This window comes from Nocardioides luteus, assembly GCF_015752315.1.
Classification (GTDB): domain Bacteria; phylum Actinomycetota; class Actinomycetes; order Propionibacteriales; family Nocardioidaceae; genus Nocardioides.
Window position 1 is genome coordinate 1,361,978 of sequence record NZ_JADOVJ010000001.1, and the last position, 110,002, is coordinate 1,471,979.

General features: G+C 70.6%; 121 protein-coding genes, 1 tRNA gene and 1 pseudogene (2 of these 123 cut by a window edge). 70 read left to right on the plus strand and 53 right to left on the minus strand.

Going from position 1 to position 110,002, the window contains the following annotated elements:
- Positions 1–494 carry the 3' portion of a DNA polymerase III subunit delta gene (holA, locus tag HD557_RS06485; RefSeq protein WP_196873303.1) on the plus strand. Its footprint begins 490 nt before the window's first position, so only the last 494 of its 984 coding nucleotides appear in the window; its start codon lies beyond the left edge, outside the window; the stop codon is at positions 492–494.
- Positions 495–678: 184 nt separating this feature from the next.
- Here holA and rpsT read toward each other — a convergent pair whose 3' ends face one another.
- On the minus strand, positions 679–939 hold the full coding sequence (gene rpsT / locus HD557_RS06490) for a 30S ribosomal protein S20 (RefSeq protein WP_008363690.1): 261 nt from the start codon (positions 937–939) through the stop codon (positions 679–681).
- Positions 940–1,248: 309 nt separating this feature from the next.
- Between rpsT and HD557_RS06495 the strand changes: the two genes are divergently transcribed.
- Positions 1,249–3,108, plus strand: a complete 1,860-nt coding sequence (locus HD557_RS06495) for an AMP-dependent synthetase/ligase (protein WP_008363692.1) — start codon at positions 1,249–1,251, stop codon at positions 3,106–3,108.
- Here the strand turns inward: HD557_RS06495 and HD557_RS06500 are convergent.
- The 8 genes from HD557_RS06500 to HD557_RS06535 form a co-directional block, all read right to left on the minus strand.
- Positions 3,093–4,037 (minus strand): hypothetical protein, encoded by a 945-nt coding sequence (locus HD557_RS06500; RefSeq protein ID WP_196873304.1) that lies wholly within the window; start codon positions 4,035–4,037, stop codon positions 3,093–3,095. The two genes, HD557_RS06495 and HD557_RS06500, sit on opposite strands and share 16 nt — an antisense overlap.
- A gap of 68 nt (positions 4,038–4,105) precedes the next feature.
- Positions 4,106–5,161, minus strand: coding sequence for a WD40 repeat domain-containing protein (locus HD557_RS06505; RefSeq protein ID WP_196873305.1), 1,056 nt, complete (start codon positions 5,159–5,161; stop codon positions 4,106–4,108).
- 33 nt (positions 5,162–5,194) lie between these two features.
- On the minus strand, positions 5,195–5,692 hold the full coding sequence (locus HD557_RS06510) for a DUF4919 domain-containing protein (RefSeq protein WP_196873306.1): 498 nt from the start codon (positions 5,690–5,692) through the stop codon (positions 5,195–5,197).
- A complete protein-coding gene (locus HD557_RS06515) occupies positions 5,689–6,759 on the minus strand; it encodes a hypothetical protein (protein ID WP_196873307.1) in 1,071 nt (356 codons plus the stop codon). Before HD557_RS06515 ends, HD557_RS06510 begins: the two co-directional genes overlap by 4 nt.
- Positions 6,759–7,256, minus strand: a complete 498-nt coding sequence (locus HD557_RS06520; RefSeq protein WP_008363704.1) for a DUF4919 domain-containing protein — start codon at positions 7,254–7,256, stop codon at positions 6,759–6,761. Before HD557_RS06520 ends, HD557_RS06515 begins: the two co-directional genes overlap by 1 nt.
- Positions 7,253–8,305 carry a hypothetical protein gene (locus HD557_RS06525; RefSeq protein WP_008363706.1) on the minus strand — a complete coding sequence of 351 codons (1,053 nt, stop codon included), beginning with the start codon at positions 8,303–8,305 and terminating at the stop codon, positions 7,253–7,255. The genes HD557_RS06520 and HD557_RS06525 overlap by 4 nt, the downstream gene beginning before the upstream one ends.
- A complete protein-coding gene (locus HD557_RS06530) occupies positions 8,305–8,607 on the minus strand; it encodes a hypothetical protein (protein ID WP_196873308.1) in 303 nt (100 codons plus the stop codon). The genes HD557_RS06525 and HD557_RS06530 overlap by 1 nt, the downstream gene beginning before the upstream one ends.
- Before the next feature lie 80 nt (positions 8,608–8,687).
- Positions 8,688–10,268 carry an alkaline phosphatase D family protein gene (locus HD557_RS06535; RefSeq protein ID WP_196873309.1) on the minus strand — a complete coding sequence of 527 codons (1,581 nt, stop codon included), beginning with the start codon at positions 10,266–10,268 and terminating at the stop codon, positions 8,688–8,690.
- A gap of 109 nt (positions 10,269–10,377) precedes the next feature.
- Between HD557_RS06535 and HD557_RS06540 the strand changes: the two genes are divergently transcribed.
- From HD557_RS06540 to HD557_RS06570, 7 genes are all read left to right on the plus strand, one after another.
- The gene (locus tag HD557_RS06540; RefSeq protein WP_196873310.1) at positions 10,378–11,301 is read left to right on the plus strand and encodes a hypothetical protein; all 924 of its coding nucleotides are present in this window, start codon (positions 10,378–10,380) and stop codon (positions 11,299–11,301) included.
- 22 nt (positions 11,302–11,323) lie between these two features.
- The gene (gene lepA / locus HD557_RS06545; protein WP_196873311.1) at positions 11,324–13,177 is read left to right on the plus strand and encodes a translation elongation factor 4; all 1,854 of its coding nucleotides are present in this window, start codon (positions 11,324–11,326) and stop codon (positions 13,175–13,177) included.
- A gap of 126 nt (positions 13,178–13,303) precedes the next feature.
- Positions 13,304–13,834 (plus strand): SigE family RNA polymerase sigma factor, encoded by a 531-nt coding sequence (locus HD557_RS06550; protein ID WP_196873312.1) that lies wholly within the window; start codon positions 13,304–13,306, stop codon positions 13,832–13,834.
- Positions 13,831–14,769, plus strand: a complete 939-nt coding sequence (locus HD557_RS06555; protein ID WP_196873313.1) for a hypothetical protein — start codon at positions 13,831–13,833, stop codon at positions 14,767–14,769. The genes HD557_RS06550 and HD557_RS06555 overlap by 4 nt, the downstream gene beginning before the upstream one ends.
- Positions 14,769–15,134 (plus strand): hypothetical protein, encoded by a 366-nt coding sequence (locus HD557_RS06560; RefSeq protein WP_231380200.1) that lies wholly within the window; start codon positions 14,769–14,771, stop codon positions 15,132–15,134. The genes HD557_RS06555 and HD557_RS06560 overlap by 1 nt, the downstream gene beginning before the upstream one ends.
- 9 nt (positions 15,135–15,143) lie before the next feature.
- The gene (locus HD557_RS06565; protein WP_196873315.1) at positions 15,144–15,620 is read left to right on the plus strand and encodes a pyridoxamine 5'-phosphate oxidase family protein; all 477 of its coding nucleotides are present in this window, start codon (positions 15,144–15,146) and stop codon (positions 15,618–15,620) included.
- A 31-nt stretch (positions 15,621–15,651) separates the two neighbouring features.
- Complete coding sequence (locus HD557_RS06570) at positions 15,652–16,098, plus strand: NUDIX domain-containing protein (protein ID WP_008363724.1); 447 nt, start codon at positions 15,652–15,654, stop codon at positions 16,096–16,098.
- On the opposite strand, the gene HD557_RS06575 is transcribed toward HD557_RS06570, so the two are convergent.
- Positions 16,083–16,607 carry a cupin domain-containing protein gene (locus tag HD557_RS06575; RefSeq protein WP_231380201.1) on the minus strand — a complete coding sequence of 175 codons (525 nt, stop codon included), beginning with the start codon at positions 16,605–16,607 and terminating at the stop codon, positions 16,083–16,085. The two genes, HD557_RS06570 and HD557_RS06575, sit on opposite strands and share 16 nt — an antisense overlap.
- 68 nt (positions 16,608–16,675) lie before the next feature.
- Here HD557_RS06575 and HD557_RS06580 point away from each other — a divergent pair, with 68 nt between their 5' ends.
- The gene (locus HD557_RS06580) at positions 16,676–17,572 is read left to right on the plus strand and encodes an aminoglycoside phosphotransferase family protein (RefSeq protein ID WP_196873316.1); all 897 of its coding nucleotides are present in this window, start codon (positions 16,676–16,678) and stop codon (positions 17,570–17,572) included.
- Positions 17,573–17,616: 44 nt separating this feature from the next.
- The gene (locus tag HD557_RS06585; RefSeq protein ID WP_196873317.1) at positions 17,617–18,267 is read left to right on the plus strand and encodes an MOSC domain-containing protein; all 651 of its coding nucleotides are present in this window, start codon (positions 17,617–17,619) and stop codon (positions 18,265–18,267) included.
- On the opposite strand, the gene HD557_RS06590 is transcribed toward HD557_RS06585, so the two are convergent.
- Both HD557_RS06590 and HD557_RS06595 read right to left on the minus strand, forming a co-directional pair.
- Positions 18,264–19,310: a hypothetical protein gene (locus HD557_RS06590; protein WP_008363733.1), complete on the minus strand. Its 1,047-nt coding sequence runs from the start codon at positions 19,308–19,310 to the stop codon at positions 18,264–18,266. The two genes, HD557_RS06585 and HD557_RS06590, sit on opposite strands and share 4 nt — an antisense overlap.
- Positions 19,307–19,786: a sigma-70 family RNA polymerase sigma factor gene (locus HD557_RS06595; protein WP_008363735.1), complete on the minus strand. Its 480-nt coding sequence runs from the start codon at positions 19,784–19,786 to the stop codon at positions 19,307–19,309. Before HD557_RS06595 ends, HD557_RS06590 begins: the two co-directional genes overlap by 4 nt.
- Before the next feature lie 87 nt (positions 19,787–19,873).
- Between HD557_RS06595 and HD557_RS06600 the strand changes: the two genes are divergently transcribed.
- The gene (locus tag HD557_RS06600; RefSeq protein ID WP_008363737.1) at positions 19,874–21,133 is read left to right on the plus strand and encodes an MFS transporter; all 1,260 of its coding nucleotides are present in this window, start codon (positions 19,874–19,876) and stop codon (positions 21,131–21,133) included.
- Here the strand turns inward: HD557_RS06600 and HD557_RS06605 are convergent.
- Entirely contained in the window at positions 21,118–22,281 is a 1,164-nt protein-coding gene (locus HD557_RS06605; RefSeq protein ID WP_008363738.1) for a hypothetical protein, read from the minus strand. The genes HD557_RS06600 and HD557_RS06605 overlap by 16 nt on opposite strands.
- On the minus strand, positions 22,278–22,781 hold the full coding sequence (locus HD557_RS06610; protein ID WP_008363740.1) for a SigE family RNA polymerase sigma factor: 504 nt from the start codon (positions 22,779–22,781) through the stop codon (positions 22,278–22,280). The genes HD557_RS06605 and HD557_RS06610 overlap by 4 nt, the downstream gene beginning before the upstream one ends.
- A 140-nt stretch (positions 22,782–22,921) precedes the next feature.
- Between HD557_RS06610 and HD557_RS06615 the strand changes: the two genes are divergently transcribed.
- The 4 genes from HD557_RS06615 to HD557_RS06630 all read left to right on the plus strand — a co-directional run bounded on the left by HD557_RS06615 (position 22,922) and on the right by HD557_RS06630 (position 30,507).
- On the plus strand, positions 22,922–24,685 hold the full coding sequence (locus HD557_RS06615; RefSeq protein ID WP_196873319.1) for a serine hydrolase domain-containing protein: 1,764 nt from the start codon (positions 22,922–22,924) through the stop codon (positions 24,683–24,685).
- A gap of 172 nt (positions 24,686–24,857) precedes the next feature.
- Complete coding sequence (locus HD557_RS06620; RefSeq protein WP_307785546.1) at positions 24,858–25,547, plus strand: hypothetical protein; 690 nt, start codon at positions 24,858–24,860, stop codon at positions 25,545–25,547.
- Positions 25,544–27,070, plus strand: coding sequence for a DNA polymerase Y family protein (locus tag HD557_RS06625; RefSeq protein ID WP_196873320.1), 1,527 nt, complete (start codon positions 25,544–25,546; stop codon positions 27,068–27,070). Before HD557_RS06620 ends, HD557_RS06625 begins: the two co-directional genes overlap by 4 nt.
- A gap of 11 nt (positions 27,071–27,081) precedes the next feature.
- Entirely contained in the window at positions 27,082–30,507 is a 3,426-nt protein-coding gene (locus tag HD557_RS06630; protein ID WP_196873321.1) for an error-prone DNA polymerase, read from the plus strand.
- A gap of 117 nt (positions 30,508–30,624) precedes the next feature.
- Here the strand turns inward: HD557_RS06630 and HD557_RS28915 are convergent, their stop codons facing one another.
- Positions 30,625–31,332: a GNAT family N-acetyltransferase gene (locus HD557_RS28915; protein ID WP_196873322.1), complete on the minus strand. Its 708-nt coding sequence runs from the start codon at positions 31,330–31,332 to the stop codon at positions 30,625–30,627.
- Positions 31,333–31,402: 70 nt separating this feature from the next.
- Here HD557_RS28915 and hemW point away from each other — a divergent pair, with 70 nt between their 5' ends.
- The 3 genes from hemW (at position 31,403) to HD557_RS06650 (ending at position 33,458) form a co-directional block, all read left to right on the plus strand.
- Positions 31,403–32,614 (plus strand): radical SAM family heme chaperone HemW, encoded by a 1,212-nt coding sequence (hemW, locus tag HD557_RS06640; RefSeq protein WP_196873323.1) that lies wholly within the window; start codon positions 31,403–31,405, stop codon positions 32,612–32,614.
- A gap of 99 nt (positions 32,615–32,713) precedes the next feature.
- Complete coding sequence (locus tag HD557_RS06645) at positions 32,714–32,908, plus strand: PspC domain-containing protein (RefSeq protein WP_040757357.1); 195 nt, start codon at positions 32,714–32,716, stop codon at positions 32,906–32,908.
- A 67-nt stretch (positions 32,909–32,975) separates the two neighbouring features.
- Positions 32,976–33,458 (plus strand): hypothetical protein, encoded by a 483-nt coding sequence (locus HD557_RS06650; protein ID WP_008363748.1) that lies wholly within the window; start codon positions 32,976–32,978, stop codon positions 33,456–33,458.
- A 17-nt stretch (positions 33,459–33,475) separates the two neighbouring features.
- On the opposite strand, the gene HD557_RS06655 is transcribed toward HD557_RS06650, so the two are convergent.
- A complete protein-coding gene (locus HD557_RS06655) occupies positions 33,476–34,324 on the minus strand; it encodes a DUF3097 domain-containing protein (RefSeq protein ID WP_196873324.1) in 849 nt (282 codons plus the stop codon).
- A 19-nt stretch (positions 34,325–34,343) separates the two neighbouring features.
- Positions 34,344–34,616 carry a hypothetical protein gene (locus HD557_RS06660; RefSeq protein WP_196873325.1) on the minus strand — a complete coding sequence of 91 codons (273 nt, stop codon included), beginning with the start codon at positions 34,614–34,616 and terminating at the stop codon, positions 34,344–34,346.
- A gap of 197 nt (positions 34,617–34,813) precedes the next feature.
- Here HD557_RS06660 and hrcA point away from each other — a divergent pair, with 197 nt between their 5' ends.
- From hrcA to HD557_RS06705, 9 genes are all read left to right on the plus strand, one after another.
- The gene (gene hrcA, locus HD557_RS06665) at positions 34,814–35,848 is read left to right on the plus strand and encodes a heat-inducible transcriptional repressor HrcA (protein WP_196873326.1); all 1,035 of its coding nucleotides are present in this window, start codon (positions 34,814–34,816) and stop codon (positions 35,846–35,848) included.
- A 46-nt stretch (positions 35,849–35,894) separates the two neighbouring features.
- Entirely contained in the window at positions 35,895–37,076 is a 1,182-nt protein-coding gene (dnaJ, locus tag HD557_RS06670) for a molecular chaperone DnaJ (RefSeq protein ID WP_307785738.1), read from the plus strand.
- A 17-nt stretch (positions 37,077–37,093) separates the two neighbouring features.
- A complete protein-coding gene (locus tag HD557_RS06675; protein WP_008363755.1) occupies positions 37,094–37,837 on the plus strand; it encodes a 16S rRNA (uracil(1498)-N(3))-methyltransferase in 744 nt (247 codons plus the stop codon).
- A 59-nt stretch (positions 37,838–37,896) separates the two neighbouring features.
- A complete protein-coding gene (locus HD557_RS06680; protein ID WP_196873327.1) occupies positions 37,897–38,355 on the plus strand; it encodes a Gmad2 immunoglobulin-like domain-containing protein in 459 nt (152 codons plus the stop codon).
- A 15-nt stretch (positions 38,356–38,370) separates the two neighbouring features.
- Positions 38,371–39,423: a winged helix DNA-binding domain-containing protein gene (locus tag HD557_RS06685; protein ID WP_196873328.1), complete on the plus strand. Its 1,053-nt coding sequence runs from the start codon at positions 38,371–38,373 to the stop codon at positions 39,421–39,423.
- 202 nt (positions 39,424–39,625) lie between these two features.
- Positions 39,626–40,567: a PhoH family protein gene (locus HD557_RS06690; protein WP_231380797.1), complete on the plus strand. Its 942-nt coding sequence runs from the start codon at positions 39,626–39,628 to the stop codon at positions 40,565–40,567.
- On the plus strand, positions 40,564–41,028 hold the full coding sequence (gene ybeY, locus HD557_RS06695; RefSeq protein WP_008363762.1) for an rRNA maturation RNase YbeY: 465 nt from the start codon (positions 40,564–40,566) through the stop codon (positions 41,026–41,028). Before HD557_RS06690 ends, ybeY begins: the two co-directional genes overlap by 4 nt.
- An 18-nt stretch (positions 41,029–41,046) precedes the next feature.
- Positions 41,047–42,441, plus strand: coding sequence for a hemolysin family protein (locus tag HD557_RS06700; protein ID WP_196873329.1), 1,395 nt, complete (start codon positions 41,047–41,049; stop codon positions 42,439–42,441).
- Positions 42,434–42,784 carry a cytidine deaminase gene (locus HD557_RS06705; protein ID WP_196873330.1) on the plus strand — a complete coding sequence of 117 codons (351 nt, stop codon included), beginning with the start codon at positions 42,434–42,436 and terminating at the stop codon, positions 42,782–42,784. Before HD557_RS06700 ends, HD557_RS06705 begins: the two co-directional genes overlap by 8 nt.
- On the opposite strand, the gene HD557_RS28920 is transcribed toward HD557_RS06705, so the two are convergent.
- A complete protein-coding gene (locus tag HD557_RS28920; RefSeq protein WP_196873331.1) occupies positions 42,779–44,020 on the minus strand; it encodes a PucR family transcriptional regulator in 1,242 nt (413 codons plus the stop codon). The two genes, HD557_RS06705 and HD557_RS28920, sit on opposite strands and share 6 nt — an antisense overlap.
- A 161-nt stretch (positions 44,021–44,181) precedes the next feature.
- Here HD557_RS28920 and HD557_RS06715 point away from each other — a divergent pair, with 161 nt between their 5' ends.
- Positions 44,182–45,039 (plus strand): SGNH/GDSL hydrolase family protein, encoded by an 858-nt coding sequence (locus HD557_RS06715; RefSeq protein ID WP_196873332.1) that lies wholly within the window; start codon positions 44,182–44,184, stop codon positions 45,037–45,039.
- A 3-nt stretch (positions 45,040–45,042) separates the two neighbouring features.
- Here the strand turns inward: HD557_RS06715 and HD557_RS06720 are convergent, their stop codons facing one another.
- Entirely contained in the window at positions 45,043–45,342 is a 300-nt protein-coding gene (locus tag HD557_RS06720) for a hypothetical protein (protein WP_196873333.1), read from the minus strand.
- 120 nt (positions 45,343–45,462) lie between these two features.
- Between HD557_RS06720 and HD557_RS06725 the strand changes: the two genes are divergently transcribed.
- Entirely contained in the window at positions 45,463–46,839 is a 1,377-nt protein-coding gene (locus HD557_RS06725) for an FAD-binding oxidoreductase (RefSeq protein WP_196873334.1), read from the plus strand.
- Complete coding sequence (locus HD557_RS06730) at positions 46,836–48,140, plus strand: class I SAM-dependent methyltransferase (RefSeq protein ID WP_008363769.1); 1,305 nt, start codon at positions 46,836–46,838, stop codon at positions 48,138–48,140. The genes HD557_RS06725 and HD557_RS06730 overlap by 4 nt, the downstream gene beginning before the upstream one ends.
- Before the next feature lie 55 nt (positions 48,141–48,195).
- On the opposite strand, the gene HD557_RS06735 is transcribed toward HD557_RS06730, so the two are convergent.
- A complete protein-coding gene (locus HD557_RS06735; protein ID WP_196873335.1) occupies positions 48,196–48,537 on the minus strand; it encodes a VOC family protein in 342 nt (113 codons plus the stop codon).
- 1 nt (position 48,538) lies between these two features.
- Positions 48,539–49,075 (minus strand): pyridoxamine 5'-phosphate oxidase family protein, encoded by a 537-nt coding sequence (locus tag HD557_RS06740; protein WP_196873336.1) that lies wholly within the window; start codon positions 49,073–49,075, stop codon positions 48,539–48,541.
- A gap of 114 nt (positions 49,076–49,189) precedes the next feature.
- Here HD557_RS06740 and HD557_RS06745 point away from each other — a divergent pair, with 114 nt between their 5' ends.
- Positions 49,190–49,969: a siderophore-interacting protein gene (locus HD557_RS06745; RefSeq protein ID WP_231380202.1), complete on the plus strand. Its 780-nt coding sequence runs from the start codon at positions 49,190–49,192 to the stop codon at positions 49,967–49,969.
- A complete protein-coding gene (gene era / locus HD557_RS06750; protein ID WP_196873338.1) occupies positions 49,966–50,904 on the plus strand; it encodes a GTPase Era in 939 nt (312 codons plus the stop codon). Before HD557_RS06745 ends, era begins: the two co-directional genes overlap by 4 nt.
- Positions 50,905–50,907: 3 nt before the next feature.
- On the opposite strand, the gene HD557_RS06755 is transcribed toward era, so the two are convergent.
- Genes HD557_RS06755 through HD557_RS06770 form a run of 4 tightly spaced genes read right to left on the minus strand, consistent with a single transcriptional unit; the run spans position 50,908 to position 53,516 of the window.
- Entirely contained in the window at positions 50,908–51,750 is an 843-nt protein-coding gene (locus tag HD557_RS06755) for a septum formation family protein (protein WP_196873339.1), read from the minus strand.
- 2 nt (positions 51,751–51,752) lie between these two features.
- Positions 51,753–52,586 (minus strand): septum formation family protein, encoded by an 834-nt coding sequence (locus tag HD557_RS06760; protein WP_008363776.1) that lies wholly within the window; start codon positions 52,584–52,586, stop codon positions 51,753–51,755.
- Between the two features lie 46 nt (positions 52,587–52,632).
- Complete coding sequence (locus tag HD557_RS06765) at positions 52,633–53,121, minus strand: flavodoxin family protein (protein WP_008363777.1); 489 nt, start codon at positions 53,119–53,121, stop codon at positions 52,633–52,635.
- Positions 53,121–53,516, minus strand: a complete 396-nt coding sequence (locus HD557_RS06770) for a pyridoxamine 5'-phosphate oxidase family protein (protein WP_307785547.1) — start codon at positions 53,514–53,516, stop codon at positions 53,121–53,123. Before HD557_RS06770 ends, HD557_RS06765 begins: the two co-directional genes overlap by 1 nt.
- Positions 53,517–53,711: 195 nt before the next feature.
- Here HD557_RS06770 and leuA point away from each other — a divergent pair, with 195 nt between their 5' ends.
- Entirely contained in the window at positions 53,712–55,472 is a 1,761-nt protein-coding gene (leuA, locus tag HD557_RS06775; RefSeq protein WP_196873341.1) for a 2-isopropylmalate synthase, read from the plus strand.
- Here the strand turns inward: leuA and HD557_RS06780 are convergent.
- On the minus strand, positions 55,453–56,427 hold the full coding sequence (locus HD557_RS06780) for a DMT family transporter (protein WP_196873342.1): 975 nt from the start codon (positions 56,425–56,427) through the stop codon (positions 55,453–55,455). The two genes, leuA and HD557_RS06780, sit on opposite strands and share 20 nt — an antisense overlap.
- Before the next feature lie 67 nt (positions 56,428–56,494).
- On the opposite strand from HD557_RS06780, the gene pdxR reads away from it, so the two are divergent.
- Positions 56,495–57,883, plus strand: a complete 1,389-nt coding sequence (pdxR, locus tag HD557_RS06785) for a MocR-like pyridoxine biosynthesis transcription factor PdxR (RefSeq protein ID WP_307785548.1) — start codon at positions 56,495–56,497, stop codon at positions 57,881–57,883.
- 10 nt (positions 57,884–57,893) lie between these two features.
- Here pdxR and HD557_RS06790 read toward each other — a convergent pair whose 3' ends face one another.
- Together HD557_RS06790 and HD557_RS06795 are read right to left on the minus strand one after the other, a co-directional pair.
- A complete protein-coding gene (locus tag HD557_RS06790; RefSeq protein WP_231380204.1) occupies positions 57,894–58,718 on the minus strand; it encodes an ion transporter in 825 nt (274 codons plus the stop codon).
- A 91-nt stretch (positions 58,719–58,809) separates the two neighbouring features.
- The gene (locus HD557_RS06795) at positions 58,810–60,273 is read right to left on the minus strand and encodes an HTTM domain-containing protein (RefSeq protein ID WP_196873345.1); all 1,464 of its coding nucleotides are present in this window, start codon (positions 60,271–60,273) and stop codon (positions 58,810–58,812) included.
- Positions 60,274–60,359: 86 nt separating this feature from the next.
- On the opposite strand from HD557_RS06795, the gene recO reads away from it, so the two are divergent.
- The 3 genes and pseudogenes from recO to HD557_RS06810 all read left to right on the plus strand — a co-directional run bounded on the left by recO (position 60,360) and on the right by HD557_RS06810 (position 63,193).
- Entirely contained in the window at positions 60,360–61,088 is a 729-nt protein-coding gene (gene recO, locus HD557_RS06800) for a DNA repair protein RecO (RefSeq protein WP_008363785.1), read from the plus strand.
- Positions 61,089–61,431: 343 nt separating this feature from the next.
- Positions 61,432–62,241, plus strand: a pseudogene (locus HD557_RS06805) (YibE/F family protein); the annotation flags it as partial.
- Between the two features lie 169 nt (positions 62,242–62,410).
- On the plus strand, positions 62,411–63,193 hold the full coding sequence (locus HD557_RS06810; protein WP_040757362.1) for an isoprenyl transferase: 783 nt from the start codon (positions 62,411–62,413) through the stop codon (positions 63,191–63,193).
- Positions 63,194–63,202: 9 nt separating this feature from the next.
- Here the strand turns inward: HD557_RS06810 and HD557_RS06815 are convergent, their stop codons facing one another.
- The 8 genes from HD557_RS06815 to bioB are packed head-to-tail and all read right to left on the minus strand — an operon-like array spanning position 63,203 to position 70,675.
- The gene (locus HD557_RS06815; protein ID WP_008363789.1) at positions 63,203–63,610 is read right to left on the minus strand and encodes a Fur family transcriptional regulator; all 408 of its coding nucleotides are present in this window, start codon (positions 63,608–63,610) and stop codon (positions 63,203–63,205) included.
- Entirely contained in the window at positions 63,597–64,616 is a 1,020-nt protein-coding gene (locus HD557_RS06820; protein WP_008363792.1) for a metal ABC transporter permease, read from the minus strand. Before HD557_RS06820 ends, HD557_RS06815 begins: the two co-directional genes overlap by 14 nt.
- A 3-nt stretch (positions 64,617–64,619) precedes the next feature.
- Positions 64,620–65,444 (minus strand): metal ABC transporter ATP-binding protein, encoded by an 825-nt coding sequence (locus HD557_RS06825; protein WP_196873346.1) that lies wholly within the window; start codon positions 65,442–65,444, stop codon positions 64,620–64,622.
- A complete protein-coding gene (locus HD557_RS06830) occupies positions 65,441–66,436 on the minus strand; it encodes a metal ABC transporter substrate-binding protein (protein ID WP_196873347.1) in 996 nt (331 codons plus the stop codon). The genes HD557_RS06825 and HD557_RS06830 overlap by 4 nt, the downstream gene beginning before the upstream one ends.
- Before the next feature lie 11 nt (positions 66,437–66,447).
- Entirely contained in the window at positions 66,448–67,104 is a 657-nt protein-coding gene (bioD, locus tag HD557_RS06835; RefSeq protein ID WP_196873348.1) for a dethiobiotin synthase, read from the minus strand.
- Positions 67,101–68,234, minus strand: a complete 1,134-nt coding sequence (locus HD557_RS06840; RefSeq protein WP_196873349.1) for an 8-amino-7-oxononanoate synthase — start codon at positions 68,232–68,234, stop codon at positions 67,101–67,103. Before HD557_RS06840 ends, bioD begins: the two co-directional genes overlap by 4 nt.
- A 1-nt stretch (position 68,235) precedes the next feature.
- A complete protein-coding gene (gene bioA / locus HD557_RS06845; RefSeq protein ID WP_196873350.1) occupies positions 68,236–69,534 on the minus strand; it encodes an adenosylmethionine--8-amino-7-oxononanoate transaminase in 1,299 nt (432 codons plus the stop codon).
- Positions 69,515–70,675, minus strand: a complete 1,161-nt coding sequence (gene bioB / locus HD557_RS06850; RefSeq protein WP_196873351.1) for a biotin synthase BioB — start codon at positions 70,673–70,675, stop codon at positions 69,515–69,517. Before bioB ends, bioA begins: the two co-directional genes overlap by 20 nt.
- A 119-nt stretch (positions 70,676–70,794) precedes the next feature.
- Here bioB and HD557_RS06855 point away from each other — a divergent pair, with 119 nt between their 5' ends.
- The 3 genes from HD557_RS06855 to HD557_RS06865 are packed head-to-tail and all read left to right on the plus strand — an operon-like array spanning position 70,795 to position 73,079.
- Complete coding sequence (locus HD557_RS06855) at positions 70,795–72,033, plus strand: alpha/beta fold hydrolase (RefSeq protein WP_196873352.1); 1,239 nt, start codon at positions 70,795–70,797, stop codon at positions 72,031–72,033.
- A gap of 5 nt (positions 72,034–72,038) precedes the next feature.
- Positions 72,039–72,509: a hypothetical protein gene (locus tag HD557_RS06860; RefSeq protein WP_196873353.1), complete on the plus strand. Its 471-nt coding sequence runs from the start codon at positions 72,039–72,041 to the stop codon at positions 72,507–72,509.
- Between the two features lie 24 nt (positions 72,510–72,533).
- Positions 72,534–73,079 (plus strand): GrpB family protein, encoded by a 546-nt coding sequence (locus tag HD557_RS06865; RefSeq protein WP_196873354.1) that lies wholly within the window; start codon positions 72,534–72,536, stop codon positions 73,077–73,079.
- 13 nt (positions 73,080–73,092) lie between these two features.
- Here the strand turns inward: HD557_RS06865 and HD557_RS06870 are convergent, their stop codons facing one another.
- Both HD557_RS06870 and HD557_RS06875 read right to left on the minus strand, forming a co-directional pair.
- Positions 73,093–73,422: a hypothetical protein gene (locus tag HD557_RS06870; RefSeq protein ID WP_196873355.1), complete on the minus strand. Its 330-nt coding sequence runs from the start codon at positions 73,420–73,422 to the stop codon at positions 73,093–73,095.
- Positions 73,419–74,288: an SCO6745 family protein gene (locus HD557_RS06875; protein ID WP_196873356.1), complete on the minus strand. Its 870-nt coding sequence runs from the start codon at positions 74,286–74,288 to the stop codon at positions 73,419–73,421. Before HD557_RS06875 ends, HD557_RS06870 begins: the two co-directional genes overlap by 4 nt.
- 184 nt (positions 74,289–74,472) lie before the next feature.
- Here HD557_RS06875 and HD557_RS06880 point away from each other — a divergent pair, with 184 nt between their 5' ends.
- From HD557_RS06880 to HD557_RS06900, 5 genes are all read left to right on the plus strand, one after another.
- Positions 74,473–75,873, plus strand: coding sequence for a glycine--tRNA ligase (locus tag HD557_RS06880; protein ID WP_008363819.1), 1,401 nt, complete (start codon positions 74,473–74,475; stop codon positions 75,871–75,873).
- Positions 75,874–75,954: 81 nt separating this feature from the next.
- A complete protein-coding gene (locus HD557_RS06885; RefSeq protein ID WP_196873358.1) occupies positions 75,955–76,644 on the plus strand; it encodes a hypothetical protein in 690 nt (229 codons plus the stop codon).
- Positions 76,645–76,681: 37 nt separating this feature from the next.
- Positions 76,682–77,818, plus strand: a complete 1,137-nt coding sequence (gene dusB / locus HD557_RS06890) for a tRNA dihydrouridine synthase DusB (protein WP_008363823.1) — start codon at positions 76,682–76,684, stop codon at positions 77,816–77,818.
- Positions 77,819–78,118: 300 nt separating this feature from the next.
- The gene (locus HD557_RS06895) at positions 78,119–78,943 is read left to right on the plus strand and encodes a mucin-2 protein (protein ID WP_307785549.1); all 825 of its coding nucleotides are present in this window, start codon (positions 78,119–78,121) and stop codon (positions 78,941–78,943) included.
- A gap of 269 nt (positions 78,944–79,212) precedes the next feature.
- Positions 79,213–80,184, plus strand: a complete 972-nt coding sequence (locus HD557_RS06900; RefSeq protein WP_307785550.1) for a mucin-2 protein — start codon at positions 79,213–79,215, stop codon at positions 80,182–80,184.
- 133 nt (positions 80,185–80,317) lie between these two features.
- Here HD557_RS06900 and HD557_RS06905 read toward each other — a convergent pair whose 3' ends face one another.
- Positions 80,318–81,160, minus strand: coding sequence for an SDR family oxidoreductase (locus HD557_RS06905; protein ID WP_196873361.1), 843 nt, complete (start codon positions 81,158–81,160; stop codon positions 80,318–80,320).
- An 80-nt stretch (positions 81,161–81,240) separates the two neighbouring features.
- On the opposite strand from HD557_RS06905, the gene HD557_RS06910 reads away from it, so the two are divergent.
- The 11 genes from HD557_RS06910 (at position 81,241) to HD557_RS06960 (ending at position 89,481) form a co-directional block, all read left to right on the plus strand.
- The gene (locus HD557_RS06910; RefSeq protein WP_196873362.1) at positions 81,241–81,702 is read left to right on the plus strand and encodes an Rrf2 family transcriptional regulator; all 462 of its coding nucleotides are present in this window, start codon (positions 81,241–81,243) and stop codon (positions 81,700–81,702) included.
- Positions 81,703–81,724: 22 nt separating this feature from the next.
- Positions 81,725–82,969 (plus strand): deoxyguanosinetriphosphate triphosphohydrolase, encoded by a 1,245-nt coding sequence (locus tag HD557_RS06915; RefSeq protein ID WP_196873363.1) that lies wholly within the window; start codon positions 81,725–81,727, stop codon positions 82,967–82,969.
- 42 nt (positions 82,970–83,011) lie between these two features.
- A complete protein-coding gene (locus HD557_RS06920; RefSeq protein WP_196873364.1) occupies positions 83,012–83,329 on the plus strand; it encodes an ArsR/SmtB family transcription factor in 318 nt (105 codons plus the stop codon).
- On the plus strand, positions 83,326–83,805 hold the full coding sequence (locus HD557_RS06925; RefSeq protein WP_008363838.1) for an SRPBCC family protein: 480 nt from the start codon (positions 83,326–83,328) through the stop codon (positions 83,803–83,805). Before HD557_RS06920 ends, HD557_RS06925 begins: the two co-directional genes overlap by 4 nt.
- Positions 83,805–84,440, plus strand: coding sequence for a maleylpyruvate isomerase family mycothiol-dependent enzyme (locus tag HD557_RS06930; RefSeq protein ID WP_196873365.1), 636 nt, complete (start codon positions 83,805–83,807; stop codon positions 84,438–84,440). The genes HD557_RS06925 and HD557_RS06930 overlap by 1 nt, the downstream gene beginning before the upstream one ends.
- A 33-nt stretch (positions 84,441–84,473) precedes the next feature.
- Positions 84,474–85,412 carry a 2-hydroxyacid dehydrogenase gene (locus tag HD557_RS06935; RefSeq protein ID WP_196873366.1) on the plus strand — a complete coding sequence of 313 codons (939 nt, stop codon included), beginning with the start codon at positions 84,474–84,476 and terminating at the stop codon, positions 85,410–85,412.
- Positions 85,412–86,215: a carbon-nitrogen hydrolase family protein gene (locus HD557_RS06940; RefSeq protein ID WP_196873367.1), complete on the plus strand. Its 804-nt coding sequence runs from the start codon at positions 85,412–85,414 to the stop codon at positions 86,213–86,215. The genes HD557_RS06935 and HD557_RS06940 overlap by 1 nt, the downstream gene beginning before the upstream one ends.
- A 10-nt stretch (positions 86,216–86,225) precedes the next feature.
- Entirely contained in the window at positions 86,226–88,112 is a 1,887-nt protein-coding gene (gene dnaG, locus HD557_RS06945; protein WP_196873368.1) for a DNA primase, read from the plus strand.
- A 66-nt stretch (positions 88,113–88,178) separates the two neighbouring features.
- Positions 88,179–88,251 (plus strand) — tRNA-Asn (locus HD557_RS06950).
- A gap of 168 nt (positions 88,252–88,419) precedes the next feature.
- Positions 88,420–89,112 carry an arsenate reductase/protein-tyrosine-phosphatase family protein gene (locus HD557_RS06955; RefSeq protein WP_196873369.1) on the plus strand — a complete coding sequence of 231 codons (693 nt, stop codon included), beginning with the start codon at positions 88,420–88,422 and terminating at the stop codon, positions 89,110–89,112.
- Between the two features lie 9 nt (positions 89,113–89,121).
- Complete coding sequence (locus tag HD557_RS06960; RefSeq protein ID WP_008363851.1) at positions 89,122–89,481, plus strand: hypothetical protein; 360 nt, start codon at positions 89,122–89,124, stop codon at positions 89,479–89,481.
- A 15-nt stretch (positions 89,482–89,496) separates the two neighbouring features.
- Here HD557_RS06960 and HD557_RS06965 read toward each other — a convergent pair whose 3' ends face one another.
- From HD557_RS06965 to HD557_RS06980, 4 genes are all read right to left on the minus strand, one after another.
- Complete coding sequence (locus HD557_RS06965; protein ID WP_050801044.1) at positions 89,497–90,303, minus strand: S1C family serine protease; 807 nt, start codon at positions 90,301–90,303, stop codon at positions 89,497–89,499.
- Positions 90,304–90,575: 272 nt separating this feature from the next.
- Positions 90,576–91,577 (minus strand): VWA domain-containing protein, encoded by a 1,002-nt coding sequence (locus HD557_RS06970; RefSeq protein ID WP_196873370.1) that lies wholly within the window; start codon positions 91,575–91,577, stop codon positions 90,576–90,578.
- Between the two features lie 16 nt (positions 91,578–91,593).
- Positions 91,594–92,535 carry a DUF58 domain-containing protein gene (locus HD557_RS06975; protein WP_196873371.1) on the minus strand — a complete coding sequence of 314 codons (942 nt, stop codon included), beginning with the start codon at positions 92,533–92,535 and terminating at the stop codon, positions 91,594–91,596.
- Complete coding sequence (locus HD557_RS06980) at positions 92,532–93,611, minus strand: AAA family ATPase (RefSeq protein WP_196873372.1); 1,080 nt, start codon at positions 93,609–93,611, stop codon at positions 92,532–92,534. Before HD557_RS06980 ends, HD557_RS06975 begins: the two co-directional genes overlap by 4 nt.
- 173 nt (positions 93,612–93,784) lie before the next feature.
- Between HD557_RS06980 and HD557_RS06985 the strand changes: the two genes are divergently transcribed.
- From HD557_RS06985 to HD557_RS06995, 3 genes are read left to right on the plus strand one after another with little or no spacing between them, the layout of a single operon-like run.
- Complete coding sequence (locus tag HD557_RS06985; RefSeq protein WP_196873373.1) at positions 93,785–94,501, plus strand: response regulator transcription factor; 717 nt, start codon at positions 93,785–93,787, stop codon at positions 94,499–94,501.
- Positions 94,498–95,757: a sensor histidine kinase gene (locus HD557_RS06990; RefSeq protein ID WP_231380208.1), complete on the plus strand. Its 1,260-nt coding sequence runs from the start codon at positions 94,498–94,500 to the stop codon at positions 95,755–95,757. Before HD557_RS06985 ends, HD557_RS06990 begins: the two co-directional genes overlap by 4 nt.
- A gap of 29 nt (positions 95,758–95,786) precedes the next feature.
- Positions 95,787–95,996 (plus strand): hypothetical protein, encoded by a 210-nt coding sequence (locus HD557_RS06995; RefSeq protein WP_008363863.1) that lies wholly within the window; start codon positions 95,787–95,789, stop codon positions 95,994–95,996.
- On the opposite strand, the gene HD557_RS07000 is transcribed toward HD557_RS06995, so the two are convergent.
- Entirely contained in the window at positions 95,993–96,799 is an 807-nt protein-coding gene (locus HD557_RS07000) for a DeoR/GlpR family DNA-binding transcription regulator (protein WP_231380209.1), read from the minus strand. The genes HD557_RS06995 and HD557_RS07000 overlap by 4 nt on opposite strands.
- An 82-nt stretch (positions 96,800–96,881) precedes the next feature.
- Here HD557_RS07000 and galT point away from each other — a divergent pair, with 82 nt between their 5' ends.
- The 4 genes from galT to HD557_RS07020 all read left to right on the plus strand — a co-directional run bounded on the left by galT (position 96,882) and on the right by HD557_RS07020 (position 99,378).
- Complete coding sequence (gene galT / locus HD557_RS07005; RefSeq protein ID WP_196873374.1) at positions 96,882–97,988, plus strand: galactose-1-phosphate uridylyltransferase; 1,107 nt, start codon at positions 96,882–96,884, stop codon at positions 97,986–97,988.
- Between the two features lie 105 nt (positions 97,989–98,093).
- Complete coding sequence (locus tag HD557_RS07010; protein ID WP_196873375.1) at positions 98,094–98,279, plus strand: hypothetical protein; 186 nt, start codon at positions 98,094–98,096, stop codon at positions 98,277–98,279.
- A 78-nt stretch (positions 98,280–98,357) separates the two neighbouring features.
- Positions 98,358–98,756 carry a DUF5709 domain-containing protein gene (locus HD557_RS07015; protein ID WP_008363872.1) on the plus strand — a complete coding sequence of 133 codons (399 nt, stop codon included), beginning with the start codon at positions 98,358–98,360 and terminating at the stop codon, positions 98,754–98,756.
- A 67-nt stretch (positions 98,757–98,823) separates the two neighbouring features.
- Complete coding sequence (locus HD557_RS07020; RefSeq protein WP_008363874.1) at positions 98,824–99,378, plus strand: hemerythrin domain-containing protein; 555 nt, start codon at positions 98,824–98,826, stop codon at positions 99,376–99,378.
- A 39-nt stretch (positions 99,379–99,417) separates the two neighbouring features.
- Here HD557_RS07020 and HD557_RS07025 read toward each other — a convergent pair whose 3' ends face one another.
- Complete coding sequence (locus HD557_RS07025; RefSeq protein ID WP_196873376.1) at positions 99,418–100,212, minus strand: thioesterase family protein; 795 nt, start codon at positions 100,210–100,212, stop codon at positions 99,418–99,420.
- 20 nt (positions 100,213–100,232) lie between these two features.
- Positions 100,233–100,928, minus strand: a complete 696-nt coding sequence (locus HD557_RS07030; protein ID WP_196873377.1) for an SDR family oxidoreductase — start codon at positions 100,926–100,928, stop codon at positions 100,233–100,235.
- Positions 100,929–101,033: 105 nt separating this feature from the next.
- On the opposite strand from HD557_RS07030, the gene HD557_RS07035 reads away from it, so the two are divergent.
- Positions 101,034–101,465, plus strand: coding sequence for a winged helix-turn-helix transcriptional regulator (locus HD557_RS07035; protein WP_231380210.1), 432 nt, complete (start codon positions 101,034–101,036; stop codon positions 101,463–101,465).
- A 25-nt stretch (positions 101,466–101,490) separates the two neighbouring features.
- Here the strand turns inward: HD557_RS07035 and HD557_RS07040 are convergent, their stop codons facing one another.
- A complete protein-coding gene (locus tag HD557_RS07040; RefSeq protein WP_307785551.1) occupies positions 101,491–101,952 on the minus strand; it encodes a DUF3817 domain-containing protein in 462 nt (153 codons plus the stop codon).
- Positions 101,953–102,017: 65 nt separating this feature from the next.
- Here HD557_RS07040 and HD557_RS07045 point away from each other — a divergent pair, with 65 nt between their 5' ends.
- The 3 genes from HD557_RS07045 to HD557_RS07055 all read left to right on the plus strand — a co-directional run bounded on the left by HD557_RS07045 (position 102,018) and on the right by HD557_RS07055 (position 103,747).
- The gene (locus HD557_RS07045) at positions 102,018–102,572 is read left to right on the plus strand and encodes a Dps family protein (protein ID WP_008363880.1); all 555 of its coding nucleotides are present in this window, start codon (positions 102,018–102,020) and stop codon (positions 102,570–102,572) included.
- A gap of 10 nt (positions 102,573–102,582) precedes the next feature.
- The gene (locus HD557_RS07050; RefSeq protein ID WP_196873379.1) at positions 102,583–102,978 is read left to right on the plus strand and encodes a hypothetical protein; all 396 of its coding nucleotides are present in this window, start codon (positions 102,583–102,585) and stop codon (positions 102,976–102,978) included.
- Positions 102,979–103,072: 94 nt separating this feature from the next.
- Positions 103,073–103,747 carry a DUF6766 family protein gene (locus HD557_RS07055; protein WP_196873380.1) on the plus strand — a complete coding sequence of 225 codons (675 nt, stop codon included), beginning with the start codon at positions 103,073–103,075 and terminating at the stop codon, positions 103,745–103,747.
- A gap of 7 nt (positions 103,748–103,754) precedes the next feature.
- Here the strand turns inward: HD557_RS07055 and HD557_RS07060 are convergent, their stop codons facing one another.
- The 5 genes from HD557_RS07060 to HD557_RS07080 are packed head-to-tail and all read right to left on the minus strand — an operon-like array spanning position 103,755 to position 107,768.
- Positions 103,755–104,777: a DNA topoisomerase IB gene (locus HD557_RS07060; RefSeq protein ID WP_196873381.1), complete on the minus strand. Its 1,023-nt coding sequence runs from the start codon at positions 104,775–104,777 to the stop codon at positions 103,755–103,757.
- Positions 104,778–104,789: 12 nt separating this feature from the next.
- Complete coding sequence (locus HD557_RS07065) at positions 104,790–105,011, minus strand: CDGSH iron-sulfur domain-containing protein (protein ID WP_196873382.1); 222 nt, start codon at positions 105,009–105,011, stop codon at positions 104,790–104,792.
- Entirely contained in the window at positions 105,008–105,937 is a 930-nt protein-coding gene (locus tag HD557_RS07070; protein ID WP_196873383.1) for an iron-containing redox enzyme family protein, read from the minus strand. Before HD557_RS07070 ends, HD557_RS07065 begins: the two co-directional genes overlap by 4 nt.
- A gap of 1 nt (position 105,938) precedes the next feature.
- The gene (locus tag HD557_RS07075) at positions 105,939–106,604 is read right to left on the minus strand and encodes a methyltransferase (RefSeq protein WP_231380211.1); all 666 of its coding nucleotides are present in this window, start codon (positions 106,602–106,604) and stop codon (positions 105,939–105,941) included.
- Positions 106,605–106,634: 30 nt separating this feature from the next.
- On the minus strand, positions 106,635–107,768 hold the full coding sequence (locus HD557_RS07080; RefSeq protein WP_196873385.1) for a carboxylate-amine ligase: 1,134 nt from the start codon (positions 107,766–107,768) through the stop codon (positions 106,635–106,637).
- A 35-nt stretch (positions 107,769–107,803) separates the two neighbouring features.
- Between HD557_RS07080 and HD557_RS07085 the strand changes: the two genes are divergently transcribed.
- Positions 107,804–108,628: a class II glutamine amidotransferase gene (locus HD557_RS07085; protein ID WP_231380212.1), complete on the plus strand. Its 825-nt coding sequence runs from the start codon at positions 107,804–107,806 to the stop codon at positions 108,626–108,628.
- Between the two features lie 128 nt (positions 108,629–108,756).
- On the opposite strand, the gene HD557_RS07090 is transcribed toward HD557_RS07085, so the two are convergent.
- Positions 108,757–109,431, minus strand: coding sequence for a class E sortase (locus tag HD557_RS07090; RefSeq protein WP_231380213.1), 675 nt, complete (start codon positions 109,429–109,431; stop codon positions 108,757–108,759).
- A 124-nt stretch (positions 109,432–109,555) separates the two neighbouring features.
- Between HD557_RS07090 and HD557_RS07095 the strand changes: the two genes are divergently transcribed.
- Positions 109,556–110,002 carry the start of a S1C family serine protease gene (locus HD557_RS07095; RefSeq protein WP_196873388.1) on the plus strand. 678 nt of this gene lie beyond the right edge of the window, so the window shows 447 of its 1,125 coding nt (coding positions 1–447); the start codon lies at positions 109,556–109,558; its stop codon lies beyond the right edge, outside the window.

Consider the following 110,002-nt stretch of genomic DNA (forward strand, 5'->3'; position numbering starts at 1 on the left):
AGGAGGGCGCCGACTTCCTGATCCAGGCGGTCGGCCAGGATCTCCGTGCCCTGGCGGCCGCGGCGAGCCAGCTCGCCGGCGACAACGAGGCGAAGCGACTCGGTCTGGAGCACGTGAAGCAATACTTCGGCGGCAGGGCCGAGGTGAAGAACTATGTGATCGCCGACGCGATCATCTCCGGCGACCGGGTCAAGGCGCTCGAGGAGATCCGCTGGGCCCTCGACACCGGCTCCTCCCCGGTCTACGTCCTCTCCGCCGTGGCCGGCCAGCTCCGCACCGTCGCCAACCACGTCGCCGGAATCCGCGACAGTGGCACCCCGCCCTGGAAGCAGAAGTCCATCGCCGGCCTCGCCCGCGGCTGGTCGCGCGAAGCCATCGGCGAGGCCCTCCGCTCGGTCGCCCGGGCCGACGCCGACCTCAAGGGCGCCGCCAGCGACCCTGCGTACACGCTCGAGCGTCTCGTCCTCACCATCGCCGCCCTGCGCCAGCGCTGATCACAGCACGCCGAGACCGTAGTTCTGGCGGCCGAAACCGCACTTGTGGGGGCCGAAACTCGAGTTTCGGCCCCCACAACTGCAATCTCGGCCGCCACAACTGCCCACTCGGCCGACAGAACTGACGTCTCGGCAAATGCGAAAGCCCCCGTCACACAGGACGGGGGCTTCGGTGCGGCTTACCTCAGAGAGAGGCAGCCTTCTTGGCGATCGCCGACTTGCGGTTGGCGGCCTGGTTCTTGTGGATGACGCCCTTGGAGACGGCCTTGTCGAGCTTCTTGGTGGCGACCTTGGCGTTCTCGACCGCAGCGTCCTTCTCGCCGGCCTCGGCGGCGGCGTGGAACTTGCGGATGACGGTCTTGAGCTCGCTCTTGACGGCCTTGTTGCGCTCGTGCGCCTTCTCGTTCTGCTTGTTGCGCTTGATCTGCGACTTGATGTTCGCCATGGGTAAGTGATCTCCAGTGCTTCGACGTGTGGTGGTGCGAGCTCTCAATCCGGCCCCTCGGGGAAAGTGAGAGGGGAGAGGCCTACGCGAACACGCTTGCGGTCAAGATTACAGACACGCGTCGCGTGGCCTCAAATCGCCGTACCCTCAGTAGCTACTCGGGGGTAGGATGTGGTGATCTCGGTCACGAGATTTCCGGGCGGGACCCCTGTTGCGACGCGACTCGAGCGTCTAAGGTCCCCCGCGCGGCGCCTCTCGTGCACACCGCCCATTGCCACCCCCACGCAAATACTGCAGGCCAGGAGAATCATGCCGACCCAGTCCGCGATCGATCTTGCATTTCTCGACGAGATGCCGGCGAACTTCGCCCTTCATTTCCTCAACCGTGTCAAGGCGACCCCTGACGCGGAGGCGTTCCGCTATCCGGTGGTCGGCTCGACGACCGAGGCAGGCGGGGAAGAGTGGAAGTCGCTGACCTGGAAGGAGGCCAGCGACCAGGCCAGCCGCCTCGCCGCCGGCCTGGTGTCGCTCGGTCTCGAGCTCGAGCAGCGGGTCGGCATCGCCTCGACCACGCGCTACGAGTGGATCATCGCCGACCTCGCGGTGATGCTCGCCGGCGGCGCCACCACGACGGTCTACCCGACGACCAACGTCGATGACACCGCCTACATCCTCGGCGACGCCGAGTGCCGCTTCGTCTTCGCCGAGGACGACACCCAGCTCGCCAAGATCGCCGAGAGGGCCGCCGACCTCCCCGAGATCGTCAAGGTCATCACCTTCGACGGCGCGACCGACGGCGACCGGGTCATCGGGCTGGACGACCTGGCGGCGATCGGCGACAAGTACCTCGCCGAGCACCCGGACCTGATCGAGGAGACCGCCGCCAAGATCACCCCGGACCACCTGGCCACCCTGGTCTACACCTCCGGCACCACCGGCCGGCCGAAGGGCGTGCGCCTGCTCCACCGCGCCTGGGTCTACGAGGGCGAGGCCATCCGGGTCCAGGGCGACGTGCTCGGTCCCGACGACCTGCAGTTCCTGTGGCTGCCGATGTCGCACGTCTTCGGCAAGGTGCTGCTCTCGATCCAGATCGCGTGCGGCTTCCCGACCGCGATCGACGGCCGGATGGACAAGATCGTCGACAACCTGGCGATCGTGAAGCCGACCTTCATGGGTGCCGCCCCGCGCATCTTCGAGAAGGTCCACGCCAGGATCATGATGATGGTCGAGAACGACGGTGGCGTGAAGAAGAAGCTCTTCGACGCCGCCTTCGCCAACGGCATCGCCCGCGACCGGCTGCTGCGCGAGGGCAAGTCCGTGCCGACCGGCATGGCCCTCAAGCACGCCGTGCTCGACAAGCTCGTGCTCAGCAAGGTCCGTGACCGCTTCGGTGGCCGCGTACGTTTCTTCATCTCCGGCTCCGCCCCGCTCAACCGCGACATCGCCGAGTGGTTCCGGGCTGCCGGGATCCTCATCATGGAGGGCTACGGCTCGACGGAGAACGCCGCGGGCGCGTCCGTCGGCACCCTGGAGGAGAACAAGCTCGGCACGGTCGGCAAGGCGTTCCCGGGCAGCGAGGTGAAGATCGGCGAGAACGACGAGCTGCTCATCCGCGGCCCGCACGTGATGCCGGGCTACCACAACCTCCCCGAGGAGACCGCCAAGGCGCTCGACGCCGAGGGCTGGTACCACACCGGCGACAAGGCCTCGATCGACGAGGAGGGCTACATCACCATCACCGGCCGGATCAAGGAGCTGTTCAAGACCTCGGGCGGAAAGTACGTCGCGCCGCCGGCGATCGAGTCGAAGTTCGCCGCGCTGTGCCCCTACACCAGCCAGTTCCTCGTCTTCGGTGCCAACCGCAACTTCGTCAGCGCGCTGATCGCCCTCGACCCCGAGTCCATCACCGCCTGGGGCGCTGCCAATGGCCTGGAGGGGAAGTCCTACGAGGAGATCGTCACCTCGCCGCAGGTTCGTGAGCTGATCGGCGGCTATGTCGACGAGCTCAATGCCAGCCTCAACCGCTGGGAGACCATCAAGAAGTGGGAGATCCTCGAGCACGACCTGACCGTCGAGCGCGGCGAGCTCACCCCGTCGCTCAAGGTGAAGCGCAACGTCGTCGAGGAGCGGGAGAAGGAGCGCATCGACGCGTTCTACGCCGGCTCCTGATCCCACGCCCGACGCTCCGCCAGCCAGTCCAGACACACCTCGCCCTGCCACCGCTGCATCCTGCGGAGGTGGGGCGAGGTCGTCTTCACGGGCTGGTCGGCGGCGGCGAGGAAGTAGCCGGCGAAGAGCGCGAGGACCGAGTCGATGGCCTCCGGGTCCGCCTTGGACAGCAAGGGATGCTCGGCCAGGAACGCCTCGGCGTCGAGACCGTCGCCGCGCGGACCGATCAGCAGCAGGAGCGAGTCGATCCAGTCGGCGCCGAGCACCGGCCAGGTCCACTCGAGCAGCAGCACGCCACCGTCGGGCCGGATGAGGATGGTGTCGTCGCGTACGTCCAGGTGCACCAGCGTCTCGCCGGCCGTGTGCTCCGCGAAGCCTGCCGCGAGAGCGGCCGCCCGGTCGGCGTGCGGGTAGCCGGCGACCCGGTCCCACAAGGCAGGGTACGAGGCGTGCTCCTCGGCGAAGGTGGGCCAGCCGATACCCGGGGCCGGGGTGAGTGCGGCGGCGGTCTCGACCAGCGCCCGCGACACGACCTCCAGGTCCGAGGACGTCCACGGCCGCGACGGCAGCCGCGACTCGACGTACTCGAAGGCCAGAACCACCCACTCGCCGTCGTCGAACCACTTCAGCTTCGGGCTGGGGATCCAGCCGGCGAGCTTCTTCAGCTTCGCCGCCTCCTCGCGGTGGAGTGCCGCGGAGTCACGCTGCGCCTTGGCGGAGGCGGCCTTCACGAAGTGCTGGGAGCCGTCCTGGCAGGTCAGCACCGAGGCGAACCCCGGCGTGAAGCCGGCCCCGTGCGACTGCGCGGAGACCACCGGGCCACCGCCGAGCCGCTTCTCGATCGAGGCCCGCAGGAACGGGGGCAGGTGGGGCCACTCCAGGCGGCGGGCGGTCTGTCCGTGCGGGATGTTCGTCGGGATCGCGCTCACCCCGACATCCTTGTGTACGCCGGCCAGGATGCGCCAGGGGTGGTCTCGACGAGCTCGACCACCGGGTTTCAGGGCATCGGCGGCTGGTCGAACGTTCCCGCGGGCTTCCCGGTGGCGACGTCCCAGGCGGCGAGGCCCTCCCGGGCCGACGCGGTGTAGAGGGTCTTGCCATCGGGACTGAAGATCACCTTCGAGGTCATCGCCGGTGCCTGTGCGATCTCGCGGGACCCGCCCGAGCCGCCCAGCGCGGCGGGTGCCCACAGCATCAGCCGGACGTCGCCGGGGTCGGCGGTGACGGCCAGCGACCGGGAGTCCGGCGAGAAGGCGACCGCCGTGGCCGGCTGGCCGGGCAGCGTCTCGACGGCCTCGAACGTCGTGGCGTCCCAGACCGTCGGGTACCCCTCGGAGGTGACGCCGGAGATCCAGCGGCCGTCGGGGCTCCAGATCGGGTCGGCGCCGCGTGCGGCCGCGAGGGTGTCCACCTCGTCGCCCGACTCGGCCTCGAGGATCGCCACGCCGTCGCCGGAGGCGACCGCCAGCTGCGTGCCGTCCGGGCTGAACGAGATCGACCCGATGCCGTTGCCGAGGTCGGCGCTCGCCACCTCGTCACCGTCCTCGACCGACCAGACGATCAGGTCACCCTCGAGCCCGGCACCGGCCACGAGCTCGCCGTCGGGGCTGAACGCGATCTCGCCGACCGGGCTCGCATCGGTGACCTTCGGGTTCGGCAGGCCCTCGAGCCGCTGGACCTCCTCGTCGCTGTCCACCTCGACCAGCGCGATGTCCGAGCAGCCGACCTTCCGCGCGACCAGCGTGAGGTCCGGGCTGATGGCGCCGTAGCTGGTCTCGGAGATCGGCTCGTACGCACCGCCGCCGGCGTTCCAGCGACACGTGCCGTCGGTGCAGCTGGCGACGACGTACTTCCCGTCGGCACCGGCGGTCAGCGAGCCGGCGACCAGCCGCGAGGGCGCCACCGCGGCGGCCAGGCTGATCGAGTCACCGGCCGTCTCCAGCGCCGAGATGTCGCAGCCGTCCCGGTCGGGGTCGCCGGCGCACCCGGCCAGGAGCGCGGCGGCGAGCACGCCGATGAGCGGGACACTGAGGGCGTACGTTCGGGGTTTCATCGGTCCTTCGCGAAGATATGGGGCGAGCGTCTGTCAGGCGATCGAGGTCACGTCGAAGTGGGCGACGGTGCCGTCGGTGCAGGTGAGGCGGTCGAGTCGACGGCCGCCGGTCTCGACGAGGTCCTGGCGGTCCCGGACCTTGTGGAGAGCTCGGAGCATGTCGTACTCGTCGTTGATACGCAGCACCGACCAGGGATGTTGCTCGCTGCCGTCGCCGGTGGAGCGGATGCTGCGCAGCGCAGCCCGGGCGACCTGCCGCTCCCGCGCCGCGGCCCGCTCCTCGCCGGAACCCGCCAGCGCGGTCGCCATCCGCAGATGGGCCGAGGGGCTGAAGATCGCCCCCGGCATGACCCGCTGCAGCGCGGTCACGGCCTCGTCATAGGCGCGGTCGGCGAGCAGCCGGTCGACCTCGCCGAGGTCGAGGTCGGCGGTGAAGCTCGCGGAGCCACGGACCGCGCGCCGAAGCGGCCCCAGGGTCTCGGGGCCGGGGTCGTCGAGGTAGGCGGTGACCAGGTCGGCGTACGTCGTCATCGCGACTCCTCCAGGATCCGGTTGAACTCCTCCTCGGTGAGGTTGTTCAGGTAGTCGCGGCCGGAGTTGCGGGCGTCGACCTCGACCGGCTGGTTGTAGTACTCGTCGAAGGTGGCGCCGTTGTCGGTGCTCTTGTAGTCGTCGAAGTTGTCCTCCCACTCCTCGGCCTGCTGCTCGGTGATCCCGTCGGCCTTGTGCTCGTCGAAGGGGTCGTCCTCCCACCAGAACTGCCAGTCGTTCATGTCGTCGATGGCCTCGTGCTGCCGGCCGTGGCGGACCTCGTGAGCCACGGTGTTGATCAGCTGGCCGGGGTCGTCGAGCACGTTGGGATTGAGCGCCATCGTGGGCTCTTCGTCGTTCCAGTAGCCGTAGGTGATGCTGCCGTCGTCCCAGGTGTCGTTGCCCAGGTCGTCCCAGTCGATGGTGGGCATGTCGACGCCGCTCTCCGCGGCGATCTTCTTGACCATCTCCTCGAGCACGGCCTTGCGCTCCTCGATCGTGAGCGTCTCCCACTTCTCCGCGATGGCCGGGTCGATGTTGCCGTACTCGTCGCCCTGCTCGTCGATGCCGGTCGGCAGGCCGCGGGCGAGGATCGCGTCGACGCCGACGGCCTTGGCCAGCGCCTTCTCGATCTCGTCGGCGAGCTCCTCGGCGATGTTCTGGCGGCTGTTGCCCCACTCCTCGGCCTCGAAACGGCTCTTGAACTGCGGCGGGGTGGCGGTGCTGGTCACCGAACCGTCGTCGCCGACCGTGAACTCGTTCGTCCTGGCCCGGTCGAGGATGCCCTGGACCAGACGCTCGATCACCTCGACCTCGGCCTCGGCGGTGTAGAGGGCCTTCTGCATCTCCTGCTTGCCGGTGATGTGGCTACTGAGATCCTTGACGAGGCTGTCGCGGTGGCCACGGGCCGCGTCGGCGGCGGCGCCGGTCCAGGACTTGGCCACGCCGTTGGCCTCGAGCTCGTCGCGGCTGCTCTCCAGCAGGCGGAGGTCGGCCTTGAGCCCGTCGCCCGCGTCGCCGAGCGGCGCCGCCTTCCAGGTCTTGACCTGGCCGAACGTGATCGCCATCAGACGAGCGCGGTCGCGTCGAAATGGGCGACGGTGCCGTCGGTGCAGGTGTGGCGGTCGATCCGTCGCCCGCCGGCCTCGAGGAGATCCTGTCGGCCGGGCACCTTGTCGAGGGCGCGGAGCAGGTCGTACTCGTCGTTGATCCGGAGCACCGTCCAGGGGTGCTCCGCGCTGCCGTCGCCGGTCGCCCGGATGCTCCGCAGGGCAGCGCTGGCCACCTGGCGCTCGCGGGCGGCCGAGCGCCCCTCACCGGAGCGCTCCAGCGCCGTCGCCAGACGCAGGTGGGCCGACGGGCTGAAGATCGCACCGGGCATGAGCGCCCGCAGCGCGGTCGCGGCCTCGGCGTAGGCGCCGTCGGCCAGCAGCTTGTCGATCGGGGCCAGGTCGAGATCGACGGTGAAGTTGGCGGAGTTGCGCACCGCGCGGCGCAGCGGCGCCAGCGTCTCGGGGCCGGGGGCGTCGAGGTAGGCGGTGACCAGATCGGCGTACGTCGTCATTTCGACTCCTTCAGGAGACGGTCGAGCTCAGCGGGCGTCAGGTTGTCGAGATATTCGCGGCCGGACTTGCGCGCATCGGCCTCGACGGGCTGGTTGTAGTAGGCGTCGAAGTCCTGGTCGGAGGGCTTGTAGTCGTCGAAGTTGTCCTCCCACTCCTCGGCCTGCTCCTCGGTGATGCCGTCCTCTTCATGCATGTCGAAGGGGTCGTCCTCCCACCAGAACTGGAAGTCGTTGTTGTCCCTGATCGCCTCGTGCTGGCGCGCGTGGCGCAGCTCGTGAGCCACGGTGTGCAGGATGTCGGGGTTGTCGAGGTTGTTCGGGTTGAGCCGTACGGTGCGCTCGCCCTCGCTCCAAGAGCCGTTGGTGCTGCCGAGCGAGCCGTCCCAGATGATGTCGTCGACCTCGAGGCCGTACTCATCGGCCAGCTCCTTGATCTTCTGGTCGATGATCGCCCGCTTCTCGTCATCGGTGAGCTGGGCCCACCGCTCGGCGGTCGCGGGGGAAGCCATCCCGCGCTGGTCGCGGGTCTGGTCGAGACCCTGGTCGGTGCCGGTCGGGATGCCGTCGGTGAGGAGCTGGTCCACGCCGGCCGCCTTGGCGAGGGCGTCGGTGATGTCGTCGGCGAGCTCCTGGGCGATGTTCTGGCGGCTGTTGCCCCATTCCTCGGCCTCGAAACGGCTCTTGAACTGCGGCGGGGTGGCGGTGCTGGTCACCGAGCCGTCGTCGCCGACGGTGAACTCGTTGGTCTTGGCCCGGTCCAGGATCCCCTGCACCAGACGCTCGATGGCCTCGACCTCGGGCTCGGCGGCGTAGAGCGCCTTCTGCATCTGCTGCTTGCCGGTGATGTGGCTGCTCAGCTGGGCCACCAGGGCGTCGCGGTGGCCACGGGCCGCGTCGGCGGCGGCGCCGGTCCAGGACTTGGCCACGCCGTTGGCCTCGAGCTCGTCGCGGCTGGTCTCCAGCTTGCGGAGGTCGACCTTGAGCCCGTCACCGGCATCGCCCAGGGGCGCCGCCTTCCAGGTCTTGACCTGGCCGAAGGTGATCGCCATCAGTTGGGGCCCATGACCTTTCCGCCCTTCTCGCGGGCGGCCTTGTCGGCTGCCTCGAACTCGTCGAGCGCCTTCTGGGTCTCCGCGGCGAGCTTCTGGGAGCTGTCGGCCGCAGCCTTGGTCTCGTCGGTCCAGCGGGTGCCGAGCTCGGACATGTAGCCGACCGACTCCGCCCCCGGGACCGCCGCGCCCGCCTTGCTCAGATAGCCGGCGGAATCGGCTTTGCGTACGTTGCTCTCGGCATCTGTGGCGACCGTGATGGATGCCTTCATGTCCTTGGGGACGACATGAATTTCGGTCATGGGTCTGCTGGTCCTCCTGGGCCCGAACGGGAGACGACTAGGGCGTGTCTTCACAACAGACACGCCCTAGCCCGGAGACCCTAACGGAAACTCGGGTCCAGCGTCTTCGTAAAAAGAGCCCCGCCGTCGATGTCGCGGAGGGTGACGGTGAGCTGCTGCGTACGTCCGTCGATCTCGACCTCACCGAAGAACTGGAAGCCGTCGGCGGGTGAGGTGTTCGCGGCCGGGGGAGCGGCCACGAACTCGGCGGTCGGGCCGAAGGTGGCGTCGAGCTTGTTCGGGCCGAAGGCGCCGGCGTTGAGCGGACCGGAGACGAACTCCCAGAACGGGTCGAAGTCCTGGTAGGCCGCGCGGTCGGGGTGGTAGGAGTGCGCGGCCGTGTAGTGGACGTCGGCGGTCAGCCAGACGTGGTTGCGGATGCCGAGGCGCTTGAGCCCGGTGAGCACCTTGGCGATGTCGAGCTCGCGGCCCAGCGGGGCGCCGCCGTCGCCCTGGGAGATGCCCTCCTGCAGCGGGCCGTCGGGGACGACCAGCCCGATCGGCAGGTCGGCGGCGATGACCTTCCAGGTGGCGCGGGAGGCGGCCAGTTCGCGCAGCAGCCACGCGGTCTGGCGCTCGCCGAGAACGCCACCGTCGGCGGTCGGCTCCGCGTTGGTCGTGTTGGCGTCCTTGTGGGTGCGCATGTCGAGGACGAAGAGGTCCATCAGCGGGCCGTAGGAGAGCTTGCGGTAGATCCGGCCGTCCGGGTCGGGGGAGGCGGTGCCGACCGGGATGTACTCGTGGAAGGCCTGCTTCGCGCGGGCGGCCAGGACGTCCACGCGGCGCTCGGTGTAGCGACCGTCGTCGGGCAGGATCTCGCCCGGGTACCAGTTGTTGGTGACCTCGTGGTCGTCCCACTGCGCCACGATCGGCGTCTGGGCGAGGAAGGCACGCCAGTTGTCGGCGAGCAGGTTGTAGGCGTACTGACCGCGGAACTCGGTCAGCGTCTCGGCGACCTTGTGCTTCTCCTCGGTGACGATGTTGTTCCAGACCCGCCCGTCGGGGAGGGTCACGGTCGCGGTGACCGGGCCGTCGGCGTAGACGTTGTCACCCGAGCTCAGGAAGAAGTCGGCCTCGCGCGCCGCCATCGCGGGCGCGATCCGGAAGCCGCCGAAGTCGGGGTTGGCACCCCAGCCCTGGCCGGCGATGTCGCCGGACCACAGGAACCGGATGTCCTGGCGCCTGCTCGGTGCCGTACGCAGCCGGCCGATCTCCCAGGCGCTGCCACGGCGCGGGTCGTCGGGGTCGACGGCACGGACCCGGTAGAAGTAGTCGCGCCCCGCCTCGAGGCCGTCGACCTTCAGCTCGCCGGTGAAGTCGCTGCGTCCCGTCACCACGGGGCCGCCGACCGGACGCGCCCGGCGGAACGACTCGTCCGTCGAGATCTCCGCGACCAGGCGCGAGGTCGTGTCCGCGCGGCTCCACAGCACCCCGCCTCGGGCGCCGACGTCGCCCGACTGGACGCCGTGGGTGAGGGTCGGGCGGTTGCCGCGTAGGAAGGCGGGAGCAGAGATGGGGACCGCGCGGGCGGCGTGAGCGGCTGCAGCGGTCGTGGGGATGACGAGTCCGGCACCGGCGGCGGCACCGAGGCCGAGGACGGAGCGGCGGTTGAGTGGGGTCATGAGCCAAACCTGCCGATTCCGGCAGAACTACCGGTGAGTTCCGCGGGTCGTGCCGGTGAACACGTGAGCGACGTGACCCGCTGGGATCCGGCTGGCAGTATCTGCGGTGATGTGGGCAAGAAAGAAGACGTACGCCGCTGCGCTGCTGCTCCTGGTGGCGCCGGCGTTGTTCGGCTGCGCCGCCGAGCCGCCTGCCGGGGCCGAGTCGCCGTCGGTCCCCGCGGCGCCCGAGTCGGAGACGCGGTCCAGCCAGGCGCCGCGTGCGCTGGAGTCGCTCGACATCCCGTCCGTCGCACCCGCCCAGGACCGCGGGATCGTCGAGGGCGGTGACCTGAGCTGGCCGCAGTGTCCCGAGGGGATGGGCATCAAGGAGCGCCGTACGCTGGGGCTGCCGATGCCGCTCGACTCGGCGGAGTACGTGATCATCGGGCTCACCAACGGCCCGGCGTTCACCCCCAACCCGTGCCTGGCCTCGCAGGTCGAGTGGGCCAGGACGAACAAGGTGATGACCTCCGCCTACGCGGTCGTCTCCTATCCCGAGGCCGCCACGCTCCGCGAGTACGGCGAGGACGGTCCCGGCGACCCGGAGACGAGGATCGGCCGGCTGACCAACGTCGGCTACCAGCAGGCTCGGTGGAACCTCGAGCAGATGGAGCGTGCCGGGCTGGAGTCACCCTCGGTGTGGCTCGACGTCGAGCCGGTCCCCGACTGGGAGTGGTCCGACGACGTCGCGGCCAACCAGGCGGTGGTCCAGGGCGCCGTGGCCGGCTACCAGGACGCCGGGATACGGGTCGGGGTCTACTCGATCGAGGGGCTGTGGACACCGATCGTCGGCGACCTGCAGCTGCAGCTGCCCGAGTGGCGCCCGGCGGGCGAGACGTCGCGGGCCGCGGCGCTGGAGCGCTGCGACGGCGACTGGATGTTCCAGGGCGGTGCCGCGGTGATCGTGCAGTGGCTCGAGGCCGGCCGCGACCGCAACGTGACCTGCCCGGGCGAGTCGGTGCAGCTGCCGCTTTGGTTCCACCAGTACTGAGCGTGGGAGGATGGCCCCCATCATGAGTGCTGCCCCGAAGCCCGGCTCCACGCCCCCGGCGATCATCCGCAACTTCTGCATCATCGCCCACATCGACCACGGCAAGTCGACGTTGGCCGACCGGATGCTGCAGCTGACCGGTGTGGTCGACGAGCGCGCCGCGCGGGCGCAGTATCTCGACCGCATGGACATCGAGCGCGAGCGCGGGATCACGATCAAGTCCCAGGCCGTGCGGATGCCGTGGACGGTCACCGAGGGCGAGAACGAGGGCGAGACGTTCGTCCTCAACATGATCGACACCCCCGGCCACGTCGACTTCACCTACGAGGTCTCCCGGTCCCTGCAGGCCTGCGAGGCGGCGATCCTGCTCGTCGACGCGGCCCAGGGCATCGAGGCGCAGACCCTGGCCAACCTCTACCTGGCGATGGGTGCCGACCTGCACATCATCCCGGTGCTCAACAAGATCGACCTGCCCTCGGCGAATGTCGAGAAGTACGCGTTGGAGCTGGCCAACCTCGTCGGCTGCGAGCCCGAGGACGTGCTCCAGGTCTCGGCCAAGACCGGGGTCGGTGTCGAGGACCTGCTCAACCACATCGTCTCCGAGACCCCGCCGCCGGTGGGCGACCCGGACGCGCCCGCGCGGGCACTGATCTTCGACTCGGTCTACGACACCTACCGCGGCGTCGTGACGTACGTCCGGGTCTTCGACGGCTCGCTGAAGCACCGCGACAAGATCAAGATGATGTCGACCGGTGCCGTCCACGAGATGCTCGAGCTCGGGGTCATCTCCCCGGAGCCGGTCAAGGCCGACCACATCGGCGTGGGCGAGACGGGCTACCTGATCACCGGCGTGAAGGATGTCCGCCAGTCGCGGGTCGGTGACACCGTCACCAACAACGGGAAGCCCGCCGAGGAGATGCTCGGTGGCTACTCCCACCCCAACCCGATGGTCTTCGCCGGGCTCTACCCGATCGACGGCGACCAGTACCCCGACCTGCGCGAGGCGCTCGACAAGCTGCAGCTCAACGATGCTGCGCTGACGTACGAGCCGGAGACCTCCGGCGCCCTCGGCTTCGGCTTCCGCTGCGGCTTCCTCGGCCTGCTCCACATGGAGATCACCCGCGACCGGCTCGAGCGCGAGTTCAACCTCGACCTGATCTCGACCGCGCCCAACGTGGTCTACGACGTGGTCATGGAGGACGGCACCGAGCACATCGTGACCAACCCCTCGGAGTTCCCCGAGGGCAAGATCAACGAGGTCCGCGAGCCGGTCGTCAACGCCACCATCCTGGCGCCGTCCGACTACATCGGCACGATCATGGAGCTGTGCCAGAACAAGCGCGGAACCCTGCAGGGGATGGACTACCTCTCCGAGGACCGCGTCGAGATGCGCTACGTCCTGCCGATGGGCGAGATCGCCTTCGACTTCTTCGACCAGCTCAAGTCGAAGACCAAGGGGTACGCCTCGCTCAACTACGAGTTCTCCGGCGACCAGGCCGCCGACCTGGTCAAGGTCGACATCCTGCTCCAGGGCGAGCCCGTCGACGCCTTCTCCGCCATCGTCCACCGCGACGCCGCCTACAACTACGGCGTGATGATGGCCGGCAAGCTCAAGGAGCTCATCCCTCGGCAGCAGTTCGAGGTGCCCATCCAGGCCGCCATCGGCGCCCGCGTCATCGCCCGTGAGAACATCCGCGCCATCCGCAAGGACGTCCTCGCCAAGTGCTACGGCGGCGACATCTCGCGCAAGCGCAAGCTGCTCGAGAAGCAGAAGGAGGGCAAGAAGCGGATGAAGATGGTCGGTCGCGTCGAGGTCCCTCAGGAAGCCTTCGTCGCTGCGCTCTCCACCACTCAGGCTTCGACCGACAAGAAGTAGCTGCCCCGCCGGTCGAGCCGCCGGGCCCGCGACGTCCTACCCTCGATGGAGGACAACCTTTCCCGGGGTCGAGGTGGTCGTCCTTGATAGGGGCGCCTCGTCGGGGGCGACGAGCGGGGAGGGGACGTGGATGCGACCCAGGTCTCGGGGAAGTGGAGCGGAGCGGGAGCTGCGCGGGAGTTCGACGACTTCGTCGAGGCCTGCTCCACGCGGCTGCTGCGGACCGCCTACTTGCTGACCCACGACCGGGGGCGCGCGGAGGACCTTCTGCAGACGGCGCTGGTGAAGGCGTGGCTGTCCTGGTCGCGGATCGACGGCGATCCGGCGGCGTACGTGAGCAAGATCCTCGTCAACACCTACGCCACCTGGTGGCGCCGCAGGTGGAACGACGAGCGGCCGACCTCTGAGCTGCCGGAGGCCGAGTACGACGAGGACCGTGCGGCGACTCACGACCTGTGGACGGCGTTGGGCAGGTTGCCGAGAAGACAGCGGGCGGTGATCGTGCTGCGGTACGTCGAGGACCTCAGCGAAGCGGAGACGGCTCGGTTGCTCGGCTGCTCGATCGGCACGGTGAAGAGCCAGCGGGTGAAGGCACTGGCCAAGCTGCGCCTCGACGACGCACTGGCCCAGGAGACGCACGGGGAGGCGGCGCGATGAGCATCCAGCAGCTTCAGGACACGTTGCGCGCGCACGCCGACGCCATCGAGGACACCGGGGTCGTCGGCCGGGGTGCGGCGGTCCGGCGACGGGCGGCCAGGATCCGGGTTCGTCGTGCACTGGTCGTGGCGGCGGTGGTGGCGATCGTCCTGCCCGCAGCCGGGTTGGCCGCTCTGGGGGTGAACCCGTTCGACCGCACCGCACCGGTCGTGACTCCGCCCGGCCCGACGAGCGACCTGTTCGTCGAGGCGTTCGCCGGCCGGACCCTGATCGACGCCGAGGTCGCCACCGGACGAAGCGAGATGGTGTTCACCGCCGAGGCCTCCCGCAACACCGAGTGGCGGGCCGTCTGTGAGGGCGTGGGCAGCAGATACACCCTGCACGTCGCGATGGACGACGGAGAGCCGGGAGAGCTGCCGTGCGACGTGCCACTCCTCTCGGGTCGATGGATCGCCTACCAGTTCGGACCGGAACACCCGGTCAAGGGCGAGCACACCCTCCGACTCTGGTTGACCAGCACGTCCGGACGCGAGAAGGCACCACCCGTGGACGGGCAGATCGGAGCCGCGGTCTACCGGCTGCCCGCACCCGCCGCCACGGTCGCCGGCCACCAGGTCCAGGCTCTCGAGATGGACGGCGGAAGCGAGTTCCGCCTGGTCAGGCGTGAGGAGTCCATGCCGGGCGCTCGAGTCCTCTCCTCGACGTACTCCTCCCGGACCCGCCCTGTCGAGGTGGGCTGGTACACCTCGGGATCGGGCACCCAGGAGGTGCAGGTCTACGTCGACGGCCGGCCCGAGACCGGGCTGACCCTCGGCAACGGCGGGCCAGGGCTTGTCCTGACGCCCGGTGAGGCGCACACCGTGAGCCTGCGGATCGTGGGGGATGTTCCGCCCGACGCTCTCCTCGGGCTCGTCTGGCGCGAAGAGGTCCGATGATGAGGCGGCGAGGCTGGGTGTGGTGGTACGGCCTGTTCCTCGGCTGCCTGCTGCTCGCGGCGGGCGCGGCGGAGACCGTTCGGGTCGTACGCAGCGGCGACGGCGGCCTGCTGTTCTGGTTCGGCACGCTCGTCGGTGGCGGAGTGTTGGTCCTGGCCGGCACGCTGCTGCTGCCGTCGCGTCCGAGGCCGGGGTTCGTGCTCACTACGCTCGGCTGTGCCGCAGCTCTGCTGCCGACCTCGTGGACGGTGGTCGTGCCCGTGATGCTCGTGGTGCTGGTCGTCGCGAGCGGCAGACGAGCCGCTCGCCCTCCAGGTCGCAGTGCGCAAGAACGGTCGGGTCGGCAGGGGATGGCCGGTGGTTGAGTGAGCCGCATGCGTACAGAACAGGTTCGGTTCCCGAAGGGCTATGGCACGCCGAGCGAGCTGCTGGCGTGGGAGGACGTACGACAGCGGCTGGTCGAGGCGAAGCAGTTCTGGTTCGCGTTCGAGAGGCCGGGGCGGAGTCCGCACGTGACGCCGCTGGACGGGATCTGGTTCGAGGAGAAGCTGGTCTACGGCGGGAGCCCGGAGACGCTGCACCGGCGGCTGGCGGCCGCGCACCCGAAGGTGACGGTGAACCTGCCTGACCCGTGGAAGCTGGTCGTCATCGAGGGCGAGGTGCGGGAGACGGGCTTCGCTCCGGGGGTCGCCGCGGAGATCGCGGGACTGCTGAACGCGAAGTATCCCGAGTACGGCGACAACGTCTTCGACCCGAAGCACTACACCGAAGGGGCTCCGGTCGTGCATCCCGGCAGGATCCGGGCCTGGACCTCGTTCCCCAAGGACGCGACGGCGTTCGTCTTCGACTGAACCGAGGGTCGGCCGTTGTAGTCTCCCGGGGATGCATTTCACCGAGTACGACACCCGGGTGGCCGCGTACGCCGTCATCATCGACGCAGGGCGGATCCTGCTGAGCTGGTTCAACGGCAACCACCGCACCGAGCCCGGCTGGACGCTTCCGGGCGGCGGTGTCGACTACGGCGAGCAGATGCCCGCCGCGGTCAGACGCGAGGTGAAGGAGGAGACCGGCTACGACGTCGAGGTCGGGGCTCCGCTGACGACCAACGTGTACGTCGTGCCGTTCGAGCCGGGGCGCCGGCCCTACCAGTCCACCCGGGTGATCTTCGAGGCGCGGATCGTCGGGGGTGAGCTGGGCACGCTGGAGGTCGACGGAACCACCGACTTCGCCGAGTGGGTCCCGCTCGAGAAGGCGGCCCAGGTGCCCGAGTCGGCCGCCGACATCGTTCGCCTCGGGATCGAGGCCTGGAGGGCTCAGTCCACCCAGTAGTTGTCGTGGAGCTTGTAGAACTCGGCCAGGTCGTCCGGACCGAGCTCGGTGCCCTCGGCCAGCTCGCGCAGCCCCTCGAAGTAGCCCTCCCGCGGCGCACCGGGAGTGAAGTGCAGCAGCATCGAGGCGGGCTCGTCGGTCGTGTTGCGGAAGCCGTGCAGGCCGCCGACCGGCACATGCACGAAGTCGCCGGCGCCAGCCGGGATCCACTCCTCGCCGTTGTAGATCCGCACGGTCCCGGTCAGCACGTAGAACGACTCGGCCACCGCGCGGTGGAAATGCGGCCCGGGACCGGTCTCGCCGGGACCGAAGTGCCAGCGGTAGAGCCCGTAGTCGCCCGCGGTGGTCGCCCCGGTGGCCAGATAGTCGACCTTCACACCGTTGGGATATTCGAGGTCGGGTGCGGTCTTGTCGGGACGGTAGAACGCCGAGACCTCACCGGCCTCGCCGTCGTAGCGATCGGGCGGGTAGGGAACGCCCTTGGTCCCCATCGACTCTGGAAGTGACATGGGCCCAACCTGCCCGATCCGTCGAGGGTTGGGAAGCCCATTAGAAATGTGTCAGTAGGGTTGCCGCCGTGACGCTCGTCCCGGACTCCTTCCGAGCTCTCGCGGCCAACGGGCCCTCGTGGGCGGCGTGGCTCGACGACCTCCCGGGCCTGCTGCGCGACCTGGTCGAGGAGTGGTCGCTGACCCTCGACGGCCCCTCCACCCACGGCAACTGTGCCGTCGTGCTCCCGGTCCGCACCGCCGAGGGTGAGCCCGCGGTGCTGAAGGTCGGCTGGCCCCACTGGGAGGCCGAGCACGAGGCGCTGGCGCTGCAGGTGTGGAGCGGTCGGGGTGCCGTACGCCTCCTGCGGGCCGATCCGAAGCGGTTCGCGCTGCTGCTCGAACGGCTGCATCCCGAGGAGGATCTCTCGGAGCTCTGGGACGTGCAGGCGTGCGAGATCGTGGGCGGGTTCTACCGCCGGCTGCACGTCGCGGCTCCGCCGCAGCTGCGTACGTTGTCGGCTCAGGCCGAGCGCTGGGCGAGCGAGCTGGGGGAGAAGAGCCGGCGGCTCCCGGTGCCACCGCGGATGGTCGACCAGGCCCGGGCGATCGCTCGCGACTTCGCGCGCGACGAGGACACCGACGGGCGGCTGATCCACACGGACCTGCACTACGAGAACGTCCTCCGGGGTGATCGCGAGGAGTGGCTCGTGATCGACCCGAAGCCGCTCTCCGGCGACCCGCACTACGAGCTCGCGCCGATGCTGTGGAACCGCTCCGACGAGTACGCGGGGCGGATCCGCGACGGCGTACGCGACCGCTTCTTCGCCCTCGTCGACGCCGCCGAGCTCGACGAAGACCGCGCTCGCGCGTGGGTGGTGCTGCGACTGATGGTCAACATCAAGGACGAGGTCGAGGACAACCAGGCGCCCGACAAGGACTGGATCACCGAGATGATCTCGCTCACCAAAGCCGTGCAGGACTGAGAAACTCGCGTGCCTGATCCCGGCAGGCCCGGGACAATCGGCGCATGCCCATCGTGCGTAGCGTCAACATCGGTCAGTCCAAGCCCGCCGAGTGGGCGGAGGTGGGCGCCACCTCGATGGAGAAGCTCGCCATGGCCGGGCCGGTGACGGTCGGCCCGGAGGGCATCGTCACCGACACCCAGACCGACCGCCGCCACCACGGGGGCGCGGAGCAGGCGGTCTACGCCTTCGCCCGCGAGGACCTCGACCTGTGGGGCTCACGGTTGGGTGCGACGCTTCGGGACGGGCAGTTCGCCGAGAACCTCACGACCGAGGGGATCGACGTCAACGCGGCCCTCGTGGGGGAGCAATGGCGGATCGGTACGGTGCTGATGCAGATCTGCAGCGTGCGTACGCCCTGCAACGACTTCAAGAACTGGATGGGCGTCTCGGGCTACGACAACGCCCGGTGGGTCAAGAGATTCACCCAGGAGGCCCGGCCGGGGCCCTACCTGCGCGTCCTCGAGGAGGGCCAACTGGAGGCCGGCGACGAGATCGTCGTGGTCCACCGGCCCGACCACGACATCACCGTCTCGACCCTCTTCGAGGCGCTCACCACCGACCGGTCCCTGCTGCCGTCGCTGATCGGCATCGAGGGGCTCGGGGACAAGCCGCGTGCCGCGGCCGAGAGGTACGTCGCGGCCGAGCCGCTCTAGGGACCGCACGGCCCTCCGTCGCACCCCATCATGTAGAGACCGTCGGGGGAGCGGCCCTGGATCTCCAGCTTGTTCAGCTGGTCCGTCGTGAGCTTCCCGGTCGGGATGAGCGCGACTGCCACGTTCGCCTCGGTGATGGTCGCGTCGAACCGCTGCTCGCCGACCCAGAACCAGGCGGACTCGATCGTCTCGTTGCCGAGCGACCGCGTCACCCGGATCCCTTCCGCGGTCTCGGTCCACTCGACGGTCGGCGGTTCAGGCGCCACGTCATGCACCAGATCGCCGTCGGCGTCGTAGGCACGGAAGCTCGCCGAGTCGACGCTGACCTCGTGGTCGATCCAGGCGACCGCCACGCCGTTGACGAGGGTTGCCGGGAACTCCTCGCCGCTCGAGGTGAAGACCACCTCGGTGACGTTCAGATCCTCCGGGAGCGGAAGCATGAAGCGCGTGTCGCCGTCGGAGCTGCTGCGGGAGAAGTCCTCCCACGGTCCCATCGATGCGAATCGGCCCCAGACCTCCGGCGTGCCGATCGCCTGTGCGATGTCGGGCTCGCTGCCGTCCCCACGGCTGGGTGCCGAGCAGGTCACTTCGTAGTCGCGGCCGTCGAAGATCGCCCTGACCGTCGATCCGCGCTTCTCGGCCAGGAACGGCCAGGTGCCTGCGGGGATCTCCTGGTAGACGTCGTCGGGGACGCTTTCTCCGGGTGCCAGGTTGTACAGCAGCTCCTTGTCGGCCCAGGCCGACGGCAGACACCGCGCGCTCAGCTGGTCGAGCTCCTCGGGAGTGAGATTGGTCGGATTGCCCGACCAGTCGACCGGGTTTCTCTCGGGCGGTGCCGGGGTGGCGACGTCCGAGTCGATCAGCCGGTCGGGGACCACGACGTACGCCATGACGCCGGCGATCGAGCAGGCGGCGACGGTGGCGAGGACCTTCGCCGTGCGACGGCGGCGGCGCATCCGGTCGCCCCGGCGCAGGATCTCGGCGGCGGGGAGGTCCAAGGTGTGGTGGCTGCTGGTGCGCAGCAGGGTCTCGATGTCGTTCATGACAGCATCCCTTCGGAGTCGGTCAGCCGCTGCCGCAGAGTCTTGAGCGCCTGGTGGAGCGTGGCCGAGACGGTGCCGCGAGCGATGCCGAGCTCGTGGCCGGTCGTCTCGGCGTCGAGGTCGAGGAAGTAGCGCAGCGCGACAACCTGTCGTTGACGCGGTGGCAGCCGGCGTACGGCCTCCAGCAGGTCGTCGAAGCTCGAGTCGTCGCGGGGGAGCTGTTCGGGCGTCTCGGGGACGGCCGTCTCGCGGCGGCGCTTGCGCCACCAGGAGATGTCGGCGTTGATCGCCGTCCGGACGATCCATGCGCGGGGCGAATCCACGCTGCGTACGCTCGGCCACCTCGACCACGCCCGGGCGAACGCCTCGGCGACGGCCTCCTCGGCGCGGTCGGGAGCCATGCCGTAGGCGATCGCGGCCCGCAGGCAGCGATCCTTGCTGCCGGCGTAGAACTCGGTGAACTCGTCTCTGGTCACGCCATCTCGACGCCCTGGACGGGTGAACGGTTTAGTCGCACGAAAAACGATTACCAGGAACCGCAGATGTGCGGAAGAGTTCCCGCCGTGAGCATCCGGGAGAGCCTCTTCGTCCTCAAGGAGCGCGACTTCGGGTGGTTCTTCGCCTCACGGTTCGTGAACCTCGCCGGGTCGTCGATGTCGCACGTGGCGCTCGCGTTCGCGGTGCTGGAGGTGACCGACTCGGCCTCGGCGCTGGGCTACGTGGTCGCTGCGCACACCATCCCGATGGTGATCTTCCTGCTGGTCGGAGGCGTGATCGCCGACCGGTTCCCGCGGCGGCTGGTGCTGCAGCTGAGCAACGTCGCCTCGGCCGCGACGCAGGCGGCCGCAGCGGCGCTGATCATCACCGGACAGGCGGAGATCTGGCACCTGGTGATCCTGGAGGCGATCAACGGCACCACGATGGCGATGGCCTTCCCGGCGATGCAGGGGATGGTGCCGCAGCTGGTGGCGAAGAAGGACCTGCAGCCGGCCAACCTGCTGCTCTCGATGTCGCGCGGCACCCTGACGATCCTCGGCCCCTCGGTCGCGGCGGCGCTCGTGGTCGGCGTCGGTGCCGGATGGGCGCTGGCGGTCGACGCGCTGACCTGGCTGCTCGCGGCGCTCTTCCTGCTCCCGGTGCGGATCCCACCGCGTCCGGCGGACGCAGAGAAGACCTCGGCGCTCGAGGACCTGCGTGCCGGGTGGACCTACTTCCGCAGCACCACCTGGCTGTGGGTCGTCGTGGTCGCCTTCATGGTTCTCAACGCGATGCAGTCCGGCGGTCTGCAGGTGCTCGGCCCGGCGTACGCGAAGTCGTCCGCGCTGGGAGTCGAAGGCTGGGGCCTGGGCAACTCCGCGCTCGCGGCCGGGATGCTCCTCATGACGATCGTGCTGATGCGCGCAACGATCCGAAGTCCGCTGCGGGCGGGAATGTTCGGGATCACGGCGTACGGGCTGCCGTTCTTCGCGCTCGCGCTGTGGCCCGAGACGGTGCCGTTCGTAGTCGTGATGGCGGTGGCGGGCGCCGGAGTCGAGATCTTCAGTCTCGGGTGGCAGCTCGCGATGCAGGAGAACGTCCCCGAGGAGATGCTCTCGCGGGCCTATTCCTACGACGCGCTCGGCTCGTTCGTCGCGATGCCGGTGGGGCAGCTGCTCTACGGGCCGCTGGGTGGATGGTTCGGCGAACGGCCGGTGTTCCTGGTCAGTGGGATTCTCTACGTGGCCGTCGCCCTGGCCACGCTCGCCGTACCGTCGGTGTGGCGGCTGCAGCGGGTGGACCAGAACGACGGCGTGCCGGCCGAGGTGACTCAGACGCAGCGGTAGAGCTCGGGTCCGGTGAAGGTGTCCTCGCCCTCCGACGGCTCGTCCAGGACCTGGAGGGCGTCGGGCAGGTGGTCTGCGGTGTCGGTGCCGGCCAGCTCCTGCTGCACGGGCCAGTCGCCGGCTGCCCCGAGCACCTCCTCGACCCGCGCCTTCCGGTCGGTGTCGCCGGCCTCGGTGGCCGCGTTCCACTCGTCCCACCAGATGCAGACCGCACCGTCGGCGACGTGGAGGGCCAGGTGATAGCGGCCGGGCTGCAGGCCGGTGAGACGGCTTTCGTCGTACGACTCAGGGAGAGGTACGCCGCGCAGCAGCTCCTGGACAGCCGCCGAGCGCTCCTCGGCGCTGAGGTAGCGATCGGGCAGGGCGGCGTCGAACGCGCTCTGGTCGACCCAGCGCAGCTGGGTCAGGAGTGTTTCGAACTGATGCTTCGACATGCCAGTGCCCTGGATGGACTGGAAGTGTCCGGCCTGCGTCGGAAGGATGACCCGGTAGGCATCCTCGGTGGGTACGACCTGGCCGGTCTCCGCGTCACGGTCGCCGACGTCCTTGCCTCCTCGGTAGCTCCAGTAGATCGCCTCCTGGCCGAGCACCTCGATCGGCAGCTCCTCGACGCCGTCGCCCGTGCCGTTCTCGTCGGCCGTGTTGAACGTGCCTCCGAAGCGGAGAGCCTCGTCGCGGGTCTCGGCGGCGTACCACCCGACGTCGAGGCGCGGCTTCGACCTGCCGTCGGCCGACGCGAGCTCGTAGGTCACGCCCCCACCGTCGGGCCCGTTGGTGACGGCTCCGTCGAACTCGGGGATCTCCCATCCCGGCGCGTCGAGGACGAGCCGGTAGGCCTCGGCCGACCGCGGCGTGCCGTCGTAGGCGAAGCTCATCGCCGGCTCGAACGTGGCCTCGCCGGGAAGGAGCTGGGGGACGAGGACGGCGCCGGTGACGGCGAGGACACCGGCGAGACCGGCGGCAGCGAGGCCGCGGGTCCAGCGGCGGCGGAAGGCGGCGCCTCGGGTGGTGCCTCGGGTGGTGCCTCGGGTGGTGGCTCGGTTGGTGGCCGGACGAGGGGCGCGCGCGATCACTCGTCCGGGAGCGGGTGCATCCTCGGCGTGCTCGGCGAGGGTGGCGCGGATCAGGTCATCGAGATCGGTGCTCATCGTGACTCCTCGGCAAGGGTGGTGGACATCAGGTCGGGGTGGCTGCGGAGCTTGGTGAGAGCGCGCATTGCGGTGCTGCGTACGGTGGCGGTGGCGATGCCGAGAGCCTCGGCGATATCGGCGTCGGTGAGGTCCTCGTAGTAGCGGAGGACGACGACCGCGCGCTGCCGCGGAGGCAGAGCCCCGATGCGCTGCCAGAGCAGGTGACGTACGCCGACGGTCTCGGTCTCGTCGTCTCCGGCCCGCTCCGGCAGATCGGCGACGACGAGCTCGCGAGAAGCGCGCTTGCGACGCCAGGTCAGGTGCTGGTTGAGCAGGATCTTGCGGGCGTACGCATGTGGATCGGTGACGTCGGTCATCCTCGACCAGCGCCGGCACAACCGCTCCAGGGTGTCCTGGACCAGGTCTTCGGCGCGGTGACCGTCACCTGTCAGCAGGTAGGCGAGCCGCAGTAGCGCGCCGCTGCGCGTCACCACGTACTCGTCGAAGTCTGTGTCCATGCTGTCCTCCGTCTGGGCCCTGCTGTCGGGGCCTCTGCCTCTTCGATGCGGCGGCATGGCGTGGGTGTTGCGCTGACGGTGCAACTGTGGCCTCTAGGCTGCAGTGCGTCGAGCAACTTCTGCAGCGAAGGAACGCCCGCATGAGTCTGAACACCGCCGTCGTCGACGAGCTCTTCCAGCAGCGTTTCGAGGAGAACCTGACGCCGGGGCTGGCCTATGGGGTCGTACGCGGCTCCGAGCTGCTCCACACCGGCGCGTTCGGGGCGACGACCGAGGGCGGTCCGGCGCCGACCGCGGAGAGTGTCTTCCGGATCGCGTCGATGTCGAAGTCGTTCACCGCGGCCGCGGTGCTGCTGCTGCGCGACCGCGGGCTGGTCGACCTCGACGAGGCGATCGCCCAGTACGTGCCCGAGCTCGTCGACCAGGCTCCCTACTCCGCCGACTCGCCGGCGGTGACGCTTCGGCTGCTGCTCTCGATGTCGGCCGGGCTGCCGACCGACGACCCGTGGGGCGACCGGCAGGAGTCGCTGTCCTACGACGCCTTCGGGACGTTCCTCGACGGAGGCTTCTCGACCGGGCGCGAGCCGGGGGTCGGGTTCGAATACTCCAACCTCGGCTATGCGCTGCTCGGGCGGGCGATCGAGAACGTCGTGGGTGGATCGTCTCCGGAAGGAGCGAATCGGGACTTCGTCGAGCACGAGTTGCTGGCGCCGCTGGGGATGACCTCCTCGGCCTACTCGCCCGATGCGGTGCCGAATCGGGTTCCCGGGCATGTTCCGCCGCTGCATCCGGCCTGGGCGGGCGACCGGCTCGAGGGGCCGCCGACCTGGTCGGTGACGCCGCCGGTGCCGTCGGGGTCGTTCGCGGCGATGGGTGGCCTGCACTCCTCGGTGGCCGACCTGGCGCGCTGGGTCGGCGGGTTCCTGGGCGCCTTCTCCTCCTCCGCCGACGGACACCCGCTGTCGAAGGCGTCGCGCCGGGAGATGCAGCAGCTGCACCGGTTCGGCTCGGTGTCGGGCTCGCTGGATGTCTCGGGACCGGAGGCGGGGATCGGGGCGGTCGCGGCCGGCTACGGCTACGGCCTGATGGTCGACCACGACAGCCGGCTCGGGCAGTTCGTCCACCACTCCGGCGGCTACCCCGGCTACGGCTCGCGGATGGTCTGGCACCCCGCGACCGGTCTCGGCGTGATCACGCTGTCCAACAGCACCTACGCCGGCGCCTACCCGACCGCGATGACCGCGCTGCGCTCGCTGGTCTCCGCGGAGCTCGCCGGGGGAGGGCCGCACCGGTTCTCGATGGTGGTCAAGGGCCTGCGGCCGCGGCTCGACTCGGCGCTGGAGGCGGCGGTCGAGCGGCTGCGTACCTTCGATCCGGCGGGCGCCGAGGTGTTCGCGCTGCCGTCGCTGTTCGCCGACAACGTCGAGCTCGACGCCCCCGACACCGCCCGGCGCGTCCAGATCACCCAGGCCCGCGCCAAGGTCGGGCTGCCGCTGGGCGGCGCGCCCTACGGCTACTTCTCCCGTGCCACGGGCGTCGCGCTGGCCGTGGTACCGGCCGAGCGGGGCCGCTACGACATCGAGGTCATGCTCTCGCCGGAGGCCGAGCCGCGCATCCAGACCCTGCGGGTGGTGGCCGTGCCCGACGCTCACGAGGGGCTCGCCGCCGCCGCCCGCGCCGCCCTCGAGGAGGACTCCCCGGTCATCGCCGCGATGCGCGCCTTCGGCAAGCCTGAGCTGATCACCACACCCCTGTCCGGTGACGGCTCGTCCAAGGCCGACTTCCTGGTCGTCGCCGGCACCACCTACTGGAAGGTCGCGGTCGCCAAGACCACCACCGTCACCGCCCTCCCCACCGCCGACCACCCCCGTCTCACCTACCTCGCCTCCGCGCTCCGCGGCTGACCCTTCCGCGCCGAGTCGGTAGTTGTGGCGGCCGAATCTGTAGTTCTGGGTGACCAGTCGACAGTTTCGTTCGTCACAACGACCGACTCGCCACGCCAGAAGTGAGGATTCGGCGCGCCAGAAGGGAAGACTCGATCTTGATGTGTTCGAACAAATGTTCGATACTCATTGAGTGGGAGTGGTAGCGGGGATCGAACGACACCAGAAGCTGGCTCAGATCGAGCAGCTTCGGTCCAAGGTGCGACGGCTGGAGCAGAAGCCGGGCCTCGGTGCCGAGCTGGCCACGCACGAGGCGCTCGGTGGGGTGGTGCAGCTGCGGGCCGGCGGGACGTACGCGGCCGACTCGCTGTCGCTGGCGATGCTGCTGCTCGCGGGACCCTCGGCTGCGGGGGAGTGGACCGCCGTCGTCGGGGTCGAGGACTTCGGGGTCGAGGCGGCGGCCGAGGCCGGCGTCGACCTGGAGCGGACCATCCTGGTGCCGCGGCCCAAGGACTCCTGGCTGGAGGCGACCGCGGCGCTGGTCGACGTGACCACGCTGGTGCTGGTCCGGCCGACCGGCCGGGTGGCTCCGGGCGTCGCGGAGAAGATCGGTGCCCGGCTGCGCACCCGCGGCGCCGCGCTGATCGCGCTGGGGGAGTGGCCGAGAGCAGACGTACGCCTCCGGGCGACCGAGCCGCGCTGGGTCGGTCTGGGCAACGGCGACGGCCATCTCCGGGCGAGACGGATGGTGGTCGAGGCGGTGCGCGGGACGGCTCCGCCGCGGCGTGCGGCGCTCTGGTTCCCGGCCGAGGACGGCACTCTCGGGCGCGTCCTCGAACCCGTCACCGACATCGCCGGCCTGCGGAACCAGGAGTCCGCATGAGCCGCACGCTGGTGGTCTGGTGCGCCGACTGGCCGGTCGCCGCGGCGCTGGGCGAGCAGGGGCTGCCGCGGCACCTGCCGGCGGCGGTCTTCGCGCAGAACCGGGTCCAGGCCTCCAACCAGGCGGCGCGGGAGTTCGGGATCAGGCGCGGGATGCGGCGCCGGGACGCGCAGTCGCGCTGCCCCGAGGTTCAGGTGCTCGCCGCCGACGACGCCCGCGACGCGCGGGTGTTCGAGGAGGTGCTGGTGCGCCTGGAGGAGCTGCGCCCCGGCGTCATGCCGCTGCGTCCCGGGCTGGTCGCGCTGCGCTCGCCGGCACGCTTCTACGGGGGCGAGGCCGAGGCCGGCGCGGCGATCGCCGAGTGCGTGGTCGGGCTCGGGATCTGGGACGTACGGATCGGTATCGCCGATGAGCTCTTCACCGCCGAGCAGGCCGCGCGGAGCGCCGGGCTGCAGGAGACGTACGCGGTCCCGGCCGACGGTGGCTCGACCGCGTTCCTGCGCGCCCTGCCGGTCCATGTCCTCGAGGACGCCAACGCGGTCAGCCTGCTGCAGCGGCTCGGCCTGACCACGCTCGGCGGCCTCGCCGACCTGCCCGGCGCCGACGTCAAGGCGCGCTTCGGGGCGCAGGCCGCCTGGGTCCGCCGGGTGATCCACGGCGAGGGAGCGCGGCCGGTGACCGGGCGTACGCCACCGCCCGAGCTCACCACCGAGGTCGCCTTCGAGCCGCCGCTCGACTCCGCCGAGGCGGTCTGCTTCTCGTCCCGGCAGGCGGCGGAGGGGTTCGTGAAGGGCCTGGCGGCGCGGCAGGAGGTCTGCACCGAGGTGCGGATCGAGATCGGGATGGAGGACGTCGCGGACTCCTGCCGCACCTGGGCGCATCCGCGCTGGTTCTCCGCCGTCGATCTCATCGACCGGCTGCACTGGCAGCTGGCTGGGGCGGTGTCGGCCGGAGGCGGCGGAGCGGTGACCCGGGTCCGCTTCGTCCCCGAGGTCGCCGTCTCCGAGGCGGTCCACGCCGACGGCCTCTGGGGCGGCACCGACGAGCGCGTCGACCGCGGCATCGCCCGGGTGCAGGGGCTGCTCGGCCATGAGGCCGTCGTCGCCCCGGTGCTCCAGGGCGGCCGGAGCCCGCGCGACCGGCAGGCGTACGTCCCCTGGGGCGACCGCCCCAGCACGCTGCGCGACCGTACGCTGCCCTGGCCAGGAAGCATTCCGCCGCCGGCGCCCGCCCGGGTGCTGGCCGACCCGTGGCCGGCGGAGGTCTGCGACCAGGCCGGGCGCCCGGTCGTGGTGCTCCCGCGCGGCGGCGTCTCCGCCGACCCCGTCCGCTACCGGCCCTCGGCGGGCGAGCCCTGGCAGCGGGTCGCCTCCTGGGCCGGCCCGTGGCCGGTCACCGAGGCGTGGTGGGAGCCCGGCGGCGGACGGCGGGTCGCCCGCTTCCAGCTCGTCGGGGTCGACGGCCGCGCCTGGCTGGCCACCTTCGACACCGACCACTGGCTCACCGAAGCCAGCTATGACTGACGGGGTGGCTGATGGGCTGGAACAACCCCGAGATCCCCTGGAAGGAGCTGGAGCGGCGGCTCTCGGGCCGCCCGCCGAGCGACCCCTACGGTGACGCCCCGATCTCGCGGCGCAAGAAGCGGCTGACCGACGAGGAGGTGCGTGGGCCGGAGGGCCCGGTGGTGCCGTACGCCGAGCTCCATGCCCACTCCGACTTCTCCTTCCTCGACGGAGCGAGCTCGCCGTCGGCGCTGGTCAGCGAGGCGATCCGGAAGGGGCTGCGCGGGATCGCGATCACCGACCACGACGGCTTCTACGGTGCCCCGGCCTTCGCCGAGGCGGCGCAGAAACTAGGCCCCACAGGCGAGAGCGACCGGCTGCTGACCGTCTACGGCGCCGAGCTGTCCCTGGGCCTGACCAAGCCGCAGAACGGGGTCGCCGACCCCGAGGGAAGTCATCTCCTGGTGCTCGCCCGAGGCGTCGAGGGCTATCGGCAGCTGGCCGGCGCGATCACCGAGGCGCAGCTGCGTGGCGACGAGAAGGGCCGGCCGACCTACGACCTCGACGAGCTCGCCGACCGGGCTCGCTCCGGCAGCTGGCTGATCCTGACCGGGTGCCGCAAGGGCGCCGTACGCCAGGCCCTCACCGGCACCGGTCCGATCGCCGCGGCCCGGGCGCTGCGTGAGCTCACCGACAGGTTCGGTCGCGACAACGTCGTCGTGGAGCTGACCGACCGCGGCCACCCGACCGACTCCTACGACAACGACCTGCTCGCCGGCATCGCCCGCGAGGCCGGCCTGCCGACGGTCGCCACCAACAACGTCCACTACGCCACGCCCGACCGGCACCGGGTGGCCGACGCGCTCGCGGCGGTCCGCGCCCGGCGCACCCTGAGCGAGATCGCCGGCTGGCTCCCGGCCGGCCCGGTGGCGTACGTCCGGTCGGGGGAGGAGATGGAGCATCTCTTCCGGCGCTACCCGGGCGCGGTGGCACGCAGTGTCGAGATCGCCGAGGAGTGCGCCTTCGACCTGCGCAAGGCCACCCCGAAGCTGCCCAAGCGCGGGATCCCCGAGGGCGAGACCGCCGCGAGCCGGCTGCGACACCTGACCGAGGAGGGCTTCGCGGAGCGCTATGCGCAGGCGTACGCCGCCGACCCGGAGTTCGTCGAGAAGGCCCGCGAGCGCGTGGAGCACGAGCTCGACGTCATCGAGCGCAAGGACTTCCCGGGCTACTTCGTGATCGTGCACGACATCGTCGAGTTCGCCCGCAGCCAAGACATCCTCTGCCAAGGGCGAGGCTCCGCGGCGGCGTCCGCGGTCTGCTATGCCCTCGGGATCACCGCGATCGACCCGGTCTTCTACGAGCTTCCGTTCGAGCGGTTCATCTCCGAGTACCGGGAGGAGGAGCCCGACATCGACGTCGACTTCGACTCCGACAAGCGCGAGAAGGTGATCCAGTGGGTCTATGACCGCTACGGGCGCCGCAACGCCGCGCAGGTCGCCAACATCGTCGGCTACCGGCCGAAGATGGCGGTCCGGGACGCGGCCAAGGCGCTGGGCCACTCGCCCGGGCAGCAGGACGCCTGGTCGAAGCATGTCGGCTACTCACGTGTCGAGGCGCCCGACGACGTGGGCATCCCCGCGCCGGTCCTGGCGCTTGCCGCCGAGATCCACGGGGCACCGCGCCACCTCGGCATCCACTCCGGCGGGATGGTGCTGACCGAGGAGCCGATCGGGGAGGTGGTCCCGATCGAGCGGGCGCGGATGGACAAGCGCACCGTGATCCAGTGGGACAAGGACGCCGCCGAATACATGGGCCTGGTGAAGTTCGACCTGCTCGGGCTCGGGATGCTGGCGGCGCTCGACCACATGATGAATCTGGCTCGCGAGCACCTGGGGGAGGGCTGGACCCTGGCGACCATCCCCAAGGAGGAGCCGGCGGTCTACGACATGCTCTGCCGGGCCGACTCGATCGGGGTCTTCCAGGTCGAGTCGCGCGCACAGATCGGCACCCTCCCTCGGCTGCAGCCGCGCTGCTTCTACGACCTGGCCATCGAGATCGCGCTCATCCGGCCCGGGCCGGTGCAGGGCGGAGCGGTCCATCCCTACGTACGCCGTGCCACCGGGCGTGAACCCGTCAGCTACTCCCACGAGCTGCTGATCCCGGTGCTGGAGCGCACCCGTGGGGTGCCGCTGTTCCAGGAGCAGCTCATGGAGATGGGCCGGGTGCTCGGCGACTTCTCGCACGACGACGCCGACCTGCTGCGCCGGGCGATGGGCTCCAAGCGCGGCGTCGAACGCATCGACTCGCTCAAGGAGAAGCTCTACCGGGGCATGCGTGCCAAGGGGATGACCGAGCAGACCGCCAAGGCGGTCTACACCCAGATCCTCTCCTTCGCGAACTTCGGCTTCGCCGAATCCCACGCGCTCAGCTTCGCCAAGCTCGTCTACGCCTCGTCGTGGTTCAAGCTCCACTACCCGGCCGCGTTCCTGGCCGGCCTGCTCCGTGCCCAGCCGATGGGCTTCTACTCACCGCAGTCGCTGACCCAGGACGCCCGCCGCCACGGGGTGGAGGTACGCCGCCCCGACCTCATCCGCAGCCAGGCCGCCGCCGACCTGGAGCCGCTCGACGACGACGTGTCACCGACCGGGAAGGACGAGTGCCGGCTGGACGGGACCAAGACCGAATGGGTGCCGGGCACCCCCGACCCCACCCCGGAGCACCGCCGCGACGGCAACTTCGCGGTGCGGCTCGGTCTGGACTCCGTACGCGGCATCGGCAAGGACGTCGCCCAGCGGATCGTGAAGGCCCGGACCGAGGCACCGTTCAAGGACTCCCTGGACCTGTCGAGACGCGCCGGTCTGGAGCGGGCCCAGCTCGAGGCGCTGGCCACCGCCGGATGTTTGGACGTGTTCACATCGAGCCGTCGCCAGGCGCTGTGGCAGGCGGGCTGGACCGAGACCGAGGACCAGCTCGAAGGGGTGCGGTTCACCGCCGAGACGCCCGCGCTGCCCGGGCTGGACCCGGTCGAGGAGACCCTCGCCGACCTCTGGGCGACCGGCGTGACCCCCGGCAGCCACCCCTTCGCCCATCTCCGGGCCGGGCTGACCGCGGCCGGACTCCCGAGCATCGGCGACCTCCCCACCTCGGAGCCCGGCCGGCGGATCACCGTCGCCGGCCTGGTCACCCACCGTCAGCGCCCCGGGACTGCGGGCGGCGTCACCTTCATCAACCTCGAGGACGAGACCGGCATGCTCAACGTCGTCTGCTCCGCCGGTCTGTGGAGGAAGCACCGCAAGATCGCGGTCTCCACCTCCGTCATGCTCATCCGCGGCATCCTCGAGCGCAACGACGGGGTGACCAACCTCGTCGCCGACCGCCTCGCCCCGCTCGAGGAGATCCACCCCGAGGCCGCCAAGGCCATCGCCTCCCGCCACCGCTCCCGCGACTTCCGCTGACCCCCGCGCCGAATCCGCAGAAATGGCGAGCCGAGTCTGTAGCTGTGGGCGACGAAAGTAGAGATTCGTCGCCCACAACTACAGACTCGCGCCCCAGAACCACCGATTCGGCGAGAGTCAGGCCGGAGCGCGGAAGAGCTCGAAGGTCGTACGCCGCCGCTCCTCGAACCCGAGGCCGAGGTAGACCGAGATGGCGCCGGTGTTGGCGACCGAGGCGTGCATCAGGGCGCGCGCACCGCGGGCGTGGATGTCGGCGGTGACGGCTCGGACGAGGCGGCCGGCGAGGCCGCGGCCACGGGCCTCGGGGGCGGTGCAGACGGCGCTGATCTCGATCCACCCGCCCGGGTGCATCCGCTGACCGGCCATCGCGACGAGCCGGCCCTCGTCGCGCAGTCCCAGATACGTACCCATCGTGTGGGTCGACTTCTCGAACGGTCCGGGCTCGGTGCGAGCGACGAGGTCGAGCATCTCGGGCACGTCGGCGGCGCCGAGCACGACCGCCTCGGGATCGGGGGCCGCGGCGACCCGAGCAGTCTCGACGAGCTGGACCCCTTCGCCGCCTCCGACCAGCTCCCAGCCTTCGCCGCAGACACCGGCGGCACCGGTGATCAGCGCGGTGCCGCCGGGGCCGACGGCCGCGGCCAGGTCACGCCATGCCTGAGCCGAACCCGGGTCGGAGACCGCGGCGAACGGCGAGACGTCGGGCCGGTAGCGACGAGCGAGCCCCGTGCCCTCGGCGAGCGAGGCGTGCGCACCGGTCAGCGAGTGCCAGACCGGGTTGTCGAGGACATCGTCGAGAAGAAGATCTGACTGCGAGACGGACACCCCAGGATTTTCCCACCACCCCATCAGGCACGGTTAACCCTTTTCGACAGGTGGATCCGATAATGGAGGAGTGCCTTCCGCTCTGCCTCCCGGCGATCCCGCCCCCACCGACGGGTCGCTCCCGGCCGACTCGCTGAGCACGCTGGGGGAGAAGGGCCTGGGCTTCTACGTCCACGTCCCGTTCTGCACGGTCCGGTGCGGCTACTGCGACTTCAACACCTACACGGCGGTCGAGCTCGGCGAAGGCGTGAGCAGGCAGACGTACGCCGACCAGGCCATCGAGGAGGTCAGGCTGGCGCGCCGGGTGCTCGGTGAGCGTGACAAGCACGTGGACACCGTCTTCTTCGGCGGCGGCACCCCGACGCTCCTGCCGGCGCAAGACCTCACCGGCATCCTCCGGGCGATCAAGGACGAGTTCGGCCTCGCCGACGACGTCGAGGTGACGACCGAGGCCAACCCCGACTCCGTCGACCTCGACTACCTGCGCGCGCTGCGCGAGGGCGGCTTCACCCGGCTCAGCTTCGGCATGCAGTCCGCGGTCCCGCACGTGCTGCACACCCTCGACCGCACCCACGACCCCGAGCGGGTCCCGCTGGTCGTGGAGTGGGCCCGCGAGGCGGGCTTCGAGCAGGTCTCCCTCGACCTCATCTACGGCACCCCGGGCGAGTCGATCGACGACTGGCGCACCAGCCTCGACACCGCGCTCGCCAGCAACCCCGACCACATCTCGGCCTACTCGCTCATCGTCGAGGACGGCACCGCCCTGGCCCGACGGGTCCGACGGGGCGAGCTCGAGATGCCCGACGAGGACGACCTGGCCGACAAGTACGAGCTGGCCGACGCCACCCTCCGAAAGCACGGCCTGACCTGGTACGAGGTCTCCAACTGGGCGACCGAGGAGAGCCAGCGCTGCCGCCACAACATGCTCTACTGGCAGGGCGGCGACTGGTGGGGTGTCGGCCCCGGCGCCCACAGCCACGTCGGCGGCACCCGGTGGTGGAACGTCAAGCACCCCAAGGCGTACGCGGACCGCATCGGTGCCAAGCAGAGCCCCGCCCACGCCCGCGAGGTCCTCGCCGAGGAGGACCGTCGGGTCGAGCGCGTCCTCCTCGAGCTCCGCCTCGCCGACGGCCTCCCGTCGGACGCCCTCGACGACGACGGCCGCACCGCCCTCCCCGAGCAGGTACGCCGCGGCCTGGTCACCGTCGACGGCGACACGATCGTGCTCACCGACACCGGAAGACTCCTCGCCGACGCGGTGGTCCGAGACCTGCTCCCCTGATCAGCCCTGAGAAGCCCTGAGGCTGGGACCTTGGTCCTGACCGAAGGATCAGGGGTGATCCTGATTGGTAAAGAGCCTCCGACAGGGGAGAGTGGAGCCATGGCAACCACAACCCTTTCCCGTCCTCAGAACGACAAATGGATCGCCGGTGTCTGCGGCGGCCTCGGCCAGCGTTTCGGCATCAACTCGAACCTGATCCGGCTGGCCTTCGTCCTCTCCTGCCTGCTTCCCGGACCGCAGGTGGTCGTGTATCTCGTGCTTTGGATCATCATGCCCAAGAAGTCGTCCTACTGATCCTCACCACCTCCCACCTCGGTGAGACACCTCGGCGAGAAACCGGCGTCGAGGTGGGTTAAATGTGGTGTCGTTGCGCACCATGCAGGTCATTGCAGCGAGCCTGATCGCGATCCTCGGAACACTCCTCGGGTCCGGCGCCACGTACGTCATCCAGCGAAGCACCGCCCGCCAGCAGCAGCTCCTCGCCCGGACCGAGAAGCTGCGTCAGGAGCGGGTGGACGCGTGCGCCTCCTACGCGAGCGCGCTCCTCGAGCTGCGGACCAGCCGCATGGACCGCTATCACGCCGTGGCCGCGGACCGGGAGGACCGCGAGCACGCCCGGCGCCGTTCCTACGAGGTCCGCGCGATCGCGCAGGGCGCCAGGATGAGGGTGCGGCTCCTCATCCCGGACCCCACGCTCATCGCCCTCGCCGACGAGGCGATCGAGGCAGCGCTGGCCATCAAGCCCCAGGAGCCGCACAAGGACTTCCTGGAGCGGATCGAGGCGTCCCAGGAGGCGGTCGACCGGTTCATCGACGCCTGCCGGGAGAGCGTCGCGCTGGAGTGATCTGGAGTGATGCAGCCTCAGACCGGCTCGGTGACGAAGTCGATCAGCTCCTCGACCCGCCCGAGCAGCTCGGGCTCGAGGTCGCCGAAGGAGTTCACGCGGCCGAGGATGTGCTTCCAGGCGCGGGCGATGTCGGCCTGGTCGCGGTGGGGCCAGCCCATGTGCTGGCAGATGCCCTTCTTCCACTCGATCGACCGCGGCACGTTCGGCCAGGTCTCCAGCCCGAGCCGGGCCGGCTTGACCGCCTGCCACACGTCGATGAACGGGTGACCGACGATCAGCACGTGCTGACCGACGGCGGAGCGCCGGATGGACTCCGCGATCCGGGCCTCCTTCGAGCCCTTGACCAGGTGGTCGACGAGCACCCCGACCCGCCGCTCGCGGCTGGGCCGGAAGTCGACCAGGTGGTCGGCGAGATCGTCGACACCGCCCAGGTATTCGACGACGACACCCTCGATCCGCAGGTCGTCGCCCCAGATCTTCTCGACCAGCTCGGCGTCGTGTCGTCCCTCGACGAAGATCCGCGACTCGCGCGCGACCCTCGCCTTGGCATCGGAGACGGCCACCGAGCCGGAGGCGGTGCGGGTCGGCTTCGCCGGTGCCGCGCGGGTCACCGGGGGAGTGAGGATGACCGGCTTGCCCTCGAGCCAGAAGCCGGGACCGAGCGGGAACGTACGCCGCTTGCCGTGCCGGTCCTCCAGGGTCAGCGTGTGCAGGTCGCGGTCGATCCGCACGATCTCGCCGACGAAGTCGGTCTCGACCTCCTCGACCACCGCGCCCAGCTCGGCGGGAGTCTCGACGGCGCGCCCGTGCTTGGGCTTCTTCCAGTCGCCGGCGAGGACATCGGAGCCGTAGCGATCGCTCATCCGGAGAAGGTTAGTGGAGTCAGCAGCGAGAACCGGTCAGCACGCGCCCGAGCTGCTCGAGAACCTCGTCCGGTGTGGCCGCGGTCTCCGGGAACCGGAAGGTCACGTGGTGGCCGCCGTCGAGGGTGATCCAGGAGACGTCGACGCTCTCCGCGGTGAGGTGGGAGAGGCGTACGCCCACGATGTGGCGCGGCCGGAGCCCGAGCCGCGCCGAGAGCGAACGGCACAGGTCGGCCTGGTGCTCGTCGTTGGCGTGGGCCGCGATGCGGACCAGCAGATCGTCGGCGATCATAGGACTCTCCAGTGGGGGCGGAAACGGTGAAACCATGGCTCTAAGGTCAGCCTAACCTAAGCCTATCTCGATAGCGAGAGAAGTAATCCGTGCCACAGAACGGAGCGGCCACCGGAAACTGGTTCCTGTGATACGAACCGGTAGGATTGGCACTCGCACGGAATGAGTGCCAGGCAGCCAGGGCGATAGGAGCGCAGATGCAGAACGAACGCAGGCTCTCCGTCCTCCGGGCGATCGTCGAGGACTACGTGAAGACCGAGGAGCCGGTCGGCTCCAAGGCGCTGGTGGAGCGTCACGGCCTCGGCGTCTCGCCCGCGACGGTACGCAACGACATGGCCGCGCTGGAGGAGGAGGGCTACATCACCGCCCCCCACACCAGCGCCGGACGGGTGCCCACCGACAAGGGCTACCGGCTCTTCGTCGACCGGCTGACCACGGTCAAGCCGATGACCGCGGCCGAGAAGCGGGCGATCGCCGGATTCCTCGACGGCGCGGTCGACCTCGACGACGTCGTGACCCGCTCGACCCGGCTGCTCTCCCAGCTGACCCGCCAGGTCGCGGTGGTGCAGTACCCGACGCTGAGCCGCTCGACCGTCCGTCACGTCGAGCTGGTCTCGCTGGCCCCGACCAGGCTCCTCCTCGTCCTCATCCTCAGCACCGGTCGTGTCGAGCAGCGGCTGCTCGAGGTGACCGAGGAGGTCTCCGAGGAGACCCTGGCCACGCTGCGCACGCAGATCAACTCGGCGGTCGCCGGCGTCGTCATCGCCGAGGCCGGCGAGGCGCTGCGCACGATCGCCCGCCCGGCCGGCCAGTCCGACGACGCCCCGCGGGACCCGCTCGCGTCCGCGGTGGCGGAGGCCCTGATCGAGGCGATGAACGACCACCGTTCCGACGAGCGGATCTCCATCGGCGGCACCAGCAACCTGGCCCGTTTCGGCGACAGCTTCGACACCGCCGTACGCCCGCTGCTGGAGGCCCTCGAGGAGCACGTCGTCCTGCTGAAGCTGATGGGCGAGGCGACCGCGGGCGGGCTGGTCACGGTGCGGATCGGTGCCGAGGGCCCCTACCAGGAGCTCTCCCAGACCAGCGTGGTCGCGACCGGCTACGGACCTGGCGACGAGGCCCTGGCCACGCTCGGCGTGGTCGGGCCGACCCGGATGGACTACCCCGGATCCATGGCAGCGGTGCGTGCGGTCGCGCGCTACCTCTCCCGGATCCTCGACGAGGCTTGAGCAGCAGACTCGATTCAAGGAAGATCAGCGAACTTCGATGGCAGGAATTACGTTGGACCCCTATGAGCTCCTCGGTGTCGACAAGGACGCCGACGACGCAACGATCAAGAAGGCGTACCGGAAGCTGGCGCGCCAGTACCACCCTGACGTCAACCCCGACGCGGAGTCGCAGGAGAAGTTCAAGGAGATCTCCCACGCCTACGAGGTGCTGAGCGACCCGCAGAAGCGGGCTGCGTACGACCGCGGCGGCGACCCGTTCGGCGGCGGCTTCGGTGCGCAGGGCGCCGGCTTCTCGTTCACCGACATCATGGACGCGTTCTTCGGTGGTGCCGGTGCCGGCACCGGCGGCGCCGGGCGCGGCCCCCGTCCCCGCGTACGCCGCGGGCAGGACGCCCTCATCCGGCTCGACATCGACCTGGCCGAGGCCGCCTTCGGCGTCACCCGCGACCTCAAGGTCGACACCGCGGTCGTCTGCGACACCTGCGGCGGCGAGGGTGCCGCCGAGGGTTCGCACCCGGTCCCGTGCGAGACCTGCCACGGGCAGGGCGAGGTCGCGGTCGTGCAGCGCTCCTTCCTGGGCGAGATCCGCACGCTGCGCCCGTGCTCGGCGTGCAACGGCTTCGGCACCGTCATCCCCGACCCGTGCCGCGACTGCAGCGGCGAGGGCCGGGTCCGCTCCCACCGCACCCTGACCGTCAAGATCCCGCCGGGCGTCGACGACGGCACCCGGGTGCAGCTCGCCGAGCAGGGTGAGATCGGTCCCGGCGGCGGCCCCGCCGGCGACCTCTACGTCGAGATCCACGTCGCCAAGCACGCCACCTTCACCCGCCGCGGCAACGACCTGCACTGCACCGCGAAGGTGCCGATGACCGCGGCCGCGCTCGGCACCACGCTCAACCTGCCGACGCTCGAGGCCGACCTCGTCGGTGACGGTGCCGACCAGATCGACCCCGAGGACGCCTCGATCCAGATCGACCTCAAGCCCGGCACCCAGTCCGGCACCGACCACGTCCTGCGCGGCCGTGGCGTGCCCGGCCTCCGTGGCGGTCGCGGCGACCTGATCGTGACCATCAACGTGGAGACCCCCACCAAGCTCGACCTCGAGCAGGAGGCGCTGCTGCGCCAGCTCGCGGAGATGCGCGGTGAGGAGTCCGTCCAGGGCCAGCTGAAGGCGGCCCACAAGGGCGGCGTCTTCTCCTGGTTCAAGGACACCCTGAACGGGCACTGAGACAGGCATACTGAGTCATGACCCTTCCCGTTCACCTCGTCGAGTCCCTCGCCGGCACCCGTGTCGGCGACGCCGTCGAGGTGAGCGGTGACGAGGGCCATCACGCAGTCGTCGTACGCCGCCTCCGGGTCGGCGAGGAGGTCGTGCTCACCGACGGCGCCGGCGAGGGCGTCACCGGCACGATCACCCAGACCACGAAGAAGTCGATGACCGTACGCGTCGACGAGATCATCATCGGCGACGCACCGCCCGAGCCCTCGCTGACGGTGGTCCAGGCACTGCCCAAGGGCGACCGGGGCGAGCTCGCCGTCGAGATGGTCACCGAGATCGGCGCCGCCCGCATCGTCCCGTGGGCAGCGGCCCGCTCGGTCGCCGTCTGGAAGGGCGAGCGGGCGGTCAAGTCGCTCGCCCGCTGGCGGGCCACCGCCCGCGAGGCCGCCAAGCAGTCCCGCCGGCTGTGGCACCCCGAGGTCGAGCCGCTGGCCACCACCGACGCCGTCGTGGCGATGATCGAAGCGGCCGACGTCGCCGTCGTCCTCCACGAGGAGGGCACCCTCCCGCTGGGTGCGGTTCCGGTCATCGACGAGGGTTCGATCCTCGTCGTGGTCGGCCCCGAGGGCGGCCTGACGGTGGACGAGATCGCCCTGTTCGAGAAGGCCGGCGCCACCACCATCCGCCTCGGCGGCGAGGTCCTGCGCACCTCCACCGCCGGTGTGGCGGCCTGCGCCGCCCTGCTGGCTCGCACCCGTCGCTGGGACTGACCTCCCGCTGCTCGGCGTGGTGGGTTCCTCCTTCGGGGGCGGCGAGTGAGTATGGAGGCATGAGCACACGTACTCGTCCGGCGGGTCTCGTCATCGCTCTCGCGCTCTGCGGCGTGCTGGCCGCCGGGTGCGGCGAGGAGGATGCCGTCGCCGAGGATCCGGAGACCTCGGCCCAGCCGTCCGAGCAGCCGTCGACGCTGCCACGCACCGCCGGGCTGATCACGCTCGCGGCTCCGGCCGAGGGCGAGACGGTGTCCGGCAGCTTCGAGGCCTCGGGCAAGGCCAACTCTCCCGAGGCCAACGTGCCCTGGGAGATCCGTGACACCACCGGCGAGACGGTGCTCGAGGGTCACGCGACCGCGGAGGGCTGGATGGACAAGCTCTACCCGTGGACCACGACGGTCGACGTCTCCGAGCTCGAGCCCGGGACGTACCTCTTCATCGCCCGCACCGACGACACCTCCGACGGCGAGGGGAAGCCTTCGGAGGAAGTCGGTGCCCGGATCACCGTCGAATAGGACATCATCGCTACCGTGATCCTCACCGAACGGCAGCTCAACCGGACCCTCCTGCTCCGCCAGCACCTGCTCTCGCGGGCCTCGCTCACGCCGGCCGAGATGATCGAGCACCTGATCGGCCTGCAGGCGCAGGACCAGCTGCCGCCGTTCCTGGCGCTGGCCGCCCGGCTGGAGTCGTTCGACCCCTTCACCGTCAGCGCCCAGCTCGAGTCGAGCGCGCTCGTCCGGCTCTCCACGCTGCGCTCGACGATCCACATGCACACCGCCGCCGACGCCGCGCTGATCCGGGCCTGGACCCAGCCGGTCCACGACTTCTACACCCAGCGGATCGAGATCGTCCGCCCGGCGGCGCAGCTGGAGGGCTTCGCGGCGGCGGTCGAGGACGTACTCGCCCTCGGCGCGCTGCCCAACGCCGCCCTGGAGGCCGGGCTGGTCGAGCACTACCCGGGCATCCCGTCCAAGGCCCTGGGCCTGCGGGCGCGCAACGAGCTGCCGCTGGTCCAGCTGCCGCCGCGGGGCCTGTGGAAGGGCTCGGGCGGGCTCGTCTACGACCTGCTGCCGCGCTGGACCGGTGTGCCCCCGGTGGTCGCGGACGACGTCGTCCCGGACCTGGCGCCCGGGATCGTACGCCGCTACCTGCTCGCCTTCGGGCCCGCGACCGCCGCCGACATCACCGCGTGGTCCTCGTTGACGCGCCTGGGCCCGGTGGTCAAGCGGATCGAGGGCCTGGTGACCTACCGCGACGAGGCCGGCAAGACCCTCTACGACGTGCCGGACGCTCCGCTCGCCACCGGCGAGGAGCATGCTCCGGTGCGACTGCTGGGGAAGTTCGACAACGTCTGGCTCTCCCACGCCAACCGCGAGCGGATCACCGCCGGGGGGACCCGGAAGGAGTGGGGGTTCGGGGGCGGCGGCTCGGTCATCATCGCCGGCGGCCACCTCATCGGCCTGTGGAAGCCGGTGGACGGCAAGGTGGAGATTCTCAAGCTGCTGCGCGACCTCACCCCCGACGAGCGCGACGAGCTCGCCGAGGAGACCGTACGCGTCGAGTCGCTGCTCGCGAGCTGACGCCGGAACTATCCAGTAGGAGTCGGGCGGACGGCCCGCGTAGCATGGAGGCACCAGCCTCATGACCAGAAAGGGCCCGCTCCGGGCATCCATGACCGATCGACACCCAAGTCCGCAACCGATCGATACCGCTACGACCGCTCCGGTCGTCTCGGGCTCCGCTACGACCAAGCACACCGTGGTCGTTCCGAACAGCGTCGACATGGTGACCGTCCTCGGCCCGGCCGATGAGCACCTCGGGATCATCGAGGCCCACTTCGACGCCGACGTGCACGTACGCGGCAACCGGATCACCCTCCACGGTGCCCCGAGCGAGATCGCGATGATCGAGCGGGTCCTGGAGGAGCTGGTCCAGATCATCCGCACCGGCCAGGGCGTGAGCGGCGAGACCGTCGAGCGTGTGATCAGCATGCTCCGGGCCGACACCACCGAGAAGCCGGCCGACGTGCTGAGCCTCAACATCCTCTCCAACCGTGGCCGCAGCATCCGCCCCAAGACGCTCAACCAGAAGCGCTACGTCGACGCGATCGACAAGCACACGATCACCTTCGGCATCGGCCCGGCGGGCACCGGAAAGACCTACCTCGCGGTCGCCAAGGCGGTCCAGGCGCTGCAGTCCAAGCAGGTCAACCGGATCATCCTGAGCCGTCCCGCGGTCGAGGCCGGCGAGAAGCTCGGCTTCCTGCCCGGCACCCTGACCGAGAAGATCGACCCCTACCTGCGCCCGCTCTACGACGCGCTGCACGACATGATGGACCCGGAGATGATCCCGAAGCTGATGGCCTCGGGCACCATCGAGGTCGCCCCGCTCGCGTTCCTCCGTGGACGCAGCCTCAACGACTCCTTCATCATCCTCGACGAGGCGCAGAACACCACGCCCGAGCAGATGAAGATGTTCCTGACCCGGCTCGGCTTCGGCTCCAAGATCGTGGTCACCGGTGACGCCACCCAGACCGACCTGCCCTCGGGGCAGAAGTCGGGCCTGCGGGTCGTCGAGGGCATCCTCGAGGACGTCAAGGACATCAGCTTCAACAACCTGACCAGCCACGACGTCGTCCGCCACCGACTGGTCGCCAAGATCGTCGCCGCCTACGAGGAGCACGACGTACGCAGCCAGACGCGGGCCTCGGGAGAGAAGCGATGAGCACCGAGATCATCAACGAGTCCGAGCAGGAGATCGACGTCGAGCACGTCGCCAAGCTCGCTCGCTTCCTGCTCGAGCAGCTGCGCGTGCACCCGCAGGCCGACCTCCGGATCAAGTTCGGCGACGAGGCCACGATCACCGAGCTCAACGAGCGCTACTTCGACACCGAGGGCCCGACCGACGTGCTCTCCTTCCCCGGCGACGAGCTCCTTCCCGGCCGCCTCGACGAGGAGCCGGAGGAGGGCGACCTGGGCGATATCATCATCGCCCCGACGATCGCGGCCAAGCAGGGCGAGGCGGCCGGCCACGGCACCGTGGCCGAGATCGAGCTGCTGACCACCCACGGCATCCTCCACCTGCTCGGCTACGACCATGTGGACCCCGACGAGCACGCCGAGATGTTCGGGCTGCAGGCCAAGCTGCTCAAGGCCTGGGGCTCCTCGGCCACCGCACCCGAGTAGGAGCACGAACCAACACCCATGGACGATGCGAGGCTGCTGATCGCAGCCGCAGTTCTGGTCCTGATCGCCGGCATCTTCTCGGCTGCCGACGCGGCGCTCAGCGCCTTCTCCCGCGCCCGTGCCGCGGAGCTCGTCTCCGAGGGCCGCGCCGGCGCCAAGCGCCTGGTCGCGGTGGTCGGTGACCCCGCCCGCTACCTCAACACGGTGCTGCTGCTGCGGCTGCTGTGCGAGATCGGGGCCACGGTGCTGGCCGCACTGTGGGCCTACGACCTCTACCAGGGCCGCTGGTGGCCGACGGTGCTCACCACGACCGCGGCCATGACCGTGGTCTCCTTCGTCGTCATCGGCGTCGGGCCGCGCACGCTGGGGCGCCAGCACCACGAAGGCATCGCGCTGGCGGTCGCCGGCCCGATCGGCGTGATCGCCACCGTCCTGGGGCCGATCCCCAGCCTGCTGATCATGCTCGGTAACGCCCTCACCCCCGGCAAGGGCTTCCGCAAGGGGCCGTTCTCGACGGAGACCGAGCTGCGCGAGCTGGTCGACATCGCCGAGGCCAGCGACCTGATCGAGGCCGACGAGCGCCGGATGATCCACTCGGTCTTCGAGCTCGGCGACACCCGTGCCCGCGAGGTGATGGTGCCCCGCGGCGACATCGTCTTCCTGGAGCGCCGCAAGACCCTGCGCCAGGCGCTGTCGCTGTTCCTGCGCTCGGGCTACTCCCGGATGCCGGTGATCGACGAGAGCCTCGACGACATCATCGGGATGGTCTATCTCAAGGACGTCGTCGCCCGCGACTTCGAGGCGCCCGAGGTCGAGACCACCCAGCGGGTCGAGTCGCTGATGCGGCAGCCGACCTGGGTGCCCGACTCCAAGCCGGTCGACGAGCTGCTCGCCGAGATGCAGCAGCACCGGCAGCACATCGCGGTCGTCGTCGACGAGTACGGCGGCACCGCCGGCCTGATCACCATCGAGGACATCCTCGAGGAGATCGTCGGCGAGATCACCGACGAGTACGACGTCGAGGACCGCGAGCCCCTCCACCTCGGCGACGGCTCCTGGCGGGTGCCCTCCCGCTTCCTGGTCAGCGACCTCGAGGAGCTGATCGGGTTCCCCGTCGAGGAGGACGACGTCGACTCCGTACGCGGTCTGATGGCCAAGCACCTCGGCCTGGTGCCGATCCCCGGCTCCGAGGTCGAGGCGCACGGACTCTGCTTCGTGGCCGAGGAGGCTGCGGGCCGGCGCAACCGGATCGGTACCGTACGCATCAGCGCCGTCGTCCCGGACGAGCCCGAGGCCGACGACGAGGACGAGCACAGCGAGAAGACGGACCGGACGAAGCCGGAGCGGTCCAAGGCGGACCGATCCAGGTCGGACCGGGTGAAGACGGACAGGACGAAAGAGGCCCATGCCTGAGCAGAGTGAGCTGTCGGTGGAGGACCGCAAGCTGGTGACCCTGGCCCGCGCGACGCGCGCCCGCACCGGCGCGGCCGAAGGAGCAGCCGTACGCGACCTCGACGGCCGCACCTACGCGGCCGCCACCGTGGACCTGCCATCGCTCCAGGTCTCCGCGGTCGGCGTCTGCGTGGCGATGGCGGTGGCCTCCGGCTCCAAGGGCCTCGAGGCCGTCGTCGTGCTCGGCGAGGCCGATGCGCCCGCGGCGAACGACCTGGCGGCCGTGAAGGACTTCGCCGGTGAGGACGTCCCGGTCCTCCTCGGCGACCCGCGCGGCACGCTGGTCACCTCTGCGCGCTCATAGCCCCGAGCCGGCGCGGCGCGCGGTGAGGGCCGCGTGCAGCAGCGGCAGGTCCTCGGCGCGGGTCGCGTCCAGGCCGGTCAGCTCGGTCACCCGGCGGATCCGGTTGTCGACCGTGTTGGGATGGACGTGCAGTGTCGAGGCGGTCCGGCGGCGGTTGAGCCCGCTCGCCAGGAAGACCTGCAGGGTCTCGCCGAGATCGTCGTGGCCGTCGAGCGGGTCGAGCAACGTCGCGAGCAGGTCCCGGCCGGCGCCGGCCCGTGACAGCTGGTGCTCGAGCACCACGTCGACCAGCCGGTAGAGACCGGGCGGCCTGCCCAGCCGCAGCGCGACCTCGAGGACCTCGCGGGAGAGCCGTGCCGCCTCCGGGACCTCGGACGGTGTCGCGACGGCGACACCGACGTGGATGTCGGCCCCGGCGGCCCGGCGTACGTCGCCCAGGATCCGCTCCAGGCGCACGATGTCCGCCGACGAGCTCTCCCCGGGGGCCGTCGCGATCGGAATCAGTGCCTGGCCGCCGTCGGTGGCCGGGATCCAGAGCACCGTCTCGCGGTAGTGCCTGCTCAGCTCCTCGTGGATGCGCCGCAGCTTCCAGCGGGCGGCCACGAGCGGGTCGATGCCCGGGTCCGACTCGTCGGGGTGGGCGCCGGCCGCCAGCGTGGCGACCAGGTAGGAGGCGGGCAGCGTCATCCCGGCACGGCCGGCCGCCTCGTGGATGTCGCCACCCTCCACCAGGGTGTTGACCAGGAGCGTCCGCGAGGCCGCCTGCTCGGCCAGCGCGGTCCTGGTGTGCTGGGCGTACCCGGCCGCCACCGCGACCGCGATGTGCTCGAGGAAGCCCATCGCGATGCGCAGGACGGCGTGCACCGTCTCCACGTCCTCGGGTCGCGCCCCGGCGAGCGCCGTGTCCGCGCAGACGCGCACGCCACGGTGGTAGGCGGCGACCACCATCTCGAACGGCACGCCCTCCTCGGCACGGCGTGCGGCCGACTCGGCCAGGTCCGCCAGCGCCGCGTCGTCAGGCCGTCCGTCCGTGTCGAGCGCCGTCACGAAGAGCCGGAGGGCGCGCACCACGACCCGGCGTACATCTCCCTGGAGCAGCTCCGTCGGCAGGCGGGCGTAGACGGGCAGCTCCGCCCGGAGGACGCCGAGCACCTCGTCGGTGAGCTCCGGGATCCGGGTCGAGAGGATCTGGGTGACCTCGTGGCCACCGATGAGCCAGCTGCTGGAACCTGTCACAAGGCCATCGTGGCAGATGCCGGGCGCCCCCACCCTGCGCTGTGATCCGTCACAGCCGACGCCGGGAAACTCTGGCTCCGCTCCCACCTCCGAGCACCGGCGAGGTGCCCCAGCATCGTGGGGACGGCTCTTCGGCCGCGACGACGATCTGGGAGGAAGAGATGAGACGGTACGTACGGCGTGGTGCGGCCCTGCTGGGAGCGGGTGCGGCGGCGGTCGCCCTGGTCATCGGGCCGGGTGGAGCGGGGCCGGCCTCGGCGGCCGGCTCGGTGAAGATGGTCGCCCTCGGCGACTCCTCGGCAGCGGGTCCGCTGGTGGGGACCCAGAACAGCCTGGACTGCCTGCGCTCGACCACGAACTGGCCGGCCGTCGCCGCGCGGGCGATCGGTGCGCAGCTGACCGACGTGACCTGCTCGGGTGCGACCACCGCCGACCTGACCGGGCGCCGGTTCGGCTACATCGCCCCGCAGCTCGACGCGGTCACCGCCGACACCGACATCGTCACGTTGGCGATCGGCGCCAACGACATCAACATGGGCGGCACCGTGATCGGCTGCACCCAGCCGTTGCCCGAGCCCCTCGGAGTCTCGTGCAAGTCGTGGATGACGGCGGGCGGTGACACCACCGACGCCCAGCTCGCCGCCGTTCAGCCGAAGATCGTCGACGCAGTCGACCGGATCCACACCCGGGCGCCCGGTGCCACGGTCCACCTGGTCGGCTACCTGCGCTACTGGGACGCGACCGGCTGCTACCCGACCGACCCGATCTGGACCGTCGACGCCCAGTGGCTTCAGTCCGTCTTCGACCGGACCAACGCGATGATCCGGCGGGCCGCGACGGAGAGCGGAGCGACCTACATCGACATCGCCACGCCGAGCACGGGCCACGGCGTCTGCGCCCCCTACGCGAGCAAGTGGGTCGAGGGTCTCATCCCGACCAGTGCCGCCGCGCCGTACCACCCCAACCAGAGCGGCATGGACGCCGCCGGAGCCGTCGTCGCCGCGGCGATCGGTCGATAGGTCCTAGCGAGCGGCTCGGTGCCCGCCCGCTCCGCCGGCCCCGCCGGACTCGGCGAGGAGCGGGAGGGTGCCGAGCTCGATCGTGACGTGGATCCCGTCCTCGTCGCGGTAGGCGGTCAGGCCGTTCATGGTGGCCATGTCGACGCCCTTCTCGCGCATGTGCACCACGATCTGGTCGATCGCCAGCGCGAGCCGTGCCTGGGACACGGACTTGTTGCGCCACTTGACCTGGTTCTCGGTGAAGTAGGGGGTTGCCTTCTCGGCGAGCGTTGCCACAGCGTCACGGTGGGCAGCACTGGACATGGGACCCTCCAGGGTGCGCGATATGGGGGGAGTCGACGGGAGCAGTCGGGGCTTGCGACTGTAAGCGAACTAACCAAAAAATCGAAACCGGAGATCGATCGCGAGCGTAAAGTGGATCGAGTGACGGGTGAGACTGGTTGGCAACGACACAACGAAGCCGTCGAGCGGCTGACGACCTCCTACGCGAAGATCCCCGACGGGGCTCCCGTCAGGCTCGCCAAGCGCACCACCAACCTCTTCCGGGCCCGGGCCGCGACCAGCGCCCCGGGTCTCGACGTCTCCGGACTGGGTGGTGTGATCGAGGTCGACGCCGAGGCGGGCACGGCCGACGTACAGGGCATGTGCACCTACGAGGACCTCGTCGACGCGACCCTGGTGCACGGGATGATCCCCTACGTGGTGCCGCAGCTGCGCACGATCACGCTGGGCGGCGCGGTGACGGGCATGGGCATCGAGGCCACGAGCTTCCGCAACGGGATGCCCCACGAGTCGGTGCTCGAGATGGACATCCTCACCGGCTCGGGCGAGATCGTCACGACCCGTCCTGGTCAGGACCTCTTCGACACCTTCCCCAACTCCTACGGCTCCCTCGGCTACGCCACCCGGCTCAAGATCAAGCTGGAGAAGGTGCCGGGATACGTCGCCCTGCGGCACCTACGCTTCGACGACCTCGGCCTGCTGACCAAGACGATCGCGCAGATCACCGAGACCAGGACGTACGAGGGGGAGCGGGTCGACGGGCTCGACGGTGTCGCCTTCGAGCCGGGGGAGTACTACCTGACCCTCGCGACCTGGACCGAGAGGGCGTCGCAGACCCCCAGCGACTACGGCGGCCAGCAGATCTACTACCGGTCGATCCAGCAGCGAGACACCGACCTCCTGACCACCTATGACTACCTGTGGCGCTGGGACACCGACTGGTTCTGGTGCTCGGGGGCCTTCGGGGCGCAGAACAAGTACCTGCGCCGCGTGTGGCCTCGCCGGCTGCGCCGCTCCGACGTCTACATGAAGCTGGTCGGCCTGGACCGGAAGTTCGGCATCGCCGACAAGCTCGACGCGCGCGCCGGGCGGCTGCTGCGGGAGCGGGTGATCCAGGACATCGAGGTCCCGGTCGAGAACCTGCCCGCCTTCCTGGAGTGGTTCGACGCCGAGATCGGGATGCGGCCGGTGTGGCTGTGCCCGTTGGTCTCCACCGGGACGAGCACGGGCGGGAAATGGCCGACCTACCCGCTCGAGGCGGGCCGGACGTACGTCAACGTCGGCTTCTGGGGCACGGTCCATGTCGGCCCCAGCGCCGTCAACGCCCCCAAGAACCGCGCGATCGAGACGCAGGTGCACGAGCTCGGCGGGCATAAATCGCTCTACTCCGAGGCGTTCTACGACAAGGATGTCTTCGACGCTCTCTACGACGGGGACAACCTCGCGGCCGTGAAGGCGAGGTACGACCCCGGCAACCGGTTGACCGATCTGTACAGCAAGGCGGTGAAGAGACTGTGAACCATATTGCAGAGACCATCAACGAACTCTTCGACGGTGGGCTGCCGATCAAGCTCACCGCGTACGACGGCAGCGTGGCCGGCGACAGGGACTCCGAGTTCGGCATGGAGATCCTCAACCCGCGCGGGCTCGCGTTCCTGCTGACCGCGCCGGGCGACCTCGGTCTGGCCCGCGCCTACGTCAGCGGCGACATGGCTCTCCACGGCATCCATCCGGGCGACCCCTACCCGCTCCTGGACCTGATCCTGGACAAGACCGACTTCAAGCGGCCGAGTGCCCGCGAGACGATCGAGCTCGTCCGCGCCCTCGGGGTGACGAACTTCGTCCCGCCGAAGCCACCGCCGCAGGAGCACCTGCCGGCGTGGCGGCAGCGGGCAGAGAACGTACGCCACCTCTCCGGTCGCGCGCTCAGCGCGCTGCCGTGGACGCGGCACTCGCCCGAGCGCGACGCCGACGCGATCCACCACCACTACGACGTCTCCAACACCTTCTACGAGTACGTCCTGGGTCCGTCGATGACCTACACCTGTGCTCTCTACCCGACCGACGACGCCACCCTCGAGGAGGCGCAGGCGGCCAAGTACGACCTGATCTGCCGCAAGCTCGGCCTCGAGCCCGGGATGCGGCTGCTCGACATCGGCTGCGGCTGGGGCGGGATGGTGCGCCACGCCGCCAAGCACTTCGGGGTGAAGGCGCTCGGCGTGACCCTGTCGCGCGAGCAGGCCAACTGGGCCCAGCAGGCGATCAAGGCCGACCGTCTCGACGACGTCGCCGAGGTGCGCTTCTCCGACTACCGCGACGTGGTCGAGGGGGACTTCGACGCGGTCAGCTCCATCGGGCTCACCGAGCACATCGGCGTGGCCAACTACCCGTCCTACTTCGGCTTCATCAAGGGCAAGCTGCGTGACGGGGGCCGGCTGCTCAACCACTGCATCACCCGTCCCGACAACGTCTCCAAGGCGAACGCGGGGGCCTTCATCGACCGTTACGTCTTCCCCGACGGCGAGCTGATCGGCTCGGGGACCATCGTCACCGCGATCGAGAACACCGGCCTCGAGGTGCAGCACCACGAGAACATCCGGGTCCACTACGCCAAGACGCTCACGGCGTGGAACGACAACCTCCGCGACAACTGGGACGCCTGCGTCGACGAGGTCGGCCTCGGCACCGCGAAGGTCTGGGGGATCTACATGGCCGGTTCCCGGATCGGCTTCGAGCGCAACAACATCCAGCTCCACCACGTGCTCGCCACCAAGACCGTAGACGGGGTCTCCGGCTACCCGCTGCGGCACACCTTCTGAGGAAGACACGCGTGGGTGAAGGTGGCGTGCCACCTTCACCCACGCGGTGATCTCCTCACCCGCCGGCGGGTCCGCCGCCGATGCCGATCTCGTTGCCGTCGGGGTCGCGGAAGATGGTCTTGCGCACCCCGTTCTCGTACGTCTCCTCCGACTCCGGCCGCAGCCCCCGGTCCGCGATCGCGGCAAGCCGGGCGTCGAGGTCGTCGACGAAGAGGGTGACGAACCCGTGGCCGGCGATCTCCGGCTTCTGCTCGACGTAGACGTAGCGGTGCTCGGCCGCCTCGAAGACGGCCTCGACCTCGTTCGGGTGGAACGCGACCTCGCCGAGCAGCTTCTCGTACCAGGGCACGGCGGCGGCGAGGCTCGTCACCGGGAGGCCCGCGAAGAGGTCGACCATGTCAGAACCTCCACCGGGTCGCGCCGTACGGCTCGACGCACTGGACCGCGTGCGCCGAGGTGGCCTCGAGCCGGTGCACGTGCCACGGCGCGGGGCCGGCGCTCTGTGCGTTGAAGGGCGCGGTCAGCGCGTCCCCGGACTCGTCGACCTCGGCCGGCCAGCCCTCGTGGTCGTGGTAGCGCCTCGCCACGCGGGCGAGCTCCTCGCCCAGCACCCGGGTGGCACGGCCCTCGACCACCAGGTCGAATTCGCGCACCGAGAGCGAGATGGCACAGCGGGGGTCGCGCGCCAGGTTGCGGCCGCGGCGCGTCCGCGGGCCGGTGACGAGGTGGAAGGAACCGTCGAACCAGATCGCGCCGACCGCGTTCACGTGCGGGCCGCCGTCGGCGTTGATCGTGCTGGCCCAGGTCGTGTAGCGCCCGGGCTCGCCCTCCTGCGACCCGGGGCCCTGGTCGAACCCGGCCTCCAGCCGCGTGGTCACCTCCGCCCAGGACATCGGCGGGGCGTCGTACATCTCGGCGAGGTTGTAGGTCTCCATGAGCTGTCTCCTTCGACTGGACAGGACTATTCACCTGTTCCACGAACGAGTCACGCCCACATCGACAGTGCGCTGATGCGGGCGGGGGAGCCCGGCGCGGATAACCTTGAGCTGATGAGTGTCAAGGCCCAGCAGTACGCCGCGGAGGTGCTGCGGCGCGAGCAGATCACGCCCCACCTCGTACGCCTGGTGCTCGGCGGTCCCGGGCTGGCCGGGTTCGAGTCGACCGGGATCCCGGACGAGTGGGTCGGGCTGATCGTGCCGGGACAGTTCCAGTCGCGCTACTACACCGTGCGGTCCTGGCAGGACGGCGAGCTGACCCTCGACGTCGTCGTCCACGACGTCGGCCTGGTGACCGAGTGGGCGACCCGTCTCGACCCGGTGGGGCAGACGGTCACGATCACCGAGCCCAAGGGCTCCTACGCCGTGCCCGACGGGGCCGAGTGGCTGCTGCTGGTCGGCGACCTGACCGCGATGCCGGCGATGGCGCGGATCGCCGAGACCACCGACCTGCCGACGCGGATCTGGGCCGAGGTGCCCGACGACCTGCCCGGCTACCTCCCCGACTCCGCCGAGGTCACCTGGTCGGCGCCGCCCTCGGAGACCTCCTCCGACCTGGCCGCGGCCGTGGAGAAGATCGAGTGGCCCGCCGGCGACGGCTACTTCTGGATGGCCGGTGAGTCGAGCCAGATGCGGGCGATCCGCAAGCATCTGATGCGGGAGCGGAAGCTCGACTCCCACGCCTACGACGTGATGGGCTACTGGCGCGGAGGCGGCCAGAAGCGACAGCCACGCGCGGTCGATCCCGGACCGGTGTGGCGCGAGGGCAAGGCCCAGGGGCTCACCGACGAGCAGATCTGGCAGCGATACGACCAGCAGCAGGAGCAGCAGTGACCGAGCCGGAGATCCAGCCAGCCTTCCGGAGCGGCTTCGTGTCGTTCGTCGGACGTCCCAACGCGGGCAAGTCCACCCTGACCAACGCACTGGTCGGCACCAAGGTGGCGATCACCTCCGACAAGCCGCAGACGACGCGCACCGTGGTCAAGGGCATCGTCCACCGCCCCGACGGCCAGCTGATCCTGGTCGACACCCCCGGCATCCACCGGCCGCGTACGCTGCTCGGCGAGCGGCTCAACGACCTCGTCGAGGCCACCTGGACCGAGGTCGACGTGGTCGCGATCTGCTTCCCGTGCAACGAGAAGATCGGCCCCGGTGACCGCCGGATCGCGGAGAACGCCAACAAGCTCAAGAAGGGCATCAAGCGGGTCGCGGTCGCCACCAAGACCGACCTCGCCACCCCCGAGCAGATCGGCGAGCACCTGATGTCGATCCAGGCGCTGGGGCAGGACCTGGGGATCGAGTGGGCCGAGATCGTCCCCGTCTCCAGCGTCGGCGGGGACCAGGTCGACCTCCTCGCCGAGCTCCTCATCAACCTCCTCCCCGAGGGCCCGCCGCTCTATCCGGACGGCGAGCTCACCGACTCTCCCGAGGAGATCATCGTCTCCGAGCTGATTCGCGAGGCAGCTCTCGAGGGCGTACGCGACGAGCTCCCGCACTCCATCGCGGTCGTCGTCGAGGAGATGCGCCTGCGTGAGGACCGCCCGGAGAACAAGCCGCTGATGGACATCCACGCCTTCCTCTACGTCGAGCGCGACTCCCAGAAGGGCATCGTGATCGGCCACAAGGGCTCCCGGCTCAAGGACGTCGGCCAGCGCGCCCGTCTGCAGATCAAGGAGCTGCTCGGGATGCCGGTCTACCTCGACCTGCACGTCAAGATCGCCAAGGACTGGCAGCGGGACCCGCGGCAGCTGCGCAAGCTCGGCTTCTGAGGCTCAGCTGGGCGCCCAGCAGATCCCGTAGGTCTGCCCGCCCTGCCACTGCTCGGCGCTCGGGAACTCCCAGGACCACTCGTACTTGAGCGGGTCGTCGGCGACCTCGGCGGCAGCGGCCTTGCAGTCCTCGGCGCCGGCGCTGTTGACCTTCGACTCGCCGGGGTACTTGCCGGAGCCGAGGTCGATGACCGACAGCGCCCGCCAGGAGTGCTTGAGGGAGCACGGGACGCGCTTGAAGGAGTCGGACTTCGGCGAGGCCGTGCCGCACATCCGGAACGGCTCGGCGGTGTCGGAGTCGCCCAGGACGCCCTTCATGTTGCCCTTGAGGGTCATCAGGGCCTTAGGGCCGGCGATGCCGATGACGTCGCAGCGGAACCAGTTGGCGCCCGCCTCGGACTCCTTGATCGTCGGCGTGAACCAGACCGGGCGCAGCATCGAGAGGCGCAGGTCGTCGGCGTCGCCACCGAGATACTTGGTGACCTTGTTGGGGCACGCCTCCGCGACCTGGGCCGCGACCTGCTCGGAGTCGACCGCGACCAGGTGGCCGTCGACGACGTTCCTCAGCCGGCCCACGGCGTAGGTCTGGGTGGTGTGCTTGCCCTTGCAGGAGACGGCGGTGCCACCGGCGGTCGGAGCCAGCGCCTCCTCGTAGGTGAGGTTGTAGCAGGCGCCCTCCTTGGGGGACGGCGCTGCCGAGGCCGACGGGGACGGCGGGGCCGACGATGCCGATGGCGCGGCCTCGGGCTCACCGCCACCACACCCGGCGAGAGCCAAGGCTCCGACGACGACGAGAGCCCCCCACAGCCGCTGCTTCGGGCTCCGCTTCAGCAGGTCAGAACGCATGCTCACTCCTCGGTCACCGCCCAGCAGACCGCCCAGCGGTTGCCGGCGTTCCACTCCTTCTCTCCGAACCATGTGTACCCGTAGTCGAAGCTTTCCGGGTAACCCAACCAGGCCTGGACCGAGCCCTTGCAGTACTGCGCGGCCTTCTTTTTGGACCCCGCCACGCCGAGGAACTTGGTCTTGTCCTCGCCCAGCTTGATGGTCGTGACCGCACGCATCTGGTGAGGCTCGGAGCAGGGCACCTTCGCGGAGGTGACCGTCTTGCCCTGCGCGCACACCATCCAGCGGTCCTCGATGTCCTCGATGTTCTTGACCTTGAGGAGGTTGCGGGTGGTGGTCGGCAGGTCGACGTACTCGGCGCCCTGCTGGCCGCCGCCGACCACGTCGCAGCGGATCCAGCGCGCGCCCTCGTCCCAGGCCTTCTCCGAGGGGCCGAAGTAGACGTGGGAGAGCATCGAGCGCATCAGCACGCTCTGGTTGGTGCCGACGTACTTCTCCAGCAGCTTGCGGCACTGGCTGAAGGCCCACTCGTTGACCTTCTCGTCGCCGTACTCGGCGTCCTTGAACTCGTCCGGGAGCGGTCCGGCGCCGAAGGTCTCGGCGTTGTGCGGCTCGTCGCAGGCGACGTACTTGTCGAAGTTGTAGGCCTCGGCGACGTCCTCGTGGGAGAGGTTGCGGCACTTGCCGACCTCGGGCAGCGCGGTCGAGTCCACCTGCTTCGGGTCCTCGCCCTTGGCGGCCGCCCGATCGCCGCCGCACCCGCTGAGCGCGAGGGCGGCGAGCACCACGATCACGAAGGACAAGGAGGTCGTACGTCCAGGGGTATGGCCGATCACGGGGATCGACTCTACTGGCGAATCCTGAGCGGGCCGAAAGGACAGATCAGTCCAGGACCGCAGCCAGCGTCGCGCCCAGCTCGTACGCCGCCTCGACATGGGCGTCCTCGACGTCGCCCAGGACGTCGAGGATGTCGAAGGCCTGGGCCCAGCCCAGCGCGCCGACGATGGACTGCACCGAGCGGATCGCGCCGGTGGTGTCGTAGCGGCCGTGGACGTAGAGGCCGTAGGGCCGTTTGGAGGTCGCACCGGCAGACTCTCCGGCTGCTCCGGAGGGGTCGAGGGCACCCCCGACGGCCAGGAAGGTCGAGTCGAAGAAGTGCTTGAGGGCACCCGACATGTAGCCGAAGTTGGCGCTCGTGCCGAGCACGTAGCCGTCGGCGGCGAGGACGTCCTCGGCCGTGGCCTCCAGCGCGGGACGGACGAGGACCTCGACGCCCTCGATCTCGGGGTCGTTGGCGCCGGAGACGACCGCATCGGTCAGCCGCTGCAGCGACCGGGTGGGGGAGTGGTGGACGACGAGCAGGCGCGGCATCAGCCGGCTGCCAGACGGCGGCCGGTGACCTCCTTGGGGTGCAGCCGCACCCACAACGGACGAGGTCCCGCCGGCCAGGTGTGGAGATCCTTGACGGCGTCGGGGATCTGCTCCTCGCGGTAGAGGATCTCCGCGCGGCCCTTGAACTGCACCGACCAGCCCACGTGGGTGTCGGGGTCGAGCTCGTCGACCAGCAGCGCCACGGCGCTCTCGTCGATCTGCTCGGCCATCGAGGAGTGGGCCGAGGTGCGGATCCAGACCGACTGCTCGTGCACGAGGTGGTTCACCGGCAGCACCACCGGGCCGCGCGGTCCGGTCCAGCCGATCCGGGAGATCGGGGTGTCCGCCGCGAGCCGCCAGGACTCCTCGACGGTGAGCTCTTCCAGTTGGGCCACGCCCGTTCCTCCCATTCGCCACGATGCCGGTTCAGCCGTTCGGTGTCAGTCTGCCAGTTCTGTTCTGTTATTGTTACCGAGTCATGATGCGCAGCCTCCTCCTTAGCTGCCGCAGCGGGGTCTGAGAAGCCGGACTCCCTCGCTGCGGAGGTTCGACGTGCGCCGGCACTCGCTCCCACCTGATGAGGAATCCGCATGACCAACCTGAGCAACTCCCGCAATCAGCAGAAGCCGTCGGGGATGCCGTTCGAGCGCTACCGCGCGTTCGTGCCCGTCGACGTACCCGACCGCACCTGGCCCGCCAAGAAGATCACCAAGGCTCCGCGGTGGCTCTCCACCGACCTGCGTGACGGCAACCAGGCCCTGATCGACCCGATGACGCCGGCCCGCAAGCTGCGGATGTTCGAGCTGCTCGTCGCGATGGGCTACAAGGAGATCGAGGTCGGCTTCCCGAGCGCGAGCCAGACCGACTTCGACTTCGTGCGCAAGCTGATCGAGGAGGACCGGATCCCCGATGACGTACAGATCTCGGTCCTGACCCAGGCGCGCGAGGACCTCATCTCGCGCACCGCCGAGTCGATCGCCGGCGCCCCGCGCGCCACGATCCACCTCTACAACGCCACCGCCGAGCTGTTCCGCCGGGTCGTGTTCAACGTGACCCCGGCCGAGTGCATCGGGATCGCGGTGCGCGGCACCGAGATGGTGATGAAGTACGCCGAGGAGCACGTCCCCGAGCTGATCGGCACCGAGGACTTCGGCTACCAGTACAGCCCGGAGATCTTCACCCAGACCGACACCGACTACGCGCTGGAGGTCTGTGAGCGGGTGAGCGACGTGTGGCAGCCGGAGGCCGGCCGCGAGATCATCCTCAACCTGCCCGCCACGGTGGAGATGTCCACGCCGAACACCTACGCCGACCAGATCGAGTACTTCGGCCGCGGCCTGACCCGCCGCGAGCACTCCGCCATCTCGCTCCACCCGCACAACGACCGCGGCACCGCGGTCGCGGCCACCGAGCTCGGCCTGATGGCCGGCGCCGACCGCGTCGAGGGCTGCCTGTTCGGTCACGGCGAGCGCACCGGCAACGTCGACCTGGTCACCCTGGGCATGAACCTCTTCTCCCAGGGCATCGACCCGCAGATCGACTTCCGGGTCGGCGGCGGCATCGACGAGATCCGCCGCACCGTCGAGTACGTCACCAACATCAACGTCCACCCGCGCCACCCCTACGCCGGAGACCTGGTCTACACCGCCTTCTCCGGCTCCCACCAGGACGCCATCAAGAAGGGCTTGGAGGACCTCGACCGGATCGCAGCCGAGTCCGGCAAGGACGTCAGCGAGATCCCGTGGGAGGCGCCCTACCTGCCCATCGACCCCAAGGACGTCGGCCGCACCTACGAGGCCGTCATCCGGGTCAACAGCCAGTCCGGCAAGGGCGGCGTCGCCTACCTGCTCAAGACCGAGCACTCCCTGGACCTGCCGCGTCGGGCGCAGATCGAGTTCTCGCGCGTGGTCCAGCAGCACACCGACTCCGAGGGCGGCGAGGTCAGCCCGGAGGAGATCTGGTCGATCTTCTCCGCGGAGTACCTCGAGCGCGAGGAGCCGTACGCCCTGGAGAGCTGGTCCTCGGTGACCGACGCCGAGGGCGGCGACGAGCAGGTCGTCGACCTCCGCGTCCGTGGCGAGGTGCGCACCTACAAGGGCGTCGGCAACGGTCCGGTGGCTGCGTTCGTCGACGCGCTGAAGGAGGCCGGCGCCGAGATCCGGGTCCTCGACTACGCCGAGCACGCTCTCTCGTCGGGCGGCGACGCCAAGGCCGCCGCGTACGTCGAGTGCGAGATCGCCGGCGAGATCGTGTGGGGCATCGGCATCCACGAGAACATCGTCACCGCCTCCCTGCGGGCCGTCGTCTGCGCGGCCAACCGGGCCCAGGCGGTCACGATCCCGCAGCGCTGACGCCGGGCGCCGCTGCGGGGCGACCCGCGGCGGCGCCGCCGCGCAGGCCGATCACCAGGCCGAGCGCGACGACGGCCGTGCCCAGCCAGACCATCGGGCCGGGCACGACATCGTTGAGAGGTACGCCGAGGCCGGCCGCCGCGACCGGCACGACGCCGGTCAGCAGGCCGGCGCGCCCGGAGCCGAGGCGCCCGACCGCGGTGAACCAGAGCAGGAACGCGAGCGTGGTGACGACCACGGCCAGATGGAGCGCTGCGAGCAGATCGACGGTGTCGAGCATGGTGACGGCGGCCGGGCCCTCCGTCGCGACCCCGATGACGGCCATGCCGGCGGCCGCCATCCACACCGAGTGGAACGAGACGCCGAAGGCGCCCAGGCGCCGCAGCACGGGCACCGCCAGGAGCGTGAAGCCCGCCTCGCAGACGAGGACGAGGAGCGCGTAGCCGATGCCCGCCGCATCGGTCCGTCCGAAGCCCTGGACCAGGATCGCTCCCGTCGTCACGACCGTGGCCCCGAGGATCACCGTGCGTGCCGGGAACGTGCGGGTCGCGATCGCCGGGACGACCGCAAGGAGCATCGGGACCGCTGCCACGGCCACCCCGATCACCGCCGGTTCGGCGTGGGCGACGCCGCGGACGACCCCGACGTTGAAGAGCACCAGCCCCACGGCCGCCACCCCGGCGAGCCAGAGCCATTCGGCGCCGCGCGGGCGCGGAACCTGCCAGCCGGTGACGCGGGCGACCGCGAGCAGGAGCAGGGCGGCGAGGGCGTAGCGGACGGACTGGAGGGTGAAGAGCGGGGCATCGGTGATCGCGGCCGAGACCGCGACGCTGCTGCCCACGCAGACCATCCCGGCGGCGGCGAACGCGATGCCGAGCAGGGTGCCGCCATGCGGCGACGCGCCGCCGCGGTCAGTGGTCGTGGTGTCGGGGCGGGGGAGCGCATCGGTGGTCATGACTACGAGGTTCGCGCCGACTTGGTCTGGCAGACAGATCCAAGATCGACATGGCAGAGTGGACCAAGTGACCGGAGCGGACTTCCTCCAGCTCGACCCCGCCGGGGTGCCGCCCGGCGGTCTGGCGGCGTGGCTCACCGGCGCCCTGCGCGACGCGGTGGCCGACGGCCGGCTCGCGGTCGGCGCCCGGGTGCCGGCCTCGCGCACGCTCGCCACCCAGCTCGGCGTCTCGCGCGGGGTGGTCGTCGAGGCGTACCAGCGGCTCACGGACGAGGGACTGCTCTCGGCCCGCAGCGGCGGCGGCACGCGGGTGAGCACGGTCCCCGGAGCCGTACGCCGCCTCGGTGCCGCCACGCGCCTCCCGACGCCCGAGCTGGACCTCTCCCCGGGGGTTCCGGACCTGTCCGCCTTCCCGCGGGCGGCGTGGGCGAAGGCGTCGCGGGAGGTGCTCGCCGAGGTCGGCAGCGCCGAGCTCGGCTACGGCGATCCCCGCGGCGTACCGGCGCTCCGGGAGGCGCTCGCGGTCTGGCTGGGGCGTACGCGTGGCATCACGGTCTCGCCCGACGAGATCCTGGTGGTCAACGGCGTCGCCCAGGGCCTCGTGCTCCTGGCGCGCTGGCTGGAGGAGCGCGGCCGGACCACGATCGGCTTCGAGGAGCCGGGGTCCTACGGCGGCCGGGTGCACCTGCAACGGTGGGGGATGACGACGGTGCCGGTCCCGGTCGACGGCGACGGTCTGGACGTGGCGGCGCTCGACGCCGGCGGGGTCGACGCCGTCGTGGTCACGCCCGCGCACCAGTTCCCGACGGGGGTCGTGCTCTCGCCGCAGCGGCGGCGGGAGCTGGTCGAGTGGGTCCGAGCGGCGCCGGACCGGCTGGTGATCGAGGACGACTACGACGCCGAGCACCGCTACGACCGGCCGCCGGTCTCCGCGGTGAAGGTGCTCGCCCCCGACCGGGTCGTCCACCTCGGCAGCGTGTCCAAGACCCTGGCGCCGGCGATGCGGATCGGCTGGCTGATCGCCCCACCGGGCATGCACGAGGAGCTGGTCGAGACCCGTTACTGGCTAGACCTGGCCAGCCCGGCGCTGCCCCAGATCACCTTGGCGCGGATGCTCACCTCCGGTGCCTTCGAGCGGCACCTGCGGCTGGTCCGGCAGCGACACAAGGCCCGGCGCGACGCCCTGCTCGGGGCGCTCGCCGAGCATCGGCCGGCCGTTCGGGTCCGAGGCGTCGCAGCCGGGCTGCACGTACTGGCGACGCTGCCCGAGGGCATCGACGACGCCGCCGTGGCCGAGGCCGCGCTCGAGGCGGGCATCGCGGTCCACCCGCTGTCCCGGCACCGTCAGGGCGAGGGTCCGCCGGGCCTGGTGATCGGCTACGCGGCGACGACTCCGGACCGCCTCCGAGAGGCCGTCAGGCGGCTGGCGCCGCTGATCACCCGGGAGCCGACGTAGCGGACGAGACCTACTTCCCGAACCGCTCCTGGTCGAGCTTGACCGCGGCGTGCTGGTCCGAGCCGATGTTCTCCCGCAGCTCCTTGGCGGACTCCCGGATAGCGTCGGAGATGATCTCGTGGACCCGCGGGTCGGCCAGGCCCTCGTCGACCAGGCGCAGCACGGTGTCGGCGACGAGACGGACGACGTCGTCGTGGAAGGGGAGGTAGCGCAGCTTCCCGGTCGTCTGGTCCTGGCGGATCAGGTCGATGATGAGCGTGTCGATCTCGGCGCGGTTCTCCTCGATCGCGCTGGAGATGTGCCGGGTGTAGTTGCCGGTCTGGATCACCGCGATCACCTCGTCGAGCACCGCGACCGTGATCGGCTTGCGGATCGCGTTGACGATCGCGCCGGAGAACCTCCCCACCACGTACGCCGAGACCCGGTCGCCGAAGGCACGGTCGGCCGCGCGCATCAGCCTGAGCAGGATGAGCACGATCCGCAGCAGCCGGAAGCCACGGAAGGCCGGGCTGGCGGCGAGCCCGAGCGGGATCATGCCGAGCAGCTCGTACCAGTAGAGCAGCGGGAACTTCCAGCCGAGCCCCGAGCGGACCCAGCGGACGACGAACTCGACCGCGAAGATGCCGCAGACGACGTAGTCGGCGATGACGACCCGGTCGTACCAGACCTGGGAGACGTCCCAGAACGACACCCACACCACGGCCGCCACCGAGACGACGGCGAGCGCCAGCATCAGCCAGTCGACGACGGTGACCGGCGGTCCGGCGGCGGTGCCGGGCTCGCGGTCGTCGTGCGCGGGCTGGGGCGGCGCGGTCGCGATGCCTGGTGAGCTCATGACCGGCACGATAGGAGACGAGCCCACCGATCACGATCACCCACACGCGTCGTTGCCATTGTGTGGCTGCGACGTGAGGTCGGCGGCGCGGTCACTGGGTGCAGGCGACCTTGCCGTCCGGGACCGTGCGGAACGACATCACCCTGCCCAGGAACGGGGTGTAGGAGAAGCGGGGTTGATAGCCGGTGAACTCGCCATCGACCTTCTCGATGCGACGGATCTGCCCGTAGCAGCGGCACACCACGGAGATGTCGTCCGTCGCGCTCAGAGCCCGCTCGAACTCGAACCGGGTCAACGAGTGCCCCACGGCGGCGACCTCGGCGAGCTCGGGGTCATCGGTCTCGATGATCTCGACCAGGTCGCCCTGATAGTCGCCGATCTGGAGGGTCGGGCTGATGAACCAGTGGTTCGTCCGGCCGTCCTCGGTCCAGAGGTTGCTGAACATCGTGAACGACGTCTGCGTCTTGAACCCGAGGTAGGGGAGGCTGCCGTTCACCAGGACGAGCAGAGTCACGACCCACAGCACGCGCGACCCGGTGAACAGCGGGTCGGAGACGGCTATGGCGCGCGGACCCTCGCGGCGTACCACCACGAGCATGGACCGGAAGTAGACGACGACGAGAACCACGAGGCCGAGGAACCACAGACCCACCCGCGCGTAGGTGAAGGCGTCGTCGGACCCGACGGCCCTGGACGCGAGCGTCACGGCGACCACCAGCAGACCCACCGCCGCCGCGCCGCTCGCGACGGTCGCGATCAGGTGGTGCCGCAGCCGGCGAAGGCTGCTGCCGATCAGGTCGCCGGCCGCGGTGGCGACCTCGGGGCTGAGGAACAGGACGTACATCGCGATCGCGATGTAGCTGAACGCCTGGATCGCCGCGATCGGGACCATCGCGAGGGAGAGGTGGAACAGCAGCCCGGTCGGAATCGCGAGGAACCGCGTCCTGCGGAAGGCGAGCAGCAGCCCCAGGCCGATCTCGGTGACCAGGGCGGCGGCCGCCGCCGGAGTCGCGAGCCCTGCCACGACCGCGCTGCCCTGCTCGGCATGGAGGGCGGTGCCGAGCAGGGTGGCTGCGCAACCCACCATCGGGTCGAAGAAGTCGGTGTTGGCCTTCGCGATCCCCGACCACACGTACACGACGACCAAGGCACCGCGGGCCGGGCCCGCGAAGGCCTCGTACGCCGCCGACCGGGTGTCGGCTCGACCGCGTCTGCGCCGCAGCCACGCGATGGCCAGCGCACCGAGCAGGATCAGGTTGATGCAGTCCTCGAGCAGATGATGATTGACCTGGTAGGGCAGGTGTGCCCAGGAATAGGCCAGGTTGAGCACGAGCATCGTCGCGAGCGCCGGGGTGCGGTGGGGAAGGACGATCGTCGCGAGCGTTGCCACCAGGAGCAAACCGAACAGGGCGTCGTGGGGGAAGTACTCATAGGTGAGGAGCTGGATCAGACCCTGTCCCGCCCAGAGCATGGTGAACAGGCTGAGCCGGTCGAAGCTCAGCCCTTGGGTCCGTACGTCGGCCACGGCGAACGTGGACCGGCTGAGCCTGGTCATGGCGGCATTATGATCGGGATTTTCGTCGGCGTGTCGTCATCGCGTCGTTTGACGTCTGCTCCAGGCCGGTGCGGCAGAATGGGACCGTGCCCCTCTACCGCGACGAGGCCATCGTGCTTCGCACCCACAAGCTCGGTGAGGCCGACCGGATCATCACCATGCTCACCCGCCATCACGGACGGGTGCGTGCGGTGGCGAAGGGCGTGCGGCGCACCACCTCGCGGTGGGGTTCGCGGCTGGAGCCGTTCACCCACGTCGACCTGCAGTTCGCCGAGGGGCGCAACCTCGACACGATCACCCAGGCCGAGACGCTGACCCTGTTCCACGCGGGCATCGGGCTCGACTACGACCGCTACACCGCCGGCACCGCGATGCTCGAGACGGCCGACCGGCTGGTGCACGAGGAGGGCGAGCCGGCGCCGCAGCAGTACCTGCTGCTCGTGGGCGGGCTGCGGGTGCTCGCCCAGGGCGACCGGCTTCCCCGGCACGTGCTCGACTCCTACCTGCTCCGATCCCTGGCCGTGGCCGGCTACGCGCCGAGCTTCGAGGCCTGCGCGCGCTGCGGGCTGGAGGGTCCGCACCGGTGGTTCAACGTCTCCATGGGTGGCGCGCTGTGCACGACCTGCCGGGTGCCCGGCTCGGCGACGCCCTCGCCGGAGACGCTGACCCACCTCGGTGCGCTGCTCTCAGGTGACTGGGATACCGTCGGCCGCGCCGAGGACCGGACCAGCAGGCAGGCGAGCGGGTTGGTCGCTGCGTACCTCTCCTGGCATCTGGACCGCAACCTGCGCTCGCTCGAATACGTCGAGAGCTGAGGACACGATGGGCCACTCGCACGGCCACTCGCACGGCGGGCACGACGCCGAGGTGGAGGTCGAGGCGCTGCCGCGGATGGTGCTGACGGTCTCGCTGGTGCTCGTCGCCGTCCTCACTGTCGTCGGGGTCGCGGTCTGGTGGCCCGACAGCGCCGCCGTCGACAAGCTCCAGGGGTCCCAGGAGTTCATCGCCGACGGCGTCGTCTTCGAGACGGCCGAGGTGACCTCGGTCGCCGAGCCGTGCACCGCCGAGGGCACGCCCGAGGGCTGCAACAAGGCCTCCGTGAAGCTCACCAGCGGACCCGACTCCGGCACCGAGCTGGCGGTCGAGATCTCGACCCCGATGGCCCGCTCCGGGCTGGAGGCCGGTGACGAGGTGGAGCTCTCCCGCACCGAGAAGGAGGGGGAGGCGACGTACGCCTTCTTCGACGTCAAGCGCGGGCCGCCGCTGCTCCTGCTCGTCGGTCTCTTCGTGGTCTGCGTCGTCGCCGTCGCGCGGCTGCGCGGGCTGATGGCCGTCCTGGGCCTCGGCTTCGCGGGGGCGGTGGTGTGGCTGTTCCTGCTGCCCGCGCTCCTCTCCGGCGAGCCCGCGGCCTGGGTCGCGCTGGTCTCCTCGGTGCTGATCCTCTACGTCGTGCTCTACACCACCCACGGGCTCTCGGTGCGTACGTCGGTGGCGCTCGCCGGCACGCTCGCCGGCGTCGCGGTGACCGCGCTGATCGGCACCCTCGCGATCGGCGGGAGCCGGCTCAGCGGGCTGGGCTCGGAGAGCGGTCAGACGCTCTCCTCGCTCGACGCCGCGCTCGACCTGCAGAGCCTCCTGGTCGCCGCGGTGATCATCGCCGGCCTCGGTGCGCTCAACGACGTCACCATCACCCAGGCGTCCGCGGTGTGGGAGCTGCGTGCCGCCGGACCGTCCACCTCGCGCTGGGACATCTTCCGCGGTGCGATGCGGATCGGCCGCGACCACGTCGCCTCGACGATCTACACGATCGTGTTCGCCTACGTCGGCACCGCGCTGACCCTGCTGCTGGTGATCCAGCTCTACGACCGCACGTTCTTCTCGCTGCTGACCACCGAGCAGATGGCCGGCGAGATCGTCTCCACGATGGCCGCGGGCATCGGCGTGGTGCTCGCCATGCCGATCACCACGATCATCGGCGCGCTGGCCGTCCCCGGCCCGGCCGGGAACCCTGCGGAGATGGAGTACGACGCGCCCCGGCGCCCGATGGTCCCGCCCAGGCCGCCGCAGCAGCCCAGGCCGCCTCAGCAGCCCAGGCCGCAGCCGCCCGCCGGCTATCCGCCGACTAGGGTGGGGCCTCGTGAGCAAGCCGGTCCGTACCCCAACACCCCACCCGTCCGGGGCTACCCCGCCCCCGGTCCCCAAGGACCTCGTCCCGGAGCACGTGGCGATCATCATGGACGGCAACGGCCGATGGGCCAAGGAGCGTGGCCTCCCCCGGACCAGGGGCCACGAAGAGGGTGAGTCCTCGCTCTTCGACGTCGTCGAAGGGGCCATCGAGATCGGCGTGAAGGCCATCTCCGCCTACGCGTTCTCGACCGAGAACTGGTCGCGCTCGCCCGACGAGGTGAAGTTCCTGATGGGCTTCAACCGCGACGTCATCCGCCGCCGCCGCGACGAGATGAACGAGCTCGGCGTCCGGGTTCGCTGGGCCGGCCGCGCCCCCCGGCTGTGGAAGTCGGTCATCAACGAGCTCAAGGTCGCCGAGGAGATGACGCGCCACAACACGGTGTGCACCCTGACGATGTGCGTCAACTACGGCGGCCGCGCCGAGCTCACCGACGCGATGCGCCGGATGGGGGAGGACGTCGCCGCCGGCCGCCTGCGTGCGGACAAGATCACCGAGAAGACGATCGAGAAGTACCTCTACGTCCCCGAGCTCGCCAACGCCGACCTCATCTGGCGCACCTCCGGTGAGCAGCGGCTGTCCAACTACATGCTCTGGCAGGCCGCCTACTCCGAGTTCGTCTTCACCGACGTGCTCTGGCCCGACGTCGACCGCCGCCACCTGTGGCATGCCATCGAGACGTACGCCTCCCGGGACCGCCGCTACGGCGGTGCCCTTCCCAACCCGGTGGGCTGACGCCGCGGTCTAGCGGCAGTCGGTGCAGGTGCCGAAGATCTCCAGGGTATGGGAGACGTCGGTGAAGCCGTTCTCCTCGGCCATGGTCTTGGTCCAGCGCTCGACGGCGGGGCCCTCGACCTCGACGGTGCGGCCGCAGCCGCGGCAGACCAGGTGATGGTGGTGGGTGTCGGAGCAGCGGCGGTAGATGGTCTCGCCGTCCTCGGAGCGCATCGCGTCGACGGCGCCGGCCTCGGCCAGCGCGGTCAGGGTGCGGTAGACGGTGGCGAGGCCGACGGCGCCGTCGAGACGGGAGTGGATCTCCTGGGCGGAGTGGAAGCCGTCGTACGTCCGTAGCGCCTCGGCCACCGCGAGCCGCTGCTTCGTGGGCCGCAGCGCGCTCTGGGAATCGGCCGCCAACGGGTCAGTGCTCGTCATAGTGCTCTCCCTCCGCGCCGACGTGCGCCGCGTGCCGGTGCCCGTCGTGGATGTAGTCGACGTGGTCGCCGTGCTCGACCGCCACGTGGCCGCACTTCTCGCCGTGATGGTGCGGGTGGGCCTCGTCGACCGGCTTCTCCTCGGGCGAGGTGTCGGGGAACGGGGCCACGAGCGCCCGGTGGCGACGCAGCCAGGCGCCGACGGGCCAGACCAGGAAGAACCCGGCCAGCGCGACCAGCACGATGCTGGGACCGGGCTGGACGTTGGCGCCGGTGCGCGAGAGCGCGGCCGCCAGCACCAGGCCGCCGACCGAGGCGGCCAGCCCGGCACCCATCGCGCCGAGCAGCGTCATCCGGAACGACCGGGTCAACTGCTGCACGATCGCGACCGGCACGACCATGAGCGCGGAGACGAGCAGCAGGCCGACGGTGCGCATCGCGATCACCACGCTCAGGGCGGCGAGCACGGCGACCAGGATCGAGTAGAACCGCACCGGCAGTCCGGCGACCTTGGCGTAGTCGGCGTCCTGGGAGACCGCGAAAAGCTGCGGCGAGAGGCCGACGCAGATCACGATCAGCACGACGGCGAGCGCCATCGTCACGAGCAGGTCGTCGACCGAGATCGTCAGGATCGAGCCGAAGAGGAACTCCTGGAGCCGGGAGGCGCCGGTGCCGGCCAGTCCGGTGACGAAGACGCCGCCGGCGAGCCCGCCGTAGAAGAGCATCGCCAGGGCGACGTCACCCTCGGCGTGGCCGCGCTCGCGTACGACCTCGATGACCACGGCCCCGGCGATGGCGACGACCACCGCGGTCCAGGTCGGTGACGTCTGGGTCCACAGGCCGATCGCGACACCGGTGACGGCGACGTGACCGATGCCGTCGCCCATCAGCGCGAGACGTCGCTGCACGATGTAGGTGCCGACCGCGGGAGCCGCGATCCCGACGAGGAACGCCGCGATCAGCGCCCGCTGCATGAACGGGACCGAGAAGAGCTCGAGAAGAGTCATGGCCTAGAGCTCCTTCAGCGGGGTCGGGACGGCGGCGTTGGGCTTGGGAGCCGAGGCGTCGTCGCAGTGGACGTGGCCGGCGTCGAAGCCCTGGGCGTGCACGTCGGCGTCGGAGAGGGGAGGGCCGTCGTAGGCCTTGCGCCCGTCACGCATGACGACGGCGCGGTCGACCAGCGGCGCCAGCGGCCCGAGCTCGTGGGCGACCAGCACGATCGTGGCGCCGTCGGCCTTGAGCCGGCCGAGCGCCCCGGCCAGGGCGTGCTGGTTGGGCAGGTCGACCCCGGCGGTGGGCTCGTCGAGCAGGAGCAGCTCGGGGCGACCGGCGAGCGCCCGCGCGATCAGCACCCGCTGGTGCTGACCTCCGGAGAGCTGGGCGACCCCGCGGTGGGCGTACGCATCCATCCCGACCACCTCGAGGGCGGCCCGGATCGCGGCCCGGTCGGCGCTGCGCAGCGGCCGCAGCAGCTTGCGATGGGTGAGCCGGCCGGAGGCGACGACCTCCCACACCGAGGCCGGTACGCCGCCGGTGGCCGTGCTCCGCTGCGGCACGTAGCCGACCCGTGACCAGTCGTGGAAGCCGGCCAGGGCGCGGCCGAAGAGCTCCAGGCGACCGGCCGAGAGCGGGTTGAGGCCGACCAGGGTGCGTACGAGCGTGGACTTGCCGGAGCCGTTGGCCCCCATCAGCGCGACGAACTCACCGCGCTTGACGGTGAGGTCCACCTCGCGCAGGACGGGGCGTCCGGACAGCGCGACATCCCCGCGCAGGAGCTGCACGGGGACATCGGCGGGGACGGTGCTGTTTCCGGAGCCGTTCCCGGGCTTGGTCACTGACAACCGTTGGCCGCCTTCAGGGCGTCGAGGTTCTGGCGCATGAGGGAAAGGTAGTCCTCTCCCTCGGTGTCTGCCGAGAGGCCCTCGATCGGGTCGAGCACGGCGGTCTTCAGACCGAGGTCGTCGGCGAGGGTGTCGGCGAGCGCCGTGCTGACCAGGCGCTCGGAGAAGATCGTGGTGACGCCGTGCTCCTTGGCGTGCTCGCCGATCTCGGCGAGCTGGGCCGGGTTGGGCTCGGCGTCGGGGGTCAGGCCGGCGATCGGCTCGAACTCCAGACCGTACTTGTCCAGGTAGCCGAAGGCGTCGTGGGAGACGACGACGTCCTTGATCCTGCACTGCGCCAGGCCGGTCTTGAACTCCTCGTCGACCGCGGTCAGGTCCTCGGTCAGGTCCTTCGCGTTAGCCGCGTAGGTCTCGGCGTTGTCGGGGTCGGCCTTCGCCAGCGCGGCGCTGACGGCCTCGGCGTAGTCGGCCATGAGCGCCGGGTCGTGCCAGAAGTGGGGGTCGAGCTCGCCGTGGTCGTGGGCGTCCTCGCTCTCCTCGGCGTGAGCGTCCTCGCTCTCCTCGGTGTGGGCTTCCTCCTCCTCGTGGCCGTGCTCGTCCTCGCCGCCCTCGGCGGGGCGGAGCTCGACGGTCTTCTCGACGTCGACCACGGTGCCCTTGACGTCCTGCTCGATCGCGTCGTCGACGGCGGGCTGGAAGCCGTGCTCGGTGAGGATCACGTCGGCACTCTGCAGCGCGGCGGTCTGGTTGATGCTCAGCTCGAGGTCGTGGGGCTCGACGCCCGGCTTGGTGAGGCCGGTGACGTCGACGAGGTCACCCCCGACCCGCTCCGCGACGAACTGCAGCGGGTAGAACGCGGCCGCGACCTCGACCTTCCCCGAGTCGGAGCCGGCGGAACCGGAGTCGTCGGAGAGGGCGGCACAGCCGGAGGTGAGCAGGAGCGCGCCGGCAGCAAGGAGCCCGGCGGAGCGGATAGTGGGGGCCATGAGAACCATTCTCAGGTCAGTTGAGAATGGTTGTCAATTCCTTCCGGGATGCCGAAGAGCAGGGGTACGCCGGTCACGCGGGGGAGGTCGATGCGGTTGCACCGCTCGGCCAGGCCCGGATCGCCGGGCCAGGAGCCGATGATCAGCCCGTCGGGCTCGTGGCCGCGGGCGCGGAGCGCGGCCACGGTCAGCTCGGTGTGGTTGAGGGTGCCCAGCCCGGCGGCGGTGACAACCACGAACGACGTCGGTGTGCCGCCGACGAGGAGCGCGTCGGCCAGGTCCAGGAGCGTGCCGCCGTCGGTGTCCAGGCGCACCAACAGGCCACCGGCGCCCTCGACGAGGACGAGATCGTTGTCCCTGGTCAGGGCCGAGATCGTCGGAGCGTACGCAACGACCGGCGGGATCTCCACCCCGGCCCGCCGGGCCGCGGTGTCGGGCGCGAGCGGCTCCCCGAGCCTGGTCAGCTCGTGGACCTCGATCCCGGTCAGCCGCTGGATCTCGGCCGCGTCGCAGTCGCCGTCGTCGGTGCCGGTCTGGACCGGCTTGACGACCGTGACCTTCTCGCCGTTCGTGCGCGCCCGGGAGGCCAGCGTCGCGGTCGCGACGGTCTTGCCGACGCCGGTGCTGGTGCCGGTGACGATCACCACCCGTCCCCTCGGTGCGTTCATCGCGCCTCACCCACGACCGTGTCGATGGCCTTGACCGCCCGGTCCCAGTCCTCGTCGGTGACCCCCGCACCGGCGGTGACCCGGAGCCGGGAGACTCCGTCGGGGACCGACGGCGGACGGAAGCAGCCGACACGTACGCCCTCGGTGAGCAGGTCCGCCTGCGCGGCCACCGCCGCCTCGGGCGACGGCATCGGCACCGACAGCACCGCGCCGGCAGGGGACGCGACCCCCAGGGTCCGCGCCAACCCGGTGACACGGGCGCGGATGGTCCCGGCCAGATCCGGGCGCGACCGCGCCACCCGCGCCGCGGCCAGCGCCGCGGCCGCGGAGGCGGGAGCCAGGCCGGTGTCGAAGATGAACGGCCGGGCGGTGTTGACCAGATGGTCGAGGACCGCCCGCGGGCCCAGTACCGCCCCGCCCTGGCTGCCCAGGCTCTTGGAGAGCGTCGCGGTGACCAGCACCTCGGGGCGCCCGGCGAGGCCGTGGCGGTGGACGAGGCCGGGCCCGTGCACGCCGACGCCGTGGGCCTCGTCGACGACCAGCAGGGCGTCGTACGCCGCGCACACCTCGGCGAGCTGGACCAGCGGAGCCTCGTCGCCGAGCACCGAGTAGACCGACTCGGCGAGCACGAGGGTGCGGACGCCGGGCCGGGCCGCCAGCGCCGCGTGCACCGCGGCCACGTTGTTGTGCGGCACGACCGTGAGCTGGGCCCGGGAGAGCCGGACGGCATCGATCAGCGAGGCATGGATGTGGGCGTCGGAGATGACGTGGGCGGTCCGGTCGGCGAGGGCGCTGACGACCGAGAGGTTGGCGTGATAGCCGCTCGAGAAGGTCAGTGCCCCCGGCTGGCCCAGCCAGTCGGCGAGCTCGGCCTCGAGCTCGCCGTGCAGCGTCAGGGTGCCCGTGACCAGCCGGGACGCACCCGCGCCACCGCCCCAGAGCATCGCCGCGTCGGCCGCGGCGCAGCGTACCTCGGGGTGGCGGGAGAGACCCAGGTAGTCGTTGCCGGCCAGGTCGACACTCTGCGCATTCGAGGTGGCGTCATGAGGGCCGCGCGGCCGCAGCCGCCGGGTCAGCCCGGCCTCCTCGCGTGCGGTGGCCGCGGTGTCCAGCCAGGTCTGCCAGCTCATCTCAGGCCACCTCCGCGGCGGCCGCGACGGCTCGGCAGATGCGGGCGAGGTCGTCCTCGCCGGTGACGTAGGGCGGCATCGTGTAGAGCAGGTCGCGGAACGGCCGGATCCAGACGCCCTCGCGCAGTGCGGCGTCGGTCGCCTTCGCGACGTCGACCGCGTGGTCGAGCTGGACCACGCCGATGGCGCCGAGGACGCGTACGTCCCTGACGCCCGGCTGCCCGGCGAGCGGGGAGAGGCCCGCCGAGAGTGCGCCGGAGACCCGCGCCACGTCCTGCTGCCAGCCCCGAGCCGCCAGCAGGTCGAGCGAGGCCAGCGCCACCGCGCAGGCGAGCGGGTTGCCCATGAAGGTCGGCCCGTGCATCAGCACGCCCGACTCGCTCCGGGAGATCGCGTGCGCGACCGCGGAGGTGGTCAGCACCGCGGCCAGGGTCATGTAACCCCCGGTGAGCGCCTTGCCGAGGCAGAGGATGTCGGGCGTGACCTGCGAGGACACGAACAGATCCCCGGTGCGGCCGAACCCGGTGGCGATCTCGTCGAAGATCAGCACCAGCCCGTGCTCGTCGGCGATCTCGCGGAGCACGACGAGGCAGCGGTCGTCGTAGACCCACATCCCGCCGGCGCCCTGGAGGCGTGGCTCGAGGATGATCCCGGCCAGCTCGTCGGCGTGGTCGGCTGCCAGGCGGCGTACGCCCTCAGCCCATGCCTCCACGTCGCCACCAGGCGCCGGCGGCCGCTCGGCGAAGACCTGCGGAGCGAGCATCTCGGTGAACATCGAGTGCATCCCGCCGACCGGGTCGCAGGTGCTCATGCAGCCGAAGGTGTCGCCGTGGTAGCCGCCGCGTACGGTCAGCAGCCGGGTACGCTCCGGCCGCCCGCGGCCGCGCTGGGACTGCAGCGCCATCTTGATCGCGACCTCGACGCTCACCGACCCGGAGTCGGCGAGGAAGACGTGCTGCAGCGGCTCGGGGGTGATGGAGACGAGCCGCTGGGCGAGGTCGATCGCGGGGGCGTGGGTCAGGCCGCCGAACATCACGTGCGCCATCCGGCCGGCCTGCTCGGCGAGCGCGGCGTCGAGCTCGGGCACCCGGTAGCCGTGGATCGCCGACCACCACGACGACATCGCGTCGACGACCTCGATCCGCTCGCCGTCGTGGTCGGAGAGGTGGAGGCGTACGCCCTCGGCGCCGGTGACGAGGCGCACCGGCGCCGGGTCGGTCATCGAGGTGTAGGGGTGCCAGAGGTGCTCGCGGTCGAAGGCGAGCAGCTCGGTGCCCCGGTCAAGCGTTGGCAGCGACATCGGTCCCCGCTCCACGACGCCGGATCACCGGGCGCTCCTGCTCGTCGTGACCACCGCAGGCGGTGCCGCAGCCGTCGCCGCAGCTGCTGCCGCAACCACCGGTGACCCGGGCGGGGGCCTTGGCGCGGTGCTCCTCGATCAGCTCGGCGAACCCGCTCTCGTCCATGCCGAGGATGATGAAGCCGTTGTCGCGCAGCATCTCCAGGTCGGCCAGCGCGTCCTGCCCCTCGGAGGTCAGGTAGTCGCCGAGGAAGATCGAGTTGGCGACGTGCAGCGCGGTGGCCTGCAGCGAGCGCAGGTGCATCTCGCGCCCGCCCGCGATCCGGATCTCCTTGTCCGGGCAGACGAACCGCGCCATCGCCAGGATCTTCACGCAGCGCGTGGGGGAGAGCTCCCAGGTGTTCTCGTACGGCGTCCCGTCGAAGGGCATCAGGAAGTTCACCGGGATCGAGTCGGCGTCGAGCTCCTTGAGCGCGAAGAGCGCCTCGACGAGCTGCTCGTCGGTCTCGCCCAGGCCCGCGATCAGGCCGGAGCACGGCGAGAGGCCGGCGTCCTTGGCCTTGCCGATGGTGTCGACGCGGTCCTCGTAGGTGTGGGTCTGGACGATGTTGTCGTGGTTGGACTCGGCGGTGTTGATGTTGTGGTTGTACGCATCCACCCCCGCCGCCTTGAGCCGCTCTGCCTGGCCGCCCTTGAGCAGCCCGAGGCAGGCGCACACCTCGACGCCCTCGTGAGCGTCCTTCAGCGCCGAGGTCATCTCCACGACCTTGTCGATGTCGCGGTCCGAGGGCCCGCGGCCCGAGGAGACCATGCAGACCCTGGTCGCGCCGCCGCGCAGCCCGGCGCCGGCCTGCTCGAGGGTCTCGTCCTTCGACAGCCAGGAGTACTTGAGCACCGGCGCCTGCGACCCGAGCGCCTGGCTGCAGTAGTTGCAGTTCTCCGGGCACAGTCCCGACTTGAGGTTGACCAGGTAGTTCACCTTCACGGTGTTGCCGAAGTGCGCGCGGCGCAGCCGCCCCGCCGCGGCGACGACGCCCATCAGCTCCGTGTCGGAGGTACGCAGCACCGCCAGCGCGTCGTCGGCGGTCGCGGCCCCGCCGGACAGGATCCGGTCGGCTAGCTGGTCGAAGGCTGTCGTCATGCGGGGCGTCTCCTCGGGATGGTTACCTGAACGTCGTTCAGCTGAACGACGTTCAGGTTAGGCGAGGAGGGCCGGCACCGCAACGGTGACGTCCCACCGGCCGGGGCTAGGATCGGCGCGTGCACATCGAGACGATCCCCGGACTGGTCCTGATCGAGCACGAGATCGAGGTGCCGCTCGACCATCGCCGCGGCGGGTCCGAGACGCTGACCCTCTTCGCCCGCGAGGTGCGCCGCCCCGGCGATCGCGACGACCGCGACGCGCTGCTCTTCCTCCAGGGCGGCCCCGGCGGGGAGAGCCCACGCCCGATCGACGTGCCGATGGCGCCGGGTTGGCTGGAGCGCGCGCTCCAGGACTACCGGCTGATCCTCCTCGACCAGCGGGGGACCGGGCGGTCGACGCCGATCACCGCGATGACCGGGATGAGCCCGCAGGAGCAGGCCGACCATCTCGCCCACTTCCGCGCCGACTCGATCGTCGAGGACGCCGAGCTCCTCCGGGAGCACCTCGGCATCTCCCGGTGGTCCCTGCTCGGCCAGTCCTTCGGTGGCTTCTGCTCGCTGCGCTACCTCTCGGCCCACCCCGAGTCGCTGCGCGAGGTGCTGTTCACCGGGGGAGTGCCGCCGGTCGGCATGCCCGTCGACGAGATCTACGCCGCGACCTTCGCCCGCACGATCGAGCTCACCGAGCGCCACTACGCGCGCTTCCCCGGCGACCGCGACCGGATGCGCGCGCTGGTCGAGCGCTGCGACGCCGGCGAGATCCGGCTCCCGCACGGCGGCCTGCTCTCGGCCAGGCAGGCGCGCTGCCTCGGCAGCCGGCTCGGCATGACCGGCGGCTCCGAGCAGATCCACTACCTCCTCGAGCGCGACCCGGCGGGCCTGGGCTTCGGGCACGAGGTCGCCTCCCTGCTGCCGTTCAGCGGACACTCGCCTCTCTACGTACTCGTCCACGAGGCCTGCTACGCCGATGGCCAGGCCACGCGCTGGGCCTCCGCGCGCGTCCAGCCCGCGGCGTACGAGGAGGACCCGACCCTGTTCACTGCCGAGCACCTCTTCCCGTGGCATCTCACCGAGGACCCGCTCCTGGCGCCCTTCGCCGAGGCGGCGGACCTGCTCGCCGAGCGGGAGTGGCCGAGCCTCTACGACCCGGCCGCGCTCGCCGCCGTCGACGTCCCGTGCGCCGCGGCCGTCTACTACGACGACCCCTACGTCCTGCGTGAGCACTCGCTGGCCACCGCCGAGCTGGTCCCCACCCTGCGCCCGTGGATCACCAACGCCCACCTCCACAACGGCGTCCAGGTCGCCCCCGACGAGGTCCTGGACCGCCTCATCGGCATGGTCCGCGGACGGATCTGACCGCCATGACCCTGCCCGTGCCGGTCGTCCGCACCGCATCCTTCGCGCTCACCATGGCGCTCGTCGCGCTCGCCTACCCGCTGCTCGCCACGTTGGCCTACGTCGGCTTCCTGATCGCCGCCGTGGTCGGTGGCCTCGGGCTCGGCGGCCCGCTCGCCGGGCCCGTGCTCGTCCTGCTCGGCGCGGTCGCCGGCATGGTCTGCGTGGCGATCGGAGCGCCCGCCGCCATCGCCGCCCGGGTCGTGGGTGGCGTCAGAGGCATGCTCGCCGGCGCTGCTGTCCTGGTCGTTCTCGCGGGAGGCACCACCTGGCTCGCGTGGCTGGTCTTCGACCTGGCGGGCCGCCCCTGGGCCGCCGCCGCCACCCTGCTCGCCGCCTCCGTCCCGGCCGCCCTGGTGCTCGCGCTCTCCGACACCGTCGCCGGCCGGGTCACCCGCCTGCCCGCGCGCACCCGGGAATCTGCCGGTCACGTCTGAGCCGGACCTGTCAGACTCTCGCCCGTGGGAATCGAGGTGAGGGCGTACGACCCCGGTTGGCCGATCCGGTTCGAGGAGGTCGCCGAGACCCTGAGGAAGGCCCTGACCGACGGACCGGAGGCGAGGGTCGAGCACGTCGGCTCGACATCGGTCCCCGGCCTCGCGGCCAAACCCATCCTCGACATCGACGTGATCGTCGCGCCGGAGGACGTCCCCGCAGCGGTCAAGGCGCTCGTACGCATCGGCTACCGGCACCGGGGCGATCTCGGCGTCTCTGGCCGCGAGGCCTTCTTCGCCCCCGATGACGACCCGGTGCGCCACGTCTACGTTTGCGCCGCGGGCACGCTCAACGTACGCAACCACCTCGCCGTCCGTGAGGTCCTGCGCAGCCGAGACGATCTCCGCGACGAGTACGCCGCGGTCAAGCTCGCCCTGTCCGCCGACCCGGACATGGACATCGACACCTACCTCGCCCGCAAGTCCGACGTCCTCCAGAAGATCCTGGCCGTCTCCGACCTGACCGACGCCGAACGCCGCCAGATCCTCTCCCTCAACGACCCGAGCCGCTGACGACCGTGTGCCCTCACAGGCGAAGGGCGTGGGCGGCCATCCGGTAGGCGACGGCGGACGCCTCGGGGTCGTGCAGCGAGGTGTCGGCGATGGCCAGCTCGGCGTGCGCGCGGATGCTGGCGGCAGGGTCGTCGGCGAGCAGGTCGGCGCACAGGCCGTCGACCACGGCATGGGCGTCGTGAGCGTCGAGCTCGTCTAGGACGTTGCCGAGGTCGAGGAGCATGGCCGCCTCGGCGAAGATCTCCCGGAGGGTCTCCAGGTCGACCTCGACGCCGCCGGGGCGTGCAGCGGCCCGCTCGGCCAGGCCGAGGACGGGCAGGAGGCGGGGATCGAGGTCGCTCATCGGTCGATGTCGTCGAGGTTGAGGCCCATCGGCGACTGGCCGGGGATCTCGCCGGAGGCGACGACGGCCTTGGTCAGCGGGCGCAGCAGACCGATGAGCTCCTCGACCTCGGCCCCCTCCAACGACGCGTACGCAGCGGCAGCGAGCTCATCGGTCGTCGACTCGATCCCGGCCTTGGTCTCCCGGCCGGCATCGGTGAGGGAGCGGCCGTCGTCGGTGACGAGACCACGGGAGCGCAGCCCGGAGACGAGGGAGGTCCACTCGGTCTCGTGGATGTTGCGGGAGGTGGCGTAGACCGAGGGGGAGAGGCCGGTGGCGAGGGCGTGGAAGACGTGCGACTCGCGCCCGCCGATCCCGGCGGTGAGCAGGGTGGCGACGTGGCCGTCACCGCGGTGCTCCCGCAGCAGCGTGGCCGCGTCCCAGAGCAGGGTCAGCGGGTCCTCGGCGACGGGGAGCGAGCGCAGCGCGGCGTACAGCGGCCGGCCTTCCAGCGGGGCGGAGAGTGCGGCCCGCGAGGCGAGCGAGGCGGCCCGCGCGACGTCGTCGGAGTCGGCGAGCGGGCCGAGCTGACGGCGGAGCGCGGCGACGGCGCCGGCGCGCCGGGCCTCGTGCGCGGCCTCGGGCGGCGCGAACCCCCAGGCGTCGGGAAGGGCGCGGGAGACGTGCGAGAACGCGAAGTTGTAGAACACCGCATGGACCACCTCGGCCGGGACGGGCCCGAGCGGGGCCGACCGGGCGGCGAAGTAGCCCATCCAGTAGCCGCGGTAGCCGGCCTCCTTGAGCAGGGTGATCGGTTCGGGCGAGAAGTAGCCCACCGCATGGATCGGCTCGAGCAGCTTCCACAGGCGACGCGCGTTCGGCTCCATGGCTCACGACGGTATCGGCACCGGCTCGAGACTCCGAGCGATTTGCCCGAGCGATCTGCCCGAGCGAATTGGCCCCCCGGGCGGCGTACATAACAAGATGACGCCACGGATACGATTTATCCATCCCCCTCAACACCGGGGCCCGGCAGCCGGCCGGGCTCACCTCGAGCAGAGAGCATTCATCGTGGCAAAGCCGCCAGCATCCACCCTTGACCTCGTCGTCTCCCTCGCCAAGCGGCGCGGATTCGTCTTCCCCAGCGGCGAGATCTACGGCGGCACCCGGAGTGCCTGGGACTACGGCCCCCTCGGTGTCGAGCTCAAGGAGAACATCAAGCGCCAGTGGTGGAAGGCGATGGTGCAGCAGCGCGACGACGTCGTCGGCCTCGACTCCAGCATCATCCTGCCCCGCCAGACCTGGGTGGCGAGCGGCCACGTGGAGACCTTCAACGACCCCCTGGTCGAGTGCCAGTCGTGCCACAAGCGCTACCGCTTCGACCACCTCCAGGAGGAGTACGCGGAGAAGAAGGGCATCGCGGACCCCGACTCGGTCGACATCAACGAGGTCGTCGCCTGCCCCAACTGCGGCACCCGCGGCGCCTGGACCGAGCCGCGCGAGTTCTCCGGCATGCTCAAGACGCACCTCGGTGTCCTCGAGGACGAGAGCGGCCTCCACTACCTGCGTCCCGAGACCGCGCAGGGCATCTTCGTCAACTTCGCCAACGTGGTCACCTCGACCCGTCAGAAGCCCCCGTTCGGCATCGCGCAGACCGGCAAGAGCTTCCGCAACGAGATCACGCCGGGCAACTTCATCTTCCGCACCCGCGAGTTCGAGCAGATGGAGATGGAGTTCTTCGTCAAGCCGGGTGAGGACGAGGAGTGGCACCAGTACTGGATCGACGAGCGCACCCGGTGGTACACCGACCTCGGCATCAACCCCGACAACCTGCGCCACTACGAGCACGCCCAGGAGAAGCTGAGCCACTACTCCAAGCGCACCGTCGACATCGAGTACCGGTTCAACTTCCCGGGCAGCGAGTGGGGTGAGCTCGAGGGCATCGCCAACCGCACCGACTTCGACCTCGGCACCCACATGAAGCACTCCGGCCAGGACCTGCAGTACTTCGACCAGGCCAACAACGAGCGCTACCTGCCCTACGTCATCGAGCCCGCGGCCGGTCTGACCCGCGCGCTGATGACCTTCCTCGTCGACGGCTACGCCGAGGAGGAGGCGCCCAACGCCAAGGGCGGCGTCGACAAGCGGGTCGTGCTCCGCCTCGACCACCGGATCGCGCCGGTCAAGATCGCCGTGCTCCCGCTGTCCCGCAACGAGGCGCTGAGCCCGAAGGCGAAGGCCCTCTCTGCCGAGCTGCGCCAGAACTGGGCCGTCGACTTCGACGACTCCCAGTCGATCGGCAAGCGCTACCGCCGCCAGGACGAGATCGGTACGCCCTACTGCGTGACCGTCGACTTCGACACCCTCGAGGACAACGCGGTCACCATCCGCGAGCGCGACACCATGAAGCAGGAGCGGATCCCGCTCGAGGGTGTGAGCCGCTACTTCGCCGAGCGGCTGATCGGCGCCTGAGCGAGACCGTTACCGCGTCGTAGACGTTGCATGGGGCATCCTGCCGCACGATTTCCCAGATGAGTGGGGCAGGATGTCCCCATGCAACGAGCGGGGTCCGTACTCGCCGCATCCGTCACCGGTGCGGTCATGGCCATGTCAGTGATGGGGTGCAGCGGCACCGCGCCGAGGTCGAACGCACCCCGGGCATCCGAGAGCGCCTCCGCCTCCGCCTCGGCCTCACCCTCCGCGTCGGCCGAGCCGTCCCCCGGTGCGATCACCGAGCCGGGTTCCGACCGCAAGCTCGGTGAGACCGCGACGGTCGAGTGGTCGCCCAAGGAGGGCGTCGACGGCAAGCTCTCGATCACCATCGCCAAGCTCGAGTCGACCTCCTACAAGCAGACCTTCTCCGGCTGGAAGCTCGACGAGGCCACCCTGGAGCGCGCGCCCTACTTCGTACGCGCCACCATCAAGAACGAGGGCGACACCGACCTCGGCGGCTACGACGCGCCGCTGTGGGGCCTCGACGACGAGGGCAACCTGGTCGAGGCGGCCGCGTTCAAGGAGCCGTTCAAGCCCTGCGACGTGAAGACCTTCCCCAAGCCGTTCGCCCCCGGGGCCAGCGTCAACGTCTGCCTGGTCATGCTCGTCCCGCACCAGGGCAAGCTCGTCGGCGTGAGCTACCGCCCCTACGAGGAGTTCGACCCGATCACCTGGGAGGGCGACCTGACGCCGTACGTCGCGCCCAAGGCCTCCGCGAAGCCGAGCTCGTCCGCGTCGCCCTCCTCCTGATTTTCCGTACGTCGTGCCCTGACCGGACAATGGACCCATGTCCCTTCCCGGCCCCCTCCACCTCGGCAGCCTGACCGTCGACACCCCGGTGGTGCTCGCGCCGATGGCCGGTGTCACCAACGCCGCCTTCCGGCGCCTGTGCGCCGAGCAGGGCGCGGGCCTCTACGTCTGCGAGATGATCACCTCCCGCGGCCTGGTGGAGGGCGACCAGCACACCAAGGACATGCTCGTCTTCGACGAGGCCGAGACCGTACGCAGCGTGCAGCTCTACGGCACCGACCCGGTCTACGTCGGCAAGGCGACCGAGATCCTCTGCGCCGACTACGGGGTGGCCCACGTCGACCTCAATTTCGGCTGCCCGGTGCCCAAGGTGACCCGCAAGGGCGGCGGGGGAGCGCTGCCCTACAAGCGCGGTCTGCTCGGCGAGATCCTCGAGCACGCCGTGCGGGCGGCGGAACCCTATGACGTACCGGTGACGATGAAGACCCGCAAGGGCATCGACGACGACCACCTGACCTACATGGACGCCGGCCGGATCGCCCAGGAGAGCGGCGCAGCGGCGATTGCGCTGCACGGGCGTACGGTCGCCCAGGCCTACTCCGGCACCGCCGACTGGGACGCCATCGCGGAGCTGAAGGCGTCCGTCGACATCCCGGTGCTCGGCAACGGCGACATCTGGGAGGCGGCGGACGCGATCCGGATGGTCGAGGAGACCGGCGTGGACGGTGTCGTCATCGGCCGCGGCTGCCTCGGCCGCCCCTGGCTCTTCCGCGATCTGGTGGCCGCCTTCGCCGGCGAGACCGTCAACGTGCTGCCGAATCTGGGCGAAGTGACCGACATCATGCGGCGCCATGCCGAGCTGCTCTGCGAGCACATGGGCGAGGAGCGCGGCTGCAAGGAGATCCGCAAGCACATCGCGTGGTACCTCAAGGGCTTCGGTGCCGGTGGCGAGCTGCGCCGGACCCTCGGTCTGGTGAACAGCCTCGCCGACCTCGACGAGATGCTCGACAAGCTCGACCGGAACGAGCCTTTTCCCTCGTCACAGCTGGGTGCGCCGCGTGGGCGACAGGGTGCGCCGCGCGACAAGGTGGTCCTTCCCGAGGGGTGGCTGGACGACGCCGACGGGCGTGGCTGCGGGTTCGCTGAGAACGTCTCGGAGACCTCCGGAGGCTGAGGCTCCAGAGCCCGTTCCGAGGGGTCCGGAGAGGCCTTTCGGGGCTTCGGAATCAGTCGCCCGACAGGTACAAAACAACGCAAAAACTCGGCAACGGAATTGGAATACCCCCTGTCGTGTGTGCTGTACTCATTGCCGTGCCCGACCTTCCCCGACGGGTTTCATCCGATGAAACCTTGGGAAATGCTCGGGCACTGACCATGTAGTCGAGCAAAGGAATTGCGTGTGGCCGGCAGCCACAGAGGCGACACTCGGGCCGTCCGTAAGACCAAATCAATAGTTGCCAGCGCAGGGGTCGCGGTGCTCGCGACCGGAGTGGCAGTCGGTGCCGGAGCCGCCTTCGCGGAGCCCACGTCGCTGATCGCCGAGAACGCAGGCGCTTCCCTCTCCTCGACCAAGGCCAACGTGCCGAGCACCCGTGACGACGCGCGCGTCGCCGGGGACCGCCGGGAGACCGTCGTCAGCCGTAACGGGGGCGACCGCGAGTCGGTCTCCTCGGTCGAGACGCTGACCAAGGGGCCCGAGCAGGTCGAGACCGGCACCGCCAAGGCGGTCAAGCGCTGGACCACGGAGACCCTCAACCTCTGGTCCGCCTACGGCAAGCACGCCACCCAGGCCGGCGAGATCGAGGCCGGCGAGCTCGTCTACGCCACCGGGCGCACCGAGTCCGGCCGCGACGAGATCCTCGTCGACGGCGAGGTCGCCTGGGTGACCACCGGCAACCTCAGCGACGAGAAGCCCGAGACCACCGGTGTCGCGGCCGGCATCAGCACCGCCGCCTGCGGCGACCCCTCGGTCGAGAGTGGCCTGGTCTCCGACGCGGTCACCGTCTACCGCGCGGTCTGCAACGCCTTCCCGGAGGTCGCCTCGTTGACCGTCGGTGGCTGGGACGCCCACGGCGAGCACTCCTCGGGCAAGGCGCTGGACTTCATGGTCGACAAGGCGCTCGGCGACGCGATCGCTGCCTACCTGCAGCAGTACGCAGCCGAGCTCAACCTCTACGACATCATCTGGTACCAGCGGATCTGGACGCCGGTGCGTGCCTCCGAGGGCTGGCGCTACATGGAGGACCGCGGGTCCGCCACCGCCAACCACTACGACCACGTCCACGTGTCGACGAATTAGTCTGCGATTGCTTCGCAACTCGCGCAGCGCTGGATGCGAGGTCGGTCGGCCCGGGCTACGACAGCCCGGGCCGACCTGCGTTCCCGGTCGTCCGGCCGGTTAACAACATCGCAAAAGTCTCCGGACGAACGTGGGATACCCCCACAGGTGTGTGCTTGACTCGGTGGCCCCCACGTAGTCGAGCGAAGGATTGCGCAGTGGCCACCAGCCACAGAGGCGATTATCGAGCTGTCCGTAGAACCAAGAAAGCCGTCGCGACCGCAGGGATCGTGACGTTCGCGACCAGCGGCGCGGTGGCCGCCGGGACGGCCGCGGCGAACCCCGGCATCGTGATCTCCGAGGTGGAGGAGAGGTCCGGGCTCCGGCTTCCCCAGCCGGCCGAGCGGCGTATCGAGGCCAGGGCCGAGGCGAAGGCGAAGCTCCCGGCGCTGCCGACGACCGGCGAGGACACCCGGATGTCCAGCGACCGCCGCGAGCTCACCGGCCGGGAGACGACGGTCAGCCGCAGCGGCGAGCGTGGTGCCGGCAGCGCGACCGACGCGCTGAGCGAGGTCGCGACGATCGAGTCGCTCATCGAGCGGCCGACGTCGGTCAGCGGCGGTGCCCAGAAGGCCGTGCTGCGCTACGTCCAGGAGGACGTCACGGTCTACGCGTCGTACGGGAAGCGCGCCAAGGAGCTCGGCGAGCTGAAGCTCGGCCGGGCGGTCTACTACACCGGACGCGACGAGGGTGGCCGCCAGGAGATCGTCCTGGAGGGCAACCCGGTGTGGATCCCCGCGGGCAACCTGGGCAGGACCAAGCCCGAGCCCCCGCCCGAGCCCACCCCCACACCGACCCCGACGCCCTCCCCATCGCCCTCGGAGGACGCCCCGGCCGGGCTGGACTTCTCGGCGTGCGGCGACGCCACGGTGGAGAACGGTCTCGTCCCCGACGCCGTCGACCTCTACCGCGCGGTCTGCAACGCGTTCCCGGCGGTCGCCTCGGGCACGACGTACGGCTACGACCCGCACGGCGAGCACGTCGACGGCAAGGCCCTCGACTTCATGACCGACGACAAGGAGCTCGGCGACGCGATCGCGGCCTTCGTCCAGGATCACGCCGCCGAGCTGAACATCTACGACATCATCTGGTACCAGCGCATCTGGACGCCGGTCCGTGCCGACGAGGGCTGGCGCCCGATGGAGGACCGCGGCGACCCCACCGCCAACCACTACGACCACGTGCACGTGGCGGTCAACTGAAAGCCGAGTCGGCGCATCTGTCTCATCGAGAACCGCCGAGTCGGCGCATCTGTCCCAAGGTGCTGGGACAGTTGCGCCGACTCGGCGTCGTGCGGTGGGACAGATGCGCCGACTCGGTGGAGGGTCTGGCGGCTCAGACCAGTGCGCTCAGCGGGGTCGGCTTGCGACCACCGATCGTCTCGACGACGTCGGTGACGGTGGCGAGCTTGCCGAGGCGGGTGGCGGTGCCGAACGAGGTGAACAGCGGGGCGATGAAGTCCGGGACCCCGGCGGAGACGAGACCGGCGGTGTAGGCCTCGTCGTCGACCTGGACGACCTCGACCGGCGTGCCGGCCTTCTCGGTGGCGAGCGCGGCCAGGTCGGTCGCGGTGTAGGCCTGCGGGCCGGTCACGTCGTACGCCTTGCCCTCGTGTCCCTCGCTCGTCAGCACGCCGACGGCGACCGCGGCGCAGTCCTCGCGGGTGACGTAGGCCGCGCCGCCGTCGCCGAAGTTGGTGACCAGCTGTCCGGCCGCGGCGGCCTGGGCGACGGAGTCGACCTGCATGTCGGCGTAGAGGTTGTTGCGCAGCATCGTCCAGGCCAGGCCGCTCTCGCGCAGCGCGTCCTCGGTGGCGGCGTGGTCGGCGACGACACCGGCAGGGTTGTCCGGGCTCGGCTCGGAGATGGAGGTGTAAGCCATGTGGCGTACGCCCGCCTTGGCAGCGGCGTCGATGGCGTTGCGGTGGCCCTCGACGCGGGCGCCGACGGCGTCGGTGGAGATCAGCAGGACGCGCTCGACGCCGGCGAAGGCGTCGACCAGCTCGTCGGGCTTGTCGAAGTCGGCGGCACGTACGTCGGCACCGCGTGCCGCGTAGTCGGCGAGCTTGGCGGGGTCACGGGTGAGGAGCACGACCTCGGCGGGGTCGACGGTGTCGAGGAGCTGGTCGGCGACGAGGCGGCCGAGGTGGCCGGAGGCGCCGGTGATGGCGATGGTCATGGAGGTGTCCTATCTGTAGTCACGGTGATGACGGTTCTTCAAATGTAGTCATAACGATGGCAATAAGGCAAGATGGGGGTATGGCCACTCCGACGAACACGCGTTTCGCGGTGGCTGTCCATGTCCTGACCTACCTCGCCTCGTGCGCAGCCGCCGGGCGTACGACGCCGGTCAGCTCCGACGAGCTGGCCGCGAGCACCGCGGTCAACCCGGTCCACGTGCGCAAGGTCCTCGGGCCTCTCCGGACCGCCGGACTGGTCCGGTCGCGTCCCGGCGCCCACGGGGGATGGGAGCTCGCCGCGGATCCCGGCGTCGTCAATCTCGCCCAGGTGTGGCAGCTGCTCCAGGGCGATGATCCGGTCCTCGGCATCCACGGCCCGAACCCCGCCTGCCCGGTCGGCGCCAGCATCCAAGGAGTGTTGGTCGACCTCGACCGCCGCGTCGCCAAGGCCGTCCTGGCCGAGCTCGAGGGCATCACGCTCAACGACGTCCTCGACGACTCCGGCTTCGACCCGGCGGACGTCGCCGGGCTCCTGCCGTGAGTCAGCGATAGCCTCTCGGACTGTGGAGCTATACGGGGCCGCCGACCGCGAGCGCATCGTCGCCGAGCCGCCCAAGCGGGTGGTCGCGCCGGAGCGTACGCAGTTCGAGCGTGACCGCGCCCGTGTGGTGCATGCCGCCTCGACCCGGCGGCTGGCGGCGAAGACGCAGGTCGTGGGGCCGCAGGCCGACGACTTCGTACGCAACCGGCTGACCCACTCGCTCGAGGTCGCCCAGGTCGCGCGCGACCTGTCCCGTGCCCTGAACGGGCCCGACTCCCCGCAGCCCGACATCGCCGAGACCGCGGCCCTGGCGCACGATCTCGGCCACCCGCCGTTCGGTCACAACGGGGAGAACGTGCTCGCCGACAAGGCCAAGGGCATCGGTGGCTTCGAGGGCAACGCGCAGACGCTGCGGATCCTGACCCGCCTGGAGGCGAAGACCTTCGACGCCGACGGGCGCTCGGTGGGGCTCAACCTCACCCGGGCGACGCTGGATGCGTGCACCAAGTACCCGTGGGGATTCGGTGAGCGGAAGGGCGCGAAGTTCGGGGTCTACGAGGACGACCTGCCGGTCTTCACCTGGCTGCGCGCCGCGGACGCCGGGCAGCGGCAGTGCGTCGAGGCGCAGATCATGGACCTCTCCGACGACGTCGCCTACTCCGTCCACGACGTCGAGGACGGAATCGTCGCCGGGAAGATCGACCTGGCCCGGCTCGACCTCGACGGCGTGGTCGAGACGGTCGCCGACTGGTACGTCCCCGGCTTCGACCGGGCCCTCGCGGTCTCGACCATCGCCGATCTCCGTGCCGCCGGCTGCTGGATCGCCGAGGGTGCGGCGTACGACGGATCGCGCCGGTCCCAGGCGATGCTGAAGAACCTGACCTCCGACGTCATCGGCCGGTTCTGCGGGGCCGTGAAGGAGGCGACGTACGCCGCCGGCGGCGGCCCCTACGCCCGTTACGGCGCCGACCTGGTGGTGCCGGAGCGGACCCGCCTGGAGATCGCGCTGCTGAAGGGGATCGCGGCGCACTACGTGATGCGCACCGACGAGCGGGCCGCGAAGATGGACCGTCAGCGCGATGTCCTCGGAGAGCTGGTCGAGCACCTCGTCGCCACCGGACCCGCCGACCTCGAGCGGCAGTTCGCCGACGACTGGCGGGCCGCGTCCGACGACGCCGCCCGGCTCCGGGTCGTGATCGACCAGGTCGCCTCGCTCACCGACATCACCGCGCTCGCCTGGCACGAGCGGCTCTGCCGGCGCCCCTGACGACCCTTGCCGTCATGACATTTAAGCGTTACCTTAAATGTCGTGACCGATGTCTGGTACGCCGTCTCCGACTCCACCCGCCGCCAGGTCCTGGCGCGGGTGGCCGCCGGGCCGTGCTCGGTGGGGGAGATCGCCGACGCGCTGCCGGTGAGCATGGCCGCGGTGTCCCAGCACCTCAAGGTCCTGCGCGAGGCCGGCCTGGTGTCGATGACACCGGCCGGCCGACGCCGGATCTACCAGGCCCGGCTCGAGGGTCTGGCCGAGCTGCGCGCCGAGCTGGACACGTACTGGACCCAGGCGTTGCATTCGTTCAAGCAGGTGGCTGAGGCCAGCTACCGGGCAGGGAAGGAGCAGCAATGAGCATCACCCGCGAACCCACCTCCGTGGACCTGGAGATCACCGTCGACGTCCCGGTCGAGCACGCCTTCAAGGTGTTCACCGAGGACTTCGACCGGATCAAGCCGCGTGATCACAACATGCTTCCTGTCGAGATCGCCGAGACGGTGCTGGAGCCGCGGGTCGGCGGTCGCGTCTACGACCGCGGCGTCGACGGCAGCACCTGCCAGTGGGCCCGCGTCCTCGTCGTCGAGCCGCCCCACCGGCTGGTCATCTCCTGGGACATCACCCCCGACTTCAACCTCGAGCCCGACCCGGCCCGGTGCAGCGAGGTCGAGTTCAGCTTCACCTCGGTGGGACCCGAGCAGACCCGCGTACGTCTCGAGCACCGGCACCTCGACCGGCACGGCGCCGGATGGCAGGGCTGGCGGGACCGGGCCGCGGGCGACAGTGCCTGGGGGATCTACCTGGAGCGGTTCCGGGCCCTCGCGGAGGCGTGATGGGCCTCGACCGCACCGCGCTGGCGACCGCCGAGCGTCACGACCTCGCCGACTTCCTCGAGACGCTGACGCCGGAGCAGTGGGTTCAGCCCTCGCTGTGCAGCGGATGGACCGTACGCGACGTCGTCGCGCACCTGATCAGCTACGAGGAGGTCGGGCTGGCGGGCTTCATCGGCCGGTTCGCGCGCCAGGGGTTCAGCTTCGGCACGATGAACCAGCGCCGGCTGGAGGAGTTCGGGAGCAGGACCCCCGACGAGCTGGTCGCTTACGTGCGCGCGCACGCCAAGCCGTCGGGGCCGACGGCGGTGGCGGATGCCCGGATCGGGCTCACTGACGGGCTCATCCACCACCAGGACATCCGTCGCGCGCTCGGCAGGCCGCGCCAGGTGCCGGCCGAGCGGCTGGTTCCGGTCCTCGGCTTCGCGATGATCGCCCCGCCGCTGCCGGCGAAGCGGAACGGTCAGGGCCTTCGGCTCGTGGCCACCGATCTCGACTGGTCCCACGGAAGCGGCGAGGAGGTCACCGGCCCGGGCGAGGCGCTGCTGATGGCGGTCTGCGGGCGTGCCGACGCGCTGCCCGAGCTCACCGGGCCGGGACTGGGGGCGCTGGCGGGCAGGGTGCGGGCCACACCCTGAGCGCAGGACGGGATGGATGAGTAGTCTCCCCGTGTGAGCGATCCCCTCGTCTGGCTGCCCTTCGACCCCACCGAGCTGGGCGAGGTGCCCCGGGGTCTCCGCTTCGAGCTCTTCGACCACACCCGCTTCGCCGGCTCCCACGTGGAGGTGCCGGAATCGGTCGGTGAGGTGGCCTTCTACCTGCCGCCCTACATGCTCGGCTCGCGGATCTTCGAGGTGGTCAGCCAGATGCAGATGAAGTCGCTCCAGGTCGTGCAGCTGCTCACCGCGGGGGTCGACGCGGCCCGCGGCCACATCCCCGAGGGGGTGACCCTGTGCAACGGCCGGGGCATCCACGACACCTCGACCGCCGAGCTCGCCGTCACGCTGATCCTCTCCTCGCTGCGGGGCATCCCTGGTCACGTACGTCATCAGGACGAGCACGCCTGGCGGCCGGGCTGGTTCCCGTCGCTGGCCGACAAGCGGGTCCTGATCGTCGGCTACGGGGCGATCGGCCGGGCCATCGAGGCGCGGCTGCTTCCGTTCGAGACCGAGGTGGTCGGGGTCGCGCGGACCGCCCGGGACGGTGTCCACGGCTTCGACGAGCTCGACGCGCTCGTGCCCGAGGCCGACGTGATCGTGCTGGTCACACCGCTGACCGACGAGACCCGTGGTCTGGTCGACAGCGAGTTCCTGGGACGGATGAAGGACGGCGCGCTGCTGGTCAACGTCGCGCGCGGTGGTGTGGTCGCGACCGACGACCTGGTCGCCGAGCTCGCCACCGAGCGGATCCACGCGGCCATCGACGTCGCCGAGACCGAGCCGCTCCCGGCCGACAGCCCGCTGTGGAGCTCGCCCAACCTGCTCATCACGCCCCATGTCGGTGGCGCCTCGAGCGCGATGTGGCCGCGCGCCTACCGGGTCGTCCGCGAGCAGCTCGAGCGGTTCGCCGCGGGGGAGCCGTTGGCGAACGTGATGTCGGGGGACTACTGATGCTGCGGGTTGCGGTCGTCCAGGAGACGGCGGTGCCCGGTGATGTGGCCGCGAACGTCGCGACAGCAGCAGGTCGGGTCCGCGAGGCGGCCGCGCAGGGCGCTCGCCTGGTCGCGTTGCCGGAGACGTTCACCACCTCGTGGGACCTGGAGGCCTTCGACGGTCCGCTGCCCACGCTCGACGACACCGCCTGGCTCGCCCCGGCGCAGGCGGCGGTGGACGAGACCGGCGCGGTGCTCGTGCTCAACTCGCCCCTCGCCCGAGGTGGGCGACGGACGATCACCACCCTGGTCCTCGCGCCGGGGGAGGAGCCGGTCGCGGCGTACGACAAACAGCACCTCTACCCGCCCGAGCGCGAGCGCTTCGAGCCCGGCGAGCACGGCACGACGATCGAGATCGACGGCATCCGGGTGGCGCTGTCGGTCTGCTACGACGCCAACTTCCCCGAGCACGCCGCCGCGGCAGCGGCCGACGGCGCGATCCTCTATCTCAACACCGGCGCCTACTTCCCCGGCGGCGGGCACCGGCGCGACCTGCACTACGCCGCCCGGGCGCTCGACAACTCGATGTACGTCGCCTTCGCCGGCCTCGTCGGCGGACCGCTCGATCTCATCGGCGGGTCGGCGGTCTACGACCCGCTCGGCCGGCCCGTCGAGCGGCTCGACGACAGCACCCCGGGCATGGTCGTCGCCACCATCGACCCGGCCGAGGTGGCGCGTGTCCGCGACGAGCAGCGGATGTGGGCCGACCACCGAGCCGACCTCGGCCGACGGCGTACGCTCTCCATCGCCGTCGCCCCGTAGGATTCACCTCGTGGCGGGCCGCATCAAGGAGACGAGCATCCAGGAGGTGCGCGAGAAGGCGCGCCTGGACGACATCGTCTCCCAGTACGTCACGCTGCGCCGCGCCGGGCCCGGCACCTACAAGGGCCTGTGCCCGTTCCACGACGAGAAGTCGCCGTCCTTCAACGTGAACCCCTCGCGCGGCTTCTACAAGTGCTTCGGCTGCGGCGAGGGCGGCGACGTCATCGACTTCGTGATGAAGCTCGACGGGCTGAGCTTCTTCGAGGCCGTCGAGCGGCTCGGTGACAAGGTCGGCGTGCAGGTCCAGCGCGAAGAGGGCGACGAGGCGCCGGTGCGTCGGGGACCTGGTCGCGGCAAGCTGGTCGAGGCCCACAAGGTGGCCGCCGAGTTCTACGCCGAGCAGCTGCTGACCCCGGACGCGGTGGTCGCGCGGCAGTTCCTTGCCGAGAAGGGGTTCGACCGCGACGCCGCGTTGCTCTTCGGCGTCGGGTTCTCGCCACGGGGGGGAGAGGACCTCTACCGACACCTGCGCGCGCGTGGGTTCTCCGACGAGGAGGTCGTCACCGCCGGGCTGGTGGCGCAGGGACGGTCGCACTACGACCGGTTCCGTGGCCGGCTGATGTGGCCGATCCGGGAGTCGGGCGGCGACGTCATCGGCTTCGGGGCGCGGCGGCTCTTCGACGACGACCGCATCGAGGCGAAATACCTCAACACCTCCGAGACGCCGATCTACAAGAAGTCCCACGTCCTCTACGGCATCGACCTGGCCCGCAAGGAGATGGCCCGCACCCGCGAGGCGGTGATCGTGGAGGGCTACACCGACGTGATGGCCTGCCACCTCGCCGGGATCACCACCGCGGTCGCGACCTGCGGCACCGCGTTCGGCGACGACCACGCCAAGGTGCTGCGCCGGTTCATCTCGGACGACCAGCAGCTGCGGGGCGCGGTCGTGTTCACCTTCGACGGCGACGCCGCCGGCCAGGCCGCGGCGCTGAAGGCGTTCAAGGGCGACGGCAACTTCACCTCGCAGACCTACGTCGCCGTCGAGCCCGACGGCCTCGACCCCAACGACCTGCGCATCAAGAAGGGCGACGAGGCGGTCCGCGAGCTGCTCGCCAACCGCGTCCCGCTCTACGAGTTCGTGCTGCGCAACGTCGCCTCGAAGTACGACCTGGACCGCGCCGACGGCCGCGTCGACGCCCTGCGTGAGGCGGCCCCGCTGGTCGCCTCCGTGCGCGACGAGTCCAAGAAGATGGGCTTCACCCGCGACCTGGCGCGCTTCCTCGGCGTGGATCCGGACGAGGCCGCCAGAGAGGTACGCCGCGCCGCCGGTCGCCCGGCGCCCCAGGTCGCCCCGCCGCGGCGCGAGGCCGTCTCCGCCTCGCCTGAGGCTCCGGCTGCGCCGCGCCGCCCACCGATGCCACACCCCCGCGAGCCGCGCTTCACCGTCGAGCGCGAGACCCTGAAGCTCTTCGTGCAGCACCCGGTCGCCCTGGGCCGCACCACCAGCGAGATCACCCCCGAGGCCTTCACCCACCCGCTCTACCGGGCGCTGTGGGAGATCATCGCCGGTCTCGGTGGACCCGGCGCCGGCACCGGCGACACCGGCTGGGCCCAGAAGCTCAGTGCCGCCGCCTCGGACCCGCTCGTCAACCGCATCCTCGCCGAGCTCGCCGTGGAGCCGATCCCGTCCGCGAAGGAGCCGGATGCTGCGTACGTCCTGCAATATGTCGTACGCCTCCTCGAGCTCCTCGACCAGCGCCGCATCGCCGACGTGAAGAGCCGTCTGCAGCGCTCCGACGCGGCCGCCGACCCCGAGGCCTACAACCGTCTTTTCGCCCAGCTCGCCGCCCTCGAGCAGCACCGCCGAGGCCTGCGCAACCTGGTCGCCGAATGAGGGCCTGCCGATTTCCGATCGCCGCTTCCGGGTTGCTAAGGTTTCACCCGCGCCGCAAGGTGCAATTCCCCTGTAGCTCAATTGGCAGAGCATTCGGCTGTTAACCGGAGGGTTGTTGGTTCGAGTCCAACCGGGGGAGCAAGAAACTCCGCTTGACCTGGTCAAACAGGGCAAGCGGAGTTCGTCGTTTTACCCGGGTTGAGCGTGGTCGCACCCCGGGTCGTCACCGCGGTTTTGCGAGTCACTTGATCGGTATTTACGGCGTACCCCTTGACTTTGCGTAGATCGCTCAGCAACCATTGAGTCAATGGGTACTGAGCAACATTCCGAACTGGAACGTCGAGCGAAGGTGCACGCCGCGCTCGGTGATCCGGTGCGACTTCGGATCGTTGACAGGCTCCAGACGAGTGATGCCTCCCCCACAGAGCTCGCCGGGATGTTGTCTGTCCCGTCGAACTTGTTTGCTCATCATGTGCAGACGTTGATGAGCGCAGGCGTTGTTTCCCGTCATCGTTCCGAGGGCGACGGGAGGCGTACGTATCTGCATCTCGAGCAGGACACGCTCGAGAGCCTGGGCACCGCGTCCCCCGTGGCGGTGCCCAGGCGTGTCCTGTTCGTGTGTACGGGTACCTCGGCGCGGTCTCATCTGGCGGCGGCGTTGTGGCGTCAGGTGAGTACGATCCCGGCTGCTTCGGCGGGTACTCATCCTGCTGATCGGATCAATCCGGGCACGGTCGATGCTGCTGCCCGCCATCATCTGGACCTGCCGATCGTCGATCCGGTTCGGATGGACGACGTGCTCGATCCGGGTGATCTGGTGGTCACGGTCTGCGACCGGGCTCATGAGACTCCGAAGGTGCCCGGTGAGCTGCACTGGTCGATCCCGGACCCGGTCGACAAGGGCCCCGAGGCCTTCGACGCCGCGTACGAAGAGCTCCTGCACCGGATCAACGCGCTCGCGTCCCGCCTGCACCCCGAGAAGCCAACCTCCACGCCCTGAGGAGTAGCCATGGACACCGGCTCCACCCATGACCACCAGCTGGCACCGAGCAGCGCCACCGCTCGCCCTGACGGGGAGCTCGGCGGCCACTACAGCCCAGCCCTCTTCGAGCAGACCCTGAAGGACTCGCTCGACGACGCGGGGAAGAACGCCCTCCCTGCCGCCGACGCCGCCCTGCTGACCGAGCAGTTCGCCGGCATCGTCTACTTCTCCGACATGGCCGCCGACCGCCCGCGGCGCCCGCAGTCGCCGTATCGCAACGCCGCGGCGGGCGCGCCCGGCGGGGAGCACTCCTGCTCCACGCGAGGTCGTCGCGTCCCGACCCGGCCCTGGCGACTGCCCGCAGGCGAACGGAGCCCCAAGAGCTGACGCGGCGTCTCCGTCTCAGCCCTGGCTGATCAACGCCTGCGCGACCGTGCGTACGCGGTCGATCGGCACGGCGAAGCCGATGCCGATGTTGCCGCTCGGCCCGCCCAGGGTGGCGATGGAGGTGTTGATCCCCACCACGCGGCCGTCGAGGTCGACGAGCGGGCCTCCGGAGTTGCCGGGGTTGATGGCGGCATCGGTCTGGATCATCTCGGGAGAGGAACCAGAGGAGCGGTGCGGCGAGCTCACGATGCCGGAGGTGACGGTGCCGTTGAGGCCGAGCGGTGACCCGACGGCGATCACCGGCTGCCCGATCCGGAGGTTGCCGCTCTGGCCGATGGTGGCGGGGCGTACGGCGTTCGGGTCGGTGGCGATGACGGCGATGTCGTTGCGTTCGTCGCTGCCGATGACGCGGCCGGCGGTCGAGCTGCCGTCGGCCAGGACCAGGCTCACCGAGTCGGAGCCTTCGACGACGTGGGCGTTGGTGACGACGTGGCCGACGCCGTCGATGGCGACTCCTGAGCCGGTGCCTCGGCCGGCGCGTACCTGGACGACGCTGGGGAGGATGCGCTGGGCGGCGGCCTCGGTGGCGTTGGTCGGCGCCGCTCCCTGAGGTCCTGGAGCGGGCACGGGGAGGGCGTCCCTCACCGGGTCGGGGCTGGTGATCCCGATCGCCACGCCACCGCCGGCGGCCGCGCCGGCCAGCACCGCCGCGGCGAGGGTGAGCGTGAGCGTACGTCGCGGCCGCCGGACCAGCGCCGGGGGCGGCTGTGAGGGCGGGGCGCCGGTGGGCGGCCGCGGTTCGGCGGGCTGGCCTGGGGGCATGCCTGCGGTTCCTGGTTGGGCGACCAGCCGCACCCTGCCGTAGCGGTCACGCACCACGCGTCGTGCCGGAGGGGGTGCCGACAGGGGGGTCGGGCTCGGCACGGACGGTGGTGTCGGCGCGGGTGCGACTGGTCGGATCGGGGATGCGGGCCGGAGTGGACGGGCCGCTCGGGCGGGTGGCGCCGAGGTGGTCCACTGCTGGGGGCCGGTGGGGCGGCCGAGCCCGCGTTCGGGAGATGCGGTGTCGTTCATCGGAGTCCTCCGGGAGATGCCTAGATGAGCCGGGCGAACCAGCGCAGCGAGAGGGCGGCGGCCGCGAAGGCGAGGGTCATCGCGCCGAGCACGACCCAGACCGTGACCTCGCGGTATTCGATGTGGTGGCCGACGAGGGTGCCGATGTCGTCGTAGACCTCGCGCAGCTCGTCGGCGCTGGACGCGCGGTAGAACCGGCCGCCGGTGGTGTCGGCGAGGTTGCGCAGGGTGTCCTCGCGGACCTCGACCGACTGTCCGCCGGGCAGGGTCGCGCTGGATCCCTCGGTGCCGTAGGCGATCGTCGAGGTGGGCAGCCCGGCCTCCCTCGCGGCTTCGGCGGCGGCGACGGGGCTGCGGCCGGCGGAGTTGCCACCGTCGGAGAGCAGGACCAGGTGGGCCGGCGACCGCTCCTCCTCGGACTCCTCCGACCCCTCCGACTCCTCGGGCTCCTGGGAGGGACCGGACGCGGCGGCCTCCTCGAGGATCTGCTGCAGGTCGTCGATCGAGGAGTAGACCGCCTCGCCGATGGCCGTGCCGCCGTCGGGCGGTCCGAGACCGTCGATGCTGCGTACGACCAGGGCATGGTCGGTGGTCGGGCTGGTGACGACGCGGGCGTTGCTGGAGAAGCTGACGAGGCCGACGTTGTAGCGGGCCGGGAGCTGGTCGATGAAGCTGATGGCCGCGGCCTTGGCGGCCTCCAGGCGGTTGGGTGGCATGTCCTCGGCCGTCATCGAGGCGGAGGTGTCGATGGCCACCAGGATCGTGGCTCGCTCGTAGGGCACCTGCGCCCGGACCTGGGGCTGGGTGGTCGCGACGGCGAGAAGGGCGAGTGCTCCGACCACCAGCCCGGCGGCCAGGTGGCGGCGCCAGCGCGGACGGTGCGGGACGAGGCGCTCGAGCATGGGCGCGGTGGCGAACCGGACGGCGTACCTGATCCGGCGGCGCTGCATGACCAGGTAGCCGACGGCGAGCAGGGCGATGGGTATCAGTGCGAGCAGGAACAGGGGCTGGGTGAGTCTCATCGGGGGCTCCTTCCGGTCAATGGGTGGCCGAGGCCGTCCGGGGCCGGGCCGGCCGGGGGTGCCGGGCCCGGCGGCGCAGGAGCCGGACGAGTGCTCGCGCCCAATCGTCGTCGGTGGACATCCGCAGATGGTCGGCGCCGGCGGCGCGTACGGCCTGGCTGTTGTTCTCCCGCAGCGTTCGCATCGCCTCGGCATAGGCGGCTCGCAGCCGCGGATCGGACGTGTCGGCCTCGTGCTGGCGGTTGCTCTCGGGATCCACGAGCGTGATCTGACCGACGGCGGGCAGCTCGAGCTCGCGAGGGTCCACGACCTCGACCAGGATCACGTCGTGACGCGCGGTGAGCCGTCGCAGCGCCGGCTCCCAGCCGAAGGGCCGCTCCCAGCGGCCGTCCGCGGGCAGGAGATCGGTCACGATCACCCGCAGGCCGGAGTTCCGAGCACGCCGGCCGAGCTCGACCAGCGCATCCTCGAAGGTGGCGCCGCCGGCAGCCGCCGGGGCCGTACGCGGCGAGGACGGCTCGACGGTGAGCAGCCGGCGGGCGACCCGGCGCCCGGTGGTCGGCGGCCGCCAACGTACGCCGCCGGCGTCGAGGATCCCGAGCCCGACCCGGTTGCCCGGACCGTCGGCGGCGATGCCGATCGCGGCGACGGTCGCCTCGGCGACCTCGACCTTCTCGGCGAGCGCGGTCCCGAAGGCCATGCTGGGCGTGCGGTCGACCAGCACCCAGGTGTCGAGCTCGTGCTCGGCCCGGGTGAGCCAGACGTGCGGCTCGCCCAGACGCGCGGTCGCGTTCCAGTCGATGCGGCGTACGTCATGGCCCGGTGTGTAGGGCACGAGCTCCTCGGTATCGCTGCCCGGACCGAGCCGGAGGCCGTCGATCTCGCCCTGGAGCATCCCGCCCACCCGGCGCTGAACGGTCAGGTCCAGCCTGCGGAAGGCGCTGTAGGGCGACCTCACGAGGCCAGCTCCTCGTTCGGCATCGGCTCGGCCGTGTCGGGGTCGTCGTCGCTCGGCGTCGCTCGCGGCTGCGGGACCGCGGCGAGGACGGCGTCGACGACGGCGCGCGGGTCGACCCCGTCGGCCTCCGCGTCGAAGGTGAGCACCAGCCGGTGGGCGAGGATGTCGCCGGCCAGGTCGGCGATGTCGGCGGGCAGCACGTAGTCGCGTCCACGCAGCAGCGCCAGGGCGCGGCCCGCGGTGACGAGACCGAGGCTGCCGCGGGCGCTGACTCCATAGGCGAGGAGCCCGTCGAGGTTGTGGAGGCCGTAGGCGTGCGGCGTCCGCGTCGCCATGACGAGCTTGACGGCGTACTGCGCGACCTCGTGATGGACGAACACCTCCTCGGCGCGGGACTGGAGCTCCCGCAGCGTGGCGATGTCGAGGATCTGCTCGACGCGGGGCGGCCGGGTGCCCATGCGCTGGACGATCGTCATCTCCTCCAGCTCGTCGACGTGGCCGACGTCGACCTTCAGCAGGAACCGGTCGCGCTGGGCCTCGGGGAGCCGGTAGACGCCGTCGTTCTCGATCGGGTTCTGGGTGGCGAGGACGAGGAACGGGTCGGGCAGGCGATGGCTGGTGCCGCCGATGCTGACCTGCCGCTCGGCCATCGCCTCCAGCAGCGCGGACTGCACCTTGGCCGGGGCCCGGTTGATCTCGTCGGCGAGGACGAGGTTGGCGAAGACCGGGCCCAGCTCGGTGTCGAACTGCTCGGCCGACGGGCGCCACACGCGGGTGCCGACGATGTCGGAGGGCATCAGGTCGGGCGTGAACTGGAGACGGGTGAACGAGCCGCCCACGACGCCGGCGAGGGTGCGTACGGCCAGTGTCTTCGCGACGCCCGGCACCCCTTCGAGCAGCACGTGGCCGCGGGCCAGCAGGCCCACCAGCATCCGCTCGATCATCAGATCCTGGCCCACGACGACGCGCTTGACCTCGAAGAGCACGCGCTCGAGGAGCGCGTTGGCCCCGAGGTCGGACCGGATCGGCCGGGTCGGCCGGGACGGCTGGGTTGGCTGGTGCTCTGTTTCCCACATGCGGGGCCTCCCTGGTTGATGGATGTCTCTGCCGGACACCGATCTCATCGAAGAAGGCCGAAAACCAGCGGAAACGGCACCGAAAGCCGGCCGAAAGCGCAGGACCGAACCGATACCCAGCGGTCACGTCGAACGCGTTGCGCAGGCATGGTCACGCGCTACCGTTCTTGAGCGTGAGGGTCTTGATCGTCGAGGACCAGGCGGGCCTGGTCAGCGCGCTGCAGGTCGCGCTGCAGCGGGAGGGCTACGCCGTCGACGGCGCGGGCTCGGTCGCGGACGCGCTCGACAAGCTCGGCCTGAACGCCTACGACCTGGTGGTCCTGGACGTCAACCTGCCCGACGGCAGCGGCTTCGAGGTCGCCTCGGCGCTGCGTACCGGGGGAGTGGCGATCGCCGGCGAGGAGGTCCCGCGGATCCTGATGCTCACCGCCCGCAACCGCCTCGACGACCGGGTGCGCGGCCTGGACGTGGGGGCCGACGACTACCTGACCAAGCCCTTCGAGCTGGCCGAGCTGACCGCGCGGCTGCGGGCGCTGCTGCGCCGGCCGAGCAGCGACGGCACCTCCGTGCTGACCCACGGGCCTATCCGGCTCGACACCGCCCGGCAGCTGGCCCGGCGGGGCGACCGGGAGCTCGGCCTGACCCTCAAGGAGTTCTCCGTCCTGCGCTATCTGATGACTCGGCCGGCCTTCATCGTCTCGGCCGAGGAGCTTCTCGAGCACGTCTGGGACGAGAACGCCGACCCGTTCACCCAGACGGTCCGGGTCACGGTCGGTACGCTGCGCCGCAAGCTGACCGTCGGCGACGAGCCTCCGGCCCTCGAGACCGTCGTCGGCCGCGGCTACCGGCTCCGGGACCTGCCCGAGCTCGACCAGGGCGCGACCGCATGAGCGGGGGCGTACGTCGCCTGGCCGTGCGGCTTCCTCGGTGGCTGCGCACCGTCAGGGTGCGGCTCGCGCTGACGTACTCCTCGCTCCTGTTCGGCGTCACCGCGTTGCTGCTCGCCGGTGTCTATCTCGCGCTCTCGAGCAGCATCAGCGCCGCCCCGCTCGACCCGGTGACGGTCAAGAAGTTCGAGACCGAGGACGGCCACATCGTCTACAAGCCGGGGCAGGAGTTCCAGGCCGCGGACTTCGCCGATGTCCAGGAGGCGGTCAACTACGCCTCCCTCCAGACGTTGCGCAACTACTCGATCATCGCGCTGATCGTGATGTTCGTCCTCAGCCTCGCCATCGGCTGGTGGGTGGCCGGCCGCGCGCTGCGGCCGGTCGGCGCGATCACCCGCACCGCCCAGGAGATCAACGCCTCCGACCTCACCCGGCGGATCGGCGCGACCGGGCCGCACGACGAGCTGCGTACGCTCGCGGACACGATCGACGGGATGCTCGCCCGCCTGGACCGGGCGTTCTCCGACCAGCGCCGCTTCGTCGAGGACGTCTCCCACGAGCTACGTAACCCGGTCTCCTTGATCCACACCAACGTCGAGGCGGTCCTGGCCAACGACCGGTCGACGACTGCCGAGCGCCACGAGGCGAGCGTGGTCGTGCTCCAGGCCACGCGCCGCATGCGCCGCCTCCTCGAGGACCTGCTCGCCATCGCCCGCAGCCGCTCGGAGGCCTTCGCCGACCGCCAGGTCGACCTGGCCGAAGCGGTCACCGCGGCGGTCCGGGAGTACCGCCTGCCCGCCGAGGCTCGCCACCTCACGATCGTGGAGCGCAGCCACCGCGGACCGGTCGTCGTCGGTGACCCCGATGCGCTGCAACGTGCCGTCGCCAACCTGCTGTCGAACGCGGTCAGGCTCGCGCCGGCGGGCTCGACCATCACCGTGGGCATGGGCGGACGGCAGGGTTGGGCGTGGGCCGCGGTCGCCGACGAAGGACCGGGGATCGCCGCTGCCGACCAGGACCGGATCTTCGACCGGTTCTACCGCGGCAACGGGTCGTCCGGCCGGGAGCAGGGCACGGACGGGTCCGGTCTCGGTCTCGCCATCGCCCGCCAGATCGCCGAGAGCCACGAGGGCCGGCTCGTGCTGGTCAGCCGTGGCCCGGCCGGAAGCACCTTCGTGCTCTGGCTGCCCGACCACGCCATGAACCGTTCCGCCAACCGCACCGACGCACCCCCGGAGGGAGACCCGCTGCTCGGGTGACCCGCCGACCTACCGTTTGAGGAGTGAGCATGAGAACAGCGACGACGTGGCGCGGGGTCAGAACCTTCGCCCCCGTGGTTCTGCTCGGCACCGTCGCCGGGCTCGCCCTGCAGGGATGCATGAGCGTGGAGGTTCGTGTCGACCCGGCCCAGACCGCGCCCGCGGAGCCCGCGGCCTACTACGGGGTGGTCGAGCACACGTCGGAGGACTGCTGGCGCGCCGATGCGCCCGCTGCCTAGCCTCCCTCGCCGCTGGCGACGAGCATCTCGAGGTCGGTGACGCCCTGGATCGCCTCGAGGGCAGGGGTGTGGCGGTCGTCGGTGACGAGGGTGTCGATCCGGCCGATCTCGGCGACCCGGCCGAGATGGACGCGACCGAGCTTGCTGCTGTCGGCGGTGACGACGACGCGGGAGGCGGCCGCGATCATCGCCCGCTTCAGCTCCGCCTCGGGGAGGTTGATGTTGGTGATGCCGGCCTCGACGTCGACGCCGTTGCAGCCGATGAAGGCGAGGTCGGCGCGGATGCGGCCGAGGACGGTGTCGGCGAGCGGCGGGACCAGGGAGTGCTGGAGCGGGCGGAGCGTACCGCCGGTCACGATGACCTGCAGGCGGGGCAGCGCCGGCTCCAGGCTGAGTGCGATCGAGAGCCCGTTGGTGATGACCGTGACGTCGACCAGATCCGTCCGGCGGACCAGCTCGGCGGCGATGGCCGCAGTGGTGGTGCCGACGTCGAGCAGGACGCTCATACCGGAGGTGAGCTGGTCGACGGCGAGCCGGGCGATGGCCTTCTTCTGAGGAGCCGCGTCGACCTGGACCTCCTCGAACGGTCGCTCGCGCAGGCCTTCGGCCGGCATCGCGCCGCCTCGGATCCGCCGGACGGCGCCGCCGTGCTCGAGGGCCTCCAGGTCCGTACGCACCGTGACGGTGGAGACGCCGAACGTCTCGCTGAGATCGACGACCCGCATGAAGCTGCGCTCCTCGACGAGCTCGCGGATCCGGTCGCGGCGCTCCTCGGTCGGCAGATGCTCCACGGGCTCGGGCATGCCGACATGCTGCTCACGCCGTCGACATTTGTCAATGCGAAAGAGTTGATTTCGATAACGAAAGAGATCTAGCCTTCGAGCCGTGACAGGGATTCCCAAACAGGTCCATGCGCTGGCCGACGGGCGCGAGCTCATCTACTTCGACGATCCCGGCTCGACCCTGCCGGCCGAGCGCGCGGCCGACGGGCGGGAGCTGCCTCCGCGACCTCCGACCGCGCAGATGCGTCAGGACGTGCTGACCGGCGAGTGGGTCACCGTGGCGACCGCGCGTCAGACCAGGGTGATGCTGCCGCCGGCCCACCTGGACCCGTTGGCGCCGCAGACGTCCGGCAACCCTTCCGAGATCCCCTCGACGTACGACGTCGCGGTCTTCGAGAACCGGTCGCCGTCGTTCGGCCCGGACCCGGGGGAGGGGCCGGCGGACCTCTCCGGCCTCGCGCTCGGCCGCAGCACCACCGCCGTCGGACGCTGCGAGGTGGTCTGCTTCAGCCCTGAGCACGAGGGGTCGTTCGGCTCGCTGTCGCGCGAGCGCGCCCGGACGGTGATCGAGGCCTGGGCGGATCGCACCGCCGAGCTCTCGGCCCTCCCGGGGGTCGCGCAGGTCTTCCCCTTCGAGAACCGGGGCGAGGCCATCGGGGTCACCCTCCGCCACCCACACGGCCAGATCTACGCCTACCCCTACATCACGCCGAGGACGCAGCGCCTTCTCGCCGCGATCGAGGAGTACGGGCCGAATCTGCAGGCCGACCTCCTCGCCTTCGAGCAGGCGGGGGAGCGGGTCGTCCTCTCCGGCGAGCACTGGACCGCCTTCGTGCCGTACGCCGCCCGCTGGCCCGTCGAGGTCCACCTGATGCCACACGCCCAGGTGCCGGACTTCGCGGCCACCACCGACGCCCAGCGCGAGGAGCTGAGCACGCTCTACCTGCGCCTCCTGCGGGGCGTCGACGCGCTCTACGACGACCCGACCCCCTACATCGCCGCCTGGCACCAGGCTCCGGTGCGGTCCCACCGCGACAGCGTCCGGCTCACCCTCCAGCTCACCAGCCCGCGGCGTGGGGCCGACAAGCTGAAATACCTGGCCGGCAGCGAGGCGGCGATGGGTGCCTGGGTGGCCGACATCCCGCCGGAGCACCAGGCCGAGCGGCTGCGCGACGCGATCGCCCGCGCGGACGAGGACAACCCGGTCTGACCCGCTCGACCGCATGTCCTCGACAGGGCCGGGTACCGCGTGCGGATGACTGAGATGAATCAGGATGATGCCCGCGTACAGGCACTTCGAGGTGTGGTCGAACGAGTGACCGCGTGGCAGGAGACCGCGCCCGAAGGAACCATCCGGGACGAGCTCGGCAAGGCGCTCCAGGAGGCCGGGGTGACCCTCACCGAGGAGCAGCAGGAGCTCGTCACGGAGAAGATCTCTCATCAGGAGATCGTCGACGTCGACCTGCTCGCCGCCGACACCGGCGAGGGCGGGCCTGCGTGAGGCAGGACGTGAAGCAGGACGTGAAGTAGGAACGGCCGCGGAGCATCCTCGGACCGGTCGGGGGATACCGGTCGTGCCATGAGTGGAGAACAGCTTCAGCCAGAAGACACCCTCGACGACCGCGGCGTGGACGACGTCCTGGACGAGGGCTACTCCCCGCCCGAGCGCCCGCGGGGCGTCACCGCCAAGGGGGTCACGCCCCGGGAGGAGATCGAGGGCGAGACCATCGACGAGCGCCGCGCTCAGGAGGAGCCCGAGGTCTGGGAGGAGGCGGAGGCCGAGGCCGACGCCGACATCCTGGACGGGCCGGTGACCGGGGAGGTGGGCGAGGCTCGTTCGGGTCGCCTCACCAGCCCCGACGAGGGTGTGCGCGAGGACGAGGAGGGCACGCTCATCGGGCACGACGAGGGGATCGACGGCGCCGGAGCCTCTGCCGAGGAGGCGGCGGTGCACATCGTCGACGAGCCCCCTGACTGAGGCTGATCCTGCCCCTTCAGGGGTACTGGTGGGTGCCGGATCCCTATCAGCACAGAGGAGGACGACCGTGTCCGAAGATGTGACCGACCTGATCATGCAGGACCACCGTGAGGTGGAGAGCCTGTTCGAGAAGCTGGAGCGAGAACCGGAGGTACGTGCCGGGCTGACCCCCGTTCTGGTGACCCTCCTGTCCGCACACAGCCGTGCCGAGGAGGCCGAGGTCTACCCGGTCGCCCGGGACGAGGCCGGCGAGGCGGACGACGTCGCGCACAGCCAGGAGGAGCACCTCCTGGCCGACCGCCTGCTCGCCGAGCTCAGCGAGTGCGACCCCTACTCCACGGCCTATGACAACAAGCTGGCCGAGGTGGTCGACGCCGTCTCGCACCACATCGAGGAGGAGGAGTCGACCGTGCTGCCCGGCATGCGCAGCCGTCTCGACGACACCCGGCGTACCGAGCTGGGCAAGGCCTTTCTGAAGAGCCGGCAGGAGCACCTCGGCGAGATGCCCCAGGACATCACCCGTGACGAGATGCGCCGTCAGGCGTCCAACGCGGGCATCCCCGCCGGCGACAAGGACAAGCAGGCCCTGCGCCAGGAGCTGGATCAGCACGCCGACAGCTGACCGGCATGGTGGTGCCCCGCGCGAGCGGTTGGTCGATGCTCAGCGCGGGGCAACCATCAGCGGCTGGGTGACGACGGCGAATCTGCCGTGCTCGTCGGACATGCCGCCCTGCGCGAGCCCGATGCCGTCCGGGCCGATGGTGCTGCGGGCGTCGAGCAGCATCCACTCGCTCACCGGCGGTCGCTCGACGGTGACGGTCACGGTCGGCGGGATGAAGTACCACGAGCTCATCGGCAGGGAGCCGGACAGGCCGTTGGTGGAGTCGGCCAGGGTGAGGAGACGCTGCACCGGGGAGGTCTCCTCGCCGGCGACCAGCGGAACCCGCAGGCGCGCCCAGACCGTCGCCGGGCCCGGCTCGTAGCCGCCGCTGACGAACCGCCAGTCGAGGGCGCGGCCGTAGCCCCAGTCCGGGCTGACCCCCTCGAAGAACCGCTCGGAGGAGGCCTGCGGGATGGCGGGAACTTTCCCGCCGGAGCACCAGTGCTCGCGGGTCGACCCCGGCGTGGCCCGGATCAGCCAGGCGCTCGCCTTGACGGCGAGCCGCTCGCCGGCCCACAGCGAGGCCTCGACGAGCTCGACCCGGCGACCCGGCCGAACCACGTGCGCCTCGACGCGCATCGTCCCCTGAGGGATGCCGCCGAGCATGTCGGCGGTGAACCGGGCGATGGACAGGGCCGGGTCGGAGCGTACCGACTCGATCGCCCGGGCCAGCAGGGCGGCGGGAGGGCCGCCGTGCTGCAGCGAGTGGTCCCAGGGGCTGGCCGTGGCCGGGGTCGACTCGAAGATGCCGTCCTCGCCGGTCGGCTGGTAGAAGGCGTCGAACGCGAGTGTCATCAGCGTCTCCGGGCCGCCGGTCAGCGGCTCAGTTGCGGGTAGAGCGCCTCGATCGGCTGAGCGAGACCGGCCTTGACGTCGGCGCTCACCTTGTCGGCGATGATCTCGTACGCGTCGCTCTCGAGGCCGTCGTAGGCGGTGCGGATCACGTCGGCCGGATCGTTCTTCGGCTCGGTGATGCGGGCCGTCATCGGGGTGTCGGTGTAGCCCAGGTGCAGCGACGCGACGTGGATGCCGTCGCCGGCCAGGGCGAGACGCTGGGTGTTGGTCGCCGACCACAGCGCGGCCTTGGTGGCGCTGTAGGCGTCGCCGATGCCGTACCAGCTCAGGACCGAGAGCACGTTGAGCACGACACCCTTGCTGGCGCGCAGCGACGGCAGGAAGGCGTTGGTGACGTCGAGCGCTCCCCAGAAGTTGGTCTCGAACAGGTCGCGGACGGCGCTGAGGTCGCCCGTCACGCTGGCACCGTTCGAGCTGCCCGCGTTGTTGATGAGGACCGTGACGTCCCCGGCGAGAGCCGCCGCCTCCACCACCGAGTCGTGGTCGGTCACGTCGAGCTTCAGTGGCACGATGCGGGGGTCGCCCCACTCGCGGGGGCTGCGGGCGGCTGCGTAGACCTTGGCGGCGCCGCGCTCCAGGGCCTGGTTGACGAAGTGGGTGCCGAGGCCGCCGTTGGCGCCGGTCACCAGGACGACCGCGTTCGCGAGAGTGGGCATGTGGTTCTCCTGTGTCGAGGGCGCGGACGCCGCTCCGATGTGGGTTGGTTTTTCCAACGTACTCGGGTTGGTTTGGTTTTCCAACTCGATTAGGATCGAACCATGATGTCGGAGGTACGTGAGTGCTCGGTCGCGCGAACGCTGGAGCTCGTCGGGTCCAAGTGGACCCTGCTCGTCGTCCGTGAGCTCTTCCTCGGGAGTCGCCGGTTCGAGGAGATCGTCCGGTTCACGGGAGGCCCGCGCGACATCCTCACCGACCGCCTGCGCCGGCTCGAGGCGCACGGACTGGTGACCCGGGTGCAGTACGAGCAGCGTCCCCCGAGGTTCGAGTACCACCTGACCGACCTCGGCCGCTCGCTCGCGCCGATCATCGCCGCGATGCGCGAGTTCGGTGACCGTCACCTGGCCGGCGAGGACGGCCCGCCGCTCAGGTTCGTGCACTCCTGTGGCTCGGAGTTCCACCCCGTGATGGCCTGCAGGGCCTGCGGGGAGGTCGTACGCAGCGGCGAGGTCGAGCTCGCGGACGCCGCGAGCTGAGCGAGCCGCGCGGTGCGGCCGGGGGTCAGCCGACCGGCGGCCCGGCGATGAGCGCGACCACGGTCAGCGCAGTGACGCTCGCGACGCCGGTGGCCAGGCCGCGCACGGGGTTGCGGAGCAGCCACGCCAGCGGCCGCTCGAGGGGGCGGGCCGGAGACTCCTCGATGAGCCGCCACGTCGGGGCCAGGAGGCCGCGGCGCTCGGCGTAGCGCTCGAACCAGAGCGTCAGGAACGGCGGGATCGAGGAAGCGAGGCCGGCGACCAGGCGGCCGAACGACCAGCGCTGGTCGACCGCGATCGCGGTCGTGGTCACGCAGTAGGTGATGAAGACGATCCCGTGCAGCATCCCGAAGATGCTGACTCCCAGCTCGGTGGTCTCGGTGACGTACTTCAGGAACATGCCGCTGAGCAGCCCGGCCCAGGTCACCGCCTCGGCAGTGGCGACGATCCGGTAGATGCGGGACGGCGAGCGGAGAAGGGCGGACACGCGCCAAAGTCTATTCGCACCCGTGTACTGGTATGAATCGAGCGGCCACGGGTACCGATCGCGGCATGACGACCGACACGCTGCACTACACGATCCCGGGCATGGACGAGAGCGATGCTCGGACGACCATCGACCTGCTCCAGTCCCGCCTGCACGCCGCGAACGACCTCCAGCTCACGCTCAAGCACGTGCACTGGAACGTCGTGGGGCCGCACTTCATCGCGGTCCACGAGATGATCGACCCCCAGGTCGACGCCGTACGCGCGATGGCCGATGCGCTCGCCGAGCGCATCGCGACCCTGGGCGGTGCCCCGCGAGGCACCCCGGGCGCACTGGTCGAGGAGCGCGAGTGGAACGACTACAGCATCGGCCGGGCCACCACCCAGGAGCACCTCGCCGCGCTCGACGTCACCTACCGGGGCGTCATCGAGTCCTACCGCAAGGCGATCAAGGCCCTCGAGGAGCTCGACCTGGTGACCCAGGACATCCTGATCGGCCAGACCGAGCAGCTCGAGCTCTTCCACTGGTTCGTACGCGCCCACCTGGAGGACCAGGGCGGCCAGCTGCAGACCAGCGGCGAGGCCACGGAGGCAGGCGCGGCCCGCGCCGCCCGCGGCTGAGGGGGATCCGATGCGGTGGTGGTCGACGACGCTGGCACTGCTCCTCCCGATGATGCTCACCGGGTGCGCCTCCGGGCAGGAGGACGCGGTACGTGAGCGCGCGACCGCCTTCCAGGACTCGGTCGCCGCGCAGGACTGGGCGGGCGCATGCGCGCTGCTCGCTCCGAAGACGCGGACCGAGCTGGAGGCGGCCGCCAAGAAACCGTGCGCCGAGGCGCTGTCCGAGGAGCAGCTGCCCGAGCCGGGCGCCCTCGACCGCGTCGACGTCTTCGGGACGATGGCCGAGGTCCGGTACCAGGGCGAGACGCTCTTCCTGACCCGGTTCGCCGACCGCTGGCTGCTGCACGCGGCAGGCTGCACACCGCAGCCGCCGAAGCCCTACGACTGCACGCTGCACGGAGGCTGAGATGCGGATCATGTACGTCGCCTATCTGGCGGTCATCGGCATCGGACTGCTCTACACGTTCGTGCTCGCGCTGAGGCACGGGTGAGGAGCAGCGATGCGACGGTTCCTCAAGGAGAACTCGCTCAGCCTCGCCTTCGGGGCGCTCTTCCTGGGCAGCCTCGCCGGCCAGGCCATCGCCGGTTGGCACCAGCTGAACGACGAGCTGTTCGCCGACGGTCTCGACCGGATCACGCTGGGTGGCTACCTCACCTCGGCGAGCTTCGCGGTGGACGTGACGGAGAACTGGCAGAGCGAGTATCTCCAGTTCCTCCTCTACGTCATGCTGACCGTCTGGCTGGTGCAACGGGGCTCCCCGGAGTCCAAGCCGCTCAAGGACGCCGGCCAGGAGTCCGACGAGAAGCAGAAGGTCGGGGCGTACGCCCAGGACGACTCGCCCAGGCTCACCCGCGTGGGCGGCCTGCGGACCGCGCTCTACTCGCGGTCGCTCGGCATCGCCATGGGCGTCATCTTCCTGCTGTCCTGGCTGGTCCAGTCGGTGGCCGGGTGGGCCTCGTACAACGAGGTCAGGCTGCAGCAGCTGCGTGACCCGATCGCGTGGGGCTCCTACCTGGTGCACTCCGACTTCTGGGCGCGGACCCTGCAGAACTGGCAGTCGGAGTTCCTCGCGGTCGGCTCGATGGCGGTCCTGTCGATCTACCTGCGACAGCGGGGGTCACCCGAGAGCAAGCCGGTCGGCTCCTCCCACGAGGCCACCGGCGTCGAGGGCTGAGAAGCGGTCAGGCGTCGCCGTCCTGCGCCAACAGGCGCAGGACGGCTCGCTCCGCCGCGGCCTGGCGGGCCTTCGGATCCGTGCTCGACCCCTTGCGTACGTGGATCGTGCGTCCCTGCTCGTGCAGCTCGAGGACCCGCGGGTCGACGTAGGAGCTGCGGGCGACGGCCGGGGTGTTGCCGAGGTACTCCGCGACCTCCTTGACCGCGGCGACCTGCTGCTTGTGCCGGGACCTGGCGGTCGGCGTCACACGCTCGGCCGCCTCCGGGTCGTCGGTCAGGGCGAGGGCGGCGAGCACGGTGGCGTGCCAGGTCCGGAAGTCCTTCGCCGACACCTCCAGCCCGCTCACTTCGCGCATGTAGTCGTTGACCATGGCGGGCGTCAGCCGCTGCCATCTCGGGCCCTGCTTGTAGGCGAGGATCTCCTCGAAGCCGCCGCGCCTTCGACGCAGCTGTGCGATCGCCTCGACGGAGATCGGGTCGTCGATGATGATCGTGTGGTGGACGCCGGACTTCCCGGTGAAGTCGAAGACGTAGGCGTCGCCCCGCTTGCGGACGTGGCGGCGCTCCAGCGTCGTCAGGCCGAAGCCGCCGTTGTCGTCGGCGTAGGCGTCGCTGCCGATCCGGAAGCACCCGAGGTCCAGGAGCCGCAGGGCGAGGGCCGACGCCCGGGCAGCGCTCATCCCGGTCGTGGCGAGGTCGCGCTCCGTCCGCTCGCGTACGCGGGGAAGGACCCTGCCGAGCTCCAGCACCCGGTCGAACTTCTCCTGGTCGCGCTTCACCCGCCAGTCGGGGTGGTAGAGGTACTGGCGGCGGCCGGCCGCGTCCGTCCCCACTGCCTGGAGATGACCGTTCTCATGAGGACAGATCCACACGTCCTCCCAGGCCGGCGGGATGGCGAGCGCCCGGACGCGTGCCGCCGCGTCGTCATCGAGCCGGTCGCCGGCGTCGTCGAGGTAGACGAAGCCGCGGCCCGCGCGGCGGCGGGTCCATCCCGGCTCCTCCGGCGAGGACCGGCGAAGTCGAACCACCAGGGGCCCCTCTCACCCGGTGGTCTCGTCGTTGTCGCGCGCTCGCGCGGCGAGCAGCCGGTGCGTACCGTCGCACCACGGCTTGATCGCGGAGCCGCCACACATGCACACCGCGCTGACCGGGCGCACCGTGTGGTGGACCTCGCCCTCGGCGTCCAGGACCTCGTGCTTCCCGCGCAGGAGCATCGGCCCGGCCGGGCACAGCACGATCGACGCGTGCTCGAACTCGCTCATGAGACACCCCATCGGTCGAGCATCGCCTCGGCGTAGCGCGCCTCCAGGTCGAGACAGGTGAAGGCACCGAGGAGCAGCTGGTCGCGGTCGCTCGGGTTCTCCTCCAGGAACGCGCCGCACACGTCGCGCAGGGCGACCTGCTCGTGGACGGCATCGGCCTCGACGTGCTCGTCGTAGTAGGCGGCCATCTCGTCCGGGAAGTCGAGCCGCCGCAGGCCTCGGGCGAGCTGTCGCGAAGGCACCGAGCTCGTCGCCTCGAACGCGGCGAAGTGACCGAGTGCCGCTCCGCGGAGCCGGCGGTGCATCCCGAACAGCGACAGCGCGTTGTTCATCGCCAGGATCTCGACCGGCGCCTCGTCGACGTAGCAGGCGTGGTCGGTCCGTAGCCCGGACGCCTCCATGCCGCGGCGGAACAGGTGGTGATGCAGGCGGTTGGGGTCGCCGTCGCCGTACTCGTCGAACAGGACCTCCATCAGCGCGGCCTTGGGCCGGGTGTCGAGCCGAGGGATGACCCAGCTGGTGGGATCGGCCTCCTTGAGGTGGTAGAGCGAGCGGTGCTGCAGGAGCTCGAGTACCTGCTCGCGGTCCGCCTTGCGCTGCACGAACCGCGCCAGCGAGGGGCCGTCGTGCCCGTCGATCACGTCGGTCAGCTCGCCTGCCTCGTGGAGAGGGCTGGCCTCCCACCGCCTGCGCAGCTCGGCCTCGAACGACCTCTCCAGATCCCGGCGCAGACGCAGCAGGTCCGCGTCCCACTCGAGCTCGGCATCCACCTCGTCGAAGCCGCGGTAGTGCAGCTCGTAGAGCGCCCACAGGGCGATCTGGGCGTCCTCCTCGGACTCCGGCGACGGCTCCAGACCGGCGGTGGCGCCGCTCTGGAGCGCGTTGAACACAGCGGCACTCAGGGTGCCACGCGACTTAGGCAGCATCTCAGCCCACCTTTCCCTCGAGCTCTGGGTACCCAGCGGCGGTGCTCGACATGCTCGGCACCGCTGCCCGGGCGATGTGCACGAGCACGCCCTCGCCCGGCGAGTCGCGGACCTCCTCGACCGCCAGATCGCTGCCCTCGAGCAGCTGCAGCACGCGGTCGGCCTGGTCGGTCGTGCCGAGCTGGAGCACGGCCGCTCCGCCGGGGGAGAGGTGGCGGGCGGTCGCGGCCAGGCACGTCCTGGCGACCTGCATCCCGTCCGCGCCGCCGTCGATGGCGAGCAGCGGGTCCTCGGGATAGCGCCCGACCTGGGCCGTCGGCACCCAGGGCGGGTCGGCGATCACCAGGTGGAAGCGCTCGTCCGGGTCGAGTGCCTGGTCCATGCTGCTGTGGCGTACCTCCACCAGGTGTGACAGCCCGGCGCGCTCGGCGTTGGCGCGGGCGAACTCGCAGGCGACCGGGTCGGCGTCGACGCAGACCAGCCGACGGCCGACCAGCGCCGCCGCGAGCAGGCCGATCTGGCCGGCGCCCGAGCACAGCTCGAGCATCGGTCCGTCCGGCAGGTCCGCCGACAGCTCGGCCGCCCACTCGGACTGCCGGGCCGTCCACGTACGCGGCGTGAGCACGCGCTCGTCGAAGTCGATGTCGAGATGACCGAATCGGATCATGACAGCACTACCTCCTCGATGTCGGGACACTCAGGTGAGCTCGGCCAGGCGGATCACGGCCCGGTCGAGCCGGCCCACCTCGGAGCGGATCCGGCGCTGGGTCGTGGAGCCGGTGCCGCGCGTGAAGACCCGGTCGATGCCCTGCTCGACGCGGGCCAGGTCTCCGGTGTCGCGCAGCGCCGGCCCGATGTGCTCGAGCATCTGGTCCACCACGTCGCGAGCCGGCCGCGGGCGGTGCGTCCTCGGGTCCAGCAGGTCGCCGCTGACCCCGTGCCGGCCGGCCTGCCACATGGCCAGCCGGAGGACGGCCACGGAGGTGGGATCGGCGGGCTCGCCCTGGGCCCATTCCCGCGCCCCGGTCTCGACCAGCGCCCGCGCCAGCCCGGCGATCAGCACCGCGTCGCGGGGATCGAGGCAGACGTCGGCGACCCTGACCTCGAGCGTCGGGTAGTTGCGGGACGGCCGGGCGTCGAAGTACGCCATGCCCTCGTCCAGCGGCACCCCGGTGTCGATGAGGAGGCGCAGGTGGTCGGCGTACGCCTGGGCGCTGCCGAAGACCTCGGTCGGCCCGTTGGTCGGCCATCGGGTCATCGCCTGGGACCGGAAGCTCGCGTAGCCGGAGTCGTCGCCGTGCCAGAACGGCGAGTTGGCGCTCACTGCCAGCAGCACGGGAAGCCAGGTGCGGATCCGGTCGAGGGCCCCGATCGCCTCGTCGTCGGAGTCGACCGAGACGTGTACGTGGCAGCCGCAGGTGAGCTGCTCGCTGGCGGTCAGCCCGAACTGCTCGGTGATCGCCGCGTAGCGCTCGTCCTCGAAGGTCTGCGGACGCACCGGCAGCGGGGTCGTGCCGCTGGCCAGGATCAGCGCGCCTGCCTCCTTCGCCGCAGCGCGTGCCTTGTCGCGCCACCGCCGAAGATCCAGCTCGAGGAGGCCGAGGTACTCCTCCGGAGGAGTGTCGGTCTCGACCTGTTGCTTCTGCATCTCCGGGCCCACCGAGCCCCCCACCTCGTCGGTCTCGGTGTCGCCGTGCCGGCGCGCCACCCGGAGCACCTCGCTGGCCACCGACCGGGGTACGCCGGTCTCGGCGTCGACGAGGAGCAGCTCCTCCTCGACGCCGACTGTCCGGACCCGGTGATGGGTACTGCTCGAAGAGTCTTTGCTCACCACTTGCACCTGCTTCTGGAAGGAGCCGTTAGAGGATGTGTCGTCTGTTCGGATATGTGACCGAGTCCCCGTGCGCCGTCGCCGACCTGCTGGGGGAGGAGGGCCTGGACGCGTTCACCTCGCTCACCACCGTGCACTCGGACGGTTGGGGAATGGCCTGGCACACGGAGGAGGGCACCTCCAAGACGAGCTCGCCGCGTTCGGCGGACGTCGACGGGACCTACCGCAGGCTCGTCGAGACCCCGCTCTCGAATGCCGGCTTCGTGCATCTGCGCTGGGCGACGGGCGGGCTCGACGTACGTCCGGAGAACACCCATCCCTTCCTGACGGACGGCGCCGCGTTCGCGCACAACGGTCACATCTCTCCGATCGCGGATCTCGAGGCGCTGCTGACCCCGGAGTCGCGAGAGCGGCTGCGCGGCGACACCGACAGCGAGCGCTACTTCCACTTCGTGCACCAGAGCGTCGAGAAGTACGGCGACGAGGCGGAGGGGGTCACCCAGGCGCTGGCCACGCTCGTCCAGAAGTTCCCGAGATGCAGCCTGAACGCGCTGATGCTCACCCGGACGCACATGTTCGCGATCCACATCAACTCGCGTGCCGACTCGCCTCTGCGCGCGCTGCGCGAGCTCTTCGACGACGAGGGTGACATCCCGCCGCGTCACACCACGGAGTACTTCGCGATGGACTACCGCCGGACCGACCACGGGCTCGAGATCGTGTCCAGCGGTCTCGACCAGCCGGGGTGGACCCCGGTGCCCGCCGACACGGCGGTGATGGTCGACCTGGCCACGCGGGAGGTCACCCGGTTGGATCCGGTCGCGCAGCTCGGCGTCGACTCGATGCGAGCCCGCGACTGAGAGCGGGGCGTCGCCCATCTGCTGAAAGTGGGGGTCGGTGGGTTCGGCCATGCCGAGAGGTACCCCATCCGGAGCGTTTTCATTCCGAGCCGTACGTCGCGCAGCGCCTGCCCGGGCCGACGGCCGTCCTACCTGGTCGGCTCCTCGGAGACCAGCTTTCCGAAGGCGATCATCCGGTTGTCGGTGTGGAAGAGCTCCGAGCAGGTCGTGAGGGTGATCAGGCGCTGCCCCTTCTTCTGGTCGGGCTCGACCCCGCCACGCACGGGGTTGTCGGGAAGGGGGTCGGTGACCCAGATCGAGGTGAACGGGACGATCAGGTCCTCGCCGCCGCTGGTGAGGGCATAGACGTACGTCTTCTCCCTGGTCAGGACACGGATCTCGTCCCCTGGCCGGAGCTCGGGGAGGTCGTGCAGCGGTTCGCCGTGGGTGACCCGGTGGCCGGCGAGCGCGAAGTTGCCGACCTCGCCGGGGCCGGCGGTGCCGTCGAAGTGGCCGAAGCCGGCGCCCAGGGCCCGGTCGGAGGTGCCTTCGAGGACGGGGACTCGATAGTCCTCACCGATGCGGGGGATCTCGATCAGGGCCTCGGCCGACCCGAACTCGGTGGTCACCGTGGTCTCGCCCGAGCCCCACGCCCTCTCGATCCTCGAGGCCGCGTCCTGCTGGCGCTGCTTGCTGACGATGGTGGTCCCGTAGAGCTCCCAGGCCACGTAGCCGAGGACCACCAGCCCGGCGACGACCATGACGATGCCGGCCACGAAGACGGACCGGCGACCCCGGTGCGGGGTCTGGGACTCGGTGGACATCGGGTCAAGCATCTCAGCCCGATCGCGAAGTGCCGGCTTTTCCCAGCCGGTCCGTGCCTGGTTCACAGGAAGCCCACAGCGGACGGGCGGAATCTCGAGACATCAACCGCCCGAGGAGGACCCGATGTCCCGTTCACGCCGCATCCGCCAGTCTGTCGTCGCCGCCCTGGCGATCCCGCTCGTCGCGATCCCCGTCGCCACCCCGGCTCTCGCGGTGGCCGCGGTCAGCGCGACCAGCACGTACGCAGCCGAGCCCGGCCCTGGTTATGGCACGTACGGCGGTTTCTACGGCGGCGGGACCGTCGCCCCCTACCCGCAGGGACCCGGCACCTCGGCCGCGACGGTCGACTCCGAGCCCGCGACCGACTCCGAGTCGACCGGCGTCGTGCTGGTCAACACGACCGTCGACTACGGCACCGCCCGGGGTGCGGGTACGGGGCTCACCATCACGGCGGACGGCATCGTGGTGACCAACCACCATGTCGTCGAGGGCGCCACCTCGATCACGGTGGCCGACCCGAGCACGGGCACGACGTACGACGCGACCGTGCTCGGCTACGACGACGTCCAC

Bases quoted from the DNA above. Each gene is read 5' to 3' on its own strand.
- HD557_RS06795 (WP_196873345.1), bottom strand. From the start codon at position 60,273: ATGACCAGGCTCAGCCGGTCCACGTTCGCCGTGGCCGACGTACGGACC.
- HD557_RS06970 (WP_196873370.1), bottom strand. From the start codon at position 91,577: ATGAGACTCACCCAGCCCCTGTTCCTGCTCGCACTGATACCCATCGCC.
- HD557_RS06495 (WP_008363692.1), top strand. From the start codon at position 1,249: ATGCCGACCCAGTCCGCGATCGATCTTGCATTTCTCGACGAGATGCCG.
- HD557_RS06645 (WP_040757357.1), top strand. From the start codon at position 32,714: ATGGCAACCACAACCCTTTCCCGTCCTCAGAACGACAAATGGATCGCC.
- hrcA (WP_196873326.1), top strand. From the start codon at position 34,814: ATGCAGAACGAACGCAGGCTCTCCGTCCTCCGGGCGATCGTCGAGGAC.
- HD557_RS06990 (WP_231380208.1), top strand. From the start codon at position 94,498: ATGAGCGGGGGCGTACGTCGCCTGGCCGTGCGGCTTCCTCGGTGGCTG.
- HD557_RS07000 (WP_231380209.1), bottom strand. From the start codon at position 96,799: ATGCCCGAGCCCGTGGAGCATCTGCCGACCGAGGAGCGCCGCGACCGG.
- HD557_RS06585 (WP_196873317.1), top strand. From the start codon at position 17,617: ATGCCCATCGTGCGTAGCGTCAACATCGGTCAGTCCAAGCCCGCCGAG.
- HD557_RS06885 (WP_196873358.1), top strand. From the start codon at position 75,955: ATGCAACGAGCGGGGTCCGTACTCGCCGCATCCGTCACCGGTGCGGTC.
- bioB (WP_196873351.1), bottom strand. From the start codon at position 70,675: ATGACGACAGCCTTCGACCAGCTAGCCGACCGGATCCTGTCCGGCGGG.
- HD557_RS06575 (WP_231380201.1), bottom strand. From the start codon at position 16,607: ATGTCACTTCCAGAGTCGATGGGGACCAAGGGCGTTCCCTACCCGCCC.
- ybeY (WP_008363762.1), top strand. From the start codon at position 40,564: ATGAGCACCGAGATCATCAACGAGTCCGAGCAGGAGATCGACGTCGAG.
- HD557_RS07035 (WP_231380210.1), top strand. From the start codon at position 101,034: ATGTCGGAGGTACGTGAGTGCTCGGTCGCGCGAACGCTGGAGCTCGTC.
- HD557_RS06535 (WP_196873309.1), bottom strand. From the start codon at position 10,268: ATGACCCCACTCAACCGCCGCTCCGTCCTCGGCCTCGGTGCCGCCGCC.
- HD557_RS06680 (WP_196873327.1), top strand. From the start codon at position 37,897: ATGAGCACACGTACTCGTCCGGCGGGTCTCGTCATCGCTCTCGCGCTC.
- HD557_RS06740 (WP_196873336.1), bottom strand. From the start codon at position 49,075: ATGGAGACCTACAACCTCGCCGAGATGTACGACGCCCCGCCGATGTCC.
- HD557_RS07055 (WP_196873380.1), top strand. From the start codon at position 103,073: ATGCGACGGTTCCTCAAGGAGAACTCGCTCAGCCTCGCCTTCGGGGCG.
- HD557_RS06980 (WP_196873372.1), bottom strand. From the start codon at position 93,611: ATGTGGGAAACAGAGCACCAGCCAACCCAGCCGTCCCGGCCGACCCGG.
- HD557_RS06560 (WP_231380200.1), top strand. From the start codon at position 14,769: ATGAGGCGGCGAGGCTGGGTGTGGTGGTACGGCCTGTTCCTCGGCTGC.
- lepA (WP_196873311.1), top strand. From the start codon at position 11,324: ATGAGTGCTGCCCCGAAGCCCGGCTCCACGCCCCCGGCGATCATCCGC.
- HD557_RS06995 (WP_008363863.1), top strand. From the start codon at position 95,787: ATGAGAACAGCGACGACGTGGCGCGGGGTCAGAACCTTCGCCCCCGTG.
- HD557_RS06840 (WP_196873349.1), bottom strand. From the start codon at position 68,234: ATGAGCTGGCAGACCTGGCTGGACACCGCGGCCACCGCACGCGAGGAG.
- HD557_RS07025 (WP_196873376.1), bottom strand. From the start codon at position 100,212: ATGACACTCGCGTTCGACGCCTTCTACCAGCCGACCGGCGAGGACGGC.
- HD557_RS06690 (WP_231380797.1), top strand. From the start codon at position 39,626: ATGGTGACCGTCCTCGGCCCGGCCGATGAGCACCTCGGGATCATCGAG.
- HD557_RS07075 (WP_231380211.1), bottom strand. From the start codon at position 106,604: ATGATCCGATTCGGTCATCTCGACATCGACTTCGACGAGCGCGTGCTC.
- HD557_RS06715 (WP_196873332.1), top strand. From the start codon at position 44,182: ATGAGACGGTACGTACGGCGTGGTGCGGCCCTGCTGGGAGCGGGTGCG.
- HD557_RS06520 (WP_008363704.1), bottom strand. From the start codon at position 7,256: ATGACGACGTACGCCGATCTGGTCACCGCCTACCTCGACGCCCCCGGC.
- HD557_RS06820 (WP_008363792.1), bottom strand. From the start codon at position 64,616: ATGACTCTTCTCGAGCTCTTCTCGGTCCCGTTCATGCAGCGGGCGCTG.
- HD557_RS06655 (WP_196873324.1), bottom strand. From the start codon at position 34,324: ATGAGCGATCGCTACGGCTCCGATGTCCTCGCCGGCGACTGGAAGAAG.
- HD557_RS06815 (WP_008363789.1), bottom strand. From the start codon at position 63,610: ATGACGAGCACTGACCCGTTGGCGGCCGATTCCCAGAGCGCGCTGCGG.
- HD557_RS06515 (WP_196873307.1), bottom strand. From the start codon at position 6,759: ATGGCGATCACGTTCGGCCAGGTCAAGACCTGGAAGGCGGCGCCGCTC.
- HD557_RS06870 (WP_196873355.1), bottom strand. From the start codon at position 73,422: ATGAGCGACCTCGATCCCCGCCTCCTGCCCGTCCTCGGCCTGGCCGAG.
- HD557_RS06735 (WP_196873335.1), bottom strand. From the start codon at position 48,537: ATGGTCGACCTCTTCGCGGGCCTCCCGGTGACGAGCCTCGCCGCCGCC.
- HD557_RS06510 (WP_196873306.1), bottom strand. From the start codon at position 5,692: ATGACGACGTACGCCGACCTGGTCACCGCCTACCTCGACGACCCCGGC.
- HD557_RS06540 (WP_196873310.1), top strand. From the start codon at position 10,378: ATGTGGGCAAGAAAGAAGACGTACGCCGCTGCGCTGCTGCTCCTGGTG.
- rpsT (WP_008363690.1), bottom strand. From the start codon at position 939: ATGGCGAACATCAAGTCGCAGATCAAGCGCAACAAGCAGAACGAGAAG.
- HD557_RS06830 (WP_196873347.1), bottom strand. From the start codon at position 66,436: ATGGCCCCCACTATCCGCTCCGCCGGGCTCCTTGCTGCCGGCGCGCTC.
- dusB (WP_008363823.1), top strand. From the start codon at position 76,682: ATGTCCCTTCCCGGCCCCCTCCACCTCGGCAGCCTGACCGTCGACACC.
- HD557_RS07050 (WP_196873379.1), top strand. From the start codon at position 102,583: ATGCGGTGGTGGTCGACGACGCTGGCACTGCTCCTCCCGATGATGCTC.
- HD557_RS06530 (WP_196873308.1), bottom strand. From the start codon at position 8,607: ATGACCGAAATTCATGTCGTCCCCAAGGACATGAAGGCATCCATCACG.
- HD557_RS07065 (WP_196873382.1), bottom strand. From the start codon at position 105,011: ATGAGCGAGTTCGAGCACGCGTCGATCGTGCTGTGCCCGGCCGGGCCG.
- HD557_RS06965 (WP_050801044.1), bottom strand. From the start codon at position 90,303: ATGCCCCCAGGCCAGCCCGCCGAACCGCGGCCGCCCACCGGCGCCCCG.
- HD557_RS06505 (WP_196873305.1), bottom strand. From the start codon at position 5,161: ATGAAACCCCGAACGTACGCCCTCAGTGTCCCGCTCATCGGCGTGCTC.
- leuA (WP_196873341.1), top strand. From the start codon at position 53,712: ATGACCAACCTGAGCAACTCCCGCAATCAGCAGAAGCCGTCGGGGATG.
- HD557_RS06940 (WP_196873367.1), top strand. From the start codon at position 85,412: ATGCTGCGGGTTGCGGTCGTCCAGGAGACGGCGGTGCCCGGTGATGTG.
- HD557_RS06590 (WP_008363733.1), bottom strand. From the start codon at position 19,310: ATGAACGACATCGAGACCCTGCTGCGCACCAGCAGCCACCACACCTTG.
- HD557_RS06605 (WP_008363738.1), bottom strand. From the start codon at position 22,281: ATGAGCACCGATCTCGATGACCTGATCCGCGCCACCCTCGCCGAGCAC.
- HD557_RS06790 (WP_231380204.1), bottom strand. From the start codon at position 58,718: ATGAGCTCACCAGGCATCGCGACCGCGCCGCCCCAGCCCGCGCACGAC.
- HD557_RS06630 (WP_196873321.1), top strand. From the start codon at position 27,082: ATGGGCTGGAACAACCCCGAGATCCCCTGGAAGGAGCTGGAGCGGCGG.
- HD557_RS06905 (WP_196873361.1), bottom strand. From the start codon at position 81,160: ATGACCATCGCCATCACCGGCGCCTCCGGCCACCTCGGCCGCCTCGTC.
- HD557_RS06720 (WP_196873333.1), bottom strand. From the start codon at position 45,342: ATGTCCAGTGCTGCCCACCGTGACGCTGTGGCAACGCTCGCCGAGAAG.
- bioD (WP_196873348.1), bottom strand. From the start codon at position 67,104: ATGAACGCACCGAGGGGACGGGTGGTGATCGTCACCGGCACCAGCACC.
- HD557_RS06570 (WP_008363724.1), top strand. From the start codon at position 15,652: ATGCATTTCACCGAGTACGACACCCGGGTGGCCGCGTACGCCGTCATC.
- HD557_RS06780 (WP_196873342.1), bottom strand. From the start codon at position 56,427: ATGACCACCGATGCGCTCCCCCGCCCCGACACCACGACCACTGACCGC.
- HD557_RS06675 (WP_008363755.1), top strand. From the start codon at position 37,094: ATGACCCTTCCCGTTCACCTCGTCGAGTCCCTCGCCGGCACCCGTGTC.
- HD557_RS06610 (WP_008363740.1), bottom strand. From the start codon at position 22,781: ATGGACACAGACTTCGACGAGTACGTGGTGACGCGCAGCGGCGCGCTA.
- HD557_RS07015 (WP_008363872.1), top strand. From the start codon at position 98,358: ATGAGTGGAGAACAGCTTCAGCCAGAAGACACCCTCGACGACCGCGGC.
- HD557_RS06565 (WP_196873315.1), top strand. From the start codon at position 15,144: ATGCGTACAGAACAGGTTCGGTTCCCGAAGGGCTATGGCACGCCGAGC.
- HD557_RS06960 (WP_008363851.1), top strand. From the start codon at position 89,122: ATGGACACCGGCTCCACCCATGACCACCAGCTGGCACCGAGCAGCGCC.
- bioA (WP_196873350.1), bottom strand. From the start codon at position 69,534: ATGTCGCTGCCAACGCTTGACCGGGGCACCGAGCTGCTCGCCTTCGAC.
- HD557_RS06755 (WP_196873339.1), bottom strand. From the start codon at position 51,750: ATGCGTTCTGACCTGCTGAAGCGGAGCCCGAAGCAGCGGCTGTGGGGG.
- HD557_RS06700 (WP_196873329.1), top strand. From the start codon at position 41,047: ATGGACGATGCGAGGCTGCTGATCGCAGCCGCAGTTCTGGTCCTGATC.
- HD557_RS07090 (WP_231380213.1), bottom strand. From the start codon at position 109,431: ATGTCCACCGAGTCCCAGACCCCGCACCGGGGTCGCCGGTCCGTCTTC.
- HD557_RS07045 (WP_008363880.1), top strand. From the start codon at position 102,018: ATGACGACCGACACGCTGCACTACACGATCCCGGGCATGGACGAGAGC.
- HD557_RS06765 (WP_008363777.1), bottom strand. From the start codon at position 53,121: ATGCCGCGCCTGCTCGTCGTCCACCACTCCCCCACCCGGTCGCTGCAG.
- HD557_RS06660 (WP_196873325.1), bottom strand. From the start codon at position 34,616: ATGATCGCCGACGATCTGCTGGTCCGCATCGCGGCCCACGCCAACGAC.
- HD557_RS06555 (WP_196873313.1), top strand. From the start codon at position 13,831: ATGAGCATCCAGCAGCTTCAGGACACGTTGCGCGCGCACGCCGACGCC.
- HD557_RS06955 (WP_196873369.1), top strand. From the start codon at position 88,420: ATGGGTACTGAGCAACATTCCGAACTGGAACGTCGAGCGAAGGTGCAC.
- HD557_RS07030 (WP_196873377.1), bottom strand. From the start codon at position 100,928: ATGCCCACTCTCGCGAACGCGGTCGTCCTGGTGACCGGCGCCAACGGC.
- HD557_RS06705 (WP_196873330.1), top strand. From the start codon at position 42,434: ATGCCTGAGCAGAGTGAGCTGTCGGTGGAGGACCGCAAGCTGGTGACC.
- HD557_RS06875 (WP_196873356.1), bottom strand. From the start codon at position 74,288: ATGGAGCCGAACGCGCGTCGCCTGTGGAAGCTGCTCGAGCCGATCCAT.
- HD557_RS06525 (WP_008363706.1), bottom strand. From the start codon at position 8,305: ATGGCGATCACCTTCGGCCAGGTCAAGACCTGGAAGGCGGCGCCCCTG.
- HD557_RS06860 (WP_196873353.1), top strand. From the start codon at position 72,039: ATGACCCTGCCCGTGCCGGTCGTCCGCACCGCATCCTTCGCGCTCACC.
- HD557_RS06625 (WP_196873320.1), top strand. From the start codon at position 25,544: ATGAGCCGCACGCTGGTGGTCTGGTGCGCCGACTGGCCGGTCGCCGCG.
- HD557_RS06925 (WP_008363838.1), top strand. From the start codon at position 83,326: ATGAGCATCACCCGCGAACCCACCTCCGTGGACCTGGAGATCACCGTC.
- HD557_RS06615 (WP_196873319.1), top strand. From the start codon at position 22,922: ATGAGTCTGAACACCGCCGTCGTCGACGAGCTCTTCCAGCAGCGTTTC.
- HD557_RS06910 (WP_196873362.1), top strand. From the start codon at position 81,241: ATGGCCACTCCGACGAACACGCGTTTCGCGGTGGCTGTCCATGTCCTG.
- HD557_RS06930 (WP_196873365.1), top strand. From the start codon at position 83,805: ATGGGCCTCGACCGCACCGCGCTGGCGACCGCCGAGCGTCACGACCTC.
- HD557_RS06745 (WP_231380202.1), top strand. From the start codon at position 49,190: ATGAGTGTCAAGGCCCAGCAGTACGCCGCGGAGGTGCTGCGGCGCGAG.
- HD557_RS07085 (WP_231380212.1), top strand. From the start codon at position 107,804: ATGTGTCGTCTGTTCGGATATGTGACCGAGTCCCCGTGCGCCGTCGCC.
- HD557_RS07070 (WP_196873383.1), bottom strand. From the start codon at position 105,937: ATGCTGCCTAAGTCGCGTGGCACCCTGAGTGCCGCTGTGTTCAACGCG.